Source organism: Streptomyces sp. CB02414 (assembly GCF_001905385.1).
Lineage (GTDB): Bacteria > Actinomycetota > Actinomycetes > Streptomycetales > Streptomycetaceae > Streptomyces.
Genome location: NZ_LIPF01000017.1, coordinates 1 through 89773, shown reverse-complemented (window position 1 = coordinate 89773; position 89773 = coordinate 1). Strand labels below are relative to the sequence as shown.

The 89773-nt window shown below is 71.1% G+C and carries 84 protein-coding genes; 50 read left to right on the top strand and 34 right to left on the bottom strand.

Translation table 11 applies throughout. The annotated features are described in order from the left end of the window. From AMK11_RS36155 to AMK11_RS36120, 8 genes are all read right to left on the bottom strand, one after another. The coding region (locus tag AMK11_RS36155; protein WP_143194623.1) for a hypothetical protein at nt 1–2197 on the bottom strand (2197 nt) is incomplete at its 3' end. A gap of 113 nt (nt 2198–2310) precedes the next feature. Further along, nucleotides 2311–2790 carry a conjugal transfer protein TraB gene (locus tag AMK11_RS36150; RefSeq protein ID WP_241847179.1) on the bottom strand — a complete coding sequence of 160 codons (480 nt, stop codon included), beginning with the start codon at nt 2788–2790 and terminating at the stop codon, nt 2311–2313. A 9-nt stretch (nt 2791–2799) separates the two neighbouring features. Beyond that, complete coding sequence (locus AMK11_RS36145; protein WP_073732364.1) at nt 2800–5013, bottom strand: hypothetical protein; 2214 nt, start codon at nt 5011–5013, stop codon at nt 2800–2802. Nucleotides 5014–5317: 304 nt separating this feature from the next. Next, a complete protein-coding gene (locus tag AMK11_RS36140; RefSeq protein WP_079187921.1) occupies nt 5318–5542 on the bottom strand; it encodes a hypothetical protein in 225 nt (74 codons plus the stop codon). 3 nt (nt 5543–5545) lie between these two features. Beyond that, the gene (locus AMK11_RS36135; RefSeq protein WP_107429784.1) at nt 5546–6103 is read right to left on the bottom strand and encodes a hypothetical protein; all 558 of its coding nucleotides are present in this window, start codon (nt 6101–6103) and stop codon (nt 5546–5548) included. Nucleotides 6104–6188: 85 nt separating this feature from the next. After that, nucleotides 6189–8036 (bottom strand): hypothetical protein, encoded by a 1848-nt coding sequence (locus AMK11_RS39075; RefSeq protein WP_073732363.1) that lies wholly within the window; start codon nt 8034–8036, stop codon nt 6189–6191. Between the two features lie 58 nt (nt 8037–8094). Beyond that, entirely contained in the window at nt 8095–8514 is a 420-nt protein-coding gene (locus AMK11_RS36125; protein ID WP_143194622.1) for a hypothetical protein, read from the bottom strand. Next, nucleotides 8511–8939, bottom strand: coding sequence for a hypothetical protein (locus tag AMK11_RS36120; RefSeq protein ID WP_073732361.1), 429 nt, complete (start codon nt 8937–8939; stop codon nt 8511–8513). The genes AMK11_RS36125 and AMK11_RS36120 overlap by 4 nt, the downstream gene beginning before the upstream one ends. Nucleotides 8940–9530: 591 nt before the next feature. On the opposite strand from AMK11_RS36120, the gene AMK11_RS36115 reads away from it, so the two are divergent. The 20 genes from AMK11_RS36115 to AMK11_RS36020 all read left to right on the top strand — a co-directional run bounded on the left by AMK11_RS36115 (nt 9531) and on the right by AMK11_RS36020 (nt 27956). After that, nucleotides 9531–10310 carry a GntR family transcriptional regulator gene (locus AMK11_RS36115; RefSeq protein WP_073732360.1) on the top strand — a complete coding sequence of 260 codons (780 nt, stop codon included), beginning with the start codon at nt 9531–9533 and terminating at the stop codon, nt 10308–10310. Nucleotides 10311–10313: 3 nt separating this feature from the next. Continuing rightward, a complete protein-coding gene (locus AMK11_RS36110) occupies nt 10314–10880 on the top strand; it encodes a GNAT family N-acetyltransferase (RefSeq protein WP_241847178.1) in 567 nt (188 codons plus the stop codon). A gap of 665 nt (nt 10881–11545) precedes the next feature. Further along, a complete protein-coding gene (locus AMK11_RS36105; RefSeq protein WP_073732359.1) occupies nt 11546–12838 on the top strand; it encodes a hypothetical protein in 1293 nt (430 codons plus the stop codon). An 87-nt stretch (nt 12839–12925) separates the two neighbouring features. Beyond that, nucleotides 12926–14323 (top strand): replicative DNA helicase, encoded by a 1398-nt coding sequence (gene dnaB, locus AMK11_RS36100; protein WP_079187920.1) that lies wholly within the window; start codon nt 12926–12928, stop codon nt 14321–14323. A gap of 22 nt (nt 14324–14345) precedes the next feature. Beyond that, complete coding sequence (locus AMK11_RS36095; protein WP_073732357.1) at nt 14346–14807, top strand: hypothetical protein; 462 nt, start codon at nt 14346–14348, stop codon at nt 14805–14807. After that, nucleotides 14804–15094 (top strand): hypothetical protein, encoded by a 291-nt coding sequence (locus AMK11_RS36090; protein ID WP_073732356.1) that lies wholly within the window; start codon nt 14804–14806, stop codon nt 15092–15094. Before AMK11_RS36095 ends, AMK11_RS36090 begins: the two co-directional genes overlap by 4 nt. Further along, nucleotides 15087–15383, top strand: coding sequence for a hypothetical protein (locus tag AMK11_RS36085; RefSeq protein WP_073732355.1), 297 nt, complete (start codon nt 15087–15089; stop codon nt 15381–15383). Before AMK11_RS36090 ends, AMK11_RS36085 begins: the two co-directional genes overlap by 8 nt. Before the next feature lie 691 nt (nt 15384–16074). Next, nucleotides 16075–16419, top strand: coding sequence for a hypothetical protein (locus AMK11_RS36080; RefSeq protein ID WP_241847177.1), 345 nt, complete (start codon nt 16075–16077; stop codon nt 16417–16419). Nucleotides 16420–16513: 94 nt separating this feature from the next. Continuing rightward, a complete protein-coding gene (locus tag AMK11_RS38315) occupies nt 16514–17434 on the top strand; it encodes a hypothetical protein (RefSeq protein WP_198941550.1) in 921 nt (306 codons plus the stop codon). 90 nt (nt 17435–17524) lie between these two features. Then, nucleotides 17525–18094 carry a hypothetical protein gene (locus AMK11_RS36070; protein ID WP_241847176.1) on the top strand — a complete coding sequence of 190 codons (570 nt, stop codon included), beginning with the start codon at nt 17525–17527 and terminating at the stop codon, nt 18092–18094. A gap of 140 nt (nt 18095–18234) precedes the next feature. Then, entirely contained in the window at nt 18235–18738 is a 504-nt protein-coding gene (locus AMK11_RS36065) for a hypothetical protein (protein WP_073732354.1), read from the top strand. A gap of 184 nt (nt 18739–18922) precedes the next feature. Next, complete coding sequence (locus AMK11_RS36060) at nt 18923–19606, top strand: hypothetical protein (RefSeq protein ID WP_073732353.1); 684 nt, start codon at nt 18923–18925, stop codon at nt 19604–19606. A 101-nt stretch (nt 19607–19707) separates the two neighbouring features. Next, nucleotides 19708–21030, top strand: a complete 1323-nt coding sequence (locus AMK11_RS36055; RefSeq protein ID WP_143194621.1) for a hypothetical protein — start codon at nt 19708–19710, stop codon at nt 21028–21030. 155 nt (nt 21031–21185) lie between these two features. Then, a complete protein-coding gene (locus AMK11_RS36050; RefSeq protein ID WP_158071013.1) occupies nt 21186–22064 on the top strand; it encodes a phosphoadenosine phosphosulfate reductase domain-containing protein in 879 nt (292 codons plus the stop codon). Nucleotides 22065–22158: 94 nt separating this feature from the next. After that, on the top strand, nt 22159–22770 hold the full coding sequence (locus AMK11_RS36045) for a DUF6248 family natural product biosynthesis protein (RefSeq protein WP_073732351.1): 612 nt from the start codon (nt 22159–22161) through the stop codon (nt 22768–22770). A 164-nt stretch (nt 22771–22934) separates the two neighbouring features. Continuing rightward, the gene (locus tag AMK11_RS36040) at nt 22935–23570 is read left to right on the top strand and encodes a hypothetical protein (RefSeq protein WP_073732350.1); all 636 of its coding nucleotides are present in this window, start codon (nt 22935–22937) and stop codon (nt 23568–23570) included. Nucleotides 23571–24185: 615 nt separating this feature from the next. Then, entirely contained in the window at nt 24186–25823 is a 1638-nt protein-coding gene (locus tag AMK11_RS36035) for a DNA cytosine methyltransferase (protein ID WP_073732349.1), read from the top strand. 160 nt (nt 25824–25983) lie between these two features. Continuing rightward, nucleotides 25984–27210, top strand: coding sequence for a helix-turn-helix domain-containing protein (locus AMK11_RS36030; protein ID WP_073732348.1), 1227 nt, complete (start codon nt 25984–25986; stop codon nt 27208–27210). Nucleotides 27211–27327: 117 nt separating this feature from the next. Continuing rightward, on the top strand, nt 27328–27753 hold the full coding sequence (locus tag AMK11_RS36025) for an ATP-binding protein (protein ID WP_241847175.1): 426 nt from the start codon (nt 27328–27330) through the stop codon (nt 27751–27753). Continuing rightward, complete coding sequence (locus AMK11_RS36020; RefSeq protein WP_073732346.1) at nt 27750–27956, top strand: hypothetical protein; 207 nt, start codon at nt 27750–27752, stop codon at nt 27954–27956. Before AMK11_RS36025 ends, AMK11_RS36020 begins: the two co-directional genes overlap by 4 nt. 441 nt (nt 27957–28397) lie before the next feature. Here AMK11_RS36020 and AMK11_RS36015 read toward each other — a convergent pair whose 3' ends face one another. Then, nucleotides 28398–28790, bottom strand: coding sequence for a hypothetical protein (locus AMK11_RS36015; protein ID WP_143194620.1), 393 nt, complete (start codon nt 28788–28790; stop codon nt 28398–28400). Nucleotides 28791–29030: 240 nt separating this feature from the next. Here AMK11_RS36015 and mobC point away from each other — a divergent pair, with 240 nt between their 5' ends. The 3 genes from mobC to AMK11_RS36000 are packed head-to-tail and all read left to right on the top strand — an operon-like array spanning nt 29031 to nt 32391. Further along, nucleotides 29031–29468 carry a plasmid mobilization relaxosome protein MobC gene (gene mobC, locus AMK11_RS36010; RefSeq protein WP_073732344.1) on the top strand — a complete coding sequence of 146 codons (438 nt, stop codon included), beginning with the start codon at nt 29031–29033 and terminating at the stop codon, nt 29466–29468. Beyond that, nucleotides 29465–31234, top strand: a complete 1770-nt coding sequence (locus AMK11_RS36005; protein ID WP_073732343.1) for a relaxase/mobilization nuclease domain-containing protein — start codon at nt 29465–29467, stop codon at nt 31232–31234. The genes mobC and AMK11_RS36005 overlap by 4 nt, the downstream gene beginning before the upstream one ends. A gap of 14 nt (nt 31235–31248) precedes the next feature. After that, nucleotides 31249–32391, top strand: coding sequence for a hypothetical protein (locus AMK11_RS36000; RefSeq protein WP_079187916.1), 1143 nt, complete (start codon nt 31249–31251; stop codon nt 32389–32391). A 63-nt stretch (nt 32392–32454) separates the two neighbouring features. On the opposite strand, the gene AMK11_RS35995 is transcribed toward AMK11_RS36000, so the two are convergent. Further along, nucleotides 32455–33519, bottom strand: a complete 1065-nt coding sequence (locus tag AMK11_RS35995) for a C40 family peptidase (RefSeq protein WP_073732342.1) — start codon at nt 33517–33519, stop codon at nt 32455–32457. A gap of 508 nt (nt 33520–34027) precedes the next feature. Here AMK11_RS35995 and AMK11_RS35990 point away from each other — a divergent pair. The 9 genes from AMK11_RS35990 to AMK11_RS35950 all read left to right on the top strand — a co-directional run bounded on the left by AMK11_RS35990 (nt 34028) and on the right by AMK11_RS35950 (nt 42955). Further along, nucleotides 34028–34504 (top strand): hypothetical protein, encoded by a 477-nt coding sequence (locus tag AMK11_RS35990; protein ID WP_143194618.1) that lies wholly within the window; start codon nt 34028–34030, stop codon nt 34502–34504. A 2-nt stretch (nt 34505–34506) separates the two neighbouring features. Further along, complete coding sequence (locus tag AMK11_RS35985; protein WP_241847174.1) at nt 34507–34776, top strand: hypothetical protein; 270 nt, start codon at nt 34507–34509, stop codon at nt 34774–34776. Nucleotides 34777–34783: 7 nt separating this feature from the next. Continuing rightward, nucleotides 34784–35578 carry a hypothetical protein gene (locus AMK11_RS35980; protein ID WP_073732339.1) on the top strand — a complete coding sequence of 265 codons (795 nt, stop codon included), beginning with the start codon at nt 34784–34786 and terminating at the stop codon, nt 35576–35578. Beyond that, nucleotides 35551–37107 carry a hypothetical protein gene (locus tag AMK11_RS35975; protein ID WP_073732338.1) on the top strand — a complete coding sequence of 519 codons (1557 nt, stop codon included), beginning with the start codon at nt 35551–35553 and terminating at the stop codon, nt 37105–37107. Before AMK11_RS35980 ends, AMK11_RS35975 begins: the two co-directional genes overlap by 28 nt. Continuing rightward, nucleotides 37104–38555 carry an SCO6880 family protein gene (locus AMK11_RS35970; protein WP_241847173.1) on the top strand — a complete coding sequence of 484 codons (1452 nt, stop codon included), beginning with the start codon at nt 37104–37106 and terminating at the stop codon, nt 38553–38555. Before AMK11_RS35975 ends, AMK11_RS35970 begins: the two co-directional genes overlap by 4 nt. A gap of 4 nt (nt 38556–38559) precedes the next feature. Further along, on the top strand, nt 38560–40152 hold the full coding sequence (locus AMK11_RS35965; RefSeq protein ID WP_073732337.1) for an ATP-binding protein: 1593 nt from the start codon (nt 38560–38562) through the stop codon (nt 40150–40152). Beyond that, nucleotides 40149–41900, top strand: a complete 1752-nt coding sequence (locus AMK11_RS35960; RefSeq protein ID WP_073732336.1) for a type IV secretory system conjugative DNA transfer family protein — start codon at nt 40149–40151, stop codon at nt 41898–41900. Before AMK11_RS35965 ends, AMK11_RS35960 begins: the two co-directional genes overlap by 4 nt. Then, on the top strand, nt 41890–42510 hold the full coding sequence (locus AMK11_RS35955) for a DUF4913 domain-containing protein (protein ID WP_241847172.1): 621 nt from the start codon (nt 41890–41892) through the stop codon (nt 42508–42510). The genes AMK11_RS35960 and AMK11_RS35955 overlap by 11 nt, the downstream gene beginning before the upstream one ends. Before the next feature lie 121 nt (nt 42511–42631). Beyond that, complete coding sequence (locus tag AMK11_RS35950) at nt 42632–42955, top strand: hypothetical protein (protein ID WP_073732335.1); 324 nt, start codon at nt 42632–42634, stop codon at nt 42953–42955. Between the two features lie 56 nt (nt 42956–43011). On the opposite strand, the gene AMK11_RS35945 is transcribed toward AMK11_RS35950, so the two are convergent. Continuing rightward, a complete protein-coding gene (locus AMK11_RS35945; protein ID WP_073732334.1) occupies nt 43012–44691 on the bottom strand; it encodes a hypothetical protein in 1680 nt (559 codons plus the stop codon). A 2-nt stretch (nt 44692–44693) separates the two neighbouring features. Beyond that, nucleotides 44694–45107: a hypothetical protein gene (locus AMK11_RS35940; protein WP_073732333.1), complete on the bottom strand. Its 414-nt coding sequence runs from the start codon at nt 45105–45107 to the stop codon at nt 44694–44696. A 283-nt stretch (nt 45108–45390) separates the two neighbouring features. On the opposite strand from AMK11_RS35940, the gene AMK11_RS35935 reads away from it, so the two are divergent. Continuing rightward, the gene (locus tag AMK11_RS35935; RefSeq protein WP_073732332.1) at nt 45391–46218 is read left to right on the top strand and encodes a hypothetical protein; all 828 of its coding nucleotides are present in this window, start codon (nt 45391–45393) and stop codon (nt 46216–46218) included. Between the two features lie 137 nt (nt 46219–46355). On the opposite strand, the gene AMK11_RS39180 is transcribed toward AMK11_RS35935, so the two are convergent. From AMK11_RS39180 to AMK11_RS35900, 7 genes are all read right to left on the bottom strand, one after another. Next, complete coding sequence (locus tag AMK11_RS39180; RefSeq protein ID WP_338012674.1) at nt 46356–47279, bottom strand: NUDIX domain-containing protein; 924 nt, start codon at nt 47277–47279, stop codon at nt 46356–46358. A 141-nt stretch (nt 47280–47420) separates the two neighbouring features. Beyond that, the gene (locus AMK11_RS35925; protein ID WP_073732331.1) at nt 47421–48752 is read right to left on the bottom strand and encodes an ATP-binding protein; all 1332 of its coding nucleotides are present in this window, start codon (nt 48750–48752) and stop codon (nt 47421–47423) included. Continuing rightward, nucleotides 48749–49192 carry a hypothetical protein gene (locus AMK11_RS35920; protein ID WP_073732330.1) on the bottom strand — a complete coding sequence of 148 codons (444 nt, stop codon included), beginning with the start codon at nt 49190–49192 and terminating at the stop codon, nt 48749–48751. The genes AMK11_RS35925 and AMK11_RS35920 overlap by 4 nt, the downstream gene beginning before the upstream one ends. After that, nucleotides 49189–49389: a hypothetical protein gene (locus AMK11_RS35915; protein WP_073732329.1), complete on the bottom strand. Its 201-nt coding sequence runs from the start codon at nt 49387–49389 to the stop codon at nt 49189–49191. Before AMK11_RS35915 ends, AMK11_RS35920 begins: the two co-directional genes overlap by 4 nt. 51 nt (nt 49390–49440) lie before the next feature. Beyond that, nucleotides 49441–49683: a hypothetical protein gene (locus tag AMK11_RS35910; RefSeq protein WP_073732328.1), complete on the bottom strand. Its 243-nt coding sequence runs from the start codon at nt 49681–49683 to the stop codon at nt 49441–49443. Then, nucleotides 49680–50195 carry a hypothetical protein gene (locus AMK11_RS35905; protein ID WP_073732327.1) on the bottom strand — a complete coding sequence of 172 codons (516 nt, stop codon included), beginning with the start codon at nt 50193–50195 and terminating at the stop codon, nt 49680–49682. Before AMK11_RS35905 ends, AMK11_RS35910 begins: the two co-directional genes overlap by 4 nt. 30 nt (nt 50196–50225) lie before the next feature. Then, nucleotides 50226–51467, bottom strand: a complete 1242-nt coding sequence (locus AMK11_RS35900; RefSeq protein ID WP_073732326.1) for a DUF6884 domain-containing protein — start codon at nt 51465–51467, stop codon at nt 50226–50228. A 185-nt stretch (nt 51468–51652) separates the two neighbouring features. On the opposite strand from AMK11_RS35900, the gene AMK11_RS35895 reads away from it, so the two are divergent. From AMK11_RS35895 to AMK11_RS35850, 10 genes are all read left to right on the top strand, one after another. Further along, nucleotides 51653–52027, top strand: a complete 375-nt coding sequence (locus tag AMK11_RS35895) for a hypothetical protein (RefSeq protein ID WP_143194616.1) — start codon at nt 51653–51655, stop codon at nt 52025–52027. Further along, complete coding sequence (locus tag AMK11_RS35890; protein WP_073732324.1) at nt 52024–52206, top strand: hypothetical protein; 183 nt, start codon at nt 52024–52026, stop codon at nt 52204–52206. The genes AMK11_RS35895 and AMK11_RS35890 overlap by 4 nt, the downstream gene beginning before the upstream one ends. Nucleotides 52207–52210: 4 nt before the next feature. Beyond that, nucleotides 52211–53434 (top strand): hypothetical protein, encoded by a 1224-nt coding sequence (locus AMK11_RS37740; RefSeq protein WP_073732323.1) that lies wholly within the window; start codon nt 52211–52213, stop codon nt 53432–53434. A gap of 4 nt (nt 53435–53438) precedes the next feature. Beyond that, a complete protein-coding gene (locus tag AMK11_RS35880) occupies nt 53439–54083 on the top strand; it encodes a hypothetical protein (RefSeq protein WP_073732322.1) in 645 nt (214 codons plus the stop codon). Continuing rightward, nucleotides 54080–54469, top strand: a complete 390-nt coding sequence (locus AMK11_RS35875; protein ID WP_073732321.1) for a hypothetical protein — start codon at nt 54080–54082, stop codon at nt 54467–54469. Before AMK11_RS35880 ends, AMK11_RS35875 begins: the two co-directional genes overlap by 4 nt. Then, on the top strand, nt 54466–55596 hold the full coding sequence (locus AMK11_RS35870; RefSeq protein WP_073732320.1) for a hypothetical protein: 1131 nt from the start codon (nt 54466–54468) through the stop codon (nt 55594–55596). The genes AMK11_RS35875 and AMK11_RS35870 overlap by 4 nt, the downstream gene beginning before the upstream one ends. A 322-nt stretch (nt 55597–55918) precedes the next feature. Next, nucleotides 55919–57112 (top strand): 3'-5' exonuclease, encoded by a 1194-nt coding sequence (locus tag AMK11_RS35865; protein ID WP_143194615.1) that lies wholly within the window; start codon nt 55919–55921, stop codon nt 57110–57112. Between the two features lie 390 nt (nt 57113–57502). Then, a complete protein-coding gene (locus AMK11_RS35860; protein ID WP_241847171.1) occupies nt 57503–58183 on the top strand; it encodes a hypothetical protein in 681 nt (226 codons plus the stop codon). Nucleotides 58184–58408: 225 nt separating this feature from the next. Then, complete coding sequence (locus AMK11_RS35855; RefSeq protein WP_073732319.1) at nt 58409–58996, top strand: hypothetical protein; 588 nt, start codon at nt 58409–58411, stop codon at nt 58994–58996. Continuing rightward, nucleotides 58993–59718, top strand: coding sequence for a hypothetical protein (locus AMK11_RS35850; RefSeq protein ID WP_073732318.1), 726 nt, complete (start codon nt 58993–58995; stop codon nt 59716–59718). Before AMK11_RS35855 ends, AMK11_RS35850 begins: the two co-directional genes overlap by 4 nt. Nucleotide 59719: 1 nt before the next feature. Here AMK11_RS35850 and AMK11_RS35845 read toward each other — a convergent pair whose 3' ends face one another. Both AMK11_RS35845 and AMK11_RS35840 read right to left on the bottom strand, forming a co-directional pair. Continuing rightward, nucleotides 59720–60676, bottom strand: a complete 957-nt coding sequence (locus AMK11_RS35845; protein WP_338012676.1) for an ATP-dependent DNA ligase — start codon at nt 60674–60676, stop codon at nt 59720–59722. Nucleotides 60677–60724: 48 nt separating this feature from the next. Continuing rightward, nucleotides 60725–61063, bottom strand: a complete 339-nt coding sequence (locus AMK11_RS35840) for a DUF6233 domain-containing protein (RefSeq protein WP_073732316.1) — start codon at nt 61061–61063, stop codon at nt 60725–60727. A 254-nt stretch (nt 61064–61317) separates the two neighbouring features. On the opposite strand from AMK11_RS35840, the gene AMK11_RS35835 reads away from it, so the two are divergent. Then, nucleotides 61318–62559 (top strand): pentapeptide repeat-containing protein, encoded by a 1242-nt coding sequence (locus tag AMK11_RS35835; RefSeq protein WP_073732315.1) that lies wholly within the window; start codon nt 61318–61320, stop codon nt 62557–62559. A gap of 693 nt (nt 62560–63252) precedes the next feature. On the opposite strand, the gene AMK11_RS35825 is transcribed toward AMK11_RS35835, so the two are convergent. After that, nucleotides 63253–63600: a hypothetical protein gene (locus AMK11_RS35825; RefSeq protein ID WP_198941549.1), complete on the bottom strand. Its 348-nt coding sequence runs from the start codon at nt 63598–63600 to the stop codon at nt 63253–63255. A 430-nt stretch (nt 63601–64030) separates the two neighbouring features. Here AMK11_RS35825 and AMK11_RS35820 point away from each other — a divergent pair, with 430 nt between their 5' ends. After that, nucleotides 64031–64822 (top strand): hypothetical protein, encoded by a 792-nt coding sequence (locus AMK11_RS35820; RefSeq protein WP_073732312.1) that lies wholly within the window; start codon nt 64031–64033, stop codon nt 64820–64822. Nucleotides 64823–64854: 32 nt separating this feature from the next. Continuing rightward, on the top strand, nt 64855–65760 hold the full coding sequence (locus AMK11_RS35815) for a hypothetical protein (protein WP_073732311.1): 906 nt from the start codon (nt 64855–64857) through the stop codon (nt 65758–65760). 50 nt (nt 65761–65810) lie between these two features. On the opposite strand, the gene AMK11_RS35810 is transcribed toward AMK11_RS35815, so the two are convergent. The 5 genes from AMK11_RS35810 to AMK11_RS38310 all read right to left on the bottom strand — a co-directional run bounded on the left by AMK11_RS35810 (nt 65811) and on the right by AMK11_RS38310 (nt 69745). Next, entirely contained in the window at nt 65811–66503 is a 693-nt protein-coding gene (locus AMK11_RS35810) for a hypothetical protein (protein WP_073732310.1), read from the bottom strand. Nucleotides 66504–66675: 172 nt separating this feature from the next. Continuing rightward, the gene (locus AMK11_RS35805) at nt 66676–67476 is read right to left on the bottom strand and encodes a hypothetical protein (RefSeq protein ID WP_241847169.1); all 801 of its coding nucleotides are present in this window, start codon (nt 67474–67476) and stop codon (nt 66676–66678) included. A gap of 19 nt (nt 67477–67495) precedes the next feature. Continuing rightward, nucleotides 67496–68407, bottom strand: coding sequence for an aldo/keto reductase (locus AMK11_RS35800; protein ID WP_073732308.1), 912 nt, complete (start codon nt 68405–68407; stop codon nt 67496–67498). After that, nucleotides 68404–69576: a cupin domain-containing protein gene (locus tag AMK11_RS35795; protein ID WP_073732307.1), complete on the bottom strand. Its 1173-nt coding sequence runs from the start codon at nt 69574–69576 to the stop codon at nt 68404–68406. The genes AMK11_RS35800 and AMK11_RS35795 overlap by 4 nt, the downstream gene beginning before the upstream one ends. 19 nt (nt 69577–69595) lie before the next feature. Then, nucleotides 69596–69745 carry a hypothetical protein gene (locus AMK11_RS38310; protein WP_198941548.1) on the bottom strand — a complete coding sequence of 50 codons (150 nt, stop codon included), beginning with the start codon at nt 69743–69745 and terminating at the stop codon, nt 69596–69598. 503 nt (nt 69746–70248) lie between these two features. Between AMK11_RS38310 and AMK11_RS35785 the strand changes: the two genes are divergently transcribed. Beyond that, the gene (locus tag AMK11_RS35785) at nt 70249–71247 is read left to right on the top strand and encodes a hypothetical protein (protein ID WP_241847168.1); all 999 of its coding nucleotides are present in this window, start codon (nt 70249–70251) and stop codon (nt 71245–71247) included. A gap of 125 nt (nt 71248–71372) precedes the next feature. Here AMK11_RS35785 and AMK11_RS35780 read toward each other — a convergent pair whose 3' ends face one another. Then, a complete protein-coding gene (locus AMK11_RS35780) occupies nt 71373–83720 on the bottom strand; it encodes an SNF2-related protein (protein WP_073732304.1) in 12348 nt (4115 codons plus the stop codon). 485 nt (nt 83721–84205) lie between these two features. Beyond that, complete coding sequence (locus tag AMK11_RS35775; RefSeq protein WP_073732303.1) at nt 84206–84496, bottom strand: hypothetical protein; 291 nt, start codon at nt 84494–84496, stop codon at nt 84206–84208. 302 nt (nt 84497–84798) lie between these two features. On the opposite strand from AMK11_RS35775, the gene AMK11_RS35770 reads away from it, so the two are divergent. The 3 genes from AMK11_RS35770 (at nt 84799) to AMK11_RS35760 (ending at nt 87351) form a co-directional block, all read left to right on the top strand. Continuing rightward, nucleotides 84799–85506 (top strand): hypothetical protein, encoded by a 708-nt coding sequence (locus tag AMK11_RS35770; protein WP_073732302.1) that lies wholly within the window; start codon nt 84799–84801, stop codon nt 85504–85506. A 157-nt stretch (nt 85507–85663) separates the two neighbouring features. Further along, entirely contained in the window at nt 85664–86452 is a 789-nt protein-coding gene (locus AMK11_RS35765; protein ID WP_241847167.1) for a ParA family protein, read from the top strand. Then, the gene (locus AMK11_RS35760; protein ID WP_073732301.1) at nt 86452–87351 is read left to right on the top strand and encodes a hypothetical protein; all 900 of its coding nucleotides are present in this window, start codon (nt 86452–86454) and stop codon (nt 87349–87351) included. The genes AMK11_RS35765 and AMK11_RS35760 overlap by 1 nt, the downstream gene beginning before the upstream one ends. A gap of 55 nt (nt 87352–87406) precedes the next feature. On the opposite strand, the gene AMK11_RS35755 is transcribed toward AMK11_RS35760, so the two are convergent. From AMK11_RS35755 to AMK11_RS35735, 5 genes are all read right to left on the bottom strand, one after another. Next, nucleotides 87407–87649, bottom strand: a complete 243-nt coding sequence (locus AMK11_RS35755) for a hypothetical protein (RefSeq protein ID WP_143194614.1) — start codon at nt 87647–87649, stop codon at nt 87407–87409. A gap of 18 nt (nt 87650–87667) precedes the next feature. Continuing rightward, nucleotides 87668–87979: a hypothetical protein gene (locus AMK11_RS35750; protein ID WP_073732299.1), complete on the bottom strand. Its 312-nt coding sequence runs from the start codon at nt 87977–87979 to the stop codon at nt 87668–87670. Between the two features lie 46 nt (nt 87980–88025). After that, nucleotides 88026–88535, bottom strand: coding sequence for a hypothetical protein (locus AMK11_RS35745; RefSeq protein ID WP_073732298.1), 510 nt, complete (start codon nt 88533–88535; stop codon nt 88026–88028). Nucleotides 88536–88659: 124 nt separating this feature from the next. Further along, nucleotides 88660–88998, bottom strand: coding sequence for a hypothetical protein (locus tag AMK11_RS35740; RefSeq protein WP_073732297.1), 339 nt, complete (start codon nt 88996–88998; stop codon nt 88660–88662). 12 nt (nt 88999–89010) lie between these two features. Then, a complete protein-coding gene (locus AMK11_RS35735) occupies nt 89011–89511 on the bottom strand; it encodes a hypothetical protein (protein WP_073732296.1) in 501 nt (166 codons plus the stop codon). Nucleotides 89512–89773: the final 262 nt, after the last annotated feature.

Here is an 89773-nt window from a genome sequence, read left to right as displayed (position 1 = left end):
GAATCCGCTCGCGGATCGTGGGGGCCTTCGCCTTGGCGGCCGCCATGGGCGACGGCGCTTCGGGGAGTTCCTCGGCGTCCCGCTTCTTGCCCTTGCTGTCGCCCCCCAGGAAGCCCGTGGAGGGCCCCGGCTCGCCGTCGGGGCCGCCGCTGCCGACGGTGCCCTGCGGGGGCCGTGACGGGCCGTCTGCGGCCTTTCCTGCCTCCTTGGCGGCGGCGGTACCCCGGTGGGCGTACGCGGCGCCGGCGGCTCGGGCTTCACCCTCGGTGAGGGTGGGCATGGGGTGACCGTCCATCAGTTCCTGGAGCTGGGGGTAGAGGCCGTTGACCTTCTTCAGGACGAAGGTCCGGAACAAGATGGCCTTGCCCTCGGTGATCAGCCAGCCCATGCCGGGGGTCGGTACGCCCTCGGTGTTGGCGGTGCCCTCGAACAGCTCCTTGGCGCCCGCGCCCTCGTAGATCCGCTCCGGGATGGGGGAGATGTGGGCGCCGATCGGGGCGATGCCGTCCAGGCCCATGCCCTGAGTGGAGGAGGAGGCGGTGCGGAGCAGGAAGACGTGGCCTTCCTTGCCCTTCTCGCGGATCTCGTGGTTGTCGCCGAGTTCCTTGAGGTGGAGTGACTGGACTGCGAGGTCGATGCCGATGCCGACTTTCTGGCCCGTCTTCTGAAGGTCGCCGATCATCCAGGCGGCTTCCTTGCGGACGTCCTGGTCCAGGGAGGACAGGAGGCGGTTGATCTCGTCGCCGGTCCACTGGATCAGGCGCCACGGGCCGTTGAAGTCGAAGTCGCCCCGGCCGTTGCTGTGGGCTTCGCGGTACCGCTTGACCGCGTGCAGGGCGCGGAGCTGCTGCATCGTCTCTTCGGGGCCCTTGGCGAACCAGTCGATGCGGCCCTCCATCTCGGGCATCGACATGCCGCCCTGGACGTCGGCCATCCAGGAGATGACGCCCGAGATGCGCTGTGCGGCGCCGAAGAGGCGCATCAGGCCGGACTTGCCCGCGCCGGTGGTCCCGGCGGTGATGCCGTGCTGTGCGCGGCCCGTGTCGTAGTTGAACAGTTGGATGCGGGCGACCGTGCCGTCGTGGGCGACGCCGATGGAGATGCGGCCGCGGTCGTCCATCGTCAGGTCTTCCTTCGTGGGGGGCCTGACGTGGAGGAGGGGGTTGGCCCGGTAGATGTAGACGACCGCTTCGCGCGGGCCCGCGCCTTCCATGACGAGGCGGGAGATGTCGTCAATGCCGAGCGCGGAGCACAGGGCCTCGTGGTTGACCCGCAGCGTCTTGCCGCGCGGGGCGGCGATCCGTAGCCGGATCTGGTCCTCTCCGATCGCGTATGCGACCAGGTCGACGCCGGGGGCGGCGCCGCCGGTGTTGTTGACGTGTTCGGCCCAGATGCGTTCCAGGGCGGCGCCCGGGTCCTCGGCTTCCACCTCCAGGGCTTCCTGTACGCGCCGGGCCTCGGCGAGGCGGGGGGCGACCTGGATGGCGAGGCGGCCCGGGCCGTACCCGTCGACCGCCGCGGTGCGGACCGCGTCGACCGGGACGTCGAAGACTCCGGCGATGGCCCGCTCGTCCAGCGTGCGCGGCACGGTGTGGCCGGCGGGGGCCAGGACGATCGCCTCGAAGTCCGGCTCGTTGGGGTCGTACTGGCGGATGCCCTCCAGGGTGGTCTCCCCGGTGGCCTGCGACTGGTTCCACAGGGCCCGCATGTGGTCCGCGAAGGTGACCGGCTCCGCGTCCACGATCTGCGGCTCACCCGCGAGGACCGGAAGGTTGTCGACGGCCCGCTTCAGGCCCTTGGACCGCGTCCAGGGCGTCATGGGGATCATCACGGCCGTCCAGGCGGCCGCTCCCAGCAGCGGCCACCCGTTGGGGTAGTCGAAGACGGGGACCAGGAGGCCGCCGGTGTAGGCGGCGGTCCAGCCGAGTACGGGCAGGGACCGCAGGGACGAGGCGAGCCGCCGCGTCCAGTCGTCGGTGTCGCTTCGCTTCCACAGAACGACACCGGTGAGGGCACCGGTCGCCAGGGATGCGCCGTGCGCCCACCACGGCACGTCCATCTGCGGGCCGATGGCGGCCCAGGTGCCGGCGGCGGCGTACACGGTGCGCTCCGCCCAGGCGAGGCGGCGGGCGGTCTTGCGTGTCAGCCCCCGCTCACCGGCGGCGGCATCGGCTTTCACGACGTCGGTCGTCGTCATCGTCATTTCCCCTCCGGGAGGAAAGAAGGGGAGGGGCCCCGGCGAATTAGCCGGGGCCCCTCCCGTGAGGGCTTTCCGCCCCGGCGCTTTCGCGGCCGGGGGCGGTTATTCGGTTACTTGACTTCGTTGAATCCGGGCTTGGGCTGCTGCACGCCCATGGACTGCACGGCCTCGTAGATCCCGCCGTATTCGCCCTGGTGGGCGTCCTTGAAGCCCTGAGCGTTCACCTGCATCTCGTCGGCGGCGTTCACCAAGTCGCCCGAGGCTTCGGCGACTTCCCGCAGCGAGGTGGCGCCTTCCATGATGAGAGCGGTGAATCGCGGCTCGACTTCCGCCGCGTCACACATCTCCGACATGTTGCTCGCCTTATCGGCGTTGCGGCGAAAGAGCACCTGGAGAGCCCAGATCTTCTCTTTGAGCAGCAGTGCCCGCGCGGCGAGCGTGGTGACGGCAAGACCAAGGCTGAGGAAGCCCAGGTTGCTGTCGGGGATCGCCGGGAGGTTGTCGCCGCTGTCGGGGACCGCGGGAACGTAGCTCTCGCGGGGGACGATCTCCCCGGATACGACCTGGCCGGGCACGATTTCTCCGGACACGGGGGCCTCCTAGTTCTCGTTGTGCACGCGGGCGGACGGGGTGCGAAGGCCCGCGTCCGCGGTCGCCTGGGTGAGCGGCCGGTACGCGTCGTCCAGCTCGGTCTTCGCGGTCTCGCAGGTCTCGGCCGCGTGGAGCGACTTGGTGGACATCTCCTCGGCCTTGCGGGAGAGGACCTCCATCGACTCGGCGAGCTTGCGCATCGCCCAGGCGGTGATGGTGCCGATGATGTTGTGCTTGGCGGCCAGCCGGGCGGCCACCTCGTCCAGCGCGTACATCAGCTCCTTGGCCTTTGCGGCGAGCTGGAGGCATTCGTCGTGGGCGGCGAAGGCCTCCGAGACCACCTCGTCCAGGAAGTCCACGACGTCATCGAGCGTCACTTCCGTGGCGTGCTCGGGGTTGATGCCGTCGTCCATCGCGGTCGTGACGGCTCCGGTCTGCACGGCGGGCGAGTTGCCCACGTGCGCCTCCTTCGTGGTCGTGGTGGGGCTGCCGTTTCCGGCGGGGAGGCCGCGGGCCCCGGTGGTCAGGGGCTCGCGCGAGGAGGCCTGGTAGCCGGGCGGGAAGACCTGCTCCGCCTTCCACACCTCCTGTTGCTGCGGGTCGGTGTCCCGCATGGAGTCGTAGGCGCTGCGCCGTTCCCCGCGCGGCGGCGGGGTGTAGAACTCCCAGCCGCTTCCGGCGGAGTCGGCGGTGTCCTCCGCCTTGGTCCGGGCCCGTTCGCTCGCGCGGCGGGCCCGCTCCTTGCGGTTGGCCTTGCGCCGGTCGGCGGGGCCGGTGCCCGTGGCGGAGCCGCGCCTCTTCTTCGACTTCACCCGGACCTTCTTCTTCCTGCCGGGCCCGGAGCCCTTCGTGCCGCCGGGCTTCGGTTTCGGTTTCTTGGTCAGGTCGACCTTCGGGCCGGTGCCCGTGGCGGAACCGCCGGCGGGCTTCGGCTTCTTCGTGAGGTCGACCTTGGGGGCGGACCCCGGCTTGGGCTTCGGCTTCTTGGTCAGGTCGACCTTCGGCCCGGCCGGTGCGGAGCCGCCGCTCTTGCCTCCCTTCTTCTTCGACTTCTTGCGCTTGACCGTGGTCAGCACGGGCGGGGCGAGGTTCTTCCGCCGCTTCTTCAGTCGGCGCCGGGCCTCCTTCTTCGTGGCCTGCCACAGCGTCGTGCGGTCCGCGTCGGCGGCGGCCGCCGTCTCCTTCTTCTTCCGGCGGGCCTTGGCCCGGGCCTTGCGCGCCTTCTGCTTGGCCTCGAACCGGTCCTGCCGCACCTGCTCCTTGCGGGCCTGTTTCGCGTCGGCCCTCGCATTGCGGACCCGGTCCTTGGTGTCCTGCCGGGCGTCGGCCCCGCGGGTCTTACGGTCACGGGCTGCGTCGCGGTCCTTGGCCCGGTTCTCCGCCCGGGCCGCCTGCCGGTCCGCGCGCCGCTGAATCTTGGCGCCCTGCCGTGTGGCGGCCCGTTCCTGGCGGCCGCGGGCCCGCTCCAGCGCTGGGCTGGACTTCGAGCTGGGGGACTTGCCACCCGAGGGCGACTTGATCCCCGACCCCGAGCCGCCGTTCTTCCCGGACGATCCGTTCTTCCCGGAGCCCGAGCCCGGTGACTTCGAGCCGTCCTTGCCTTTGGTGCCGACCGACCCGAGCCCGTTGGATGTCTTCGGCGAGGTCTTCTTGCTGCTCGGCGTCAGCCCGCTGCCGGCCCCCCCCTTGCCGCTGCGGCCGGGCCCGGTCCCGCCGGCACCCTTGCCGCCGGGTCCGCTGCCCTTGCCGCCGCCTCCCATGAGGGAGCCGCGGCCGCCCCCCAGCGACTTGCGGCCGAAGTCCTGGCTGGAGGGGATGGACTTGCCGCGCTTCTGCGCCGCCTTGTCGCCGATGCCCTGCATGGCGAGGGAGTGCTTGGCGGCGGCCTCTTCGCCCGCAAGTTGGTGCTTGAGGCGGGCCTCGCGCAGCGGGGCCAGCTCCTCCGCGCGCTCCTGGCGCCGCTGGCGCCAGTCCGTCAGCGCCGTCGCAGTGCCCCGGAGGGCGGCCAGCGCGATGGCCAGGGTCGCCGCGAGACCGAGAGCGGCGACGCCGGGACCGTCCGCCTCTGCGTCCCCGTCGTCCCGGCGGGCGGGCGTCGTCCCCTCCGAGCGGAGAGCGACGGTGCCCGCCGCGCCAGTCGAGGCGGGGGTCGGCGGGAGTGCCGGGGTGAGGTCGGCCAGGGAGTCGGCCGCCGACCGGCGCCGCCGGGTGGGGACCATCATCCCGTCGCCGCCGCCTGCCTCCGGCTCGGCGGCCGGTGGCGCCGGTTCGGCGGGTGGGGCAGGAGGCGCCGGGGGAGGGGCGCCCGGGATCGGGGGGAGCCCCGGCGGGGCCCCTCCTCGTGATCGGAAACGGACGACGTTGTCGCTCCGGTTGTCGTCCCGAGGGTCATCAGCCACGTGCTCTCCAGGGTTGACAGAGGGTGACCGGATGGGAGATCCTCGCGCGCCCGCGCGCCCGTGCGCCCGCGCGCCCGCCTTGGCCCCCCAAAACCGGTCCGCCCCCGGGTGATGATGGTGGTGACGCTTACGCGCCGTGACTGCCGTCGTGACGGCTGGTCCAGTTCTCCAGCGTCCGCGCGAGGTCGTTCCACAATTCCGGATCGGCCTTGCAGAGCGCGCGGGCCCGGTCCCACCAGGCGTCGGCCAGACCCGCGTCGCCTCGCGCTTGGACCTGCCGGGCCTGCCGCTCCGCCCAGTGGGCGGCGCGGCGGGCCCGGCGAACCTCGGAGGTCGAGGGCACCTGCTGCACTGGTCAGGCTCCCTTGCGGTCGAACAGGTCGTTGACGCCCCGGACGGTCCGACCTCCGGACCCCTTGGCGGCGTTCTGACCTGCGGTTTCCTCGCTCGCCTCCTCGTCGCCGTCGGGTCGGGTCGCCATCGCGGCGACCGTCTTGTTCAGCGACTTCGTGGCGAAAGCGTTCACCTGGCCTCGCCGGTCGGCCTTGGCCTTCGCCTTGGCCGCCCGCTGACCAGGCAGGGCCTGAACGGTGCGGACGTGGTCGGCGTACTCGGTGCGCAGTCCCTCCGCGCCCCGCGCCGCGTCCCGCGATGCCTTGACCATGCGGTTCAGGTGCTTTTCGACCCTCCGGGCCCGGCGCCAGGCCGACCACCGGCCGTCTCCCTCCACGTACTGGGAGCGCAGGACGGTCTGGAACAGAGCCCGGACCGCCTCGTAGTCGCCGTGGTCGGCGTTGTGCTCGCGCTGCCGGTCCAGCGTCCAGGTGGTCAGGTGGTCCAGGTTGAGCAGGGGCCGGAACTCCGCCGGCACCCGGTTCAGGACCTCGGTGTTGATGTGCTCGATCTCGGGCACGGGGTGTTCTCCTCTCGGGGGAAGGGGCCCGCCGACTATCGGGGGCAGTGGCGGGCCCAGCCCGCGACGTACGGCGCCGCGCGGGTCAGCGAGCGGCGAGGTGCTTCTCTCGGTCCGCAGGGCTCAGGAGCCCCGCTTCGTCCAGCAGCCGTACGGCCCGGTCGCGGTTGCAGCCGACGGCCGTACGGGCGGCGTTGACGGTGACGTAGTCGCCGTCGCGGTCCAGGCCCCGCAGGATCTGAACCGCCTCGGCGTCCGTACGGACAGCCGCCGTACGGCCGCCCGTACGGGGCGCGGGCGTACGGCCCGTACGGGTCTTCGCCGTACGGGCCGCCGTACGGTCCGTACGGTCTGCGTCCGTACGGTCTGCCGTACGGGCCGTACGGGCGGGTTCCGTACGGGGCTCCGCACGGGGCTCCGTACGGGGCTCCGTACGGCCGAGGTTCGGGTCGCCCGTACGGTCCGGGTTGGGGATGGCCGTACGGTCCGGCTCGCCCCGTCCGGCGGACGGGGCGGTCGTGCCCGCCGTGGGCTCGGCGGGCGCCGTCTCCTTCTCCTCGTGGTCGTCCTCCAGGAGGCGGTGGACGCGCCAGACGATGGCGACGACGACGAGGACCGCGACGACGATGAGCCCGATACTCGGGTGCTGCGTGCCGTCGACCACCGTCACGCCGTGGCCGGTCATGTCGGCCACGTGGTACGTGATGTTGGTGGCGGCCATCAGGCCGAGCGCGTAGGGCACGTCCCGCTTCATGCGGAAGGCCGTGACCGCGTAGACGTCGAGACCGAGGGGCAGCGCCCACCCCATGTCTCCGAACGGCGTGTCCCCCAGCCCGACCATCCGGGCGAAGGCCCACTCGCCGGAGGCGGTGAGGACGATCACGGCCGCGAGGGCGACCCAGACGCTGCCTTGCTTGACGACCTCCGCCCGGTTCCGGGTCCGCTTGAGGCTGGCCGCGCGCTTCTCGGCGACGCGCCGGGCCTCTCGGGCGGCCGCCAGTTCACGGTTGGCTTCCGCGAGCTTGGCGTCCGCCTCTTTGCGCACCCCGCCGGCGGCGGTCCGGGCTTCCCGCTCCGCCTCCCTGCGCAGCTCCTCGGACTCGGCCGCGAGCCGAGCCCGCTGGGCCTGCCGTTCCCGCTCGTGCTGTTCGCCGAGCTGACGGAACTGGGTCTCGATCTCCGCCCGGGCGGCTTCGACCTCCGCCCGGTACTCCGTGAGTTCGGCGTCGATCTCCGCCCGGCGCGCGTTCAGCTCCTCGTCCAGGTCGAGCCGGGCCGACCGGCGGGCCAGCTCCAGCTCCGAGTCGAGTGCCGCCCGCGCCGTCCTGATCTCTACCGCCTGGTCCTGCGCCTCACCGACGATGCGGGCAGCGTCGTCCAGGGCCTTGCGGTAGGCGGCTTCCGCCGATGTCCGGCGCAGGTCCACCAGGGCGTTCGCCCGGTCCTCCGCCTCGGCGAGCACGACGCTCACCTGCTTCTCGGCATCGGCGAGCAAGCCCTTGGCCTGTTCCTCGGCGGCCGCCATGACCTCCTCGGTCGCGGCGGCCGCGTCGCGCCGAGCCTGTTCGAGGATCGTCTGCGCGTCGCCACGGGCACCGGCGCGGATGGTGTCCGCGTCGCCCTCGGCTCGACGCAGCCGCTCCCCTGCTTCGTCGGCGGCCTCCACCAGGACGCGCTTGGCGTCGGCAGCTGCCGCGTGGCGGATCTGCTGGACCTGTTCCTTGGCGGCCTGGATCAGCACCGCCGCTTCCTGAGCCCCGGTCCACCGTGCGCTGTCGATCACGTCGGCGGCGCGGTCACGGAGGTCCGCGGCCAGAGCCTCGCCGTCGTCCCGCGCCTCCGGCTTCGGCGGCGGGGCCGCCGCCTTGGCCTGGCGGCGCGGCGTCGTCGTCTTCCGGGTGTTGCGGTTGGCGGTTGGCTTACGGGCCCCCACACCGACCTCCTCTCATGCAGGTGGCCGCCTCCCGGCGGCCACCTCGGTGTTCGGTCCGTCAGCCCCGTACGCGGCGGGCGGCGGTACGGCCAACGGAGTTGGCCAGGGTCGAGATCCACTCGAAGGCGTTGCTGACGCGCTCGACCAGCGCGTGGTCACCGGCCCGCCTGCACGCGGACTCGATGTTCGAGCAGCGGTCGTCCAGCCGGTCCATGAGCTTCTCCAGCCGCTCGGAGACCCGGTTCTGCATCGCCCACAGCAGCTCACCGAGGGCGTAGAGCGGCATCGCCGCGCCGGTCCACATCAGCAGCGTCAGCCGCAAGCGGAGCCGGGCCAGCGGACCGGGGGCGTTCACGACGACGAGCAGGTCGAGCAGGTGCTCGAAGTCGTCGCCGGACCAGCCGTCCATCGGCCCGTGCTGGTCGTGGAAGTGCTGGACGGCCCTCTTCTTCGGCCGGGTGAGCAGGGTGATGGTCATGCGGCCCACCCCTTGTACTCGGTGTACTCGGCGCCGGCGGCGAACGCGTCGAAGTCGACGTCGACCGCGGCGACCAGGGCCTCGATCTGCTCGACGGTGATCTGCGAGCTGTCGACGATGATGCGCAGGCTCACGTTGCCCTGGCACATCGTCCCGGCGACCCGGAAGCCGTTCTCCGTGCGGGTGATGCCGCTGTTCTCCAGCTCCTTGACCAGGGCCGGGAGCAGGTGCGCGGACTCCTTGCGGACGACCAGGTCCGCCAGGATCTCGCCGGGACGAACGGTCACGGCGACCTCAACGCCGAGCTTCACGAGGTCCTGGACCTCATCGAACACGCTCCACGCCTCGGCGACGACGTCCTCAACGGCGTCGGAAACAGCCTTGGCCTTGAGCGGAGCAGCCGCGGTAACTGCGATGATGGTCATGCGGATCGGTTCCTTTGCTGGTTGATCCGTGGACCCCCGGCACACATGGCGTTGCACCGCCGTGTCGGGGGTCGCGCCGTACGGGGGACGGCGCGGTAGGCGAGCGGGGACTCGAACCCCTGTCTCCGGAGAGCCCGAACCAGTCGGGCACGCCCCTCATGACCTGTGCCTTTGGAGTGCCGCCGGGCAGCCCTCGCATGGAGAGCGCCCGGCGGCCATCCGGCCCAATTACTCATCTCTTGGCACACTGTTCAGTTCTCAAGTGACGTGCACCCCCGCCCCGGCCTGCCGTCATCTGACGGTGGTCCCGTGCTGGTCAGACCAGCTCTGGCGGTGCGCTTTCGAGCAGTTCAAGCAGGTCAGAAGGCATGACGAGCACACCTTTCCCGACCACTTCCCTAGTTAACTGGGGAAGCTGGAAAGACCGTAAGCCTTCACCAGGCAAGCCGTCAACAACCAAGAGCCAAAACGGCTCTGACGGCGTGTCACTGCAACCGGGAAAGCAACTTCTACCTGCGGAAATGGAGTCGGCAGCCAAAGAAGTTCCATCCCGGGGTAGCTTCACTAGACAAGCCGGGTACTCTGTTCGGCATGACAACCCGCCAGCCAAAGAAGCGGATGGGGGCGAAAGACATCGCCGCTGTCCTGCGTTCACGCATCGACAACGGCGACATTGAGCGCCAGCTCCCGCCAACTCGCGTCCTGGTCGCGGAATTCGAGACGAGCGCCGAGACACTTCGGCAGGCCGTCGGAATCCTCCGCGCCGAAGGGCGCGTCACCAGCCAGCAGGGGAAGGGCGTCTTCGTTCGACGGGTCGAGCCGATCGAGTTCGCCATGCACCGGTTCGAGCACGGCAACCGTCGTGACGACGTCGAGAACGGCATAGATGACTGGAAGGCCGCGATCCTCGAACTCGGTCGGGTGCCCAGCCAGGACACCCCCACCGTCAGCGTGGAGCGCGCACCGGCCGACATCGCGAGGGAGCTTGGCGTCGAGCCCGGAACCTTCGTCGTCGCCCGCCGGCGAACCCGTCGTGTCGACGGCGAGCCCTTCCAGCTCGCCGACAGTTGGTTTCCTACCGAGGTTGCGTTCGATACGCCGCTCATGGACGAAGAGGACGTCACCATGCCGGGAGGCATCCTCGCCAACATCAAGAACAGGCAGTACGCCCAGACGCGCAAGGTGGACAAGCTGCGCGCGTGGACCCTGACTGCCGACCAGGCTGTACGTCTCGGGCTCCCGACCGGCAGCACGGTCCCCGTCCTGCGGCACGTCCGAGTCGGCTACAACTCGGCCGGAACAGCCGTCCGCTGCATGGTCACCATCGCCCCCGGTGACCTCAACACGCTCGTCTACGAGATCGAGGACTGACCCTTGTCACAGCTCATCCGACCGGCTTCCCCGGACGACTCCAACGCCCTTATGAAGCTGCGGATCGAAGCCGAGGAGTGGCTTGCCAACGCGGGCATCGACCAGTGGCGTTCACCCGGCTTCCGAGATCGCGCCCTGGCCAAGTGGCAGGTCGACATCACTGAAGGTCGCACCTGGGTGGTGCCGGATGCGAGCGGCGAGTTGCTGGGGACCATCACTCTGGCACGTCCCGACGCGGACTTCTGGACCAGGGCTGACGCCCCCGAGTCGGCGGTCTACGTCGCGAAGCTCATCACGGCTCGCTCGGCGGCTGGCCAGCAACTCGGAGGCCGACTGCTCGACTGGGCCGGAGGAGTTGCGCGTGACCGAGGGCTCCCGTGGCTTCGGCTGGACGTCTGGCGTGACAACACGAAGTTGCAGAGCTACTACCTGAACGAAGGGTTCGAGCACGTTCGGACCGAGGCGCCGTCCCATCGCCTTTCGGGCTGGATGGCCCAGCGCCCTTCGTCGCTCGTTGCGCACCCCGACGCACCCCTGTGCACCGTCGACACACCGGGTTTGGCAGGCTGACGACACAGTGGGCCCTCGGGGGAGGACAATGCGCGAGACGCAGGGCTCTCCCGAGCGCATCGGGAGGCACTGCGCAGAGTGGCAGCCGATTGTGGTGGTCGGCGCCGCACTGATCCGAGTAGCCGCAACCGCGGTGAAACCAACGGAACCAGGAAGGCACCACGATGAGCCGAACTCAGTCCCCGTCTTCGTCGCGGCGGCACACCGGCAGCTCGAAAATGCGTTCAGGGCTTCGGTGCCAGAGGTGCAAGATCGCAGGATGGCCAGTCATCCGCAGCACGTCTACCGGCGGCTACACCCTCCGCTCGCTCCGGCCGGCGCGAGCCCCTTAAAACGCCGATGGCCGCCCTGCCTGCCAGCAGAGCGGCCACCCAGATCGACTCCCGCCTCCACAGCTTGAGTCGTAGGTCGGCGATGACGCCGGGGCCCGAGCCTTCCCACAGGCCCGAGGTCACCACTGCCAGGATAGAACGAGCAGCGACCAGCACGCAGCAGCGTGCCCCAGCTCAACGTCTCTTTTCCGTCACTTGCCGGTCTGCGACTCCCCAAACCCCCAGGGGGAGAGCCCAGACAATGATCCAGACCCATCCGACGACACGCAGCGTCGCGGCGCCGACCCTCTCGGTTGCGTCCACTGCGGACTCCACCGCCGAGGCGGTGACGCCGTGAAGCGCCCGAAGAAGGCCCTGGCCGCCGCTGCCCCGCAGAACGGCGACGAGCTGTTCGAGTTCTCCGGCACCATCACCGACTACTGGTCGTACACGCAGGTCCGCGACTACCTGATGCTGATGCCGGGGATGACGCACACCGCGTACCGGCTCTACAGCCTGCTGCGGTCGATGATCGCCGAAGCCTCCCGCCAGTCGTGGAACGGCATGCGGCGCATGACGATCGACCAGCTCTGCTGGCTGCTGCCCGGCCCGAAGGACAAGCCCACCAGTGTCTCGACCATGTACGAGGTCCTGGGGACGCTGGAGGAACTCAACCTCGTCGTGCCCAAGGACACGCTGGAGCTGGAGGGCATCAGCCAGCTCAAGGGCAAGGCGCGGGCCGCCAAGGGCATCTCCCGCGGCTTCATCGTCAACGACCTGCCACCCGACGCCGCCTATACCGGGTGGCGCAACGCGTGGGACAAGCTCGACGCCTACCGGCCGGACTGGCGGGAGAACCCGCCGGCGCCGCCCACCCACCTCACCGACGTCGAGACCACGCCGAACGGCCAGATCCGGGCCCGGGTGCGGCTGGTCGACGCCAACGGCGAGCCGTTCCAGAAAACTGGAACGCCGCAGGTCGGAGCCCCTGAGACCCCTTCGTTCCAGAAATCCGGAACGCCCTTCCGGAAAACTGGAACGCCAGCCCAGAATTCTGGAACGGATCTTCCCCTGACCAGCGAAAACGATCACCCTCTAAGAAGCTCTCTCAAAGAAGCCTCTCTCTCTGGTGACCCGGGTGCCCCAACGGACCCCACCGTCACGGCTGATGCTGGGACGGGACGAGGAGAGGAGACTTCGGCTTCGCCGGAGAACGACACCGCCCCCTCGGCTGCCGCCGAGGAGCCGGACACCCACGACGACGTGCGGGTGGCGGAGGCCTGGATCGAGTCCCGCCAGAAGCACGGGCACGGCGTTCCGGCCCGGGGGCGGGTGGCGATGGTCCGCGATGCGGCCCAGTTGCTCGCCGACGGCATCGACGTCGATCACCTGATCGCCGCAGCCGCCGACATGGGCAGCCGGGCCAACTGGTACTCGCTGCCGCGTCACCTGGAGCGGTTCGTTGCGCCGAAGAACACGGTGCCCAGCCAGCGCCCCGCCCTGCCCGACTGGTGCGGCAAGTGCAACGACGGCATCCCGCCCGCCCAGCCTGGCCAGCGGATGCGCGAGGCCGACGACGGCCGCCTGGTCCGGTGCGAGTGCCACCCCAGCCACCCCAGCCACGCCAAGAAGCCGGTGCTGGCCTAGACCCTCCGCAGCACAACGGCGGCAGGGGAGCCCGTGGAAAGGCCCCTGCCGCCGCTCGAATCACCCAGTTCAAGAAGGGATTCACCCATGAGCGTACCCACCCAGCACGACGGCACCGAGGACGGCGGCAGCTCGCTGTTCGATGAGGCGCCCGACACCGTCTCCTTCGAGCGCGTTCCGCCGAACTCCATCGAGGCGGAGCAGTGCACGCTCGGCGGCATGCTGCTGTCGAAGGACGCGATCGGGGACGTCAACGAGGCCGGGGTGTCCAACGAGGCGTACTACCGCCCGGCCCACGGCACCATCCATGACGCGATCATGGACATGTACGGCAAGGGTCAGCCGGTCGACCCCATCACGACCGCGGCGTACCTGACGAAGTCCGGCGACATCGAGCGGATCGGCGGCGCCTCCTACCTGCACACCCTGGTGCAGGCGGTACCGACGGCGGCGAACGCCGCGTACTACGCGGAGATCGTGGTCGAGCGGTACAAGCTGCGGCGCCTGATCGAGGCGGGCACCCGGATCGTGCAGATGGGATACGCGGCCGAGGGCGAGGTCGCCGACGTCGTCAACGCGGCGCAGTCCGAGATGCAGGCGGCGGCCCAGCTCGGCGCCGGCGGCGGTATGGAGCGGGTCGCGAACGTGGACGACATGCTGGAGGAGTACCTCGTCAGCATGGACGCGCCGCCGCCCGAGCGTCTGCCGCTGCCGTACGCCGACCTTCAGGCGATGCTCCCGATGGAGCCCGGCGACCTGGTCGTGATCGCGGCCCGTCCGGCGATCGGCAAGTCCGTGGTGCTGCTCGACATCGCCCGGCACGTGGCGATCGAGCACGGCAGCCAGGTGCTGATGTCGTCCATGGAGATGAGCCACTCCCAGTTGATGGAGCGGATCATCGCGGCCGAGGCGCGCGTTCCGCTGAACCGGGTCAAGGACCGCGAGTACCAGGGTGACGACCGGCAGCGCATCCACGATGCGGCGCTGCGGATCGGCGGATCGCCGCTGGTCGTGGACGACGGCCCGGCGGCGACCATCGTCCGGCTCCGTTCGCGGCTGCGCTGGCTCCAGGCGCAGGGCAGGCTCCCGCGCGTCCTGGTGGTGGACTACCTCCAGATCATGAAGGCCTCCGGCAAGAACGGGCAGAACCGCACCGGCGAGGTGGACGAGATCAGCCGGGGCCTGAAGGAGCTGGCCGGCGAGTTCCGCATCATCGTCATCACGGCGGCCCAGCTCAACCGCGAGGTCGAGAAGCGCGAGGACAAGAAGCCGATGATGGCCGACCTGCGTGAGTCGGGGGCGATCGAGGCCGAGGCCAACGCCGTGATCCTGCTGCACCGGCCCGACGCGTACGACAAGGAGCACGAGCGGGCGGGCGAGATGGACTTGATCATCGGCAAGAACAGGCAGGGGCCGACGGGCACCGTCACCGTTGCCTTCCAGGGGCACTATGCCCGCGCTCGCGACCTCGGTACGGGCTTCTGACCTGCGGAAAGGGGAATCCGACATGATCGCCACCGAAGTGAAGAACAGGTTCATCACCGAGACCCGAGCCCAGCGTATCGCTGATCGCTGGAACGCGGCATACCCCGCCATGCGGGCCATCCTGGACACCGTCATCAAGGCCCAGCGCGGCGCTGAGCAGCCCACGGTCGACGTGGCCCGCCTGGAGCGGGTCCGGCGCGAGATGGGGCAGCAGGACCGGGGTAGCTTCAAGGCCTGCACCCGCAGCCCGGGCGGGTTCAGCATCTTCGACGCCTTCAGCCAGGTGCGCGAGGTCGTGAACGTGACGTCGATCGGCCACGCGGACGCCGGCGCGATCCTCCGGCTGTGCGCCGAGCTGGCCGACGCGGTCGCCGAGGCAGGGGTCGCCAGCCGGGCGGAGCGGGCCGCGGTTCCCGCGCAGCCGGTCGACGGCGGCCGCCGCGAGCGGGCAGACTCGGAGCAGACCGAAGGGGACACGCGATGACCGCACAGCCGATCCACACGCACGAGCCCGAGCGGGTGCCACGCAACGCCGAGGGCATCGCGGCCGCGCTGGACGGGGCGCGCCGCATGGAGTTCTACCGCGAGCTGCTGGCCGCCGCGCCCGAGGAGGCGGAGGGCGTCCTGCGCCGCTGGTGGTGCGAGGCGATGCTCGACACCGACCCGGCCGGAGACCGGCTGACCGCGGCCGCGCTGGACGGGACACTGCCCACGACGGCGGTCGGCGACCTGATCGAGCGGCGCCGCGCGGCGGGCCTGCTCGTTGAGTGAGTCGTACGGCGAGGAGCCGGAGGGACTGCCCTGCGTGCTGTCGGAGGAGGTCACCGAACTCCTGATGGACAAGGCCCTGCCCGGCGCGGTGTTCGGCGCCATCGTGGCCGCCACCGTCGTAATCAACGAGACGAGGGGCGAGGTGCCGGGCAGCACCGCGTCGACGAAGTGGCCGCAGCAGCGGCACATGCCGCTCGGCGCGGACGGCTCGCTCGGCATCGCCGAGTACGTCATCGTCGCCGACGCCGACCCGCCGCACGTCGTCCTCACCCGTGTGCAGCTCTACTGACCCGACCAGCCCGACCCCGGGGCCCGGCGAGACACCCGTCCGCCGGGCCCTTCGGCGTCTTGCGGCGGCGACGCCGGCGGGGGCGGTGCTCGAGGAACGCCGCTCCGCGCCGTGCCTCGTGCATCCGGCTGTCGTCCGGCCACCGGGCCGCCGCCTCACCTCTTAAGAGGTGAGTTCGTGGCGAGGCTGACGGAGCGGGCGACGGGTTCAGGCACGCGGGGGCTCCGCCCCCACACCCCCGGCCCTCCACAGAGGGGAGGGGGCGCCGTTTTTGATCTTGCGGCCCGTGGATGGTGCTGGGGTGGGTGGGGTCGGGGGGTTCCCTCCGCGACGGGGCCCCCGGAGGGGACCACAGCCCGCGCCGGGCCGCCAGGCCAAGCCGCTACGCGGTCGCCTTCGGCGAGCCTGGCACCCCGACACGGCCCGCGGTCGGCTGCGCCTGCCCCGCCGCGGAGGGAACCCCCCCGACCGGCCCGTCGTGCGGCGTTCCGCCGGGGGGAATTCCGGCCCGTCGGGGTGCCGGAATTGCCTCCGGAGTTCTCTTCAGAAAGGCTTCTGACCTGCGGTTTTCTGCGTGTCGAGAGTTGACCTACCGCCCAAAACTTGAGAGTATTGTCTACGTCGGCAGGGGGCGGGAATCCCCTCCCGGCACCGGGCCCCGGCCCGCACCGAGAAATCTCAGCGAAAGGCCATGTCCATGCTGGACCTCACCAACATCACCCGGCTTCCGATCATCGACCTTGAGGCGATCGAGCCGGTCCACGCCGAGCTGCGGCCGGTCTACGACCGGGTGCTGCGGACCTTCTCCGTCCAGCTCTGGAAGGACGGCGAGCCCGGCGGCATCCACGGCCTGACGGACAACTTCCGGTACGCCGACGAGCCGCTGGAGGCCATCGACGCCTTCCTCGCCGAGCGCGGCGTCCGCGCCCTCACCGGCGACGAGGCGGTGCTGCTGTACGCCGGTCTCGTCCACGCCAAGGGCGGCCCGGACTGGGAGATCTTCCAGATGCAGCTCGCCGCCGCCGAGCAGCTCTGACCGGTCATCACACACCCTGCGAGCGGGCGGGGGCGGGAATCCCCGCCCGCTCGCAGGGCCCGGCCACCGAACCACCTCAACAAGGAGCACGATCATGAGCGCCACACCCCACGCCCGCGCTGCGGCCCACCGCGCCCGCACCATCGCCGCCGTCGCTCGCACCCGCTTCGCGAACCCGCGCGCCATCCTGAACGCCGACGGACGCGCCGCTCTGCTGGAGATCGCCGCCCTGCTGGACGCCGCAGCGCTCTCGCTGGAGACCGCCGAACCCGGCACCTGGGACGGCGTCGTGATCACGAACACGGTGGACTGGGACACCTCGCACGCGCTCCGCAGTGCGGACACGGTCGCCGCCGCCAACCCCGCGATCGGCTTCCCGCCCCGGTTCACGCAGTACGTCACCGCCCCCGTGTTCGGCAACGACGTCGACCTTCCCCCGTCGGTGCTTCCCAGCGGGGGCGCCGGGCCCGCGCTGATCGCACAGGAGGGGGACCTGTTCGCCCGGCTCCACGCGGTCCACGGCCACCTGCGGCTCAAGCCCCTGTCCAGGGACGGCGTGACGGTGGGCTACCTCAAGGCTGCGCTCGCCCTGCACTGGAAGCACGCCCGCCTGGCCGAGTCCGTGGCCGCCGACGCTGCCCGCCCGTGCAACCAGGCCGCCGAGCCTGCGCCGACCGGCGAACCCGCACCGCTCGACCTCACCGGCCTCACGCCGTACACCGTCGGCATCATCCGCCTTGCCGAGAGCAAGGGACTGCGCGCGGCCGACGGCGGCACCTATCGAGGCGTCCGCCGGATCACCCTCAACGCGGGCGGCAAGCACGGCACCTTCGGCACGATCCAGGTCGGCAAGGCCAGCGGAAGGGCGCTGCGCGCCGAGCTGATCCACGGCAACGGCGGCATCGAGCGCCGCGCCCAAGACGCCACCGCCGTCCGGGCGCTCGTGAAGAACGAGCGCGTCCACGCCTGCCCTGACGGCTGCACCGCCCACTCCACGGCCGACTGCCGCCCGTAAGGCCCCCGCCGGGGGTGGGGGAGCGGGGCGGGAATCCCGCTCCCCCACCGAGCCCGGGCCCACCGAAGAACCTCAACAAGGAGCACGATCATGAACGCCGCCACCCTGAAGACCCGCATCGGAGAGCCGGACATCGAGTGCCGCTACCCCGTGATCATCGGAGAGGACCGGGTCATCGGGCAGGCCTACCGCTGGCACCGTGACTGGCTGGTCGTCACCAGCGAGGGCGAGCACAACCTCCGCCGCCCGCCCACGGGCACCAAGGGCATCGACATGGCCGCCGCGTACCTCGCCGAGGAGTACGCCGCCGGTCGCGTCACGGCCGTCGCGCTGGACCTGCTGCTCGCCGAGGCGCCCCAGCCGCTGAACGGCCCGGTGCCCCTGCTGCACCCGAGGATGCCCGCCAGTGACCGCAACATCGCGGGCGCCAAGACCGCGTTCGCCGGTCTGACCGAGCACCGCTGGCGGGCCGTGCTCCACGGCTTCCCGGGGTCGGACAACCCGTGGTACCTGCTGTGCGAGCTGTGCGGCTGGTCCGGCGTCCGCTACTGGAGCCACCACCGCGGGCGCAACGGCAACCCGCCGTCCGCCCACCGCCACGAAGGCGGATGCATCGGCGAGGACAAGGTCCGCGCGCTGATCCCCGCCTACCAGAAGTAGCCCGTCGCCTGCCGGGCCCGGATCTGTCCGGGCCCGGCGGCACCGGCCACACCAGACCGCCCGGGCGCCGGCGGGGCGGGAATCCCGCCGCCGCCCGGGGCACGCCGAGAAGCCTCAACCCCCCCTGGAGGGAACCCAACATGACCGTCTTCGAGCCGACCGAGCAGGCCCGCGCCGCCGCCGTCCGGGCCGCCGCGCTCGCCGACATCGCCCGCCGCCGCACCCTGGTCGCCTCCGCCTGGAACGGCCGCGAGCTGATCAACGTCGCCGAGCTGCTCGACATCGTCACCCTGTCGCTCTACGAGGAGGAGCCGACCCGCCCGGGCGGCATCTGCGAGAGCGCCCGGCTCGCCCTGGCCGACGCAGAGGCCACCGCCGCCGAGACTCCGGGCACCGGCTTCCCGGTGGGCTTCGGGCAGTACGTCACGCACGCCCTGGATCGCCGTCCGTTGACGGTCCCGGCCCGCCCCGGCCTGACAGGCTGGAGCCTCGCCGACGAGGACGCCCAGCTTGTGGCCGCGCTGGACGCCCTGCACGGCCACCTCGCCTCAGCCGCCACCGAGACGGTCGCCCTGGCCCTGCTGGAGGCCGTGTTCGCTCTGCACAGCAAGCGGGCCGACCTCGCCCAGCTCTCCCACGGCTGACGCACCAACCATCCCGGCCCGCCGCTCGCGCGGCGGGCCGGGGGAGGGGGTCTGAGCTGCGAATCAGCTTGACTCGAACCCCAAAACTTGAGAGTATTGTCTACGTCGAAAGGGGGCGGGAATCCCCTCCCGGCACCGGGCCCCGGGCCCACACCGAACCACCTCAACCGAAGGAACAGCCACGATGACCAGCACTCCGCGACTCGACAGCCTCACGGCCGGCGGGACCAACAAGGTCCCCGACGGCATCCGTCTCGCCGACGGGCACATGCTCACCCTCAACGTCGCCCCCGGCGGCGCCACGGCAGAAGTCTTCCTGTTCCCGGGCCTGAACGCTCCCGACACGGAGGCGTGGGAGAACGAGGACCAGTGGGAGGTCTGGCTGACCGGCGGCGAGTTCGGCGACGGCTCGCTGTACCTGGACGTGCCGATCGAGGCCGTGCGCGACCTGATCGTGCAGCACGGCGGCGAGCACGAGAACCAGGAAGCCCCGTACGCCCCGGAGAAGCCCGAGACGGCGGAGGCCATCGCGAGCCGCGCCCTCACCGAACGGGGCATCACCGCCCACCGCGACGACGACGCCGGGAACACGTGGCTGGTCATCGGCCACAACCAGACCCGCAAGGGCTTCCCGCGCATGCTCGCCGAGCCCTACGTCGTGCTCTACCTCTACAGCGACGCCGACGACGAGGAGATCACCGTCGACCGGGCGCCCGCGACCGGCGACGAGTGGACCGTGCTCGCGGGCGACGGCACCGGCGCCGAGCGCGAGGTGATCACGCGCCCCGCCGACCAGTTCGCCGACTGCGTCGAGGCCATCACCGCGTGGCTCGCCGCCCCGCAGGTGACGCCGTCCCGGACCGAGTGACCGGCGCCAATCCGGCGGGGGAGCGGGGCGGGAATCCCGCTCCCCCGCCGGGGGCCCGGCACGACCACACCGAACACCTCAACCCGAAGGAACTTCCCACCGTGATCACTGCCAGCGAACGCGCCAACGCCATGGCGCTCCAGGTCTTCATCGCCGCCCATCTCCACAACGGTCGCGTCGTCACTCACGACCTGGTGGACGCCGTCATGAGCCGCGACGCCGGTACGGAGCAGGGGCAGGCCAACAAGGAGCAGGTGCGCCGCATCATCCGCAAGCGCGCCGAGCTGGAGCGCGTACGGGTCATCTTCACCGAGGATGAGCGGTACTGGGCCATCCGCGAGCAGCTCCACCACATGAGCGCCGACGAGGTTCACGCGCTGCGCGACGAGATCACCGAGGGCGGCGACCGCGACCCCCGCGGCTGGGACAAGGCCCTGACGAACGCCATCTCTGTCCGCCTGTCCAACCGGCCCACCCCCGCCCGCCTGTACGGCTGCAAGCCGGTCTCCGTCCGTCTGTGGCGCGAGCCGCGCCCCGAGTCGGCCCCCGCCGTCCCCGCGGCCGCCGACGACCGCAAGCACGTCCGCATCGTTGACGGCGGCACCCCCGAGGTCATCCCGACCCGTGACGCCCTGGACGAGATGAACCACGCGATGATGGGCGGCGCGCACCACGTCCGCGAGATGTCGCACGCCCGTTCCTGGGCCCGCATCGTCTACAAGGACCGTGAGCGCGGCACCGTGGAGCTGCGCCCCGCCACCCCCGAAGACCTCGCCCCGGTGGCCGGCCGCGACGCCGCGCCCCTCTACACCGCCCTGGCCGCGCACGAGGCGTGCGGGTTCGGCCGGACCCCTCGCGACCTCGCCGACCTCGCCGGGCACCTGCTTGTTCTCGGCAAGGTCACGCCCGCCGAGCATCGCCCGGCCGTCGAGGAGGCACACGCCGCCGTGGAAGGCGCGTGGGAGGCCCTTCGCACCGCCCACAGCCTCACCGCCCGCAACGCCGCCCGCGACCGAGGACGCGCCTCCGTCGAGCAGGCTCGCGCGGCGATCCTGGCCGTCGCCCCGCACGCCCACCGGATGCACGGCACGGACATGCCCGCCACCGCTGAGGACATCCGCGCCGCCGTCCTGGCCTACAACGCCGCCGAGGGCACCCCGGAGGAGCTGTCCGCCGCAGCGACCGGCACGCCCGTCATCCGCGTGCACTGCCGTAGCGACTCCGGCACCGGATGGACCGCCACCGCGGTCATCACCGCCGGTATGGAGTCGTCCGTGGGCCACGTCCCCGCCCACCCGCCGATCGTCGTGGAGTTCCGCAAGCGCGACGGCCGCCTGGACGCCGCCGAGAACGCCCGGCGCATCCTCGGCCCCCGCTTCCGCGCCGCCGTCCCCGTCGACTTCGTCCTCGACCGCCGCCTCTGACACGCCCCGGCGCCGCCCGCACCGGTGGGCGGCGCCGCCGTCCCGGACCGAGTGACCGGGGCTAGTCCGGCGGGGGAGCGGGGCGGGAATCCCGCTCCCCCGCCGGGGGCCCGGCTCGAACCGACCACACCGAACACCTCAACCAGGAGATGACCGTGACGAAGAAGCCCTCCACCCCGCGGTGCGCCGCCGGGTGCGCCTCTGCCCAGATGGAACTGTTCGCCGCGTCGGCCGCCGCGCCGGCCGCGCCCGCGGAGTCCGTCGAGTTCGACTTCGACGCCCACGACGTTGTGGTCGTCGGCGACAGCGGCGGCAAGGACAGCGGGGTCACGGTGCACGAGGTCTGCACCCGCGCCGACAAGGCGGGCCAGCTCCACAAGGTCCGCATCCTGCACTGCGACCTCGGCACCACCGAGCGTGGCCACCTGGTCGAGTGGCCCGGTGCGCTTGAAGTCGCCCGCGCGCACGCCAAGCAGTACGGCGTCCCCTTCGCCGTGCGCCGCAGCAAGCTGTGGGGCTCGCTGTGGCAGCGGATTCGCTCCCACGGCAACTGGCCGGGCCACTTCGCGCGCTACTGCACGAGCGACACCAAGACCGCGGTCGGCCGCGACTACGTGGACGAGGTTGGCGCCGAGCTGCGGCTCGGGCGTCCGGTCCGCGCCGGGTACGCGATGGGCATGCGCGCCGAGGAGTCCCGGGCCCGCGCCAAGAAGCCGGTGCTGGAGCGGAACCGCATGTCCGGCAAGGGCACGCTGCGCGTCGTGACGACGTGGCTCCCGGTCCACCAGCTCAGCACCGAACAGGTCTGGCAGGTCCACCGGGAGAACGGCATCGAGCACCACGAGGCCTACGACCAGGGCATGCGGCGGCTGAGCTGCCGGGCCTGCCCGCTCGCGCACACCGACGACCTCGTGCGCAGTGCGCAGCTCAACCCCGAGCTGTTCGAGGAGTACGCCGAGGCCGAGGCGGAGATGGGCCACCAGTTCAAGAAGTCGATCAGCCTGCGCGAGATCATCGAGCGCGCCCGGAGCTGACGGGCGCGGCCGGCGGGGGAGCGGGGCGGGAATCCCGCTCCCCCGCCGGGGCCGAGCACCACACCGAACCCCTCAACTCTCGAAGGACCGCAGCATGGACCACGTCATCCGTCGCCCGCAGCGCACGCTCACGCCCGAGGAGCACGAGACCGTCCGGGGCACCGCCCTCCTGAACTTCCAGGGCGGCTTGATCATGGGCATCATCGACCCGGTGCCCAACCCCTCGCCGATGAGCGAGGACGAGGGCGCGTGGGTCCGCGAGCAGGTGTGGCCCGAGTTCATGACGGAGATCGACCGCAAGTACCCGTTCGGCTTCTGGCGCTGGTCGATGTGCGAGCGCGGCACCTGCTGGAACTGCCTGGCGAAGCGCTGCGACCTGTGCGTCCACCGCCAGGAGGGCGGCCCGCACGTGGACGACAACACCGACTGGGTGCACGACACCCGCGGGCGGGGCGTCGCCAAGGTCATCGTGCGGCCCGACGACGCGCCGTGCGTGTGGTGGTGCCGGTGCCCGTGCGCCAAGGACGGCCCGGCCCCCGACGGACCCGCACGGCGCCGGCGGCGGGCGAAGCAGTCGGCCACGGCGAAGCCCGAGGAGGAACCGGCGCAGGAGGACAGCACCGCGCGGCCGGACAGGAATGCCGCCCCGCGCCAGGGCCGCCGCGTCCCCGAGCCCGTGGGCGAGGCGCAGTACACCCTGTTCTGACGGCGGCCGAGGCCACCTGGAGCCGGACGTCGAGCGGCCCGGCGGGGCGCAAAAGCGTGGGAATCCCGCCGGGCCGTGCGGTCCGGCCACCGAGGGCCCTCAACAGACCCATAACCGAACCAGTCACCATCGTATCCACGACCGAGACCACCAGGAGCACACCCGTGAAGACCGTCGACGGCCGCCAGTGGGCGAACCGCGAGGACCTGATCGAGCACAGCGGCTACGGCGGCACCACGCTGAAGAGGCTGTGGCGCGACCGCCGGGCCAACGGCCACCCCGACGCCCGCGAGATCGACGGCGTCATGCACTGGGACCTGGAGAAGTGGGACGAGTGGTTCGCCCAGCACCGTGAACGGCCCCGGGACCTGTCCGGCGTCGACCGCAGCGGTGACCCGGACGAGCCGCTCCCGCCAGCGGGGCAGGCCCGCGTGCTCGGCGTCGATCCGGCCCGGATCACCCAGTACGGCAAGACGCCGCCGCCGGAGTGGCCCGACCCGGTCCACATCGAGGAGCTGCGCACCCGCATCCGCGAGTACCGCACCCGGGCCCAGCTCTGGGAGTGGGTCGACAACCCGGTCAGCGGGTTCGGCACCAAGGGCGGGCGCCCTTCCGGCTCCGGGGTGAAGACCGGCGAGGCGAAGGCGGCCGCCCGCATCCGGCTGGCCGTCGAGGCGCTGGCCGCGATGCCCGGCCAGAAGGCCGGCGAGGTGGCCGCCGTCCTCGCCGAGCGCCACGGTCAGTCCGTCGACACCTGGAAGCGGGTCATCACCCAGGCCCGCAAGCAGGCCCAGCAGTAGGCACCGCGCCCGACACCGGCCCGCGCACCCCGCCACCCGCGGGGAGCGCGGGCCGTAGCCGTACCCGCCGCCGATCCGCCCGGAGCGCAATCCCACCTCTTAAGAGGTGAGTTCGTGATGCGGCCGGTCGACGCGTACCGGACCAGGCAGCGGGGGCTCCGCCCCCACACCCCCGGGCCCTCCCTCGGAGGGGGTGGGGGGAGCGCGGCGAACTGCGGGCCGGTGGAGGGTGATCGGTGGTGGGGTCGGGGGGCTCCCTCCCCGGACGGGCCCCCGGAGGGGACCACAGCCCGCGCCGGGCCGCCAGGCCAAGCCGCTACGCGGTCGCCTTCGGCGAGCCCGGCACCCCGACACGGCCCGCGGTCGGCTGCGCCTGCCCGACCGAGGAGGGAGCCCCCCGACCGGCCCGTCGTATGGCGGCGCCGGAGGGGGGTCAGCGACGCCCGAAACTACTTCAAAAAGCCCTCTGACCTGCGGCTTTGTGCGGTGTCAGGGGTTGACTCGCACCCTAAAACTTGAGAGTATTGTCTACGTCGGAAGGGGGCGGGAATCCCCTCCCGGCACCGGGCCCCGAGCCCACACCGAGAAACCTCAACGAGACCAAGGACGTGGATCATGGGTCACACCCATGCCTACGGCGAGCCCGCCGGCGAGTTGCTCAGCCTCGCCGCCGACACTGCCGAGCAGGAAGCTGCGGACGCGGCCGCCGTTGCTGCGGCGGCGGGCCACCCCGCGCTTGCCGAGTGCTGGAAGGCGGCCGCAGCCCTCACCAAGTACGCGAACGAGAACCCCGGCGACCAGGAGGTAGAGGAGTGGAGGTACGACGCCACCGAGCGCATCGTGGAGTGCGCGCACGCAGTGAACGAGGGCTACAAGGAGCGCGTCGAGGAACTCGCCAATGAGTCCCGTGGCGAGCGCGCCGCCATCGCGCTGGGGCGGTTCGAGGACCGGGGTCCGGTCACCGCCGACCGCCTCGCCGACCTGGACGACGAGACCCGCGCACTGCTGGAGTGGTACGCGGCGCCGTTCCCGATCGAGTGGCTGTTCGCCCCCGAGCGCGACACCTTCGGCCGCATCCTCCGCAAGCGCGTGGTCGTCCTCTTCCACGGCCCCGGAGGCCTCTCCCTCGGGCTCCGCGACATCCTTGGCGCGGACGTCGACATCATCGGAATCGACCTGGACGGCGGCGCCGTTGCCACCGCCGTCGCCGCCGGACTGCGCGTCATCCACGCGGACGTCACCGCGCTGGACCCGGAGAACCCCGCGCTCCAGTTCGTCAGCATCATCGCCCTCACCCCGCCGTGCCAGGCGTTCACCCCGAGCGGGCTCGGCAAGGGCCGCTACACGGGCGCTATTGAGACCATCTGCCACGTCATCTGGGAGGCGGGCGCGGCCGCCGGGTTCCTCCCCTGGGAACACTCGGAGACCGGCTACGCGCCCCGCTCCGGCGACACCTGGGACGAGGTCCGCGCCCCGCTCGCGGAGTTGGAGGACCCGCGCGCCGGGCTCATGGCGGAGGTCATCATCTGGCCGCTCGGAATGCTCGCCCGGCCCGGCAGCATCCTGGAGTGCGTCATGGTCGAGCAGTCCAGCGCGCTGCCCCGCCAGATCGAGGACGCACTGTTCGGCGAACTGACGCAGGCCGGATGGCACACCACAGAGGCCTGGACGCTGGACGCCGTCGACTACGGCGCCTCCCACCGCAAGCGCCGGTTCATGGCCGCCCACCGCGGCGCCGAGAAGCCGTTCGTGGACGTCGTCCCCGCCGCCCCGATCCCGGCCCCGACCTTCGCCCAGGTCGTCGGTTGGCCCACCGGCCGCACCTACCTGACGCGCGGCCACCGGCCCGTCGACCCCGCCACCGGCCGGGCCAAGGGCGGCGGCTCGCGCAGCGCCGATCTGTCGTCGACCTGCGTCACCGCGACCGCGTACGGGTGGGCCGACTCCGAGACCGGCGAGACCATCAGCCAGTCCGACATCGGCCGCCTGGTCGGCTTCCCCGCGGACTTCCCGTGGACCCACGTCGGGCGCGGCCGCGGAGTGCGGAACAAGGCCCAGCAGGCGGCGGACGCGGTCTGCCCGATGGTGTCCGCCGCGATCTTCGGCCGCATCCTTGGAGACACCGACTGGGAGACCAAGGTCCGCGCCTACGTGCACGAGCTGTACGGCATCGAGACCGGGACGAAGGCCGCCGAGCCCGAGCAGTTGGACCTCTTCGGCGGGGAGCCCGAGCCGACCGCAACGGCGGCGTAGGAGCCCCGCCCCGGCAACACCAAAGCCCCGGCGGGCCGCTGGAGATCAGCGGCCCGCCGGGGCTTTCCGGTCCCCTTCGGGTACTCGACCCGGAGACCGGTGTCCCCGGATGCTCGCGCACCGGTACCGTCCTGAGTGCGACGTCAGAACGGAGTCCATCATGGCGCACGACGCTGAAAATGGCTCGCCCCGAACGTTCGGCCAACGGGTCCGACGCGAACGCGAGCGGAAAGGCCAGACGCGACCGGTGCTCGCCGGTCTGGTCGGCCGCAGCACGGAATGGGTCAAGGCGATCGAGAACGACCGACTCGGCATGCCACGCCTGCCGCTACTCCTGCGCCTCGCGGAGGCGCTCGGCGTAGACGACCTCGCCGCCCTCACCGGCGACGAACGCATTGCGGCCGCCACGTACACCAAGGCCGCCCACCCCGCACTGCTGCGGGTGAAGGAGTCCCTGACGACCTACGACCTGCTCACCCGAGACGAGGAGCCCGCGCCGGCCGCAGCGCTCGCCACCCGGGTACAGAACGCGTGGCAGGCCTGGCACGGATTCGGCGACCACCGCAGCCGCATCGCCAACGTGCTGCCCGCCCTGCTCGCCGACCTCCAGCACGCGGCCCGCACCCACGAAGGCGCCGACCGGCGCCGGTCCCAGGTACTGCTCGCGCAGGGCTACCACCTGGCCCAGCTCTACCTGAGCTTCCAGCCCGCGCCCGAGCTGGTGATGCTCACCGGCGACCGGTCCATGACGATGGCTCAGGATGCCGACAGCCCACGCGCCATGGCGGCCTCCGCGTGGTACCTCAACCACGTCTTCCGTGACGCCGGAGAGCGGCACGAGGCGCGCGTCGACCTGGCCATGAAGTCACTCCGGCTGCTCGACCCGGAACGCGGCCCGGAGGACATCGCACTCGGCGGGCTGCTGCACCTGGCCGCCGCCCTGTCGTTCGCGAAGGTCGGCCAGAAGGGCAACGCTGAGCGGCAGTGGGACCGCGCCGACGCCGCCGCCAAGCGGCTCGGCGACGGGTACGTGCACCCCTGGCTGATGTTCGGCCGGGGCATGGTCGACGCGTACGCGATCACGATGAACAACGACCTCGTACGGTCCGGCGCGGCGGTCGACGCGGCCACGCACATCGACCTCGGCTCGATGCAGAGCGCCACCCGGCGCAGCTTCCACATCATCGAGACGGCCCGCGCGTACAGCCTCGCGGGGGAGTCGGTGGCGGTCGTGCACCTGCTGAAGAAGGCGTACGAGGCGAGCCCGGAGACGGCGTGCTTCAACCTGTTCGCACGCGGCACCGCGGCGGAACTGGCGGAGAACGGCAGCGCGATCATCCGTGACGACGCCCGCGGCCTCGCGCGTCAACTCGGCGTGGCCGCCTAGGGGTACAACTTGTACCCCTCCGCAAGGGGGTAGCGACTGTACCTGTCGCTACCCCCTCCGGCTTTTACGGTCGTGTCTCGACCATCCGCTACCCGAGGTCTGGCGATGACGACCGGCATGACCACGAAGCCCCGCGCGGCGGGATATCCCGGCTACAGCGAGACGATGACGCGTACGCCCGAGACGGTGGAGAAGGCGCGACGCTTAACGCGTGTGGCCCTGTGCGCCTGGAACCTGGACGACGCGGAGGACAGCGCCGCACTGCTGGTGTCGGAACTGTTCGCCAACGCCGTCCGGCACGCTCGCGGTGAGTCCGTCCGAGTCATCATCGACCGCCCCGAGGCCGACCGGATCTACGTGGCCGTGGTCGACCGCGCGCCCCGCCAGGTGCCGGTGCTGCGAGAGGCGGCGCCGGACGACATCAACGGCCGCGGACTGGCGTTGGTCGACGAGATGGCGGACCGGTGGGGATACGACCTGATGGGCTCTGGACGCATCCCGTGGGGCAAGCGTGTCTGGGCAGAGATGAAGGTGGCGCGATGAGCGAGACCGAGACCAACACACTGCCGTCGGTCGGCGACGAGGTGGTGGAGGGAAAGACCCGGGCCGTCGTGACCGACGTGCGCGGCGGTGTCGTCTGGCTCCGGCACCTGACGGGCGGCACTACGGAGTGGCCGGCGGAAGACCCGAGGCGGCTGAAGATCAGGCGGACGCGCGCCGAGATGATCGAGGCGGGAGACCTGTGAGGTCCCGTCCCAGCAGCGGGCCGTAGCCCGCACTCGAACCCCGCTGCCCGCGCCACCCCCGTCGGGGGCAGCGGCCGGAAGCGGCGCCCCGGAACCCCACCCGTGAAGGGTTCCGGGGCGCCGCTGTGTTCCAGTTTTCTGGAATGATCCGCCCTCCCGGCCGCACCCGCACGACGACCGACACCCCCGCCCGAAGCCCGGGGCGCCGACCCTTTTTCCTCCCTCCCCGTGGAGGCCTTTCCCAAGGTCGGGGGACGGAGCGTCAAGGTGGAGCGCCCGCACCGCAGGCGCGTCCGTGAGGAACGAGCGGACGGGGCGAGGAGCGGACGTACGACCTTGACGCGGAGGAGTCCGGCCGGACACTGGAGAGGCCGGGGAGGGATGCGTGCACAACGCGAAGGGCCCCGCACAGCGGGGCCCTTGTATGTTCGTTCGTCACGGTCAGGCGGAGACGCTCCCAGCGCCCGCCGCAGCAGTCTCGCCGCTGCCTTCCTGCCCGGGGATCGCAGCCGTCGGCGAGGGCCCCGAAGGCTCCGGCGCGGAGGTCTCCGGCGCCTTCCTCGCGGCCTCCCTCTTCGCCGTCGACCGTCGACCCCGCGGACGACCCTTCGGACGCTTCGCCGGTTCCTCGGCGCCGATCGCCGTCAGCTCCTCCGCGGTCCAGCCCGCCGCCTCCGCCGCGACGAAGGCCTCCGCGTACGGCGCGTCCAGCTCTGCCAACTGCCGCTGAAGTTCCTCGCGCTTTCCCAGGATCTCCGCCAGCGGCTCGAAGGCCTTCTCGCGCGCCGCCTGGGCTTCCCTCATCTTCTGCATGAAGTCGTGTGCACTCGCCATGCCGTGATCGTACTGGCACGACTCGGACGGCGGCCGCGCGGGCGGGCCCATCACCGCAGGCCGCAGGGGTTTTTGACGGGTGACCATGTGCACCGTGTGCGCTTCCGGATGGCATCAGCCACCGGAAGCGAGTTAGTGCAAAGTGGGCCCACTTTGCATGATCCCCGGCTTTCGGCCCACTACTGTGGGCGGCCGGTGATCTTTGGTCCGAGCACGGACCGGGGGTGGAAAGGGAGCGCTGTGGCAGAGCCAGCAGCGGACGGCCAGCGTCGAACCTCCGCGCGTTACCGCGAGCGCGATGCCGACGGCCCGCGCGACAAGAACAAGCGTCTCAAGGTCTCCTACAGCGAAGCCGAGCTGACGATCGTCCGCGAGGCCGCGGCCCGCGCCAACCAGGCCGTCGCCGCATGGGTCGGCGACACCGCCCTGAAGGTGGCTAAGGAGAAGGTCGTGCCCGTCTCGGTTGACGCCCGCGACCTCATCGCCGAACTCATCCAGGCCCGCAATCAGGCCTCGCGTATCGGCAACAACGTCAACCAGATCGCGAAGGCCTTGAACGCCGACGGCAGCGTGAGTGGTGCTCAGGTCGCGGCCACCATGGACGCGATCGTCAAAGCGATCCAACGCATGGACGAGGCGACCCGCCAGGTGATGCGAGAACGACGGCCGCGCGCATGATGCCGAAGAAGGCCCGGGACGGCACCGACACCAAGGGGTTGCTGGACTACCTGTACGGCCCGGGCAAGCGCGACGAGCACACCAACCCGCACATGGTCGCCTCCTGGGACGACCCCTTTGTCGAGGACCCGGCACGCTCGCCGCACATGACGATCTCGGACCTGGCGCTCATTCTGGACGCCCCGGTGCACGCCCTGCTCGGGAAGCGACCGGCCAAGAACGTGTACCACGTCGCGGTGCGCAACGCGCCCGAGGACCGGCTCCTGGCGGACGAGGAATGGGCGCGGGTTGCCCGCGAGATGATGCACGCATCCGGCATCGCCCCGCACGGTGACGACCAGGCCTGTCGATGGGTCGCGATCCGGCACGCGGACGACCACATTCACATCGTCGCGACGAAGGCCCGACAGGACGGTCGGCAGCCGCGGATGCGGCAGGACATCCCGAAGATGCACGCGGCCGCGCGCGAGTTCGAGGCCGAGTTCGGATTGCGTCGGCTGAAGCACGGCGACAAGACCGCGCGGAAGTGGCCGAAGACGGGAGAGCAGGAAAAGGCGGCCCGGCGCGGACTGTCGGAGCCGGTACGCGAGACGCTCCAGCGGACGGTCCGCCAGGCCGCGGCCGCCGCCGCGAACGAGGACGACTTCTTCGCCCGGCTCACCGCAGCCGGGGTCCGGGTGAACAAGCGGGTGGCGCCGGACGGGAACATCACCGGCTACTCCGTCGCCATGCCCGGCGACCGCGACGGCGGGCAGCGTGCGGTGTGGTTTCCCGGCGCCCGGCTCGCCTCCGACTTGTCCCTGCCGCGCGTGCGGGAACGCTGGACGACACCGGTGTCCGTACCGACGGTCGCGCCGGCCGAGATGTGGCAGGAGGCAGAGCGGCGCGTGCGCGCGGCCGCCGACCAGCTCGGCGCGGGCGGGCTGCACCAGGGGGCCGGGGACATCGCCGCGCTCGGCGACCTCATCGTCATCGCCGCGGTGATCTCGCCGCGCATGGTGCGCGACCGACTGAAGGACGCGGCGTTCGAGTTCGAGCGCGCCTCGCGCGTGCCAGGCGACCGTGCGCTGGAAGGTCAGGCGCGCACCCTCTACCGGGAGTCGACGCAGATGTTGTCCCAGTCGGTGGCGGCCGCCGGACGCAGTGACACGGTCGCCGCGCTCGGCTTCCTGCTCGCCCTGGTGACTGCGATCGAGGCCTCCCGTCGGTGGCACGAGGCGCAGGAACACCGGGCCCAGGCGCAGGCCTCCGCGCGGGCCGGTCGACTGCTGCGCGAGGCGGTCGAGGTGACCGCCGGCGCGAGCGCTGCACGTGAGTTCCGGCCGCGTCCGAAGCGCACGACAACCCGGCCGCCGGGAGCCCGCCGGGCACCGGCAGTCTCGGGCGAGAGGCCGATGGCGGGCGTGCTCCAGGAGGCGGTTCCCGAGCACGCGCGTGCGGTGCTCGCGGACCCGGCGTGGCCCGCGCTGCGGACTCGGCTGGCAGCGGTCGAGAAGGCCGGGGACGATCCGGCCGAGGTCCTCACTGCGGTCGCCGCCCGGCGGGAAATGGGATCTGCGGACTCAGTCGCCGAAGTGCTTACATGGCGGCTGGACGGGTGGAGTCGTCAGCGCAGTGCGATGGCGGCGGCCACCGGCAAGAGCCCGACACCGGCGTCCACGGGCGGCACCGGCCGCACCAGTGGCCCGCGCAAGACAGGAGCGCCCGGACCGACACGTCGGCCGCCGGATGACGAGCAGCGCAAGGGCCCGCGACGGGCCCGGTAACGAGGGGAGCGAACATGACGATGCCGACGCCGGAGGAGCGTCCCGGGGAGGCCTTCACGGAGGCAGCCGCCGAGGCAGTGCAGACCTCCGTGATGGCGTTCCGTCTGGTCATGGCCATCGCGGACGCGGTACGCCGGCAGCAGCAGAAGAAGGCGGGGAAGGAGGACGAACTCCCGGACGCCGAGAAGGCGTCGGCGGAGGCCTCGAAGGAGGTCAAGAAGTTCCTCCCGGACGACATCGCGACAGTGTTGCTGGAGGGCGCGGACTGGCCCCAGCTCGCCCAGCAGCTCATGGCGCTCAAGCGGGCCGGGGTGGACCTGGAGACGATGCTCCCGCGCGTCGGCGAGATCACCGTGACGGTGCGGGACCAGGTCGCGGCGAACGCAGAGAAGGTGGCACGCGAGGGCACCGAGGAGTGGGCGAAGGCGCTGCGCGAGACACTGCCGGCGGGACCGGTGCGCGAGGCGATCCTGTCGTCCCCGGCGTGGCCGGAGATGGCGCGGACGATGGCGACGCTGAACGAGCGCGGAGTCGACGTGCGGGCGATCCTGGCGACCGCGCACGAGGAGGGTGTCGGCGTCGACCAGGCGGTGGCCAAGGTGCTTGCGGCGGCGGAGGTGCCGACCACGAGCCGGGACGCGATGCTGTCGTACGGGCCGCTGACGACCGGGTTGGACATCCCTAAGGATCTCGACTTGGGGGACCGTGAGCGGGCTCTTCGGCAGCTGTCCATCGCGCCGTCGGAGAACCAGCGGTTCGCGCGGATGGTGCGCGAGGCGATGCCTGGCGCAGAGCGGGAGGCGGACCTCTTGGTATCGGCGCGTCAGTGGCCGTTGATTGCTGCGCGGATGGCCGACATGGAGAGCAGGGGGTTGCCGGTTACGGAGCACCTGGCCAGGCTGTCGAAGGACACCTCATGGCAGGAGGGTCCGCAGTCGCAGATGGGGCGGCGGCTGGTTCAGGCGGCCAACGACGCGCTGCGTAAGCCGGTCGGTGCGCCGGGGGAGTCGCGGGTGAAGGTGAACACCACCGCAGCTCGGTCGACGTCGCCGAGTGTGGGCCCTACTAAGGCCACGAAGGGGGCGGCACCGGCTACGCCCGGCGTGGCCGCGCACCGTGAGGCAGGGCCTGCGCCGAGGAGTGGCAAGAGCCGGTAGAGCACCGGGCGGGCAGCGTGTGCCGCAGGCCGTTTCTCGGTCTGCGGCACACGTCGTTTCGGTTCAGGGGCGGGTGGCGCCGACGTAGTCGCCCTGCGGCATTGCAGAGGTGAGGGGAGCCAGTTCCACGTGACGACCGGTGCGCGGCGCGTGCAGCACGTTGCCGTCGCCTGCGTACATAGCGACGTGGTAGATGAAGCCGCTGCCGCCGTGTGCCCAGAACAGCAGGTCGCCGGGCTTCAGCTCGTCGCGGGCGACGGCGCGGTGGCTGGTCGCGCCGTACTGCGCGGCGGCTGTCCGGGGCAGCTTCAGCTTGGGCCAGTAGGCGTACTGGATGAGCGAGCTGCAATCGAAACCGACTGTGCTGGACGCGGCGCACTTCCCGTTCTTGTAGCCGTTGTTGCCGTCGCAGAAGCCGACTGAGGGGCCGGCGGGGCCGCCGCCTCCGTAGGCGTACGGGGTGCCCATTCGGGTGGCTGCCTTGCGCAGCGCGTCGGCGCCCGAGCCGGAGCCGGAGACCTCAAGCAGACCCGGACCTTCGAACCGCTTCATGGTTGACAGGATGATGCGGACGTAGTTGTAGGTCTCGCCGTTCGCGAAGGACTTCGGGGGCACGCCGCCGTACTGCTCTACGCGGCCCCAGCCCGCGTTGTACCCGGCCAGTGCGAGGGCTCGCACGTCGCCGGGGTAGCCGGACTTCTCGGCTTGCCTGAGCAGGGAGCACATCATGCGGCCCTGCGCCATGACGGCGTCGCCGATGTCCCAGGGCGAGGCCTCTCCGTTGTTGTCGTCGTCTCGTCCCCAGGTCGCCCAGGTGCCGGGCATGAACTGGGCGGGGCCCTGCGCGCCGGCGTGGCTGGTGGCCTCCGCGCGGCTGGTCTTGAACTTGGACTCCTGGTACAGCTGCGCGGCGAGCAGGGACGGGACCATGGCCGGTTGATCGCAGGCCGCGTCTGCTTTGAGAATCCATTGGCGGAACTCGGCGGGCACGCCTTGCAGGCCGCCGCCCCCGTCGGTCGTCTCGATGGCTTCGGCGTCCTCGTCGGCGATCACCACAGCCACGATCCCGAAGGCCACCAGCAGGACCAGGCCTGTCACTGCGGCGGCAGCCGCAACGAGCACCTTCACGCTATCCCCCCGTGCTGACTCTCTCTTCGCTGTCGTGCCGGTCGTGTGATGTTCCGCCGTACTAGATCACGAGTGGCTTGGCGTGTGCTCCTCCATAGGGTGCGGGGCCGGGCCCGGTGTGTGATCACGGTTCGCGTAGGGTCGGTCACAGCCTCGCGCGGGGGGACTTCGCGCAGTGGAATGCCCTGTCCTGCATGGCGTGCAGCGGAATAGGGCGTCCGTGCGAGGTCTTTGGCGACTCGGGGGTGTGGCTGATGAGTGCGGGCTTTGGCGCGAGGGGAATGGCGGGGGCGCTCACGGAAAACCGGGCGGCCGCCCTTTTAGTGGATCTGCTCCATTGCGGGCCAAGTCTGCGCTGTTCTGCGTTGCCGTAGAGCGACATCTGTGACCTGACCTCCGGCTACGCGAAAATGTTCACCCGTGTCTGACAGTGGGTCACGCTAGCCTCAGTCGTCTCAGGAACCCAATATCGTGACTTTAAACTCAGACACTCAGGGGGAGTTGCGGCGTGACCACCCAACCGGTGATGACAACTCCGAGCGCCGACACACCGGTTGCGCTCAGGTATGCGCTGATGCCTGTCGATGGCAACGGCATTGCGGTGGCGATGGTCGCCGCCATGCTCGACAACGACGCCGGCGGCGCGGCTGCGCGTGTGCTGGCGCCGGGCGAGGTCCTTCCCTACGGGACTGTCCCGGTGCTGGTGACCGACACGACCGTGTACGGGGCGCAGCGCCTGGAGGAGACGTTGCTGCGCTGGGGGCCCCTGCCGAAACCGTGGCTGGTGTGGGTGGCCGACGCGCCCGCCCGTCCGGTACAGGATGCCCGCTTCACCGTCCGGGCCCTTGAAGGGCGTCTGGCCGGAGTCGCGCGCCTTCCGTACCTGCCTGTCCTGCGCGCGGTGAAGGGGCCCGACGAGGCCCTGAAGTACAAGGACGTCCAGACCGCGGCCACGCGGCTGCGGCGCACGATCGAAGGGAAATGACCATGGCATTCCTTGCGGCGATCATTCCGGGGGCGAAGCCGACCCCGATCCCGGGGATGGACGGCCCGGTGGCCGAGATCTTCGGATACGGGTTGTGGCTGCTCATCCTGGCCGGCGTGGGAGGTGTCGGTTTCGGCGTCTACAAGCTGGCCGTGGCGGACAAGTCCAGGAACGGCGGCGGCGCCGAGCCCTTCAAGTGGATGGGAGGCGGCATCGCGGCCGTCATCCTGTCCAGCTCGCTGATCGCCATCCTCAACGGCATCGCAGGCTGAGGCGGCGATGGGACGCACCAGGGGAACGTGGAACACCAAGGGCACCTGGTTCGCGGGCGCCGCGCTCGCGGCCGTCCTCGCCCTGACGGGCTACGCCGTACTCGCCGGTGGTGATGAGGACACGGACACGCCGAGCAAGGGTGGATCAACCCCGAGCGCGTCCGCCTCGCCCGGCCCGTCGGCGACGTACGCGCCACCCAACGACTGGACCGAACCGGAGCAGTGGGCTGCGCTTCCGCGGGGGAAGCGCACCGATGACCGCGGCAGCCAGGTCGGTTTCCCGCACACCACCGAGGGCGCCATCGCGGCGGCCGCGGCCTTCAACACGGTCAAAATCGAGGGCCGCCACGACACCGTCGACGAGCAGCTGCGCATCTACTACTCGTACGTCTCCAAGGCCGACCGAAGCGACGCCCACGCCGAGGAGATCGAGCTGGCCGCGAACCAGACCGACAAGTCCATGCGCCAGGAGATGGGTGTCCCCGTAGGCGGGCCGCTGCCGCCCGGGGCCTACGTGCGTAACACTGTGATCGGCTACAAGGTCGTCCACGCTTCCGACGACGAGGTCAGTGTGTGGCTGCTGTCCCGGACGGCGCAGAAGGCGGGCGAGACGGCCAAGGAAGCCGTCGAGTACACCCGCATCCTGAACGGGGTGGCGTGGGAGGACGGCGACTGGAAGCTGTCCGGAGCGGCCACTCAGCGCGCAATGGGGGACGCGCAGAAGAACGAGCCGAAAATCGTAGCTCCCGGAGATGCCGCCTTCAACGAGGCCGGGTGGACAGCCATCCGGGAGGCGTCGTGATCAGGCGCCGCCTGGCTGCCCTGCTGCTTGCCCTCGTAGCAGTTCTCGGGCTGTCGGTGTCTGTACCTCAGCCCGCCCGGGCGGACGGCCCGATCAGTGACGGGATCGAAGCTGGATGCCGGGTCGCCACTGGACCCGTCCTCGGCACGATCCTGCCCGGCGGCAGCGCGATCCCCGGACGCCCGGGAAGCCTGACCGGCTGGAGCGGCTGCGACAAAGTCGGCGATGTCGGCGAGGAGGTGATCAAAGATTACTGGGACAACATTTGGGAGTCGCTCCTCGGCGACGTCATCAAGTCCGGCGTGGACGTGACGAAGTGGGTCATCAAGAAGACGCTCACCTTCGCCCTGCTGGGGCCCTCAGTGGACTTGGCCGGTACCGGGCTGTGGACCGGAGACACCACACTCGCGGGCATGCTGACCTGGCTGGGGCTGGTGATCGCCGTGGCCGGGGTGATCTGGAACCTTGGCAAGATGGCGCTCACCGGGCAAGGAAAATACGCCGGGCGGGCCATGGCCGGATGGGTCGAAAACTTCCTCCTGTCCTTCCTCGGGGTGTCCCTGTTCGCAACCCTGCTAGTCCTTGGTGATGCGCTGAGTGCGGGACTGGTGAACGAGGTCTTCAAGGACGACGCAGCGGCCTACGACCGGATCGTTGCGGTGATGCTGCCGACCGGCGTGTCCAACCCCATGACGATCCTGTGCATCGTTGTGGTGCTGCTGCTGGTCGGCTTCGTACAGATGGTCATGATCTTCCTGCGGCAGAGCGCGATCCCCATCATCTGCCTGCTGATCCCTGTGGCCGGCGCCGGGCGCACCGGCGGCGAGGCCACGCGCAAATGGGCCCCCGCCCTGATCACGTCCGGCATGGTCATCGTGGCGTACAAGCCGATCGTCGCCGTCATCATCTGCACCGGCTTCGCGGAGTTCGGCGAAGCCAAGACCCTCGCCGAGTGGCTGCGCGGCTGCGCGACGCTGGTCCTCGCTGTCCTAGCGCCCGGCCCGCTCACCAAGATCTTCGCTCCCTTCGGGGCGGCGGCCGGTGCCGGGCTGAGCGCGGGGGGCGCGAGCGGCGCGCTGTCGGCGGCCGCCAGCTACATCGGTGGGAAGAGCGGTGCGAAGGGTGACGACGGCAGTGCCGGAGGAGGAGGCGACCGGCAGACGGACGCCATGCGTCACATGCAGATGGTCGAGCAGAACATGGGCCCCCAGAGCCGGGGGCAGGGCGGCGACGGCGGTTCCGGGGAGGACGGCGGCCAGGGCAGCGACGCGCAGGCGCAGGCCTCCCGCAACGAGGCTGGCCGTGTGCCAGGCCAGGCCGGGCCCGAGGGCGCCCCAGGTGCCGATGCGGCGTCCACCGGAGGGAAAGCGGCCGGATCTTCGAGCGCCGCGGCCGGCGGCGGCACGGCGGCCGCAGGTGGAGCCGCCGCGGGCGCGGGTGCCGTCGGAGCCGGAATCCAGATCCTGGACGGAGTCAACGACGCCGTGCAGGGAGCCAGTGGACAGATGGGCGGAGGAAACCAGCAGTGACAGCCCATGAAGTGCCCCAGACCTTGATGGTCGACGGCTTCAGGGCCCGCCGCAGCTTCGGCTTCGGCGGGCTGTCGCGGACCGCGACGATGCTCGCGGCCGCGGTGCTGACAGCCGACGGCCTGATCGCCACGCAGATGCCTATCTCCCTGCTGGTCACCTTGCCGGTGACCGGCGCGTTCTTCGTGCTGGCCGCCGCCCGCCGACACGGCATGTCAGCCCTGTCCTACTACTGGGCCCGAATGGCCTGGAAGCGGGCGTCACGCTTCGACGCCACCTCCTACCGGCGGCTGCTGCTGCCCCACCCGTACGCCCTGGACCTGCCGGGCGTCGGCGCGAGCAGCACCCTGATCAAGGCCCACGACCCGACGAGCGGACGGGCCGTCGGCGTCGTCCACGACCGGGCCACCGGTTACATGACCATAAGCACCCTCCTGGCGCCGGGCGGCAGCCTCATGGCGCCCACCGGGGCGGTACAGAGCAGCCTGCGGACCTGGGCGTCCGTGCTGGACGCGATGAGCACGGACGAGCAGGTCAAGGGCGCGAGCGTGACCATCCAGATCACTCCCGGTGCCGGTGAGGCCCTCGGGGACGACGTGAAGGCACGCAAGGACCCGGGCGCGCCGAAGCTGGCGAAGCAGGTCATCGACGAGCTGGTGCGCACGACCCCGCACGCGACCGCGAGCGTGGCCCCGTGGATGAGCGTCACGGTGGACCCGAACGCGTCCGCGAACCCGCCGTCGGACCTCGCCGAGCAGGTCGCCGAGGCCTTGCGGGTGGTGGACTCCCTGGACCTGTCCGGCACGGGCACGGACATCGAGCGCAGGGCGACCGACGTCGACCTGCGCCGCGTTGTCCGCTCCGCCTACGACCCCGAGGTGTTCAACGCCCGCGACCGGGAGTTCGAGGAGCTGTCGTGGTCGGAGTGCGGGCCGCAGGCCGCCGACGACGACTGGGAGACCTACGCCCACGACGGCGGAGTGTCCGTCAGCTGGGTGCTGCGCGAGATGCCGCGTCGTCCCATCCCCTACTCCGTGCTGCTGCCGCTGCTGGCGCCCGGCCGCTACCAGCGGCGCATCACCATCGCCTACCGCGTGCTCGACCCGATGGAGGGCGAGGCGGTGCTGGAACGCGAGATTTCCAACGCCCATCAGACGGCGCAGGCCACCGCCGAGGTCAAGGGCCGCGCCAAGTGGTCGCAGCGGGCCGACGCCCAGCGGGCGGAGAAGGCCGCCGCGCAGGTGGCCGCAGGCGCCCAGGTCGTTGACTGGACGCTGATGGTGACCGTCACCGCCCGCAGCACCGCCGACCTGCCCGCCGCCCGCCAGGAGATGACCCGGGCGGTCAAGGCCACCCGAGGCATCCGCATGCGGCCGGCGTACGGCGCCCAGGCCGCCGTGTTCGCGGCCGGACTGCCCATCGGCTACTCACCCTTGGTGAAGGACTGACGAGATGGCACGTAAGCCCAAACCGGTGCCGGTGACCACGCCCCGGCGCGTGGTCAAGGCCGTCGAGCAGGGCCCGACCCGCGAGGAGCGGCAGGCCGAGAAGAAGCTGAAGAGCCGCTTCGCCCCGAGGCGCGGTTGGGGCGGACGCTTCGGTGGCCGCGTGCCGGTCGAGGACACCGGCACCGTCTACACCGGGCCGACCAGCCAGGCCGGCGGCATCTACCCCTTCCTCCTGGGGTCGGGTCTGCCGCCGCGCGGCGTGCCCGTCGGCCGCGACCTGTTGACCGGCGAGCTGGTGTGCATCGACCCCAGCGGGTGGACGGGCAAGCTGACGACCAACCCCGGCGTGTGGGTCATGTCCCAGCCGGGCGCGGGCAAGTCCGCGCTGGTCAAACGCATGTGCATGGTCTACTCGGCATACGGGTTCATGACGTGCGTGCCCGGGGACGTCAAGGGCGAGTACTCCGACATGATCCGCGAACTGGGTGGATCGGTGGTCCGGATCGGTGACGGCATAGGGCGCCTGAACCCCCTGGACAGCGGCCCGCTGAAGGGACGCGTGCAGTCGCTGACGGCGGAACGGCGCGAGGCCCTGCTGGACGTCCTCAACGGGCGCCGGCTGGAGACGCTGGTCGCCCTGCTGTCGACCAAGCACGGCCTCGGCAGGGCCCCCGACGAGGTCGAACGGTCGGCGCTGGACACGGCCGTGCAGGTCGCCTCCGCCGCCCAGGAGTCGGGCAGCGACCCGGTGGTCGCCGACGTCGTGCAGGTGCTGCGGGCGGCACCCGAGGAACTGCGGACCAAGCTCGCCGCAGACGGCGAGCGGTACCAGGACCTGACGCGAAGCGTCATCGCCGGACTCGACAACCTCATCAGCGGCCCGCTGAAAGGCCTGTTCGATGGCCCCACCACCACTCCCCTGGACATCTCCGCTCCGGCGGTCTCCGTGGACATCTCCGCCCTGCGAGCCCGCGGAAACGATGTGGTCAGCGCGGGCATGATCGCCACGTGGGCATACACCTACAGCGCGATCGACAGCGCCCGCAGCATCGGCATGATGGACCGCTCCCTAGTACTGCCGATGGACGAGATGTGGCGGGCCCTGCGCTCCGGCCCCGGCTTGGTGGACGCGATGGACGCCATCAGCCGCCTGAACCGCACCACCAACGACGTGACGATCTACGTCACGCACTCGCTGCTGGACGTCGAGGCGCTGCCGACGGAGACCGACCGCGCCAAAGCACGGGGCCTGATGGACCGGTGCGACACCTGGGTGATCGGCGCGTCCTCCGAGGAGGAACTGCGGCGGGTCACCGGCAAGCGGTCCCTCACCGAGCAGGAGCGCATGATGATCGGCTCCTGGTCCTCGGCCACCAGCACCGGACTCGACATCGACCCCACCTACGACGACGCCGACGGCACCGCGCCCCTGGAAGAAGAAAGCGCCCGACACCCGGGCCGCGGCAAGTACCTGATCAAGATCGGCACCCGGCCCGGGATCGCCGCAGCGCTGGAGCTGACCGGCACCGAGCTGCGGCTGTACCGCACGGACAACAACCGCCGCAGGATCACCGCCACGGGAGGTGGACGCGCATGATGACGGAGTCCGACCGGGCATGGGCCGCCGGGGGCATTCTCCTCGGTGGCGCCGTGACGCTGTCCGTGTCGACATGGGCCGGTGGAGCCGCCGGCGCCGTGCTGACCGGGGACGAAGCCGCCCCGTTCCCCACCTCCCTGGTGGGCGCCTTCCAGATGGCCACCGACTGGTCGACGGCGTGGCCGCACTCACAGACCGCGTCCGTCGTCGGTGCCACCGTCGCGGACCTGGCCGTCCTGGTCTTCCTCGTGTGGGGGCTGCGCTGGGCCTTCCGATGGTTCCGCAACCCGTCGAGTCTGGCGACGCTGCACCAGGTGCGCGAGCTGACGCCGAAGCACGCGGCCCGTACCGCCACGAGGCTGCGCGCTTCGCTGAAGGAGAGGAAGCCGTCCGATCTTCCGCCCCGTGACCGGGGCGTGCTCCTCGGGGATCACGTGCCGTCCGGCATCGAGCTGCGCGGCAGCGACGAGGACACCTACGTCGCCATCATGGCGCCCCGCGCGGGTAAGTCGACGTCGCTGGCCATCCCGGTGGCGGAGGAGGCCCCCGGCGCCCTGCTGATGACGTCGAACAAGGCCGACGTATACGCCGCCACCCTCGGGTCGCGTGCGAAGGTCGGTGACACCTGGGTTCTGGACACCCAGGGCGTGGCCCAGACCGAGCGCCACATGTGGTGGGACATGATCGCCCAGGCGGAAACGCTGGAGGGCGCCGAACGCCTGGCCTCCCACTTCGTCAACCAGATCACCAGCGAGCAGGCCGACCCGTTCTGGAGCCAAGCGGCGGGCGACCTGCTGGTGGGCCTGTTCCGGGCCGCGTACTGGGAGGGCGGCAGCGTCCGGGACGTCATGAAGTGGCTGAGTGATCCGAAGGAGAAGGCTCCGTTGCGCGTTCTGTACGCGAACGAGCCGGTGCTCGCCGAGCAGGTGGACAGCTCCATCAACATCGCGGAAGAGACGCAGTCCGGGATCTATCAGAATGCCCGAACCGCCGTCAGTGCCCTGCGCGACGAGAAGGTCCTCGCGTGGGTCACCAAGGACGACCGCAACCGTTTCCCGCGGTTCGACCCCGAAGAGTTCGCCCTCAGCAAGGACACTCTCTACCTGCTGTCGAAGAAGGGCGGCCCCGCCTCCGCCGTGGTGGCCGCCCTGGCGGACGCCGTGTTCACCGCCGGCGCCGAAGCGGGCGAACGCCACGGCGGCCGCCTGCCCGAGCCGATGCGAGCCGTCCTGGACGAGGCCGCGAACATCTGCAAGATCGCTGACCTGCCCGACCTGTACTCCCACCTCGGATCTCGCGGGATCACCCCGTTCGTGATCCTCCAGAGCTACCGGCAGGGCGTGAAGGCGTGGGGCGAGGTCGGCATGGACTCGATGTGGTCGGCCGCCACGAAGAAGATCATTGGTGTCGGCATGGACGACGCCAAGTTCGCCCAGGACGTCAGTACGTTGACCGGGGCGCACTACGTCGAGCGGGGCTCGTACTCCAAGTCCAAGGACGGCGGCAGCCGCAGCTGGTCCGAGCAGCGTGAGCAGGTCCTGGACCCGGCCGAGATCCGTGCCATGAAGAAGGGCACGGCCCTGCTGCTGGCCACCGGCATGCCGGTCGCGCAGATCAGCCTGCGCCCCTGGTACGCCGAGAAGCTGATGGCGCACATCGGCCCGCAGATGAAGGCCGAGGAGCAGGCCATCACCAAGCGCGCGGTCGCCGCGTACGAGGAGCGAAAGGCAACGCGCAGTGGCCGATGAGCCCGACGAGACCCCGGAGCTGGACGTGCCGGTCGGCATGTTCGAGGACATCGAAGACCTCAAGGCCCAGGTCGCGAACCTGACCGCCCTGGTCAAGAGGCTCACCGGCAGCGAGGCCGGTGAGCCGGGCGAGGCCTCCGCCGACGACGGGCAGGCGCCGGCCGACGGAGAGGAACTCGACGGGGCAGAAGACGACGAGGAGTGGAAGTACCCGCCGTTCATCCTGCTGCTCGATCCCCCGGAGTACGACGACGAGCTGCGCGCCCTGGTCGAGTGGGTCGAGGGCGTCCTCGTCCCCGGCTACCTCGCCGAACCCAGCGCCGATGCCCGCTGGTGCCACCTGTGGTTCGAGCACCCTGTCGCCGTCGCCCGCCTCCACGCCTGCTGGCTGGCCTGGCAGGAACTCACCGACCCCGCCACCTGCGGCTACACCGGCCCCAGCGTCTGGCACCGCGACCACCTCGACCCGTGCTTGCGCGAGCTGCGCGGCTCCAGCGGGCCGTTCGCCGGATGTACCAAGGGTGAGCACCAGATTGACCACCGCCTGCCCGGTCTGGTGCCCAGCGCCTGGACGATGGAGGAGGAAAGTAGCTCCGGACGGACTCGATAGCGAGCGTTGTGCTGACGCAACGCCAAGGAGGCAACTGTGCTCTGCGGATACGAGGCCCGCGCAGTATGGGCCGACCTGCACCGCCTCGGCCGGCGGCTCGCCACCCGCCTCGGAGGGGGCCGTGGATAACCTCGCCACCGTCCGAGCGCAGGAGTACGAGAAAACGTACACCGAGCTGATCGAGGTGGCCGCACGTCTCGACATGCTGCGTCGCTTGGCAGGAAACGCCGTCGATGCGCACGCCACCGCCGCCATGCACGCTGTACGGTTCGCCGCCACCATCCTTTGGCCCGTCACCCCCGAAGGCACGCCGCCGCCCGGCTTCCGGCACGACACGGCATGGCAGGTCCAGCTGATCGCCAACTGGCGAGAGGCAGCCCTGGGAGTCGGCGCGTTCGAGCCGGAGCGTCCTGCACTTCACCTCGTCCGGGACGACCAGCCTTGAGATGTTGGCGGCCGGACGTATGGGCGGACGACGCTGCCTCCAGCTGGATTCCTCAGCTACTTGCTGCGGCCGCGGCGGTGCTCTGTAGCGCTGCTAGTCCGGGGAGCCGCGCTTGAGTCGGGTGTCGCGGGCGTGCCGGTGGGGCGCCGGGTGACGGTTGTCGACCGGCTGCGCGCCGCCGCGGTGCTGGGGCGGGTTGGTGAAGCTGGGGTGTTCGTGGACCTCGACTGTGGCTCGGCTGCGATGTCGGTGGGCAGCCACGGTTGCCCGGATCGAAGTTGTCTGTGGGCAGCCGCGTCCAGTTGGGCACGCGCGGTGTTCATGCCTGTATGGGGAACCGTGCGCAGGATGCTGGCGGCGGCTGTCTGTTCGGCCTCCACGACATCCTCGTAGTGCTCCGTGAGCCGTTCTACCTGGTGGCCCCGGAGAGGGTAGAAGCGATGCGTGGCCTCCGGGGGGCGATGGTCAATGTTGTCGGTCACCAGTGTGGATTCGATGCGCCTGATGATGGAGGGCATGGCCGTGGCGAGCTGCCATCCGGTTGCTGTCGCCCGGTACAGCGTATGCGTCAGTCCTGCCAGCCCTCCGGCGTCCGCGAGTACCTCGTGGGCTTCTCGCTCGGCTGGGCGGCCTGGCGTCTCTGGGGTCCAGGTCATGCCGTAGAGCAGCTGTCCGATGCGTGTCGCGTGCGCATGCGCTGTGATCAATGCGGGGTGCGGAGGGGTCTTGGGCATCTGGGTGAACTGCCCGCTGCGCGCGAGGTGATAGCCAGGCAGAGGCAGGTCCGGGTGGACGCGGGGGTCGGCGAGGTCAACGACCCGGTGCCATCGTGTCGCGCTCTGCGCCCAGGTTTGGGCGGCCGCCCGCAGCTGGCCGGCCGCCGCGCGCAGTGGCTCGGCGGTGTGCGGATCGGCGTATGCGGCGGTGCGGAGGAGGGCGCGGCCGGACAGCAGATGGCTCAGCGCGCGCCATTGCGCTAATTGCTGCATGTCGGAGCCACTCAAGCCGGGCTCGCCTCGGCCGTGCAGGGCTTCGAAGGCGACCCGGGACAGGCGCTCGCAGTCGTCGGCCAGATGCGCGGTGATGCTCTCGGGGGCGTCGGTGGACAGGGCTGGGCGCGGATCGAGCGGCGGCACGAGCGGGAAGGCTTCAATGGCCGGGTTCATCTTGTCGCTGGTGGAGCGGCCGAGGACCGAGGCTTGCGCGAGGCTTCCACGTGCGATGTACAGCTGTACCGCGGTGTTCTCGTTGGCGACGGTCTCGCTCAATGCCTGGGCCACTCGGGCAGCTCCCCAGGCTAGTTCTGCCGAGCAGTGCACCAGGTATGCCCGGGCTGGACGTTCGGTGAATGCCAGGGCGTACGGCGTCACAGGGACCCGGTCCGGCCCGCGATGGCTGGCGATGAGATCTTGGACGGCCGCCGTCGCCTGGACTGTCCGGGCCAACGGTGTGTCGTGATGCAGGGTGGTTACCGCGTCATCGAGGGTGGGCAATCGTCCAGCCGTGCGGCGTAGGGCGCTCTGGGCGGTGGCCAGATGGGTGGCAGGTCCCGGGTTCGCTCGTCGGGGGCGTTCGCCGACGCTCTCCAGCGTGGTCTGCAAGTGCTGGACTAGGTCGGCCAGCTGTCGTACGACAGCGGCCTGCTCCCGGGCATCTTCCGGCATGAGGGTGTTGGAGAGTACCTCGCGCAGGTTGCGGTTGGCTGCCGCGTGCAGCTCTCCGAGCGTGGTGGGCATGACTATCGTTCCCGGGTGGCGAGGAGTGCTTCGGCGGCGATTGCCGCCTTGCTGGCAGCCTCCTGCGCCGCCGCATGCCAGCCGTCATCCGGTCCCCGGCCGGCGGCTGCTTCTTCCAAAGCAGCCTGGACGCGGCGCAGCAGTGTCGCGTAGGGCGTGAGACCGTCCGCACCGGGGGGCGGAGGCGGCACGTCGATGGGGTGACCGGACTCGGGCAGTGGCAACAGGCTCCGGCCTGCCGTACTGGCCTGTGCGGCGATCAGGGCTTGGACCTCGTCACTTTCCTCTTCGAAAGCGATGAAATGTGCCACCCATTCGGCCGCGGCGAAAGCCTCCCATGCGGCCGCCAAGACCTGGGACTGGTCCGCAGAGTCAAGGGCGTCTTCCAAGGGCTTCAAGATGTTGGGCAGCGACATTTACGCTTCCCCCTCTTCTTGCTCGGCAGGGTAGTGATCGTCTCATTCGACTCAAGCAGCACTGGGTGGCCTGTGGATAACCGCTGCCCTGTGGGCAGTGCCGGAGGGTCGGCATGGGCCATGGCGACGGACGCGTCGGGTTCCTTCGCCGGGTAGTTCAGGACTCTTGCATGCCGCATGGCGCCGTCAGCGTGCCGCCGAGGGACACGAGTTGGGGCATCGCAGAGCCAACTCACCCTAGAAACTCACCTCTTAAGAGGTGAGATGTGGTTACGATGGAGCCATGACCACCGAAGCCGTCGCCCTCATCCCCGAGCCCACACCCGCCCCGACCTTGGAGGCCGTGCCCGACCTGCCCGCCGAGGTCACGGTCGCCAAGATTGCCGCCGGAGTCACCTCCGCCCTGGTGGACGCGTGGGACGCGATCCGCGCCCGCCACAAGGACGTCCCCGAGGCCGTCATCAGCATGGCCACCGGCGGACGCGCCAGCCAGGTCGAGCTGGCCCACTTCGCGCCCCGCCGGTGGAAGCTGCGCGAGGGGGACGACGTCCACCACGAGGTATTCGTCACCGCCGAGTCGCTCGCCGACGGCGCGTCCAAGGTCTTCGGGTACCTCCTGCACGAGGCCACCCACGCGGCCAACGAGGCGCGCGGCGTCAAGGACTGCTCGGCGAGCCAGTACCACAACAAGGAGTTCCGGAAGATGGCCGAGGCGATGGGTCTCGTCCAGCGGGCCGACGTCGGCGAGAAGTGGAAGAAGAAGTACGGGTCCGCCGGAACGGAGATGGGAGAGGAGGCGGCGAAGACGTACGCCAAGGAGATCGCCGCACTCGACAAGGCGATGCACGCCACCCGCACCCCCGACATCTTCGCCACCCGCAGCGGCGGCGGCAGTAAGGGCGGCGGGGCCGCCGAAGGAGCGGGCACCGACGACGCCGGCGCGGACGAGGAGGCGCCGACTGGGAAAAAGGAGAAGGAGGACCGCAACTACGTCAAGGCGGTCTGTCAGTGCGAGCCGCCCGCGGTCATCCGGGTCTCCCCGAAAACCTTGGAACGCCGCAGCATCATGTGCGGCGACTGCATGGAGAACTTCGCACCGGAGTCCGCCTGAGACAGTTGGTCAATCTGGCCAGATAACCTGCGGGCCCCGGCGGTCCCCCTTCAAGGGGGAGTCGGGGCCCGCGTCGTTGTGCGGCTGCACCGCCGTGGCGCGTCAGGAATGAGCGCCTACAGCAGGGTCTTTCCTGGTCAGCGACCCGCGATACACGAGCCCTCTCCGGCGGTCAGGATGCGGCTGACGGCTTGCAGGATGTCGGCGTGGTCGAACGCCAGGGCGCCATCGTCCAGGGCCGCACCCAGGTCCACCCACCGCACGTTCGCCGCGTCGTCGGCGGCCACCGCGACGGTACCGGCGGGCACTCGGGCGAGGTAGGCGTCCGTGCTGTACCGCCCGCGCGGGTCACGGCCGGGAGCGTCGAAGGTACCGATCGGGGTCAGGTCGGCGGCCGCGACCCGGACACCCGTCTCTTCGGCCAGCTCCCTGGCAGCGGCGCCCCGGGAGTCCCTATCCGTCGGGTCCACGTGCCCGCCCGGCAGGGCCCAGCAGCCGATGAACGGCTCCCAGCGACGCTCGATCAGCAGCACCCGGCCGTCCGGGTCGACCGCCACCACGTCCGCCGTGTAGCGCCACGAGTCCTCCCCGCCGGCGGGCGGCTGCGAGAGCACGGTGTCCCGGCGGGCGTCCCAGCCGGTGCAGTGCGTCGTCTCCCGGCCGTCCTGGTCGAAGCGGACGGTGATGTCCCACACGGGCCAGACGCCGAGCGGGCGCGGGCCCCGCTCGATGGCGAGGACCTCGTACGCACTCGCGGCATCACCGTGGTTGTACCGGCCGCCGATGACGCGGGGGCCGACCTGGGTGGCGATCCACTCCTCCCAGGTCATCTCGAACCCCTCCTCGCGGTCGCCCAGCAGCTCGGCGGGCATCGTGCCGTTGCACTCGTTGCAGGTGCTGCGGGCGGAGGGGTTGACGGTGCCGCAGGTCGCGCACGTCCACGACGGGCGGCCGCAGTCGTGGCAGGCGTCGTACGTCGCCGGGTTGTCGGCCCCGCACGTGCAGCCCCACGCGGTGCGCGAGCGCTTCGCGGCGGCGAGGTCGGTCTCATAGGTACCCATGGATCTCCTTCTCGTACGGGCCGGGGGAGTCCCGGCCCGGGGTGGTGGTCTATCTGGCCAGATAAAGTGCGCCTACACGGCCCGCAGGCGGCGCGGGGAGCGGGCCGGGGGCGGGTTACCTGGGTAGGTGGGAATGTCCGGTCAGTGCTTCGGCCGCGCGTGGATCGGGATGTGGATCTCCCCGCCGCCGCAGTCGAAGTCGGCCCACTGGTGTTCGGGGGCGAGCATCCATCCGTGGTCCGTCGCGGCGCGCACTGTCTCCCGGATCGCCTCGGTCCTGCTGGCGTAGTCCCCGAGCGCCACGGACGCGAGCGGCAGTTCGAGGTCCGAGGTGTAGGTGTCCACCGAGGCCAGCCACCTCCCGGCCTGGATGATCAGGAGGTGCGTGGCCACCAGACCGGCGCTGGCAGCGAGTTCGAGGTATCGGGCGTGATCGGTCTGCATCACCAGCCCCTCGTACCCCGGGAAGTAGTCGCCGAGGTCCCGGTGCGCCTCCTGGTCGCCTTCCTGTGCCTTGCGCAGTACGGCGACGGCATCCGCGATCCGCTCGGGGGCGAGGACGTCGTTGGACACGGTGGCTGCTGCCGGGGCGGATTCGACCTGCGTGACGCTCTCCCGGAGCAGGGCGGGGACGGGCGGGCGCGGGACGGCGGGGAGGTTCCAGTTGACCCACTGGCCGTTCTCGACCGAGCCGACCATCACCATCACCGGACCGTCTTTCTCCTGCCGGGCGAGGGACACCTGCACCCGTGTCTCGTTGTAGATCCGGGGATCGACCGTGGGGTCGGCGAACTCCGTCTCGAACGGTGTGACAGTGAGGTCGTCCTCGCGCTCGTACGCGGCCACCAGGCGGTCGAAGTCCTCCTCGGCGGTGGCGAAGAAGTAGGCGTGCCGTCGGGACGGGTCGGTGACGCAGGCGAAGCGGACGTTCGGCGCGGGAGGCGGGTACACGGTGGCTCCTGTCGGGGTGGGTTCGATGTGGTGCACGGCGGTGAAGCCCTCCCGGAGCAGGGCGTCCGGGGTGGCCTCTCGCGTGAGGTTGTGCTGCCAGCGCAGCGTGTCGTCGGGGACGCGCCGGTTGGCCGGCCGCGCCGCGTTGCGGGCCAGGCAGGTGACGAGGTCGGGCAGGAAGCGCAGGGCGACGATGGGGCGCCCGTGCCGGCGGGCCCGCTCCACGAGCTGCGCCCGCACGTGCGGCTCCACGTTCGTGCTGTCGAGGAAGACCGTCGACCCGGCGCCCAGGTGCTGCTCCAGGAGGGCGTTCTGCCGCTCCACGGCGGCCGGGGTGACGGACTGGTCGCCCGCGTCCCCACCGATCTCGCGCCGCAGGGAGTCGAGGCAGACCACGGCGTCGACCGCCGCGGTGTCGGCGTACGTCGACTTGCCCGAGGCCCCGGGGCCCACCGCGACCAACAGCGTGCCGGGGACCAGGTCGAGAGCCGGGACGACCAGGAAGCCCGCGGCCGCCGTCATCCCTGCCCCCCGGTCATCCGTTCCACGGCGGCGGCCAGTTCACCGCGCTCGGCGGCCTCCTCCGCCTCGGTCAGCCGCCGCAGGGCGTCCGCGACGGTGACCTTCGGGTCGACGCGGGCGGCCTCCGTAAGCGGCTGGTTCAGCGCCTCGTAGCCGGTGGTGTAGCCCTCGTGGTAGCGGCACGGCCGGTCGAGTTCGCCGCAGGCCGGGCAGTTCTCCCAGTCAGCGGCGTCGTACGGCTCGATCTCCATGGGCACGTCGCCGGTGGGCGGCAGCTCCAGCGCGGCGTGCGGCCGGGCCACGCCGAGGACGCGCTGGGACCAGTCCGCGGGCAGCGCGCGGACCTGCATGGCGAGCGCGGCGGCCACGGCGGGCTGGTGCTCGATGAGGTGCTGCCACAGCGTGTCCGCCGTGGTCAGCGCGTCGGGCGATAACGTCATGTCGTCTCCTTCTGGGCGGGGGTGGCGGGGGAAGGCAGGTTGATGCGGACCCGGGAGACCGGGCGGTCACGGCCGCAGACGAGGCAGGCGGCGTCCGCCCGGCGGGCGTTGTTGGTGTCGCAGTCGGGGCACTTCCAGACGGGTTCCGTCGGCGCCCCCTCTGGCTGCACGCGCCGGTCGGGAATGCGGGTGGTCACGGCTGCTGGCCCTCCTCGTCCGACCTCATGTCGTCTTTTCCTTTCACCTGGTCACAGTTGGTTGGGTTCGAGTTCGAAGCAGAGGATGTTGACGTCCTCCAGGAGCAGCTCGGTCCGTGCCAGGACGGAGTCCTTGATGTGGGCGATCAGCGCGTTGCAGATTTCGACGCGGGTGGTGGTGGCAGGATCACGGACCACGGTGCCGTGGTCGCCGACTGTCACCTGGTCGCGGTCGGGCCCGAGGGTCCCGCTGAGCGTGATGACCCAGTGGTACTCCACCTCGTGGTTGCTCACTGCTGCTCCTCCTCGTTCTGCTGCTCCTCGCCGTCGCGGCGCACGGTCGTGCCGCCGAAGGGGCCGGGCGGGATGCTGACGGTGCCGTCGGCCAGGTTCTGGAAGACGGTCCGGAAGACGGCCGTGTCCTCGCGGGTCATGGTGTAGGCGATGGCCTTCTGCCAGGAGGGGTGTTCGGGGTTGTAGCGGGGAGTGACGGGGGCCCTGGTGCCCTCGGGCCACCAGCCTCTGCGTACGCCGCGCGGCACCGCGCGGGACAGGGCGATGGTCGGGCCGCGCAGTTGGCCGTCGAAGGCGGCGCGCAGTTCCTCGGCGTCCTTGTCGCCGTCGGCCTCCACGACGAGCTGGACGAACCGGCGGGCCTTGGCCGGCAGGTCCACGAGGTAGAGGAGGGCTCGGTCGGTGTCCCACTCGGTGCCGACGCTGACCGCCAGTTCGTGGCGGTGGTCGGCGAGCAGGGCGAGCAGCTTGCGCTCGAACTCGGGCGAGGCGCCCTCGATGACGATTTTCACGATGCTCCTGGTCAGAATTGGGGAACGAGGTCAGGCGGCAGGACTGTATTCCTCGGGGCGGGTGCGCAGGGCCGTGAGACGGCCACGCTGGGCTCCGATGCCGAGGTGGGCCAGCGGAGTGTGGGCGTGCGACCAGACGGCCAGGGCGCGGCGGGTGTATGCGCCCGGGGTGAGCAGGACGACGTCGGCGCCGATGAGCCCCATCTGGGAGGCCTGGTCCCGCAGTTCCTCGGTGGTGATGCTGCCGGGGTCCTTCCAGGTGTGGTCGTAGGGCTCGATGACCTTCTTCAGCGGCAGCAGGCCGTGCAGCGCGCTGAGCACCAGGACGGTCCCGCCGCGGGCGGTGAGGGCGTCGGCGGTGCGGCGGGCGTGGGTGTGCAGCGGGCCGGTGTAGATCTTCCCGGCCTCGGCGGGGCGGTCCAACTTCCGCCCGGAGCAGGGGATGACGACGACCGGCCCGCGGGGCGTCCGGGTCGGGGCCGGGACGTCGAAGAGGCTCAACTGCTCGCCGTGGGAGGGCTGGTGGAGCGGCCGCCGCGCGGCAGCCGGGGCGGGCGCGGGGGCGGCCTCGTCGAGCAGCCGGACGGCGTCGGCCGGGTCGTAGGCGTGGCGGATGTCGACCCAGCCGTACTCGCCCAGGCCCCCGGCAATGGCCTCCGGCTGCTCCCAGGGCGGCAGCGCGGGGTCGGGCGCGGGCACGGAGCCGGGCTGCGGGCCGGTCAGTACGGCTGTGATCACCCGGACCGCGTGCCAGCGCCAGGTGCGGGCGTGGCAGCGGCGCTCGCGGGGGGTGAGGGCGGCGAAGAAGTCGGCGTACGCGCTGTGCCGGGTCCAGGTGCCGTGCATCCGGGCGGCCCAGGAGGCCAGCGACTCGACGTGCTCCAGCACCCGGGGCAGGGCGGCGGTGTAGCGGGCCACCTCCTCGGCGTCGCCGGTCACCCGCAGCGCTCGCCCGCTGCGGTCTAGGCGGCGGGCGGTCAGACCGAAGCGGTCGGCGACGGCGAGGGCGGCCTCCGCGCGCTGCGCGCCCCGGCCGGCGGCGTAGGGGAAGTCCAGGCGGACCGCCGCACCGCCCCCGGCGCGCAGCTGGAGACGGTCGGCGACGACGTGCCGCGCGCAGCTCGCGACGTACCGGGCCGCCGACGCCTCGCCCCACCCGGTGTCCCACAGCGGGCGGCGGGCCCGCGTGCCATCCGGGCGCCGGAGATCACGATCCTCGTTCCGCAGGGCGGCCCTACGGGGGATTCCGGCCCGATTCTCCTTGTTCTGCATGTGCCGAGCATGGCGCGGATGTCCGGCTCTGTCTAGTCCCAGCAGAATCTTGGCGAAATTCTGCACTCGTTCGGATGATGTGGTGGCACGGTGCGTCTCGCCTCGGATAATGTGCCATATCCGAGGTGATAAACCGGACATGACGACAGGTCACCGAACCGGTCCGCCGACCCGGAAGGAATCGCATGCCCGTTCGACGCAGCGAAACCGTGCCGACCGCCACGTTCTACCGGTGGCAGAGCAACGGTCAGAAGCAGCTCGCCGCCTTCCTCGCGCACGGCGCGAAGGCCGACCTCCCGCCGCTGATGTGGACGCTCGCTTCGAGCGGGGCCCTCACCGGCGAGGCCGACGGCCTCAGCTACACCCCGGAGGGCCAGCGCACCGCGGTCGAGCAGTGGGCCGCTCACGTCGGCGCCACCGTGAGCAGTCGGACGACCAGCGACGGCCGCGAGGAGCTGTACGCCGGGTGGAAGATCGGCAAGGGCATGGACGAGGTCGGCGGATGCTTCCGCGCCACCATCTTCCTGGACGACGACGACCCGCAGCCGGAGAACCGGTGAACGCGCCGGCGGTGGAGGCAACTCCCGTCTGCCCGGGGCAGCTTGAACTGTTCCGCGTGCAGGCCCGCCCGCACATCATCATCGACTGCGCCCGCCCCGACGGCGGCCCGCTCACCGACGCCGACTTCGAGCACCTCGCCCGGATCGCCCGGGCCGCCACCACACGAAAGGGTGACTGACCTCATGCCGCTGTCCGTACCGCTCCTCCTCGTACCGGGAGAGCCGGACCGCCACTACACGGTCCACCTGCACCGCGTGCGCTGGAGCGTCGGCGCCGTCTCCGCGCCCCTCACCGCCGAGCACCTCAAGGAGCTGGAGGCCAACGCCCAGCGTGGCCTGCGGATGGTCTCCGAGTGCATCGCCGCCGAGCTGGAGGACGCCGACGTCGAGGTCACCGAGAACCTCGACGGATCTGCCGAGGTCGTGGCCCGCGTCCTGTGCGCCGAGGACGACTGTGCCGCCGTCGCCGAGCGCTACCGCCGCAACGCCGACGAGGACGTCGAGGCCGAGGCCGCGCGCAAGTGGGCCGCCACCAAGCTCCAGGACCACACCGTCCAACTCCTCAAGCTGCGCGATGAGTTGGAGCGCACCACACCCAGCAAGACCGCCACGGACATGCTCGCCGCCCTGCTGGCCGTCCAGCAGGAGCGCACCGGCGGTCAGGCCGACCGTGTCGTGCTGTGGCTGGACGAGGCCGCCGACCTGTTCCGCGAGTCAGGCCTGTTCCCCGACCAGACCCCGGAGGGCGTGCGGACGGAGATCGAGCGCCTGATCCGCACCGGCCGCAAGCCGTACCCGACCGAGGACGAGGGCGCCGAGAGGAACCTGCACCGCGTCACGGACCTGGACCGTGCCGCCAGCACGGTGAGGTGGGTGGGTCCGGCCCGGGGGGCGACGACCCCGACGCTCACGGCCGAGGGGCGGGCCCACCTGGACCTGCCGAACGCCTTCCACATGACGCCCGAGCACCTGGTGCGCGAGACGGAGACGCTGGCCCGCTCCGTCATCGCTGGTGAGACCCGCACCCTTGGTGTGCGGCGGCTCGCCGAGCTGTGCGGCGAGCTGGCCCGCCGCCACGACGCCGAGCCGCAGCCCCGGCCCTGCCCGGGCCCCGGCGGGTGCCGCGAGGACGACGACCCCGCGCACGACCTGGTGCACCGGATCGGTCACCGGCCCCGCGCCGTGGCGGCCGGCGAGGTGCGGGCCGCCCGCATCACGACGGGCCCGATGATGCCCCTGCACACCCTCCCGGAGACGCTCCCGGAGGACGACACGTCCCTCGTGCTCGTCTACCGCAAGGACACCCCGGGTCTTGGTCTGCTGGACGCCCTTCTCTCCGGCAGCGAGAACGCCGTGCAGGGAGCCATCACCGGCACCCTGCGGTGGCTGACCGCGGACGGGAAGTGACCGCATGAGCAGTTCCGACGCCATCGCCGCCCACCTGGAGTGGCAGCCGTTCGCCCACCGGCCGGACTGTGCCAAGCCCGTCTGGGAGGTCGACCAGCAGACCGTCGCCTCCAAGCTGCGCCCCCGCCGGGAGGGTCCGGAGCACTCCTGCCCCAACGAGGAGTGCGGCCACCGCGACCACTACGACCGGATCAGCCTGCGGGTGCTGTGCCGGTCCTGTGGCACGGCCCACCTGATCAGCGGCGAGGAGTACACCACCCGGACGACCACCACCGTGCGCACCGGGTACGGGCAGCCCCCGAAGCGGGTGGCCGGGCTGTGGCTCTACCCCGGCCCGCCGCTGCTCGACCTGCGGGGGTACGACTCGCCCGGCGCCTACCTCTGCTCCCGGAACAAGGTCGACCGGCTGTCGGAGGACGACATCGTCGGCACGGTCACCGAGGGCCGGGGCAAGCGCGGCGGCACCGTCTGGCACGCCGCCGTCGGGCCCGACTTCCGCCCGCCCGCCGGTGGCCTCTCGGGCTACGCGCTGTGGGCGAAGACCAGCGGCGAGAAGCCGTTCACCAGCGTCACCGCGGCGGCGAAGTGGGTGGCGGCCGAGCTGGACGCGGCCGCCGTGACCGAGACCCAGGAGGACCAGAAGCAGTGAGCGACACCGAGCAGATTGACGGCACTGCCGTCGTCACCGCGTACTTCGAGGACCGGATCACCGAGGCGCAGAAGGAGGTCGAGGAGGCCCGAGCAGCGCTCGCCGCCGCCGAGGCCAAGGTCGAGCAGCGGCAGGCCGAGCGGGACACGTTCGTCCGGGACGGCTTGCTGCACCCGGCCACGTACAACAGCGAGACCGGACAGCCGCAGTGGGCCTTGTGCCAGTGGGCGCAGACCCGCAGTGCCCGCGTCGCCTTCAAGGGCCTGACGCCCGAGGGTGACGCCGTCTTCAACCGGCTGCGGGCCGAGGAGAAGGCGGTCCACCAGTGGCTGCGGGAACGCGGCTACACCCTCCCGGCGCCATTCCGGGAGGAGGTCGCCGAGTGACGACCACCCAAGAGCACGGGACCGAGCTGGAGCCGGTGGAGGTGGTCGACGCCGAGCTGGTGGACGACGCCCCCGGCGCCGGCGAGGTCGCCGTGCCCGACCCGGTGGACGCTGTCCTCGCTGCGCTGGACGCGGATGCCGAGGAACACCTGCACCGCATCCGGCCGAAGAAGACCAAGGACGGCTACGCGCGGGACTGGGAGATCTGGGGGGAGTTCCACGACTGGCTCGCCGAGCGGACCGGCACCCGCCTGCCGCACAGCAAGGTCACCGTGGGCACCTTCGTGTCGTTCGTGACGTACCTGGACCAGGTGGTCGAGGCGCCGCCGAACACGATCGAGCGCCGGATCACCGGCGTCACCTCGGAGGCCCGCAGGCACGGCTACACGGTCCCCAAGGAGGCCACCGAGGCGGCCCGGCGGGCGCTGAAGCCGCTCAGGCTGGACGAGAAGCGGATGAAGCGCGGCCGCGGCAAGGCGGCCGCCATCAGCCCCGCCGACCTGCGGACGATGGCCAACGCTCCGCGCGAGCGTCAGCCGCAGCCGACGGCCCGACGGCGCGTCGTCTACCGGGTGCCGGAGCTGGCCCGACTGCGGGACCAGGCGCTGAACTCCCTGAAGCTGGCCGTGGCCGGGCGCAACGAGGAGATGTCCCTGCTGGACGATGCGCACATCCAGGTCGTGGACGAGGGCCTGAAGGTCACCGTCCCTTCGGTGAAGGGTCGCCCGCCCCGGACCGATCCCGTCACCTACGGCGAGAACCGCGCCTCCTGCCCGGTGCGCTGCTGGCTCGCGTGGAAGGAGGCCAAACTGGCTGCCGGTGCTGCCCCTGACGGCCCGGCGTTCCTGCCCGTCGACCAGTGGGGCCACCTGGGCTCCGCACGGCTGTCGCCGGACGGAGTGGGCCGCGCGCTCGCGCGCTGCGCGAAGTACGCGGGCCTGACGGGGCGCCGGATCACCGGCCACTCCGCTCGGCGCGGTCTGGTCACCACCGGCATCAAGAAGGGCAAGCGCATCGACAAACTGCGCCGCCAGGGCGGTTGGTCCGCCAATTCTCCGGTGTTTTGGGAGTACGTGGACGAGGGCGAGATGTTCGAGGACGCACCCACCGAGGGGATCGGCTTCTGACCGACGGAATCGCCCTGTGAAGCTCTGACGCCCGATCACGCCCGCCCGGACGGCACAGGCCGCGGTGCCGTCCGGCGCGCGACTAGCGCGACCCCCTACTACCTGCCCGCGCCGGTCGGTGCCGCGGAGAGCGGGGGTCTGGGGGCCGGCGAAGGCCCCCAGCGGCCACTCTCCCCAGCCCACTTGTCAGTGCTGTGCGCTGTGCTGGCCTACGACTGTCGAGCATCTGGAGGTCTTCGTGACCACGTCTGTACCCGAGTCGGATTCGCTGCCTGTGTATGAGCGCAGGGACATTCCAGCAGATCAGCAGCACCTGCTGACGATGACGGAACTCAAGAGCCAGCGGCTGAAGCCCGCTCCTGGCCAGGAACCGGTGGCGTTCGTGCGTGTGTACCGGCGCGGCCACGGGTGGGGCAACTTCCCGCTGTACGATCCGGCCGCCGCCGCGAAGATGCGGCCGCTGTCGGCGAAGCAGCAGGCCGCGAAGACTGCCCGACGGACGTGCCCCAAGTGCGGCTCTGTGCGCGATCACATCGTGTACGGACGATGCGGGCCGTGCCAGGTGCAGGAACAGGAGGAGCGTCAGGCTCTGCAAGCCCGTACCTGCTGGAAGTGCCGCCGTGTCTCGCTGGCCCCGTTCCGGAGGGGCCAGGAGGAGCAGGACCGCTGCACGCCGTGCTGGGTGCTGTGGCAGTTGCAGAAGCAGTTCGAGGCTGAGCGGCTGGCCGTGTGGCGGCGTACCTGCCCGGGCCGGGACTGCAACGCGGTGACGGCCACCGACGACGAGATCGCCGCCGTCCGGGCGGACCCCGCGAACCGGGTGGGCTGGGTGCCGCGGTGGTGCCCGCCCTGCGCCGAGCGCGACGCACGGGAACGCGCTGAGCAGCAACGGGCACGCGAGGAATCCCAGCGACAGGCAGAAGAACACCGGCGCCGGCGAGTCGCCGAACTGGTCGACTGGGCACAGACCCTCGTTGACGATCCGACAGTCGTCGTCCTGGATTCGGAGACCACCGGCCTGGAGGAGGACGCCAGGATCGTGGACTTGGCGGTGTACAGCATGGGCGGGGACGTGCTCCTGGACACGCTCATCGACCCGGGTGTGCCGATCCCCGCTGAGTCGACCGACATTCACGGGATCACCAACCAGATGACGACGGGGGCTCCCTCGTTCAGCGACGTCCTTCCGCGACTGACGGAGGTTCTGGAAGGGCGACGGTGTCTGATCTACAACAAGTCCTTCGACGTCGGTCGGCTGCGTCACGAGCTGACCGTGCACCACCAGCAGGCCGGAGTCTCCGACCCGGCCGCAGCTGCGGCCGCCTGGAGCAGCAGGCAGCACTTCGAGGACGTGATGCTGCCGTACTCCGAATGGTTCGGTGACTGGTCCGACTTCTGGGGGAACTACGCGTGGCAGCCCCTGTGCGGCGGGGACCATCGAGCATTGTCGGACTGCCGGGCCGTAGTGGACCTCCTGAAAGGCATGGCGAGGCAGGTCCACGCCGAGACTGTCTGATCCCGGTTCCGGCCGAGCAGCGAGAAGGGCGGTCACCTCGTCGGAGGTGACCGCTCTTCTGCATGACCGCCTCGGCTACCGGCGCTGGGCCTCACCGGTTCCTCCCACCCGGCCGCGCCGGATCGCTACAGTGGGGGCGTGCTCTCCGCGCTAGCGGAGGTGGACCCGTGATCACTCAGTCGCGCAGGTCGAACGCGCCTTGTCCCCGCCGACGCGGGGGTGGTCCTTCATGGACATGCAGAGGCCTTCCCCTCGGGAAGTGCTCCCCGCCGCTGCGGGGATGAAGCGCCATCTGCTCCCCGCCCTTGCGGGGACGATCCGCCGCCCCAACGGCAGTGACGATCTTGCGTGCTCCCCGTGCCTGCGGGGGCGACTCGAAAGGTGATTCTGGTGTCCCGCACGACTACGCAGCCCCATCCCCTGGCGGACTACGCCGAACAGATCGACCCGCAGGAGACCTACACGGTCCGCCGGGTCGCCGCCCTGCTGGGCATGGCGTCCACCAGCGTCAGCGGCATGGTCACCTACGGTCTCCTGCCCGGCAGCAGGGTGCGCCCCCACGCCCGCGGGGGCCGCCAGCACGTATGGACCGGCAAGCAGTTGCTCCGGCTCGCCAAGCGGCCCGTGCGGGTGCAGTACGACCACGAGAAGTTCGCCCCGGCGACCCTGTACCGGGTCGGGTGCCGGTGCGCCGCGTGCGTGGACGCCCACAGCGCCGAGAGCCGGGAACGCCGGCGGGCCCTGGCGGAGGAGGCGTTCACCGCCGAGCAGCGCAGGCGCGTGCTGGACCTGGTCGCGGCACGGACGCCCGTTGCCGAGGCGGCGAAGGAGGCCGGGGTGACCCTGCACCAGGTCTACGGCCGGGCGAACTGGGACGCCGCCTTCGCCGAGGAGCTGGACGAGGCCGGGTGGTCCCTGTGCGTGCTGGGCCAAGACGATCCGCAGTGCAGCACGGCCGGCGGGTACCGGGGCAACGAGCGGGGGGAGGCGCCTCGTCCCGCATGCCGGGGCACCGGCTGCCGGGAGTGGCGCCGGGGCATGTCCCAGCAAGAGCGCAGCGTCGCCGCATAGGGCTGAAGCCACACTCTCTGACGACCGCACGAAGGTCGCCGCAGCCTCTGCGGTGACCAGTCGGTGACGACGCAGGTCCAGCATCTGGCCAGGTCGCAGCCACGGCCGGTGTCACCCGCTCAGCAAAAATCGACCTACCTCCCCCCATGCATTGTATGGATCACATACACTGTCGTATGTTGTCCATACAGAGCGGGAGATGCCCGCTCGGGGGAGGCCAGAACTGTGAACGACATCGGGATTACGACGAACGAGCGGGGGCGCCTCGCGGTCACGAGCCCGTACGACGACGAGTTCGTCGCCGGGGCGAAGTACATCGGCGGACAGTGGGACCGGGCGTCCCGCTGCTGGACCTTCGACTCGCGCGACGAGGAACGTGTGCGTGACCTGCTCCGCGAGGTCTACGGCACCGACGGCAGCCCGGAGGACCAGGCCGACCTCGTCACCGTCCGCTGGAACATCAGCAACCTGGGCCACACCAAGGGGGACAACAAGATCCGTCTCGCCGGGCGGACCATTGTCAGCCGCTCCAGTCGGGACGCGGACGTCCGGCTCGGGGAGGGCGTCGTCCTCGTCTCCGGCGGCTTCCCCGGCGGTGCCGGGTCGATGCAGTACCCCGCCGTGGCGCCCGAGGAGGGAACCGTGGTGGAGATCCGAGACCTGCCCCGGGCCGCCATCGAGGGCGAACCGCACCTGACGGTCGTGGGCGAGACGGTGGACATCGACGCCCTCAAGGCCAAGCGGGAGAGGCTCCTGGCCGAACTCGCCGACGTCGACCGGAAGCTGACCGAGCACGGAGGTACCACGTCATGAGCGAGCAGAAGACCGCTGCCGACGCGCTGAAGGAGTCCTGGGGACCGCGCCTGCGGGACTCCCGCGCGGCCAAGGAGACCGCCGCCCTCGTCCACGAGCAGACCGTCCGAGACGCCTACGAGGCCGGAATGAAGGTCTCGTGGATCAGAGACGAACTCGGCCTCAAGGACCGCACCGGCATCGTCCGAGCTCTGCGGGCGGACCGGCTGGACCCGGAGGACGCGGCCGCCATCGCCGAACCTGTCCTCCCCGTTCATGTCTACCTGCGGGCCCCGGGGTTCGGCGAAGACTTCTGGACACGGATGCTTGCCACGTTGCACGCCCGGGGCTGGCGCGTCGTCCGCAACGAACAGGAAGCCTGGTACCTCTCCCGCGCGGGCGCGGTCATGGTCCACGTCGACGTCGCCGCCCTCCTGGACGACGCCCCGGTCACAGTGGCCCTCATGCAGGCCGTCGAGGCACAGCCCGCCGAGCAGCCGTCGTACGCCGTGGAGGAGTTGTTGCCGGTGTCGGCAGGCATCTCCCTGGAGCGCGCCTTCCCCGGTGCAAGCAAGCACCGGGTGGCGGTGCAGACCACAGAGCGCCGATGGAAGCGCCTCGCCGGAGGCGAACGCCCTCGGCCCACCCGCTACGACGCCGAGGCGACCAACAACATGGGGGCCAGGGGCGCCTACGGCCTCGATGAGCAGGTCATCGCTCGCTGGGTTGCCGACCTGCTGTGACTCAGCCCGACGTCCCGGACTCGAAGTCCGGGACGTCGGCTGCGGACAGGTCCGGGCGCGAGCGGTGCCAGCGCGCCGGGTGACGCCACCGCCCAGCCCCATCCCGGGCCACGTCGACACCGACCTCCACCACCAGATCCGGGACGACCAGGGTGACGTGCAGACTCTCGCGTGATCCCCATCCGGCAGAGAACGACCAGCCTGCCCAGGGATGCTCCCTGGCCGGGGTGAGGAGCTTGGCGACCGACCGACCCGAGGCCTGCGGGAGCGTCGTGCTGCGCCCGACGTAGCGCAGGCGCCCGGCCGTGTCGTATCGCCCCAGCAGCAGCGTGCGCGGGGCGGCCGCCGGACCCGTGTACGCCCCCACCACGGCGTCCTCGGTCACCCTGACCTTGTGCTTACGCCACCCACGCACGGACGGCTCGTAGACGCTCTCCAACCTCTTGAAGACCACCCCTTCGAGGCCGACGGCCGTCCAGCTACCCAGCCACTCCCGTACGGTGCCCGGGTCGGTGGTCGACGGGCACAACGCCCACGGTGCGGTGAGCCGGTGCTCAGCGAAGAAGGCTTCCAGGGCGGCCCGGCGTCGCCTGTACGTCCACCCGGTGGTGTCGGTGCCCGCCAGGCGCAGCAGGTCGAAGGCGACGAAGTGGGCGGGATACTCGGCGGCGAGCCGGTTCGCGCCGGCGCCGCGCCGCTGCAACCGTCCCTGGAGCCGCTCGAAGGCGAGCCTGTCGTCCTCCCATACGACCACCTCCCCATCGAGAGCGGTCGCGTCCGGGAGCTGCGAGGCGCCGGCACGCAGCTCCGGAAAGGAATCGGCGAGGGCCGTGCCCTGGCGGGAGCGCAGCACCAGGTCCCCGGCGTCCCAGGACAGAAGTGCCCGCCATCCGTCCCACTTCACCTCTGCCGCCCACCCCGCAGGGAGAGCAGGATCGGACACAGGGGCGGCGAGCATCGGCTCGGGCAGCGTCCACATACGGCAACCCCTTCCACCCGCGCAGGTTCAGCCCTCCACCCGCAGCTCAGTGTCCGGGCGGCAGTGCGAGCATGCGGGTACCCCCTCGGCGAGCGCCCGCCGCGCCTCGTCCCGGGAGATCCCCGCGGACCGCTTGCCCGCATTCCAGCAGCCGCCGGCGTGGACGTAGACCGGAGACGTTTGCCTACTGAGGCCCTGCTCCAGCAGCCAGTCCGGCTCAGGTGGCCGTACCGCCTGTGCACGGCGACGTTCGGCCTGGCTGCGTTCCTCGTCGGCGATCCAGCGCCGGGTGCGCGCCAGGTCCCGTTCCTGCACCGCTTCCAGGAAGCGGAGCTGCGCGAGACGCGGCACGGATGGATCGTTCATGGGTTCGATTTTAGAAGTGGCTGGTCACACTGCAATCCCAGGGGTGGGTGGCCCCTGACAAACGATCTTGACTGTTTGTCACTGGGGTTTGATCGGTGACGACTCCCGAGGTGTATGCACTCGCGCAGCAGGGCGGGACGACGTGCTGGCGAGCCAGCACGTCCAACAGCCGCGAACCCAATCTGCTCCAGGAGGCGAGAACGGTCCCTCGCCCCTACCGCAACCGTTGACCGTGGAGCCGTGTCTCCAATCGCATGACACTCAACCGGCGGTTACGGCCATCCCAGGACGATCGAGAACTGCGTCTGTGGAACGTCGCCCTTGTCCTCGCCCTGGCCTTCCTCACTGCACTTGCGGTCGCCGCTGCCGTGTTCTACACCGGTTGGGACCTTCTCGGCGCTCGCGGCCTGAAATCCGAACGACGCATCGACTCCAAGACGCTCTTCGACCTGGTGAAACTCTCCTTCGGAGTGGTCGCTGGGTCCGGCGCGTTGGTCGCCCTGGTCGTCGCCTACCGCCGCCAACGCGTCGACGAAGCTGGCGCCCACCGTGAAGCCACCCGGCTCCACACCGAACGCTTCTCCCAGGCCATCGACAAGCTTGGCTCGGATTCCCCGGCCGTCCGCCTCGGCGGCGTCCACGCCCTAGCCGGCCTTGCCGACGATGCCCCCGACGACAACCTGCGCCAGACCTGCATCGACGTACTGTGCGCTTACCTCCAGCTTCCCTTCACCCCTGATCCTGGCAACGACCTCGCCCACCAAGAGGAACACCACCGCTACCTGGCCCTTCGCAAGGTTCGGCACACGATCCTGCGCCTCATCGGCGACCACTACCGACGTCCCCGAGGAAGCCACCGCTCCTGGCAGGGCTGCGACCTTGACCTCACCAACGTCACTATCGACTGCAGTATGGACTTCCGTGGCACGAGGTTCTCCGGCGGCACGGTGCGCTTCGACGGCTCGACGTTCTCCGACGGCACGGTGTCCTTCAGAGACGCGACGTTCTCCGACGGAGAGGTGCTCTTCAGCGGCTCGACGTTCTCCGGCGGCACAGTGCGCTTCAGCGGCTCGACGTTCTCCGGCGGCACAGTGCTCTTCAACGGCTCGACGTTCTCCGGCAGCCGGGTGTATTTCGATGGCGCGACGTTCTCCGACGGCAGGGTGAACTTGGGCAGCTCGACGTTCTCCGGCGGCACAGTGCTCTTCAACGGCTCGACGACGTTCTCCGGCAGCCGGGTGCACTTCGGCGGCTCGACGTTCTCCGGCGGCACGGTGCACTTCAGCGGCTCGACGTTCTCCGACGGCAGGGTGACCTTCGACGGTGCGACGTTCTCCAGCAGCACGGTGCACTTTGACCGCGCGACGTTCTCCGGCAGCCGGGTGTATTTCGATGGCGCGACGGGTCCGGCCCCTGATGGGCTTCTCGATGCTGTCGGCACCCCTGTTGCTCCAGAGGTATCCCTTCCCTCCGCTTGGCTGCCCGCAAATCCGTAACCATTGGGGGCGAAATCGGTCCACTGCGCCCGCCGCACGCCGATCCACGAGGGAGAGGACATCCGGGCCCGTCGCGTGGCAGTGCGATCAGTCCATTCCGCAGTTCCGCCTCCCGGTTCCGCCCCTCCTGCGGCGGAGTCCGGTCGCGTCGGGCAGCCGCCTGCCCCCCGGCCTGCGAGGGAAAGGAGACCTCGTTGATCAAGATCAGGTGGCAGAGAACTACCCGTCGTCAAGATCACCTGGCAAACGACCAAGATCCTTTGTCAGAGGTCAGTGGGCGCCCCGTCTTCGCCGACGCCGGACCGTGGTGGGTGGGCCTGTGCCGGGATCATGCCCTCTCGGGTACGCCGCCCCTCCAGCGTCCCGGCGCCTCTGGAGGGCATCGCCGCCGACCTGCACGCCGCGGCCGGGGAGGCGGGACTGCCGCGAGTGGCGTTCTATTCTTCGTTCGAGGCGGCCGGCGGCGGCCGCCGAGAAGAGGACCCACGATGACAGCCCCTGTGCCCCCCGTAACGGAACCGGACGTATCGGCCCGCACCTGCCCCGGCGACGAGGTCGGGCCGTGTGCCACGTGCCGCCGTCCGACCCACAAGTACGGGCGCGGGGCCCGTTCCCCGCTGTGCGACTACTGCGACCGGCTGGCCGTGCAGAGGTGGGGCAAGCGCCTGCGCGCGTCCTAGATCATCCGGCCCGTCACAGGCGCTTCAGGCAGGTGGCGGGCACCTGGCCTCCCCGGACAATCCTCCAGATATGTCCATCGCGGCCGCATTTGCGGTAGGCCGGGCCGCTCTGCGTGCGGGCGATGGCCTCGACGCACGAGGTCACCACGTCCCCCCGGTGCAGGTAGCGCACGACCGGCGAGTCCGGCGACGCAACCGGCGCGTTGCCCCGAGGCATCCGGACTGCGACCTTCTTGCCGGTGACCTCCCACTGCTTCGTGCACACCGCAGCCGACGGTGCAGCGGCCGCAGTGGTGGGGAGGGCAACGGCGGACTGTCCGACGAGTGCCGTCACGGCGCCGGCCAGGGCCAGCGTCTTCACGAATCGCTTCATGATCCCTGCAACTGCGGCACAGGCCGCCCGTCACGGCCATGGGGGTCACGACCACACCGATGAGCGACGGTCTTCCGCCGGCGTGGGAGCACTGTGGTGCATCCCTGGACGTACAAGGGGTCAGACCCTGGGTTATGAACTTTACGGAACAGACCAGCTGCCCCAGCCAAAGGCTCGGGCAGGGCGGCGCCGCGCCGTGCTCCGCACTGTTCCACGGACCTTGACCACCTCTTGGCTCTTCGCGGGGGCGGCTTGTCTGTTCCGTAAAGTTGAAGTCCGGCAGACGGCCCCGCCGCCGCTTGAGCGACAGGCTCTACTCACCGCGTGCGTTACCGTCCTTGATCCAGTCAAGGAGGGGAACATGGCGCAACCGCGATGGATAGCCAGAGCACGAGGATGGTGGAGGACCACGCCGCCGGTGATCCGCCACTTCAGCATCGGGCTGCTCATACTCGGCGCCCTGCTCGCCGGAACGGGCCTCTGGCTCGACCACACCAGCTGGTGGGACGGGCACAGCTTCCTCGTCAACCTCGTCTCCAGCCTCACGTCGCTGTGCTTCGGCGTCCCCACCGCCCTGCTGATCCTCAGCCACCTCGGAAACGCCCAGGCGGACGCACGCCAGACACGACGAGCCAGAGGCTTCGCGCGTGCCGAGGCCCACGAGTTCCAGACCTCCCTTATCCGCATCTTCAACGTCCCCAACACCGCAGCCCTGGCCTCCGAGGTCAGAAACCTGCTTCTTGATCTACACCGCCTGCGCACGCTGCGAGACACTGACGGAGCAGCCGCCGCCGAATGGCTCCGCGGCTTCCACGCTCTGCTGGACATCGCCCCCAACCCGTCGCGGACATACCGGCAACCGACCAGTTGGACAGCCCTGGCCGCCGACCGCTGGCAATGGAGACACGTCGCCACATGGCACGTCCGAGTCGAGACCCAGTGGCGGGTCCTCAATGACGAGGTACGCCCCAGAGTCACCGAATGCGCCCTCCCCTGGCTTTCCAAGATTTCGGCTGCGGCAACCGAACAGGCGATACGGCAACTCCTGAGCGGAAACAGCCGCAACCCCTGGCATGTACAGGAACCCAACAGCCCACAGGACTCAGTAGCCGCCATGGGACACTTCCTCAACGACGTGCGCGTCCTGTGCGCCACAGCAGACAACCTGGCCGTCCGCTACCCGCCCCCCGCCCCATCCACCGCACCGTGAGCCCAAGAGCCCCCAGTTCCCAGAGTGGCAAGATGACCCGCTCCGCCAACACCCCGGACCCCCGCGCCATCCTGCGTCGGTGGCTGTCCGGGGTGTACATGCGGCCCGACGGCCAGGAGATTCGCGGTCGCGCCTGGGACGAGGACACCCGCTACCGCTACGGCCTGCTACTCGCCGGCATCGACGCTCCCGCCGGGTGGCACAGCGACTGGTTCACGTACATCGGGGACCTGGTCTGGCACTTCGAACCCCTCCACATCCAGGACTGGGCAGCCCGCCTCACCAACCTCGACGGCACCCCGATGGCGGCCGCCTCCCGCGGCCGCGCCGTCTCCGCCGTTCGCAGCTTCTACACCCACTGCGAAGAAGACCTCGGCGCCGCCCGCTGGCGCCTCCCGCCGCGCCGCGAACTCGCCGGACCCACCCCGCCAGCCCCGCGCGAGCAGCTCACCCGCTTCCAGATGGACGCCCTTCGCACCGCCGCCGACCGCTACCGCGGCCCCCACGCCGAACGCGCCCGGCTCGCCGTCTACATGACCCTCGCAGGCCTGCGCCCGGGCCAGTCCATCGCCGTCGTCGTCCAGCACATCCAGCGCCACAACCAGGCCGGACCCACCTGGCGCCTGCCGGCGAAGAACAACAGCGCCTCCGCCGTCACCCGCCTCCAGCCCATCCCACGCCAGGTCGTGTGGGCACTGGACGAGTACCTGCCGGTACGCACCCACAAAACCCCGTACTCCACCGAGACAAGCGGCCCGCTGCTGCTCTCTCGCACAGGGCGCGGTTTGGACCGGGTCACCTTCCCCAAGATGCTGCGCGACGTCGCCGCCACCCACCCCGACCTCGCGGAGCTCTCGTCTTCGCTGCTGCCGGACGTCGTCGCGCACTCGCCGAGCCCTTTCGCCGACGAGGCTGCGGTCGGCCTCAACGAGGAGTAGCTGCTCCCAGCCGGGGACCATCGCACTAGCGCCAGCTCCAGCTGCTCACGTCAGCACAGTTCGCCCGGCTCGTACTTCGTGACGTTCTTGGCCTCGGCGTTCCAGACCCACACCGCCGATTCACGCCAGAGCCGCGGATAGTCCTCCCCCTCGATCGCCTGGGGAGACACCGGGCCGGGCTCCTCCAGGCCGGTGACGCCGTCTATCCACCTGCCCGTCGGCACTCTCGACGGCCGCCATTCGGCATTCGCGACAATGATCGCCTGGACACTGCCGACAGCGTGGCTCCCGGCCGGCAGAGGCAGCCGCCACTCTCGCTCGTGGAGCCAAGAAGAGTCCTCCTCGGTCCGGACCGCCCAATGCCCGAGCTTGGCTTTGACGAAGGCCTCGTGAACCTCGGTCGGCACGTATGCCACCGCCCCGCCGCCTCGCCTGTGCACCTTCTCCCGTGTCGTGACCACGCCCCACGGCTCGAAGCGCCCCGTCCGAATCAGGTGATCGAGGTGCTCGAAGGGGCACTCGGAGAAACACAGGCAGGGCACGCCGCTGGCCCCGGCACCAGCGGCTTCCGCACCGAACGGCGCGAAGGCCCGGAACCGCTCCTCCCGAAGGATGGCGTCCAGGCGCTGCTGCGGAGTCGAGTCCCGTATCTCTTCAGGCACCCAGACAGGCCGGCCGCCGTTGCGCCCGGTGAAGTGATACAGGTACTCGCTCTGTGCAGGCCCTACCTGCCCGAGTGTCATCGCTGCCCCGCCCCCGTACTCCTTGAGCCCGTCAGCGTAGCCCGACCACCGGCGACAACAGCACATCGGTACGTGTTCCAGCCCGTCACCGCATGCGTGACGGTCGGGGAACCGTGATGCGGCACAGTGAAGCGATCCGACTCCAGAGTCGGATCGCTTCACTGTTTGGGGGCTACGAGCAGCGCTTACGGATCTCCTGCGCCCAGGCGTGCAGTGGTTCCATGAGGTCGAGGTTGTCGCCGCGATCCACCGTCTGCAACAGCATGGCGCACACAGCAGCCTCGGCCGGGAGTGCCACGGGCGTTCCCAGAACGGGGAAGGCCTCGCGGACGCGAGCCGCCGTGGATGAGCGCAGCAGGGTGTATGCGTAAAGCATGGCCGCGTCGAACCCCTCCGGCGCGGTGCCCCAGCCCTCCCAGTCGAGGATGTGCAGGGGGCTGGTGAGGTTGGCCCAGTGCAGGTCTCCGTGGGCAGTGCTCCAGCGGGGCACCTGCGGTGCCGGGATGCCCACGTACTGGGGGATGGCACGTTCCATGTACTGGGGGCGTACGGCGACGCGGTCGGTGGAGACGGCCGCCAGCTTGTCCAGCGTCTGCGTGAGGTCCGTCCACCACTGACCGGGCAGGTCCAGGTCCTCGGGGAGGATCGGGTCGGTGGACAGGACGGGGACGTCGACTCGCATCGACAGCTCTGCCCGGTAGGCGGTGCCGTCCGCGGTCACGTCGTACAGGCCGACCAGTGCCGGGCGGCGCCCGTCGAGGCTACCGAGGGCGCGCTGAGCTTCCCAGGCGCCCTCCCACAGCTTTCCGGCGGCCTTGTCCTCGGGAGCCGTGACCAGGCGCAGCCAAGCAGATGCGCCAGCAGTAGTGCGGGCGGGGGCTCCCAGGGTGCGCCCGGCCCATCCCCAAAACTCGCCGCCGGGCTCAACCGTGGCGCCCAGGGCTTTGGCCGCACGGTGCTGGTGGGCACGCATGCGTTCTTCGACGGCCGGGTCAGACGGAGGCGAGTACACCAGTGATCTCCCGTAGTCGGGCGATGTCCAAGGGGGGCTCGGCGAGCGCGTCGGCCGCCTGCTGCCAGTGTGACGCACTGGAGGCGGACACGAGGACGTTCGTCACCCCTGGGCATGACGCCACGGCCAGCAGGCAGGCCTGAGCGGGTGTCAGGCCCGGGCGGATGAGGTCGACCAGCTCCTTGCCGACCATCTCCACCAGCTCACCGCCGTGCAGCGGTGCGGACGCCAGCACCCGCAGCCCGGTGCTGGCCGCGTCCCGTAGCGGACCGCGCCCCTCCAGCACCTGCTCGATCGGCGCCACGCTGACCAGGCTCACCGGCAGTTGCACGGCCGTCAGGTGGTGCCGGGCGCCGCCGGCCGCCTCGGTGGCCAGGGCAGCCAGCAGCGGCACGGAGAAGACTCCGTCCGCGAAGCCGCTCCAGGTGGCCACCCCGTATCCGCCGACGCGTCCGGCCGCCACCTCCTCCTCCAGCACGGCGAAGGCCTCCCGCAGCGTGCGGTACAGCGCGGCCCGGTCGCCCCGGTAGGCGCGCTCGGGGTTGTGCAGCAGGACCAGGTCGAGGCGGGAGCGGCGCAGTTCGAGCCGGTTGCGCGCGACCTGCCAGCGCACATAGTCGGGCGCGAGGCTGTGGCCGGTCACCGCCTCGTCTGCGGTCAGAACTCCTGCCACGGCGGCGGCGCCGCCGGTCGCCGCGGTGACATACCCGACCTTGGTGGACACCCGGACGTGCGGGTGGGCCGTCAGCACACCGGCCAGCGCGGACTGTGCCCGGCCCGCGCCGTAGTTGGGGGCGGTGTCGATCCACTGGGCACCGGAGGCGGCCGCGTACGCGGCCGCCTCCGCGATGTCCCGGCACCGGTAGGTCCCGAGGGCGATCCGTTCCGTCACAGCAGGTTCCCCACGACGGCGGCCTGACCGGTGACGAGTTCCTGAACCAGCCCGGCGACGGCCGCCACGTCCAGGTCGGCGGCGGCCGCGAGGGTGGCCAGGGCGACGGTCTGGCCGTCGACCAGCGGCCGCAGCACCAGCTCGGCGGCCGGGGCGAACTCGTACGCGTTGTCGGCGGCCGCCAGCGTCACCGCGTCGTCGGAGACCTCCAGCACCGCCCGGGCTGTGGTCAGCCGCACCCGTAGGTCGCCATCGGCGGGGACGGGGCCGACGTACGGCAGGCTCGGCACCATCCGGCCGGGGGCCCGGCCGTCCATGGCCTTGGTGTAGCGGCTGATCAGGTGCGGGTCGGCGAGCCGTTCGGCCAGCAGCTTGCGCACGCCGTGCAGGGCTTCCGCCTGCTCGGCGGGGGCGGCGAGCCGGGGCAGGTCGCGGCGCCATTCCTCGTGGTCGAGGAGCTGCTCGCACGCCCACGCGACCAGGTCGGTGGCCGTGTGGGTCTGGAGCCCGCAGGTGACGTGCAGGGAGCGGGCGCCCTGGTCGGCGGCGACCGCGTGCCAGATGCCGCGCGGCACATAGAGCACGTCGCCCGCGTGCAGGACCAGGTCGGCGACGGGCTCCTCGGGCGGCTCGGCGGGTTGGGCGGTGTCGCGGTAGAGGGGGTGCGGGCGGGTGGTGCCGTACAGGCGCCAGTGCTTGCTGCCGTCGAGCTGGACGACGATGGTGTCGTGGTCGTCCCAGTGGACGCCGAAGCCCTCGGTGCTCGTCCAGGAGGCGTACAGGTTGGCCTGGATGCGGGTCCGCAGGACGCGTTCGATGTCCTCGGCAAGGCGGGCGAGCGGGCGGTGCATTTCGTCCACGGAGTCCAGGACGAGGGAGGCGCCGTCGGCAAGGCGGGCGTGCAGGTCGGCGGGGCGCAGCCGACGCCAGACCGTGTGCCGGCGAGTGGTGACCGGCTCGGTGTAGTCGCCGACGTGCAGGGCCAGGCCGTCGCGGTGCAGCCGCATCCGGGGCGGCTCCAGCCGCTGCGTGGCGAGCAGCTTGTTGAGGTCGTCCCAGGTCATCAGCCCGGCAACGTCCACGGCGGCGGGGAAGTGGCGGTAGTCGCGGTGCAGTGCCTGGGCGAGGAAGTCCTCGCCCAGGCACGCCGCGATCGACGTCGTCGTCATCGCGTGGCAGTCCGTTCCGTCAGTCGTTGCCGTCGCTGCGGCCGGTGCCGCCGCCGTCCGACTCGGCGGAAGCGCTCCGCGCCCGGGCGGCGGTGATCAGCGTCCGGGAGCGCACCAGGCCGCCGGACGTCGGGTCCGGCGCGGACGGGGGCGAGATGGGAACCGGCATGGAGTCCTCCTCCACTTCGATGGGCGGCCGGCACCTTTCGGCTTCGGCCAGGGCTCCGCCAGTGAACTCGCCGCCGACGCGGCCGGTAACCCGCAGCATGGGGCCCCCACCGTGGGGGTATCGTCTGCGCCGACGCTCCGTCACGCTGTGCGAGCTGAGGGGGACTTGTGGACGACTTAGCGCCGTCACCAGCTCAGGTTCCGGACCGTCTGCTGCGCGATCCGGTGTTCGCCCAAGCCCTTCGTGCCCGTGACTTCACGGTCGTGTTCGCCATGGCTCACCGGGCAGGGGTGAGCTACTACCGGATCGGCGAGGCCTGCGGCATGAAGCCCGAGCGGGTCTCCAAGGTTGCGAGGGGCGACGCGTCGGTGACCGCCCTTGACACGATCGAGCGCGTTGCGGACGCACTTCGGGTTCCCGGTGCCCTTCTCGGCCTTGCTGCGCGACCCTGGGAGTACAGCTCCCCGACGTCCCTCCCGGAGTCCGACGATGGAGACGACCCCATGAACCGCCGCCAATTGCTGCGCGGCGGGCTCGCCGCCGGTCTCACCGGAACGGCGCTCGCCGCCCTGACCGACACCCGCCGTTCGGTGGACATGGCGCTCGTCACCGACAGCGCCCCGGCTGATCTGTCCGACCTGGAAGCGGCCGCCGAGACGTACGGTTACGGCTACCACGGTCAGCCGCCGACCCGGTTCCTTCAGGATCTGGTCGGCGACTTCGCCGACCTCCAGCCCTATCTGGCCAGCCCGCAGCCCGTCGCCACGCGGATGCGGGTCTGCCGTACCGCCGGGCAGATGGCCGGCATGGTGGCCGTCGTGCTGCACGACATCGGGGTGAGGAAGGAGGCTCGCAGCTGGTTCGCCACCGCAGCCGCCGCCGCGAAGGAGTCCGGCGACCGGCAGTTGCACGCCTGGGTGCTGGCCAGGGAGGCGATGGTGCCGCTCAACTACGGCGCCCCGAAGACGGCGGCCGCCATCGCCGAGCAGGCCCGCCAGGCCGCCGGGGGCCGACCGACCGCCGCCGCCACACTGGCCGCCGCCGTCGCCTCCCGGGCCTACGCCCTGTCCCACCGGCCCGAGCAGGCCCGCCGCGCACTCGCGGCCGCCGACACGTTCATGGAACGACTCGACGCCGGCGCGCGGGCCGACACCTGGCTCACCCACGGCGAGCAGAAGCACCACGTCCACCTGTCCCATGCGCTCACCGCGCTCGGCGACACCCGGCGAGCCCGCGAAAGCCAGCAGCGGGCACTTCAGCTCTCCGCGCCGACCAGCACCATGACCCGCGCTCTGCTGACCATCGACGCAGCCACCTGCATCCACCACGACGGCGACACCGAGCAGGCATGCGAACGCACCGTCGCCGTCCTGTCCGGCCTCCCGGACGCCTACCGCACCGGGCTCGTGCGCCGCCGCGCGCTCGACCTCTACCAGTCGATCCCCGCCCAGCACCACGAGGAGGCCGCCGTCCGCGAGCTGCGCGAGGTCCTGGCGGCCTGAACCACGAAGCGACGAAGGCCCCGGACGGCAGTCCGGGGCCTTCTCTCTTCCGCCCTGACCACTCCCCCGCGCGATTCACCTCTTAAGAGGGGAGTTGGCGGGGTGAGTCCAGGCGGGCCGAACGCCTACCGCTGGGTGGGCTTGCGCGCCTGCGTCTGCTCGGCGCCGCCGCGGCGCAGGTGTCCGGCCTGCTCGGCGCTGCCGCCAGGTGCAGGCTTCTTCCCGCGCTTCGTGGTGGTCGACCGGCCACGGGCGGCGGCCGCGGACACCCCGCGCTTGGCCCCGGGCATCGGCCGGTTCAGCGCCTCCCCCATCTTGCGCATCTCCGGGATGTCCACCGGGGCGGCCGTGCCGTTCGGGGAGGGCGGGGTACTGCCGCCGCCCGCGCGCCGCGAGCCCCGATACTCGATGGCCGCATCTCCCAGCCTCAGCAGCGCCTCCGCGCTCGGCAGCTCCTCGCGCCTGTCCGCACCCCGTTCGCCCGGACCCCGTTCGTCCGGGCGGCGCAGCTTGTCGGCGGCGGCCTGTGCCCACCCGGCGACCTTCTCGCACACCTTGATCGAGACGCGACGCACGAAGTCGCCGACGCGGCCGTCGGCCATGAGCTTGCCGAAGTGCTCGCCCGCCCGCTCCTTCATGACGTGCATCAGGTGGCCGAAGGCCCCCCGCACGCTCTGGATGCGCTGCCACTCTGGCAGGCCCTGAAGCGCCGGCGCGTGGGCGTCCGCCTCCCGCAGAGCCGCGTTGACCGCGTCCGCCGACTGCTCACGGTCCGGCGCCTTCTCCGCTTCAGCAGATGCCGCAGCCGCCGGGACGGTGGGAGCGGGCTGCGCCTCGGCGATCGGCGCGGGGGCGGGCTGCGCCTCGGCGGGCGGGTTCAGCTTGGAGAGGGCATCGGCGAACAGCGCCTCCAACCGCTGAAGTTCGTCCTCCACGGTGGCGAACAGGTCCGCGCCCGTGCCCTTGTCGGCGGGCACGTGTTCGTCCCACGCCTCCTGAACGGCCGCGAAGTCGGCGACGACGTCGAGCGGTCGGTCCTCCTCCGGGCCGGAGGCCTCCGTCGGGCCGGTCCACAGCGGCAGGTCGGCGTCCGGCTCCGTGGCGGCGGGCGGCGCGGGTTCGGTGGGGCCGGTGCGTTCGACACGGCCCTCGTCCGGCGCGACGTCGGCCGGCGGCTGCTCCTCGCCCGGCTCGACGGCGCCGTCCGGGCCGGGGGCCGCCGGACTGTCGGGTGTCGCGGGACGGGCGGGCGTGGCCATCTCGGTTTCCTCCGGGGCGTCGGGAAGCGGGGCAGGCTGGTCGGTCGCCTCGGGAGCCGGTTCTGGGCCGGGTGTGTCGGCGGGCTCGGGCGCCCCCGGCGTCCCGGCGGCCGCCGGTTCCGGGGCGGGCTCCGGCGCCCGCTCCGCGCTGTCGTCGCGGGCGGGTTCGTCCGGCACAGCGGCGGCGGCCGCGGCCTCCCGCTCCTGGGCGGCGGCACGGTCGGCCACCATCGCGTCCAGCGTGGCCTGGAGGCGGCCGTGCAGTCGCGTGGTCTCGTGCAACAGGTTCATGAGCGGGAACGCGAGATGCTGACGCTCATCGAGGGCGGGGTCCGCTGGCAGCGCGGCTCCCCAGGCCCGGACCGCCTCCTGGACCGCGTTGAGGTTCGCAGCCATCTGTCGCGAGCCGTGGTCCTCCACGTCGGCGGCGCCGAGACGCCCGAGTTGGACGCTCAGGGCCTGGAACGAGGGGCTCTGCTCGTAGTTCTCGCTCGCCCGCGCGGCCGCCACGGTGATGGTGCGCAGGTGCTGCTCGGCGGCGGTGCGCAGTTCGACACGCATCACGTCCGCCCGCGACTGCGGCCCCCGGACGTTGACGGCGACCGGCGGCTCACCGTACGGCTCCCCGGTGACGACCGCGAACATCACCGCGCCCTGGCGTGCGGCATCCATCGGCGAGCCGTTGAGTTCGGTGACGTCGGCGGGCATGCCGTCGATCGCCAGCCGGGCGAACCAGCGCCCCGAGGCGGACAGGCGCACAGCGGCGACGATGACGTCGCCGTATTGCAGCTCGCCCTCGCGGGGGCCCTCGCCTTCCACCGTGGTCAGCCGGAGTCGGTAGCGGGCATCGGCGGGGAGCGGGAACGTCTCGGTGAAGGCCCGCGGCTCGGGCGGGTCTTCGACGTCCACGGCAGTCTCCGCTTCCTCCTGCACGTCGACTTCCGCCGGGTGGTCTTCCACGGCCGGGGCGACGGCCGGGACGTCCGTCGCGACGGAGCTGGGTTCCGGCTCGTCTGCCACTGATTCCTCCTGGTCTTGCTGGTCTGGTTCCTCATCTGCGCCCTGCGGCGCGGGGGCGTCGTCCGGCGACGCGTCGGGGGCTGTCTCCTCGTCGGACAGCGCGTCGGGAGGAGGCGGGTTCGTGTCCGGGCCGGGGGCGGTGTCGTCGGTCCCGAGAAGGTCGAGCTGTTCGTCCTCGGCGGCCGCGATGTCCGTCGGCGGCTCCGGTGCGGCGGCCTGCGGGGCTTCACTCCAGGCACCGTCACGGAAGACGTAGCCGGTCTGCTGCCTGGAGGCGTGGGCCCGCAGCCAGGGCATGATCTCCTCCGCCTCCTCGAACCGGCGCAGCCGCTTCGGGGACATGGCGTCCGGGTCCTCGTTCGATGCGACGGCGAACTTCGTGCGCCGGTACTCGATGGAGGGCAGGAACAGCAGGTAGCTGGTGCCAGGAAGGGTGACCTCGTAGCGGCCGTCCAGGTCACCCAGGTACGTGACGCTCTCCCCGTCGACCAGGCCCAGACTGCCCTCGCGTGGCGCCTCGCTGTCGGACGCCGTGGTGTCGACCGGGTCGGCCGCCGGTGCCGCCTCCTCCGGGGCGGCGGGTGCCTCCGGGGCCCCGGCGGCGAAGAGGTCCAGTTGCTCCTCGTCCAGGTCGGCGGGCGGGCTCTGCGGCCGCGCGGGGGCGGGTTCGGGCGCCGGCTGCGGCGGCATGCCGAGGAGGTCCCGCCGCTCCTGGTCCGACGCCCTCGGCTCGCCGGGGGCCCGGGAGGGCTGTTCCTGCCAGGGCAGATCAGCGTGCGGCCCGAGGTCGGTGGGTTGCACGACGGTCTTGGCGTCGCCGGTCGAACCGGACTCGACGTGGATGCCGTCGACCCCGATCGCGGTGACCTTCATCCAGAAGCCCTCGGATTCCGGCACGAAGCGGTGTCGGGCGCGGACGTAGTCGCCCACCGCCGGCCGCCAGCCCGCGCCGCCCGGGTAGAGGACCTCGTCCACTGCGTCGTGGAACCGGCGCACGGCGTCCATGAGCGGCCGGAAGTCGGCATGACTGCTCTCCCGGTACCGGGCCAGGATCGCGTGACTGCGCGCCGTGGCGAGGTGACCGTCCCCTTCGGCGAGCCGACCGGCCTCGTACTGGGTCCGGGCCCGCTCCCAGGCCTCGCGCGCCTGGACCAGGGCCGTGGTGGTGCTGCGGCGCTGGATGCCTTCGCGGATGCCCTCCGCGGCGGTGAGGGCTTCTTCGGCCTCGGCCAGCGGCGCGGCCAGTGGTACGACCGCCCGGTCCGGTTCGGGCACGCGAACGCGTTCGCGTGCCCACTCCAGCACACCGTCCCAGTGCACGTGGCGGGTGCTGGTGCCGTCCGGGGCGGTGACCTCCAACCGGTGGCCGTCCTCGCCGGGCTGGCCCTGCTGGTAGACCATCTCCACCTGGTAGTCGGTGCCGCCGACGGTGACGTCCCAGCGCGGACCGTGCTCGAACGGCCCGCTCCCGCGCGGGCTGTTGGGCTGACGGCTGCTGATGTTCTCGCCCTCGTGCAGAGTCAGCTTGCCGCCGTCGTCCCGGTAGCTGAAGAACACCCAGTCGTCGCTGCTGGTCGGGTGGGTCTCCGCAGTGCGGCCAAGGGCCGCCCGCTCCGCGAGTTCATAGCCGGAACTCGTGGAGATGCCCGTGCCCTGGGAGATGCCGTACAGGTCCCGCAGGACGAATCCGCGGTATCCGCTGGGGGTTTCCTCGGCGAGGCGGTAACGCTTGCCGGTGGGCTGGTGGACGTAGGTCCATTCGTTCTCGGCCGTGCGGCTGCCGGTGACATCGCCCTGTGCGTGCGGGACGGGAACGATGCGGCGGCCGCCGCGCCGGGCCTCGGCGACGTCGGCCTGGCGCCGGTACTCCTTGTAGGTCAGGCCGGTGGTCAGCTCGACACAGCTCCCACACTCGGCGGCCATGGCGCCGCCGTCCTCGGTGCCGCTGTGCCAGCTCCACACCATCGTGTAGCGGTCGGTGTCGGAGGTGCCGCACCGGTCACACTCGCCGTGCCCGGCGTGCCCGTAGACGCCCAGGCGTCCGTCTTCCGGGCCGCCCTCGGCGCGCGGGTGGATGGCGGGCTCCCTCCGGCTGACGCGCCGCCGGCCGCCGGGCCGACGCGTGGGCGCCGGGGGCTCCGGGGTCTCGCTGGGGAAGAGGTCGAGCTGCGTCTCGTCGTCCTCGGGTGCTGCGTCGGTCGGCGGCCCAGGGTCGGCGGCCTCCGTGAGTGCGGGGTCCGGCGCGGGGGTGTCCACCGCCGTGGTGTCCGGTGCCGCCTGAGTGCCGTCCTCGGGCTGGGGGTCGGCGGGGGCCGCCTCCTCCGGTGCTTCGGCCGGTGCCGGGGCGCCGGTGTCCGCCGGGGCCGCAGGGTCCGCCTCGTTCGCGGCGGAGTCCTGCGTCTCGGTGTCCGCGGGCTCAGGGGTCGGGGCGGGCGTGTCCGTCGTCTGCTGCTCCGCCTCGGGTGCCTCCGGCCGGGGGCGAGGCTGGTAGGGCCCGGCGTAGGGGTCCGTCTCCCCGATCGGCGGGATGGTGGCCCGCCACCGGGCGGTGTCGTACACCTCGAACTCGAAGCGCTCGGCGGCGTTGCGCAGCACGCGGGCGGTGCGCCGTTCCTCGGCGGTGACGCCGGGGAAGGCGTCGGCGGCGGCCTGCGCCGCGTCGCCGAGGGCCTGCATCTGTGCGGTGTTCAGGACGTACTTGCGGTGCGAGGCCACCCACTCCGGCGGCTCGATCGGGGTGCCGTCCGAGTAGGTGGCATCGAGCACCAGGCGGCGCAGTTCCCGGACCTGAGCCGTGGTCAGCCGCACCTCGCGGGCGGCGTACTCGGCAGGGATGGGGCTGCGGTGTGTCGGTTCCTTGACCGCGTGCAGTTCGGAGCGGATGCTCCCGGCCGCCCGGATCGCCGGTACGCCCGCTGTGGGCGGCAGCGACTCGTGGTAGGGCATGTCGTCGGGGGAACCGCCGCGTGCGTCCTGCGCCCACCAGTAGCGGCGGCCGTCGTCGCCGATGCGGGCACGGACCCAGCCGATCACCGCGCCGTCGGCGTCGACCACGGTGCCGTGTCCGGCCTCGGTGTCCAGGTCGACCAGCCGGTTGCCGTTGCCGTAGCGCAGCTCGATGCCCTCGGAGGTCGCGGCCTGCGCGGCGTCCGCGGCGTTCTGTCGCTCCTTGGTGGCCCGGTCGGTGTTCTCCGGCTGGACCGAGCCGTCGGGCCACTGCACCTCACCGCGTTCCCAGACGCGTGTGCCGGACTCGGTGGTGACCAGCACCAGGTCGCCGTCGTCGGTGCCGATGACCCTGCCGGGTCCGTCCGGCGTCTGCACGACCACCGTGTCCTCGGCTGCCGGGACGGTGTCGGTGTCGGTGTCGTCGGCCTCCGGGTCCTCCGGCCCGTTCTCCGGCGCCCCCGTGTCGCCAGGTGCGGCGGGCTCGGTCTGCGATTCGGCGGCGGCCGGCGGGGCGGGCTCAGGGCTGACCGTGTCCGGCTCGGGCTCCGCGTCGGCGGCCGCAGCCACCGGGGCGAACTTGGCCCGTGCTTCGGCGAACTGTTCGTCGGTGGGCGGGGCGGTCTCGCGCAGCGCTGTGGCCAGGGCGCGGAGCGCCAGGGCCGCGGATTCGTTGCGCTCGTCGATCCGGAAATGGATCTCGTGGTCCAGACGGCCATAGCGCCACGCAGGCAGGTCACTGGAGCGGGTGGCAGTGTCGTGCGCGACGGCGGCGTCGATCCAGGCAGGGAGGTGCTCCCACGGGGTCCGGAAAGACACGTCGCCCTGGTCGATGGTCAGCCCGTTGATGTGGGCCGACAGGCGCACGTCGCCGCCGCCGCGCAGGACGGAGGGCAGCTCACTGCTGTCCGAGGCGTAGAAGGCTGTCGTCGGCGTCTGCCGCTGCTCGGCGATCCACTCCCGCACCCGGTCCCCCGGCAGGCGCCGGGATTGGGTGCTGACCGGCTGACCGTCGACCGCGACGGCACTGACCAGCCCGCGCACCTGGTCTTCGCTGAGGACCGCCATGATGGCCCATCCGGCGGACTGGCGAGCAGGGGCGAGGGCCGCCTCATGCGTGGCGGAGACGTCCGCAGCGGGCTCGGTCTGCACCGGCCCGGTCGGGGCTCCGGTCTCCTGCGGGGCGGCCTCCGTGGTCTCTTCTGTGTCCTGCTGGTCGGGGCCGTTGTAGGTGTAGGCGACGCCCAGCCGCTCGAAGGCGGCGCGCAGGCCGCGTACCGCCGTGTCACGGTCCTCGAAGGGGGTGCCGCGACGCTGGTACCACTTCTGCTGACGGCTCGACCACTGAAAGTTCAGGTCGTTCAGCGCATCCCGGATGCGCTGGTCCCCGCCGCGCGGGGTGTTGCGGACCTCGGTGCCCTCCGCGTCGTGGTCGATCACGATACGGGCCGCGGCCGCCTCTTCCGCCTCGATCTGCGCCTCGGACGGCAGCTCGATGACGGTTCCGGGCGGAGCGGCGAGGATCGCCTCCAGGTCGACCATCAACAGGGGGTCGGTCTCCCCCTGATACAGGGTGAGCAGATCCAGGTTCAGGTTGGTCAGGTCGTCGCTCTGCTGCTGGCGACGCTCGCCGACCTGGTAGTTGACCCACTCGTTGTAGCTGACGCGGTAGGACCCGCCGACGCGTTCGGCGACCTTGCCGATCTGGTGGATCAGCTCGGGCAGAGGGTTGTCCGGGTCGTAGGAGAACCCGACGCCGGGCCGGTCGATGTAGGCGACGACGTCGCGGCCGGACAGCTTGTGGCGCTGCAACAGCGGCTCGTAGTACCGCAGGACGGCCGCGCACCGGGCCATGGCCGGCGAGGGGCCGGTGTGCTGCTCCGGCTCCGGCTCCGGCTGGGGCTCCGGCTGTGGGGCAGGGGTGTCCGGCTCACCGGCGGGCACCTCGGTGGCGGACTCCGCCGGGGGCTGCGGGCCGCCGATGTGCGTGACCGACACCCGGTCGCCGAACAGGTCGACCAGCTCCTGGAGCGGTGCCGTCTCCTCGGGCGAGGCGGGCTCCTCCGGCTCCGGCACGGCGCCGGAGAAGAGGTCGTCCACCTCTTCCCTGAACCGCTGTTCCCTGTCCTGTTCGTCGTCGGCCGCACCGTCGCCCGAGGCCTCGGGCGTCACCGGGCCGGGGGACGGCTCCGTCTCGGGTTCACCGGGAGCATCGGGTTCAGGGGTGCTCTGTCCGGGCTCGGCGTCCGGGCCGGACTGGTCCTGCGCTTCGGCCGGCGGGTCCTCCTGCCCGGGCTCGGCGCCGCCGGCAGACGGCCGCGCAGTCGGCCGTTGGGCACTGTCCTCGGGAAAGAACGCATCGGCCATCTCCTGGGCGAGCGCTTCCAACGCGGCCTTTTCCGCGGGGCTAGGCGCGTCAGGGTTGGGCGCGTCGTCGGACCGGCTCTCGTCCTGCGTCAGGCCCCGGGCCCGGGCCTGGATCTGGTGTTCGTCGGCGATGGTCTTGCGCAGGTTGGCGATGTGCTCGCGCAGCGCTTCGAGTTCCTCGTTGACCTCCTCGGCGGCGTCCTCGTTGACGCTCGCGGCCCGTTCGACCCGCTCGGCGAGGGCGGCCTCCTTCTCGTTGGCGACGACCAGCTTGCCCAGCGCCTTCTCCTCCCGTTCCTTGGAACGGGCCTGGATGCGGTAGGGGTTCTCGTCCTTCGGGCGGAGGTTGGAGGTGATCTCCTCGCGGCGGGCCCGCAGGGACTCGGCCGACTGCTCCAGCTTGACGAGGTCGTCGTCCAGGTGGTTGAGGAAGTGCTCCAGGCTCCGGATGGCGCCGCGGCCGTTGGACTGTGTGACGGATGAGGCCTGCCACTGCGCACGGTCCTCGCGCTGGCCCAGCGGTACGACGTACCCCCAGGCGAAGCGCAGGCGCATCTGGCGGCGGCCGCTGGCCCCGTAGGCGACCTCCGCGTGGAAGTCCTGCCCGCCGAAGGTGCCGACCGGGACGCGCTCGCCGGGCCGCAGCGACTGGTCTTGGGCGATGGCGACCATCTTGGCCCCGAGCGCGTTCGCGGCCGCGTCGCGGCTGCGGTAGGTGGCGTCGCCCACGGTCATGGCGAAGTCGTCGCCGGTGGTCGGGCGCCGGTTGGGGGCCGCCGCCCGCATGCCTTCCAGGGCGGTGTCCGCGCGGGCGAGGAAGTCGTCAATGTCGCCGAGCTGCTGCGTGCGGGTGTCCTGCTGGCGGTCCCAGCTTCGGGCCAGGCCCTGGAGCCGGGCGCGTTCGGCGGTGGCCTCAGCCAGTTGCAGGATCGCCGGGTCACCGGAGGCCAGGGCGGAGAGCATGCCGAGGTTGATGGCGTCGGCGCCGATGTCCTCGATCTCTCGGGCGCTGAAGTCCTTGCGCTGGATCTGGCCGATGAACCTCGCCTTGCGGGCGAGGGTGGTCAGCCGGAACTCATCGAAGGTGCGCTCGGTGATGTAGTACAGGATGCGGACGTGGTCGGGGGTTTTCTCGATCCACGGGGCGTTGAGGTTGCCGCGCCGCTCGATACGGCCGTCGCGCTGGGCCATGTCCGCCGGCCGCCACGGGTAGGACAGGTGGTGCAGCGCGACCGCCCTGTCCTGGATGTTCGTGCCCGTGCCCATCTTCTGCGTAGATCCGACCAAAACGCGGACGCGCCCGGAGCGGCAGTCGGCGAACAGCTTCTCCTTCTTGCGGTCGGTGGCCGCCTCGTGGATGAAGCGGATGGACTCGCGCGGCATCCCCCGCTGCACCAGTTCGTCGCGCAGGTCCGCGTACAGGTCGGCGGCGTGCTTGGCGGTGCTGCCGGGGGTGCCTTCGTCCAGGAAGACGAGCTGGAGGCCGCCGGGCAGTTCCTGCGGGGTCGGGTCGTCCCCGGAGACCGGGTAGACGATGTCCTTCGTCTCCTGCCAGATCTCCGCGATCTTCTCGGCCGCATACGGGATCTTGCTGCCCATCTCCTTGCTGCCGCCGACGCTGCGCATGTCGACGGCGGCAGCGTCGGCGAGGTCGGCGACCTTCTCCATGTCCAGCACGCGCCCGCCGCCCGCCGGGTCTTCGCTGGAGATCTGGTCGGCCGTGATGCTCAAGCCGAGGTTGCGCAGCGCCTCGGTGGCGTCGACCAGGTCCAGGTCGACGGAGGCGCGCAGGCCCTCGCCGAGGGCCTTGAGGACGCCGCCGGGCTTGCGCACCCAGGGCTTGTGCGGCAGCTCCTTGATGAACTGGCGCTGCGCCGGCGTCGGCGGGATGAGGACGGTCTCGCCGCGCTGCCCGTCCTCGTTCTCCAGCACGGGCGGCGTGGGCAGGTCCAGGTCTTCCGCCATCTGCACGTCGGCGAACGTCCTGTACGCCGCCATCAGCTCCGGCACGTTGAAGAAGCGGCTGAAGCGCGCCTTGTACTTGTACCCGTCACCCTTGGGGTCGGGCTCCAGTTGGGAGACGACCTCACCGAAGGTGGCGGCCCAGTTGTCGAAGGCGTCGAGCCCCATCTCCTCCAGGATCTGAGGGGCGAGGTAGCGCTTGAGGACGTAGGCCTCGGTCACCGAGTTGGCGATCGGGGTGCCGGTGGCCAGGGTCGCCACACGGTCGGACTCATTGGTCGTGCGCAGGTAGTCCAGCACCATGTGGAGCTTGGTGGCCTTCGCCGAGCCCTGGATCGCGGCGCCGGGGATCGCCGAGACGGTGCGCAGGTTCTTGTACTCGTGCGCCTCGTCCAGGAAGACGTAGTCGACGCCGGTGTCCTCCAGGTAGACGCCGTTGTCGTCGCCCATGGACTCGATCTGCTGCTGGAGCTTGGCCTCCGCGTTGGCCAGACTCTCCTCGATCTGCTTGACCGTGTTGCGGTGCATCCCGGCCTGAGCAGCGATGTCGAGCTGGTCGCGCAGCGACTTCATCTCGTGGTCGAGGTAGTTGCGCTGGGTGTCCGGCCGCAGGGGCACCCGGTTGAACGCCTCGTGCGTGAGGATCACGGCGTCCCAGTCGCCGCCCGCGATCCGGCCCATGAACTTGGCGCGGCGCTTCTTGTTCAGGTCGCTCGCGGTGATCGCCAGGATCTTCGCGTTCGGGTAGAGCTGCCGGAACTCCCGCGACCACTGCTTGAGCATGTGGTTCGGCACGATCAGGCACGGCTTCTTCGCCAGGCCGGTGCGGCGCAGTTCCATCGCGCCGGCGGCCATGGTCGCCGTCTTGCCCGCGCCGACGACGTGCGCGAGCAGCGCCGTCGGCTCGTTGACGATCCGACGGATCGCGGCGTTCTGGTGCTCCTTCATGTTCCAGCCGCTGATCAGGCCGGGAAGGGTCAGCGCGGAGCCCGAATACTCGGGCAGCACCAGGTTGTTGAACTGCTCGTTGTAGATCTTCGCGAGGTTGGCCGCGCGGGTCTCGTCGGCCCACACCCAGTCCTCGAAGGCCTCCGCGATCAGCCGGGCCTTCTCCTGCGCCTCGTCCGTGGCGGCCTTATCGACGTAGGTCCGGCCCTCGTTGTCGCGGTAGGTGACCTGGATGGTCGAGTCGGCCTGCCGCAGCAGCGCGGTGAACAGGTCCTGCGTCGGCCGGGAGCTGGTGCCCCACTCGGTGCGCGCCAGGTCCCCGTTCTTCGCGCCGCGGACCTCCCACACGGTGCCGCCCGCGTGCAGCACGCTGGCGTCCTCGAAGCCCAGATGGGCGAGGAAGTCGTTGTAGGTCTCGACCGGAATCCACGGGGCGCCGATCTTCGCCTTGATCTCGGAGGGCGCCAGGTCGGCGGGCTGGACCCGCTCCAGGGCGGAGACGTTGCCCTGGAACGTCGGGTCCTCGGCGGCCCGCTCCCGGGCGGCCGCGAGCTTGGCGCGCACGTTGCCGGACAGGTAGCGGTGCCGGGGCTCCCACGCGTCGTCCTGGAGCGGGTCGCGGTAGGCGAGCCCGGCGTCCGCACACTGCGCGGCCGCGCTCTCCTCGTCCAGCCCCAGGAGGCTGGCGACCCGGCTCATGTCCAGGCGCCCGCCGTCGTACTCCATCGCCAGGGCGATGGCGTCCTCGTGGCTGTTGGCCCGGGCCGGCAGGATGCGCGGCTCCAGGACGCGGGTCAGCAGCACCTTCTGCTCGGTGCCCTTGCCCGTGCGTTCGTCCCACTCCTCCAGGCCGAACAGCAGCGAGGCGTCGGGATCGTCGTCAATCCAGGCGAACGCGGTGCGCTGCTTCCACGCGGCCGGGACTTCCTTCAGGCCCTGCGCCTTGGCCTGCTCGCGGGCCTCGGGAGGCGTGAAGACGTAGTGCTGGCGCGGCTTGGTCAGCGGCGGGTGCTTCTTGCGGTAGTCCCGCCACGCCACCCGCAGCTCCGCGCGGAGCGCCGCGAGCTGCGGAGTCTCCCCCGGCTCGGGGGTGTCCGCCTCCGTCTCGTACAGCTTCAGGGTCAGGCCCTTGAGACGGATGAGCTGGACAAGCTGGTCGCGCTGGTCGGGGTGGATCTCCAGCGGGACCGGGCGGCCGCCGTCGATGATCGTGGGGTTGCCCTCGGTGTCCAGCCCGAGCGCTCCCTCGGTGCCGCCGGTGACGATCGTCTGCACCGGCTCGGCGCGCTGGTCGGCGGCCGCGGTGAGCCCGGCGGCCCGGGCCTCCACCGCGATGGCGGCGGCCGCGGCCGCCAGGGACTCCGCCGGCGCCTGGTCGGTACGGCCGACGACGGTGACCTCCGGCCCCCACTCCCGGGAGCCCGCGCGCAGCTCGCCGAGCACGTACTCGGGGTGCGCGTCGAAGTAGGAGTTCACCGCGAGTTCATCGTCGTGGCCGGGCAGCACCCGCTTGCGGGAGGTCAGCCACGCCTTGTCCCCCGGTTCCTCGCCGGGCATCCGGCGCCGCAGGAACAGCACGTCGGTGACGACGTCCGTCCCGGCCGCCGCCGCGTGGGCCCGGGCGGGCAGACGGACCGCGCCGACCAGGTCGCCGAGCTGGTACATGCGCTCACGCGCGTCCGGCTTCTCCGCGTCCATGGTGTAGCGCGAGGTGATGAGCGCGACGACGCCGCCCGGCCGGGTGGCGTACAGCGACTTCAGCACGAAGTGGTCGTGGACGGAGAGCGACAGGTCGGCGTTGTGGACCTTGTCGAACCGCTTGTAGCGGCCGAAGGGCACGTTGCCGACGACGCCGTCGAACCCGCCGTCGGCGAGCGGGACCTCTTCCAGGCCGCTGGTGATGATCTCGGCATCCGGGTACAGGTGGCGGGCAATCGCTGCGGTGGTCGGCTCGACCTCCACACCGGTCATCTGCACCGGGGTCGAGGTCAGGATCGGCGCGAAGCCGATGAAGTTGCCGCTGCCGCTGCCGGGTTCGAGGACGCGGCCGCCGGTGAAGCCCAGCCCGCGGACCGCGCCCCAGATCGAACGGACCAGGTCGGCGTCGGTGTAGTGCGCGTTGATCGTGTTGCGCCGGGCCGCCGCCCACTCGTCCTCGGAGAGGAGTTCCCGGATCTGCTCGCGCAGGTCACTGACCGCGTCCCAGCGCGCTACGGCCCGCTCGAAGGGCTCATCCGCGTCGAACGCCGCACGCGCCGGCCGCGGGTTGAAGATGACGGGCAGGGCGCCCCAACCGGACCAGCGCGCGAGCGTCCGCTGTTCCTCCTCGGTGGCCGCTCGCTGCTCGCGCTCCAGGACGCGCAGCGTCTCCAGGGCCGCGAGGTTGGCGCGGGCCCGCTCCCCCTGCCCCGCAGGGGCGAGGTCCCGCTGCCCCTCCGGCCGGAAGCGAGGAGGAGCTACATCTCCCGGTGCTCCGTCCCCGGCTCCTTCTCCAGCCAGATCTCCTCCGCGTACACCAGCTCTTGCGCCTGCGACCGGGTCGCCCGCCGGGCCGCCGCGCGCTGCTCCATCGGCAGCTTCTGGAGGAGTTCGGTCGTCGTCTGCCCGATCTTCTCCGCCACCCGCAGGTCCAGCTCCTGGAAGAACGCCGCCTGCTGCTCCGGGCCCCCCAGCGACTCCAGGGCCTGCGGCCGGTACGTCTCCCAATACTCCCGAGCCGTCTGCCCGTGCCTGCTGAGCTGCGTCACTGCGGTTCTCCTCGTCCTCGTGGAGCGGCGGCTCCACTCCCCCAATGCTCATACGCGTACTCCCCCGTGGTGCTGGTAGGGCACAGGCCATGGACCCGGCCCGGCGCACTGTCACCACGGACGGGGCCAGGGGCGCCCCCCGGCCTCGCCCGGATGCTCAAGAGCGGCCGGACATGATCCATCCTCTTTGACCCTACGACTCACCAACAGCGGATTTCCCCTGCCGCACCGGTGGTTGCCTCACGGCACCCCGCGTTCCAGCGGCAGCGGTACGCCTCCAATTATCTGGCTACATTTCCTCCATGGCGACGGTGAAGATGAAGTTCCACGTGGCGGTGACCGAGGACGCCTTGAAGGCGCTCAACGCGCGCCGCAAGGACGAACGGGACCGCGAGGAGGAGTGGATCGCCACACGCCGACGGGAGCTGATCGTGCCCGGCATGTCGCGGCGAGAGGCAGCCGCCGTCCGACGCGACATCCGGGCCCGGGTTGCCCGGATGCGACGCGCCGGCGAGTTCGGCGGCACCCGGGACGACATCGCGACCCGCGCCGTACGCGAGGAGCTGCGCGCCCGCGGCATGGACCGCGAGTGGCCCAAGCCCCCGGAAGGCGAGCTGGAGGCGCCGGGCCGCCCGTGGGGCACCCCGCCGAGTGCACCCATGGGGGACGGCGGCTACACCCATCGCGTGTCGGTGAACCTGCCGTACAAGCTCGGTGACACCGTCCGCCGCGCCGCGTACTGGACCAGCAAGGAGGCCGTCGAAGCACTCCAGGACTGGGCAGACCGATGGGGCGACGGGGTCGAGGTCGCCCTCCGCGAAGCCGAACGCGACGGCATCCCCGCCGAACTCGCCCTCACGGCCGCAGCCGGACGACCGTCCGCACCGCAGTCCGCACTGGAGATCCGCGACCGCCTCCGCGCCAAGGTACTCACCACCGGCGACCTACTCCGCGCCGCGATCGACCGAGCAGCGGGAGCGAGTCAGCCCGAAATCCCCGAACAGGCTTGAGAGTAGAAACAACTGTTTCCAAGTCGTTCGATTTCACTCGAACACCATTGCTCTTTTCGGCATGCCGCGATGCACATCGACACCCCAAACGTCTGGCAAGCTGTGCGCGATCCGAGTAACCGCCTCTCGCGCGGTGAAATCAACGGAAGGCCTCGGAATGAGTACACCCACAGCCCTGTCAACGGCCATCGACACGGCCGCTGACGCTGTCGCCAGAACGGCGAAAGTGATCGTCGTCATCCAGCAGAAGGGCGGCGCGGGCAAGTCCACCATCGCCGTCAACACCGCCGCGTGCGCGGGCCGATCGGCGGTGATGTCCAACGCGGACGAGTCCGCAGGCGCTCCCGTCGTCGCGGCCGGCATCGACGTCCAGGGCACCCTGGAGAAGTGGTGCGCAGGCGTACGAGAGGAGGCCCTCCCCTTCGACTTCGTCGTCACCAAGTCGAAGCTGCACATCTTGCCCGGCATCATCAACGATCCCGACCGGCGTCGGATCATCGTTGACACCCCCGGCTTCCTGGACGTCGACCCTGACGCCGAGTGGGGAGCCGATCCGCTCGGCGAAAGCCGGACAGCCGACGCGCTGCGCGAGGTGCTGGAGGTCGCCGACTTGGCGATCGTCCCGATCACCCCGTCAAAGATCACCTGGGATGAGTGCGAGTACACGATCGAGCGCGTACTCAAGCCGCGCGGCATCCCCTTCCTGGTCGTGATCAACATGCATGATCCCGGCAAGGACAAGTTCGAGACGCAGCTCAACAAGGTCAAGGCATGGATTGACGAGCGGAACTATCCGCGGGTCGCCGACCCGATCCGCCGGTACACCATCCACGAGCACGCCTACGAGAACGGCACTCTGGTCACCGAGTACAAGATGTCGGGTACGGCCCTCAAGGCGCGTGAGGACTTCATGCGCGTGGCCCTGACGATGGAGCAGATGCTCTGATGGGTAAGGCGATCAATGTGGGCGGCGCTCCTGCCGCCCCGGGGCGTCCGGACAACGCCATCGAGTTGGCACGCGCACTCGGCGACTCCGCGAAGCTCCCAACGAAACAGCTCACCGACACTCCGGCGCTCATCGCGCAGGAGCAGGACATGTTGGTCAAGTGCGAGAGCGCCATCGAGAATCTGCGCTTCGCCTTTTGGGCCGCAGGTAAGGCACTCCAAGTTGTGCGGGACGCCCGCCTCTACCGGGCGCAGTTCGAGACCTTCGAGGAGTACACCCAGGCCAGGTGGGACATCACCCCGCAGTACGCGGGCAAGCTGATCCGCACTTGGCGCGTAGCCGAAGCACTGTTCCAGGCCAGGCCAGGAGGTGGTTTGGAAACAATTGTTTCTACGAAGCTGGGGTACGGACACGCGTGGGCGTTGGTGCCACTGGTCGAGGAGCACGGCGTCCAGGCGGCCGTCTACCTGTACCTGGGGCTCGTTAAGGTCAAGGGCTCAAGCGTCACCGCCGCACTCGTCCAGGGCGCCGTGGAGGCCCTCCCGAAGGCCGCTGCCGGGCAGAAGGGGAAGACCGAGGATGCGGTGATCGCCTACCTCGCGTCTCTGGAGGCCGGGACACCCTCAACTCCAGCCACCGACCCCGCGAAGGCCGTTCGAGCCCTGTCGAAGGCCGCGAAGACCTTCGACACGGGCACCGTCCAGGCCGCGCTGGCGCACGACCCTAAGCGCGCCCGCACTGCGGTGAAGTCCCTGATCGAGGTCCTGTCCTCGGTCAGCGGGGTGAAGGTCACGTTCCTGGAGAGCGAGCCCGACGCCGAGACTGAGCTTGAAGGCGGGGCCACTGACGCGACCGAAGCCGCCGAGGAGAGCCCCGAAGGCGAAGCTGCGGCAGCGTAGACCCCTGAACGCAAAGAAGCGGGCCCCGTCCGAGGACGGGGCCCGCTTCTTGTTGTCAGCTCAGGTGCCGTGCGCAGGCCGCGGTGAACAGCTTGGTGAACGGATCGTCGCTGGGGTCCTGAAGGAGTTCCCACAGGGCGAGGGCGACCAGGTCGGCGAGTTCACTCGCCCGGTCGGCGCCGTCGACCGGGGTCGGAGCGACTCCGGTGCCGCAGCGAGAGCCGGCGGCAGTGAGCCAGCCGGGCAGTCCCCCGTGCGGGAAGCAGGCTTGCAGCGCGGCGTACAAGTCGGCGGGCACCGCGCGGCCGGTCACCGGTCAGGCCCTCTCGGGGTGCTGGAGACGCGCCGTGGGCTGGACGAGACGACCCAGGATCGGCATGCGCCGGGCCCATGCGCGCCAGCGGGGCGGGTGGACGTGGCGCCAGGCGCTGCGCCACACGCCGTCCTCGCTGGGGAAGCGCTGCCCCATCCCGCAGGAGCATTCCCAGCCGTACGGGAGCGAGGCGGAGTCGTCGCGGATGGCGACGGCAACGACCTTGGTGTCGTCGTGATGCCCGTAGAAGGTGCCGACCACCCAACGTCCAGCCTGGCGGGCGGCGTCAACGGGGTTCAGTTCTGCGGTTGTCATGCGGTGCAGTCTCCTTGGTCCGGTCGATGGCGGTCTGGGGTTCGGATTAGCGGGTCGAGGACCCGAGGGAGGCGAGCGCCGCGGCGAAGGTTTCGAACGAGTGGTGCCAGCTCTGATCGAGGCAGTAGGCGCCGTTCATTCCGTGGTCGGCGAGCTTGTAGAACCGCTCCTTGCCGCTGGCCTTGGCGAGTCGGTGAAGGAGTCCGTTGGGCACTCGGCGGTCGGCGGCGTAGTGGGTCAGGCCGGAGAGCGCGAGAGCGCCGGCGACGGCTGCGGGGTTGAGGCGGACTCCGAGGAGTCGGGAGCCAACGACGAGGACGATGCCCTGGGTGGCGGTGTAGTTGATGACGTGGCGGGTGCACGCGGCGCGGCCGCCCTTGGTGCCGACGACGGTCTCCTTGCCGGTGTCCTCGTGCTTGTAGGTGACGGGCGCTTCGTCGGTGGCGCCCTTGCACTGAGCGTCGAAGTCGGACTGCCCCCAGTGGTCGGCGTAGTCCGCCGCCATGCGGAAGAGGGCGTAGGCGGCGGCAAAGTGGGCGGCGCGGTTGCGGTTCATACTGAGGCTTCTCCTCGGTTGTTGAGCTGGACGGGGAGTGCGGGGGCGGCCGTGCATCCGGCCAGAAGTCCGGCCGCTCCCGCGTCGGTGGTCAGCCGACGTTGCGCTTGACCCGGGCCGGGCGTTACGCCGCGGCGTTGGTGTCGACGTCGAACAGGCCGATCTGCATCTCCGTCAGTTCCTGCGTGCGGCGATCGTTGGCGCGGGCCCGCTCGGCGGCGAGCGCGTCCCGCCAGCAGGGCCAGCACCAGGGCCGCAGCTCCTCCAGCGGCGCGGCCGCGTTCTGCACGTCCGTGGCGTGCGGGGTCTGCGGGGCGGCCAGCAGGGGCTTGTTCTTCCCGCTGCTCGCGGCGTTGCAGCGTTCGCCGTCGCCGGTGTGCGTCTTGCCGCAGGCGCCCTGACAGGCGCAGTGCCCGCCGTGCGTTTCGAGGACGGCGGCCAGGACGTTGTCGGGTCGCTTCACGATCGTTCCCTCTCAGCCTTCGAACCGGTTGTGGGTGCGGGCGATGACGCCGCGGGTGTGGGTGGTGATCTCGGTGTTGTCCTGGACGACCGTGCCCTCGTAGTGGTGGTGGACGACGGGCGGGGCGGCCTGCACGGCTTCCTTGGCCCGGCGGACGAGGCGGCAGAGGGCGAGGACGACGACCGTGGGGGCACCGAGGACGATGCCGCAGACGACGGGGTCGGCGTACTGGGACAGGTACATCAGGATTCCGGCGGACACGCTGACCATGGACACGGAACCCGCACCGGCGAGCATGAGGACGCTGGCATCGGTGGTGCGCTGGCTCATGGCGGCCCGGCCGGGCTGCGGCTCGGGCGGGGCGGTCCCGACGGCGGGGACCGGCGTCATGTCCTTGTGCCGCGTGGCGACGGGGGAGTTGGTGCTGTAGGCCTCGGCGAGAAGGCGAGCGGCTTCGGCCTCAGCTTCGGCTTCGCTGAGCGCGCGGCCGGCGGGGCGGTCGGGGTGGTTCACTGGGGTGGCTCCTTCGATGCGTCAGGGGAGTGGGCAGGGGACCGGCCGGTCTTGACGGAGTAGCCGGTCCCCTGCCGTTTTGGGGCGGGTCAGGGCAGGCGGTAGACGCCCCTGCCGAGCGCGACGAGTTCGCCCTCGGCGGCGAGCGTGCTGACCTCGTTGTTCACGCTGCGGGTGGCGGGGCCGCCCTCGGTGCCGCAGCCGACGGCGGCGCGGATCTCCTTGAGCGCCAGGCCCTCGGGTTGGCCCTGGAGGGCGGCGA

What these genes read in the sequence shown, in the direction of transcription:
- AMK11_RS35835 (WP_073732315.1), top strand. Translation starts at nt 61,318, where the DNA reads ATGACACTCAACCGGCGGTTACGGCCATCCCAGGACGATCGAGAACTG.
- AMK11_RS35795 (WP_073732307.1), bottom strand. Translation starts at nt 69,576, where the DNA reads ATGACGACGACGTCGATCGCGGCGTGCCTGGGCGAGGACTTCCTCGCC.
- AMK11_RS35750 (WP_073732299.1), bottom strand. Translation starts at nt 87,979, where the DNA reads ATGACAACCGCAGAACTGAACCCCGTTGACGCCGCCCGCCAGGCTGGA.
- AMK11_RS36005 (WP_073732343.1), top strand. Translation starts at nt 29,465, where the DNA reads ATGATGCCGAAGAAGGCCCGGGACGGCACCGACACCAAGGGGTTGCTG.
- AMK11_RS35960 (WP_073732336.1), top strand. Translation starts at nt 40,149, where the DNA reads ATGATGACGGAGTCCGACCGGGCATGGGCCGCCGGGGGCATTCTCCTC.
- AMK11_RS36120 (WP_073732361.1), bottom strand. Translation starts at nt 8,939, where the DNA reads ATGACCATCATCGCAGTTACCGCGGCTGCTCCGCTCAAGGCCAAGGCT.
- AMK11_RS37740 (WP_073732323.1), top strand. Translation starts at nt 52,211, where the DNA reads ATGCCGCTGTCCGTACCGCTCCTCCTCGTACCGGGAGAGCCGGACCGC.
- AMK11_RS35940 (WP_073732333.1), bottom strand. Translation starts at nt 45,107, where the DNA reads ATGTCGCTGCCCAACATCTTGAAGCCCTTGGAAGACGCCCTTGACTCT.
- AMK11_RS38315 (WP_198941550.1), top strand. Translation starts at nt 16,514, where the DNA reads ATGAGCGCCACACCCCACGCCCGCGCTGCGGCCCACCGCGCCCGCACC.
- AMK11_RS35770 (WP_073732302.1), top strand. Translation starts at nt 84,799, where the DNA reads ATGGCGACGGTGAAGATGAAGTTCCACGTGGCGGTGACCGAGGACGCC.
- AMK11_RS39180 (WP_338012674.1), bottom strand. Translation starts at nt 47,279, where the DNA reads ATGGGTACCTATGAGACCGACCTCGCCGCCGCGAAGCGCTCGCGCACC.
- AMK11_RS36145 (WP_073732364.1), bottom strand. Translation starts at nt 5,013, where the DNA reads ATGATGGTCCCCACCCGGCGGCGCCGGTCGGCGGCCGACTCCCTGGCC.
- AMK11_RS36080 (WP_241847177.1), top strand. Translation starts at nt 16,075, where the DNA reads ATGTCCATGCTGGACCTCACCAACATCACCCGGCTTCCGATCATCGAC.
- AMK11_RS35840 (WP_073732316.1), bottom strand. Translation starts at nt 61,063, where the DNA reads ATGAACGATCCATCCGTGCCGCGTCTCGCGCAGCTCCGCTTCCTGGAA.
- AMK11_RS36000 (WP_079187916.1), top strand. Translation starts at nt 31,249, where the DNA reads ATGACGATGCCGACGCCGGAGGAGCGTCCCGGGGAGGCCTTCACGGAG.
- AMK11_RS35900 (WP_073732326.1), bottom strand. Translation starts at nt 51,467, where the DNA reads ATGCAGAACAAGGAGAATCGGGCCGGAATCCCCCGTAGGGCCGCCCTG.
- AMK11_RS35760 (WP_073732301.1), top strand. Translation starts at nt 86,452, where the DNA reads ATGGGTAAGGCGATCAATGTGGGCGGCGCTCCTGCCGCCCCGGGGCGT.
- AMK11_RS35895 (WP_143194616.1), top strand. Translation starts at nt 51,653, where the DNA reads ATGCCCGTTCGACGCAGCGAAACCGTGCCGACCGCCACGTTCTACCGG.
- AMK11_RS35980 (WP_073732339.1), top strand. Translation starts at nt 34,784, where the DNA reads ATGGGACGCACCAGGGGAACGTGGAACACCAAGGGCACCTGGTTCGCG.
- AMK11_RS36045 (WP_073732351.1), top strand. Translation starts at nt 22,159, where the DNA reads ATGGACCACGTCATCCGTCGCCCGCAGCGCACGCTCACGCCCGAGGAG.
- AMK11_RS36020 (WP_073732346.1), top strand. Translation starts at nt 27,750, where the DNA reads ATGAGCGAGACCGAGACCAACACACTGCCGTCGGTCGGCGACGAGGTG.
- AMK11_RS36125 (WP_143194622.1), bottom strand. Translation starts at nt 8,514, where the DNA reads ATGACCATCACCCTGCTCACCCGGCCGAAGAAGAGGGCCGTCCAGCAC.
- AMK11_RS36030 (WP_073732348.1), top strand. Translation starts at nt 25,984, where the DNA reads ATGGCGCACGACGCTGAAAATGGCTCGCCCCGAACGTTCGGCCAACGG.
- AMK11_RS36090 (WP_073732356.1), top strand. Translation starts at nt 14,804, where the DNA reads ATGACCGCACAGCCGATCCACACGCACGAGCCCGAGCGGGTGCCACGC.
- AMK11_RS35945 (WP_073732334.1), bottom strand. Translation starts at nt 44,691, where the DNA reads ATGCCCACCACGCTCGGAGAGCTGCACGCGGCAGCCAACCGCAACCTG.
- AMK11_RS35785 (WP_241847168.1), top strand. Translation starts at nt 70,249, where the DNA reads ATGAACCGCCGCCAATTGCTGCGCGGCGGGCTCGCCGCCGGTCTCACC.
- AMK11_RS35810 (WP_073732310.1), bottom strand. Translation starts at nt 66,503, where the DNA reads ATGACACTCGGGCAGGTAGGGCCTGCACAGAGCGAGTACCTGTATCAC.
- AMK11_RS38310 (WP_198941548.1), bottom strand. Translation starts at nt 69,745, where the DNA reads ATGCCGGTTCCCATCTCGCCCCCGTCCGCGCCGGACCCGACGTCCGGC.
- AMK11_RS36035 (WP_073732349.1), top strand. Translation starts at nt 24,186, where the DNA reads ATGGGTCACACCCATGCCTACGGCGAGCCCGCCGGCGAGTTGCTCAGC.
- AMK11_RS35965 (WP_073732337.1), top strand. Translation starts at nt 38,560, where the DNA reads ATGGCACGTAAGCCCAAACCGGTGCCGGTGACCACGCCCCGGCGCGTG.
- AMK11_RS36095 (WP_073732357.1), top strand. Translation starts at nt 14,346, where the DNA reads ATGATCGCCACCGAAGTGAAGAACAGGTTCATCACCGAGACCCGAGCC.
- AMK11_RS35845 (WP_338012676.1), bottom strand. Translation starts at nt 60,676, where the DNA reads ATGCTCGCCGCCCCTGTGTCCGATCCTGCTCTCCCTGCGGGGTGGGCG.
- AMK11_RS36065 (WP_073732354.1), top strand. Translation starts at nt 18,235, where the DNA reads ATGACCGTCTTCGAGCCGACCGAGCAGGCCCGCGCCGCCGCCGTCCGG.
- AMK11_RS35985 (WP_241847174.1), top strand. Translation starts at nt 34,507, where the DNA reads ATGGCATTCCTTGCGGCGATCATTCCGGGGGCGAAGCCGACCCCGATC.
- AMK11_RS35925 (WP_073732331.1), bottom strand. Translation starts at nt 48,752, where the DNA reads ATGACGGCGGCCGCGGGCTTCCTGGTCGTCCCGGCTCTCGACCTGGTC.
- AMK11_RS36015 (WP_143194620.1), bottom strand. Translation starts at nt 28,790, where the DNA reads ATGGCGAGTGCACACGACTTCATGCAGAAGATGAGGGAAGCCCAGGCG.
- AMK11_RS36060 (WP_073732353.1), top strand. Translation starts at nt 18,923, where the DNA reads ATGACCAGCACTCCGCGACTCGACAGCCTCACGGCCGGCGGGACCAAC.
- AMK11_RS35745 (WP_073732298.1), bottom strand. Translation starts at nt 88,535, where the DNA reads ATGAACCGCAACCGCGCCGCCCACTTTGCCGCCGCCTACGCCCTCTTC.
- AMK11_RS35920 (WP_073732330.1), bottom strand. Translation starts at nt 49,192, where the DNA reads ATGACGTTATCGCCCGACGCGCTGACCACGGCGGACACGCTGTGGCAG.
- AMK11_RS35765 (WP_241847167.1), top strand. Translation starts at nt 85,664, where the DNA reads ATGAGTACACCCACAGCCCTGTCAACGGCCATCGACACGGCCGCTGAC.
- AMK11_RS36070 (WP_241847176.1), top strand. Translation starts at nt 17,525, where the DNA reads ATGAACGCCGCCACCCTGAAGACCCGCATCGGAGAGCCGGACATCGAG.
- AMK11_RS35780 (WP_073732304.1), bottom strand. Translation starts at nt 83,720, where the DNA reads ATGACCGGTGTGGAGGTCGAGCCGACCACCGCAGCGATTGCCCGCCAC.
- AMK11_RS35880 (WP_073732322.1), top strand. Translation starts at nt 53,439, where the DNA reads ATGAGCAGTTCCGACGCCATCGCCGCCCACCTGGAGTGGCAGCCGTTC.
- AMK11_RS35935 (WP_073732332.1), top strand. Translation starts at nt 45,391, where the DNA reads ATGACCACCGAAGCCGTCGCCCTCATCCCCGAGCCCACACCCGCCCCG.
- AMK11_RS35805 (WP_241847169.1), bottom strand. Translation starts at nt 67,476, where the DNA reads ATGCGTGCCCACCAGCACCGTGCGGCCAAAGCCCTGGGCGCCACGGTT.
- dnaB (WP_079187920.1), top strand. Translation starts at nt 12,926, where the DNA reads ATGAGCGTACCCACCCAGCACGACGGCACCGAGGACGGCGGCAGCTCG.
- AMK11_RS36025 (WP_241847175.1), top strand. Translation starts at nt 27,328, where the DNA reads ATGACCACGAAGCCCCGCGCGGCGGGATATCCCGGCTACAGCGAGACG.
- AMK11_RS36115 (WP_073732360.1), top strand. Translation starts at nt 9,531, where the DNA reads ATGACAACCCGCCAGCCAAAGAAGCGGATGGGGGCGAAAGACATCGCC.
- AMK11_RS35850 (WP_073732318.1), top strand. Translation starts at nt 58,993, where the DNA reads ATGAGCGAGCAGAAGACCGCTGCCGACGCGCTGAAGGAGTCCTGGGGA.
- AMK11_RS35865 (WP_143194615.1), top strand. Translation starts at nt 55,919, where the DNA reads ATGACGGAACTCAAGAGCCAGCGGCTGAAGCCCGCTCCTGGCCAGGAA.
- AMK11_RS35815 (WP_073732311.1), top strand. Translation starts at nt 64,855, where the DNA reads ATGACCCGCTCCGCCAACACCCCGGACCCCCGCGCCATCCTGCGTCGG.